The 106,381-nt window shown below is 68.2% G+C and carries 93 protein-coding genes, 1 pseudogene and 1 riboswitch (1 of these 95 cut by a window edge); of the genes and pseudogenes, 40 read left to right on the forward strand and 54 right to left on the reverse strand.

The annotated features are described in order from the left end of the window. Positions 1–1,333, forward strand: partial view of an endopeptidase La gene (gene lon, locus ABZ803_RS21920; protein ID WP_357041341.1) — the 3' portion only. Its footprint begins 998 nt before the window's first position; 1,333 of the gene's 2,331 nt are visible here — the last part of the coding sequence; its start codon lies beyond the left edge, outside the window; its stop codon occupies positions 1,331–1,333. A 90-nt stretch (positions 1,334–1,423) separates the two neighbouring features. Here the strand turns inward: lon and ABZ803_RS21925 are convergent, their stop codons facing one another. Further along, entirely contained in the window at positions 1,424–1,876 is a 453-nt protein-coding gene (locus tag ABZ803_RS21925; protein WP_357041118.1) for a PaaI family thioesterase, read from the reverse strand. Further along, the gene (locus tag ABZ803_RS21930; protein WP_357041121.1) at positions 1,873–2,457 is read right to left on the reverse strand and encodes a TetR family transcriptional regulator; all 585 of its coding nucleotides are present in this window, start codon (positions 2,455–2,457) and stop codon (positions 1,873–1,875) included. The genes ABZ803_RS21925 and ABZ803_RS21930 overlap by 4 nt, the downstream gene beginning before the upstream one ends. A 70-nt stretch (positions 2,458–2,527) precedes the next feature. Between ABZ803_RS21930 and ABZ803_RS21935 the strand changes: the two genes are divergently transcribed. From ABZ803_RS21935 to ABZ803_RS21945, 3 genes are all read left to right on the forward strand, one after another. Continuing rightward, positions 2,528–3,598 (forward strand): DNA polymerase IV, encoded by a 1,071-nt coding sequence (locus ABZ803_RS21935; RefSeq protein WP_357041124.1) that lies wholly within the window; start codon positions 2,528–2,530, stop codon positions 3,596–3,598. 27 nt (positions 3,599–3,625) lie between these two features. Next, complete coding sequence (locus tag ABZ803_RS21940) at positions 3,626–4,621, forward strand: oxidoreductase (protein WP_357041127.1); 996 nt, start codon at positions 3,626–3,628, stop codon at positions 4,619–4,621. A gap of 278 nt (positions 4,622–4,899) precedes the next feature. After that, positions 4,900–6,420 carry an alpha/beta hydrolase gene (locus tag ABZ803_RS21945; RefSeq protein WP_357041129.1) on the forward strand — a complete coding sequence of 507 codons (1,521 nt, stop codon included), beginning with the start codon at positions 4,900–4,902 and terminating at the stop codon, positions 6,418–6,420. A 10-nt stretch (positions 6,421–6,430) separates the two neighbouring features. Here the strand turns inward: ABZ803_RS21945 and ABZ803_RS21950 are convergent, their stop codons facing one another. Further along, on the reverse strand, positions 6,431–8,311 hold the full coding sequence (locus tag ABZ803_RS21950; RefSeq protein WP_357041131.1) for an ABC transporter ATP-binding protein: 1,881 nt from the start codon (positions 8,309–8,311) through the stop codon (positions 6,431–6,433). 227 nt (positions 8,312–8,538) lie between these two features. Here ABZ803_RS21950 and ABZ803_RS21955 point away from each other — a divergent pair, with 227 nt between their 5' ends. The 5 genes from ABZ803_RS21955 (at position 8,539) to ABZ803_RS21975 (ending at position 14,004) form a co-directional block, all read left to right on the forward strand. Next, positions 8,539–11,319: an FAD-binding and (Fe-S)-binding domain-containing protein gene (locus tag ABZ803_RS21955; protein ID WP_357041344.1), complete on the forward strand. Its 2,781-nt coding sequence runs from the start codon at positions 8,539–8,541 to the stop codon at positions 11,317–11,319. A gap of 356 nt (positions 11,320–11,675) precedes the next feature. Next, positions 11,676–12,608 (forward strand): DNA-3-methyladenine glycosylase 2 family protein, encoded by a 933-nt coding sequence (locus ABZ803_RS21960; protein WP_245659734.1) that lies wholly within the window; start codon positions 11,676–11,678, stop codon positions 12,606–12,608. Between the two features lie 225 nt (positions 12,609–12,833). Further along, on the forward strand, positions 12,834–13,304 hold the full coding sequence (locus ABZ803_RS21965; protein WP_357041135.1) for a DNA-directed RNA polymerase subunit beta: 471 nt from the start codon (positions 12,834–12,836) through the stop codon (positions 13,302–13,304). Between the two features lie 188 nt (positions 13,305–13,492). After that, positions 13,493–13,717, forward strand: a complete 225-nt coding sequence (locus ABZ803_RS21970) for a DUF397 domain-containing protein (protein WP_357041138.1) — start codon at positions 13,493–13,495, stop codon at positions 13,715–13,717. Between the two features lie 149 nt (positions 13,718–13,866). Next, positions 13,867–14,004, forward strand: a complete 138-nt coding sequence (locus ABZ803_RS21975; protein WP_357041141.1) for a hypothetical protein — start codon at positions 13,867–13,869, stop codon at positions 14,002–14,004. Positions 14,005–14,051: 47 nt separating this feature from the next. On the opposite strand, the gene ABZ803_RS21980 is transcribed toward ABZ803_RS21975, so the two are convergent. The 7 genes from ABZ803_RS21980 to ABZ803_RS22010 form a co-directional block, all read right to left on the reverse strand. Further along, positions 14,052–14,798, reverse strand: coding sequence for a succinate dehydrogenase/fumarate reductase iron-sulfur subunit (locus tag ABZ803_RS21980; RefSeq protein WP_040871255.1), 747 nt, complete (start codon positions 14,796–14,798; stop codon positions 14,052–14,054). A gap of 2 nt (positions 14,799–14,800) precedes the next feature. After that, positions 14,801–16,741 carry a fumarate reductase/succinate dehydrogenase flavoprotein subunit gene (locus ABZ803_RS21985; RefSeq protein ID WP_357041144.1) on the reverse strand — a complete coding sequence of 647 codons (1,941 nt, stop codon included), beginning with the start codon at positions 16,739–16,741 and terminating at the stop codon, positions 14,801–14,803. 25 nt (positions 16,742–16,766) lie between these two features. Then, a complete protein-coding gene (locus ABZ803_RS21990; protein WP_357041147.1) occupies positions 16,767–17,597 on the reverse strand; it encodes a hypothetical protein in 831 nt (276 codons plus the stop codon). Between the two features lie 1,312 nt (positions 17,598–18,909). Beyond that, positions 18,910–19,197, reverse strand: a complete 288-nt coding sequence (locus ABZ803_RS21995; RefSeq protein WP_040871251.1) for a hypothetical protein — start codon at positions 19,195–19,197, stop codon at positions 18,910–18,912. Positions 19,198–19,389: 192 nt separating this feature from the next. Continuing rightward, complete coding sequence (locus ABZ803_RS22000) at positions 19,390–20,352, reverse strand: alpha/beta hydrolase (RefSeq protein ID WP_357041151.1); 963 nt, start codon at positions 20,350–20,352, stop codon at positions 19,390–19,392. Between the two features lie 336 nt (positions 20,353–20,688). Then, on the reverse strand, positions 20,689–22,644 hold the full coding sequence (locus tag ABZ803_RS22005; protein ID WP_357041154.1) for an acyl-CoA dehydrogenase family protein: 1,956 nt from the start codon (positions 22,642–22,644) through the stop codon (positions 20,689–20,691). A 149-nt stretch (positions 22,645–22,793) separates the two neighbouring features. After that, on the reverse strand, positions 22,794–23,975 hold the full coding sequence (locus ABZ803_RS22010) for an ATP-binding protein (protein ID WP_357041157.1): 1,182 nt from the start codon (positions 23,973–23,975) through the stop codon (positions 22,794–22,796). Between the two features lie 169 nt (positions 23,976–24,144). Between ABZ803_RS22010 and ABZ803_RS22015 the strand changes: the two genes are divergently transcribed. The 3 genes from ABZ803_RS22015 to ABZ803_RS22025 all read left to right on the forward strand — a co-directional run bounded on the left by ABZ803_RS22015 (position 24,145) and on the right by ABZ803_RS22025 (position 25,868). Further along, entirely contained in the window at positions 24,145–24,402 is a 258-nt protein-coding gene (locus ABZ803_RS22015; RefSeq protein ID WP_357041160.1) for a hypothetical protein, read from the forward strand. Between the two features lie 219 nt (positions 24,403–24,621). After that, positions 24,622–24,791, forward strand: a riboswitch (cyclic di-AMP (ydaO/yuaA leader). Positions 24,792–24,869: 78 nt separating this feature from the next. Further along, complete coding sequence (locus tag ABZ803_RS22020; protein ID WP_357041163.1) at positions 24,870–25,460, forward strand: NlpC/P60 family protein; 591 nt, start codon at positions 24,870–24,872, stop codon at positions 25,458–25,460. A 3-nt stretch (positions 25,461–25,463) separates the two neighbouring features. Further along, on the forward strand, positions 25,464–25,868 hold the full coding sequence (locus tag ABZ803_RS22025; RefSeq protein WP_245549225.1) for an RNA-binding S4 domain-containing protein: 405 nt from the start codon (positions 25,464–25,466) through the stop codon (positions 25,866–25,868). A 46-nt stretch (positions 25,869–25,914) separates the two neighbouring features. Here ABZ803_RS22025 and ABZ803_RS22030 read toward each other — a convergent pair whose 3' ends face one another. Genes ABZ803_RS22030 through ABZ803_RS22040 form a run of 3 tightly spaced genes read right to left on the reverse strand, consistent with a single transcriptional unit; the run spans position 25,915 to position 33,160 of the window. Further along, positions 25,915–27,795 (reverse strand): fatty acyl-AMP ligase, encoded by a 1,881-nt coding sequence (locus tag ABZ803_RS22030; RefSeq protein ID WP_357041167.1) that lies wholly within the window; start codon positions 27,793–27,795, stop codon positions 25,915–25,917. Further along, positions 27,792–32,867: an SDR family NAD(P)-dependent oxidoreductase gene (locus ABZ803_RS22035; protein ID WP_357041170.1), complete on the reverse strand. Its 5,076-nt coding sequence runs from the start codon at positions 32,865–32,867 to the stop codon at positions 27,792–27,794. Before ABZ803_RS22035 ends, ABZ803_RS22030 begins: the two co-directional genes overlap by 4 nt. Further along, positions 32,864–33,160 (reverse strand): acyl carrier protein, encoded by a 297-nt coding sequence (locus tag ABZ803_RS22040; protein ID WP_051175699.1) that lies wholly within the window; start codon positions 33,158–33,160, stop codon positions 32,864–32,866. The genes ABZ803_RS22035 and ABZ803_RS22040 overlap by 4 nt, the downstream gene beginning before the upstream one ends. Before the next feature lie 152 nt (positions 33,161–33,312). On the opposite strand from ABZ803_RS22040, the gene ABZ803_RS22045 reads away from it, so the two are divergent. Next, positions 33,313–34,284 carry an MBL fold metallo-hydrolase gene (locus tag ABZ803_RS22045; RefSeq protein WP_357041173.1) on the forward strand — a complete coding sequence of 324 codons (972 nt, stop codon included), beginning with the start codon at positions 33,313–33,315 and terminating at the stop codon, positions 34,282–34,284. Between the two features lie 6 nt (positions 34,285–34,290). Here the strand turns inward: ABZ803_RS22045 and ABZ803_RS22050 are convergent, their stop codons facing one another. Beyond that, positions 34,291–35,268 (reverse strand): nitronate monooxygenase family protein, encoded by a 978-nt coding sequence (locus tag ABZ803_RS22050; RefSeq protein WP_357041176.1) that lies wholly within the window; start codon positions 35,266–35,268, stop codon positions 34,291–34,293. Positions 35,269–35,610: 342 nt separating this feature from the next. Here ABZ803_RS22050 and fadD5 point away from each other — a divergent pair, with 342 nt between their 5' ends. Then, complete coding sequence (gene fadD5 / locus ABZ803_RS22055) at positions 35,611–37,182, forward strand: fatty-acid--CoA ligase FadD5 (RefSeq protein WP_357041179.1); 1,572 nt, start codon at positions 35,611–35,613, stop codon at positions 37,180–37,182. Positions 37,183–37,249: 67 nt separating this feature from the next. After that, the gene (locus tag ABZ803_RS22060) at positions 37,250–37,855 is read left to right on the forward strand and encodes a cysteine hydrolase (protein ID WP_357041182.1); all 606 of its coding nucleotides are present in this window, start codon (positions 37,250–37,252) and stop codon (positions 37,853–37,855) included. 34 nt (positions 37,856–37,889) lie between these two features. Here the strand turns inward: ABZ803_RS22060 and ABZ803_RS22065 are convergent, their stop codons facing one another. Then, a complete protein-coding gene (locus tag ABZ803_RS22065; protein WP_357041185.1) occupies positions 37,890–38,459 on the reverse strand; it encodes a TetR/AcrR family transcriptional regulator in 570 nt (189 codons plus the stop codon). Positions 38,460–38,557: 98 nt separating this feature from the next. Between ABZ803_RS22065 and ABZ803_RS22070 the strand changes: the two genes are divergently transcribed. Continuing rightward, positions 38,558–39,241, forward strand: coding sequence for a methyltransferase domain-containing protein (locus tag ABZ803_RS22070; protein WP_357041188.1), 684 nt, complete (start codon positions 38,558–38,560; stop codon positions 39,239–39,241). Between the two features lie 28 nt (positions 39,242–39,269). On the opposite strand, the gene ABZ803_RS22075 is transcribed toward ABZ803_RS22070, so the two are convergent. Then, positions 39,270–41,642: a lysylphosphatidylglycerol synthase transmembrane domain-containing protein gene (locus ABZ803_RS22075; RefSeq protein WP_357041191.1), complete on the reverse strand. Its 2,373-nt coding sequence runs from the start codon at positions 41,640–41,642 to the stop codon at positions 39,270–39,272. 278 nt (positions 41,643–41,920) lie between these two features. Here ABZ803_RS22075 and ABZ803_RS22080 point away from each other — a divergent pair, with 278 nt between their 5' ends. After that, positions 41,921–42,820, forward strand: a complete 900-nt coding sequence (locus tag ABZ803_RS22080) for a polysaccharide deacetylase family protein (protein WP_357041194.1) — start codon at positions 41,921–41,923, stop codon at positions 42,818–42,820. Between the two features lie 20 nt (positions 42,821–42,840). After that, entirely contained in the window at positions 42,841–43,710 is an 870-nt protein-coding gene (locus tag ABZ803_RS22085) for an SDR family NAD(P)-dependent oxidoreductase (protein WP_357041196.1), read from the forward strand. Positions 43,711–43,718: 8 nt separating this feature from the next. Here the strand turns inward: ABZ803_RS22085 and ABZ803_RS22090 are convergent, their stop codons facing one another. After that, positions 43,719–43,856: a hypothetical protein gene (locus tag ABZ803_RS22090; RefSeq protein ID WP_357041199.1), complete on the reverse strand. Its 138-nt coding sequence runs from the start codon at positions 43,854–43,856 to the stop codon at positions 43,719–43,721. A gap of 178 nt (positions 43,857–44,034) precedes the next feature. On the opposite strand from ABZ803_RS22090, the gene ABZ803_RS22095 reads away from it, so the two are divergent. After that, the gene (locus ABZ803_RS22095) at positions 44,035–44,646 is read left to right on the forward strand and encodes a GDSL-type esterase/lipase family protein (RefSeq protein ID WP_357041202.1); all 612 of its coding nucleotides are present in this window, start codon (positions 44,035–44,037) and stop codon (positions 44,644–44,646) included. An 82-nt stretch (positions 44,647–44,728) separates the two neighbouring features. Here the strand turns inward: ABZ803_RS22095 and ABZ803_RS22100 are convergent, their stop codons facing one another. Next, positions 44,729–46,219, reverse strand: a complete 1,491-nt coding sequence (locus ABZ803_RS22100) for an AarF/ABC1/UbiB kinase family protein (protein ID WP_357041205.1) — start codon at positions 46,217–46,219, stop codon at positions 44,729–44,731. A gap of 105 nt (positions 46,220–46,324) precedes the next feature. Between ABZ803_RS22100 and ABZ803_RS22105 the strand changes: the two genes are divergently transcribed. Then, entirely contained in the window at positions 46,325–47,101 is a 777-nt protein-coding gene (locus tag ABZ803_RS22105; RefSeq protein WP_357041208.1) for a GntR family transcriptional regulator, read from the forward strand. Positions 47,102–47,528: 427 nt separating this feature from the next. Here ABZ803_RS22105 and ABZ803_RS22110 read toward each other — a convergent pair whose 3' ends face one another. The 5 genes from ABZ803_RS22110 to ABZ803_RS22130 form a co-directional block, all read right to left on the reverse strand. Continuing rightward, on the reverse strand, positions 47,529–48,653 hold the full coding sequence (locus ABZ803_RS22110; RefSeq protein WP_357041211.1) for a nitronate monooxygenase family protein: 1,125 nt from the start codon (positions 48,651–48,653) through the stop codon (positions 47,529–47,531). A 216-nt stretch (positions 48,654–48,869) separates the two neighbouring features. Then, positions 48,870–50,213, reverse strand: a complete 1,344-nt coding sequence (locus ABZ803_RS22115) for a wax ester/triacylglycerol synthase family O-acyltransferase (protein WP_357041214.1) — start codon at positions 50,211–50,213, stop codon at positions 48,870–48,872. Between the two features lie 134 nt (positions 50,214–50,347). Continuing rightward, positions 50,348–51,013, reverse strand: coding sequence for a class I SAM-dependent methyltransferase (locus tag ABZ803_RS22120; protein WP_357041217.1), 666 nt, complete (start codon positions 51,011–51,013; stop codon positions 50,348–50,350). A 13-nt stretch (positions 51,014–51,026) separates the two neighbouring features. After that, entirely contained in the window at positions 51,027–51,473 is a 447-nt protein-coding gene (locus ABZ803_RS22125; protein ID WP_357041219.1) for a nuclear transport factor 2 family protein, read from the reverse strand. Positions 51,474–51,517: 44 nt separating this feature from the next. Beyond that, positions 51,518–52,465 carry a DMT family transporter gene (locus tag ABZ803_RS22130; RefSeq protein ID WP_357041222.1) on the reverse strand — a complete coding sequence of 316 codons (948 nt, stop codon included), beginning with the start codon at positions 52,463–52,465 and terminating at the stop codon, positions 51,518–51,520. Positions 52,466–52,707: 242 nt separating this feature from the next. On the opposite strand from ABZ803_RS22130, the gene ABZ803_RS22135 reads away from it, so the two are divergent. Together ABZ803_RS22135 and ABZ803_RS22140 are read left to right on the forward strand one after the other, a co-directional pair. Then, the gene (locus ABZ803_RS22135) at positions 52,708–53,940 is read left to right on the forward strand and encodes a hypothetical protein (protein WP_357041224.1); all 1,233 of its coding nucleotides are present in this window, start codon (positions 52,708–52,710) and stop codon (positions 53,938–53,940) included. A gap of 224 nt (positions 53,941–54,164) precedes the next feature. Continuing rightward, entirely contained in the window at positions 54,165–54,905 is a 741-nt protein-coding gene (locus tag ABZ803_RS22140) for an SDR family oxidoreductase (protein ID WP_357041347.1), read from the forward strand. A gap of 56 nt (positions 54,906–54,961) precedes the next feature. Here the strand turns inward: ABZ803_RS22140 and ABZ803_RS22145 are convergent, their stop codons facing one another. Then, entirely contained in the window at positions 54,962–56,623 is a 1,662-nt protein-coding gene (locus ABZ803_RS22145) for a cutinase family protein (RefSeq protein ID WP_357041227.1), read from the reverse strand. A gap of 274 nt (positions 56,624–56,897) precedes the next feature. Continuing rightward, positions 56,898–57,632: a TetR/AcrR family transcriptional regulator gene (locus tag ABZ803_RS22150; RefSeq protein ID WP_040871224.1), complete on the reverse strand. Its 735-nt coding sequence runs from the start codon at positions 57,630–57,632 to the stop codon at positions 56,898–56,900. A 120-nt stretch (positions 57,633–57,752) separates the two neighbouring features. Here ABZ803_RS22150 and ABZ803_RS22155 point away from each other — a divergent pair, with 120 nt between their 5' ends. Beyond that, positions 57,753–59,018, forward strand: a complete 1,266-nt coding sequence (locus ABZ803_RS22155) for a serine hydrolase domain-containing protein (RefSeq protein WP_357041232.1) — start codon at positions 57,753–57,755, stop codon at positions 59,016–59,018. A 56-nt stretch (positions 59,019–59,074) separates the two neighbouring features. Here ABZ803_RS22155 and dnaB read toward each other — a convergent pair whose 3' ends face one another. The 5 genes from dnaB to rpsF form a co-directional block, all read right to left on the reverse strand. Then, positions 59,075–60,457, reverse strand: a complete 1,383-nt coding sequence (dnaB, locus tag ABZ803_RS22160) for a replicative DNA helicase (protein ID WP_084466690.1) — start codon at positions 60,455–60,457, stop codon at positions 59,075–59,077. Between the two features lie 628 nt (positions 60,458–61,085). Then, on the reverse strand, positions 61,086–61,538 hold the full coding sequence (gene rplI / locus ABZ803_RS22165; protein ID WP_040871222.1) for a 50S ribosomal protein L9: 453 nt from the start codon (positions 61,536–61,538) through the stop codon (positions 61,086–61,088). Between the two features lie 17 nt (positions 61,539–61,555). Then, the gene (rpsR, locus tag ABZ803_RS22170; protein WP_040871322.1) at positions 61,556–61,807 is read right to left on the reverse strand and encodes a 30S ribosomal protein S18; all 252 of its coding nucleotides are present in this window, start codon (positions 61,805–61,807) and stop codon (positions 61,556–61,558) included. Between the two features lie 58 nt (positions 61,808–61,865). Next, on the reverse strand, positions 61,866–62,402 hold the full coding sequence (locus ABZ803_RS22175) for a single-stranded DNA-binding protein (RefSeq protein ID WP_040871221.1): 537 nt from the start codon (positions 62,400–62,402) through the stop codon (positions 61,866–61,868). Positions 62,403–62,490: 88 nt separating this feature from the next. Continuing rightward, complete coding sequence (rpsF, locus tag ABZ803_RS22180) at positions 62,491–62,778, reverse strand: 30S ribosomal protein S6 (protein WP_040871220.1); 288 nt, start codon at positions 62,776–62,778, stop codon at positions 62,491–62,493. 215 nt (positions 62,779–62,993) lie between these two features. Between rpsF and ABZ803_RS22185 the strand changes: the two genes are divergently transcribed. Continuing rightward, on the forward strand, positions 62,994–64,385 hold the full coding sequence (locus tag ABZ803_RS22185; RefSeq protein ID WP_357041237.1) for a hypothetical protein: 1,392 nt from the start codon (positions 62,994–62,996) through the stop codon (positions 64,383–64,385). On the opposite strand, the gene ABZ803_RS22190 is transcribed toward ABZ803_RS22185, so the two are convergent. Next, a complete protein-coding gene (locus ABZ803_RS22190; RefSeq protein WP_357041239.1) occupies positions 64,382–64,915 on the reverse strand; it encodes a CGNR zinc finger domain-containing protein in 534 nt (177 codons plus the stop codon). The two genes, ABZ803_RS22185 and ABZ803_RS22190, sit on opposite strands and share 4 nt — an antisense overlap. 84 nt (positions 64,916–64,999) lie before the next feature. Here ABZ803_RS22190 and ABZ803_RS22195 point away from each other — a divergent pair, with 84 nt between their 5' ends. After that, complete coding sequence (locus tag ABZ803_RS22195) at positions 65,000–65,899, forward strand: DMT family transporter (protein ID WP_357041242.1); 900 nt, start codon at positions 65,000–65,002, stop codon at positions 65,897–65,899. 1 nt (position 65,900) lies between these two features. On the opposite strand, the gene ABZ803_RS22200 is transcribed toward ABZ803_RS22195, so the two are convergent. From ABZ803_RS22200 to ABZ803_RS22210, 3 genes are all read right to left on the reverse strand, one after another. Continuing rightward, a complete protein-coding gene (locus ABZ803_RS22200) occupies positions 65,901–66,524 on the reverse strand; it encodes a Tellurium resistance (RefSeq protein ID WP_062966718.1) in 624 nt (207 codons plus the stop codon). 94 nt (positions 66,525–66,618) lie between these two features. Further along, complete coding sequence (locus ABZ803_RS22205; RefSeq protein WP_040871216.1) at positions 66,619–67,719, reverse strand: DUF475 domain-containing protein; 1,101 nt, start codon at positions 67,717–67,719, stop codon at positions 66,619–66,621. A 158-nt stretch (positions 67,720–67,877) separates the two neighbouring features. Further along, positions 67,878–68,453 carry a TerD family protein gene (locus ABZ803_RS22210; protein WP_062966714.1) on the reverse strand — a complete coding sequence of 192 codons (576 nt, stop codon included), beginning with the start codon at positions 68,451–68,453 and terminating at the stop codon, positions 67,878–67,880. Between the two features lie 145 nt (positions 68,454–68,598). Between ABZ803_RS22210 and ABZ803_RS22215 the strand changes: the two genes are divergently transcribed. From ABZ803_RS22215 to ABZ803_RS22235, 5 genes are all read left to right on the forward strand, one after another. Continuing rightward, complete coding sequence (locus tag ABZ803_RS22215) at positions 68,599–69,816, forward strand: hypothetical protein (RefSeq protein ID WP_357041247.1); 1,218 nt, start codon at positions 68,599–68,601, stop codon at positions 69,814–69,816. Between the two features lie 13 nt (positions 69,817–69,829). After that, positions 69,830–71,044 (forward strand): HpcH/HpaI aldolase/citrate lyase family protein, encoded by a 1,215-nt coding sequence (locus ABZ803_RS22220; RefSeq protein ID WP_357041250.1) that lies wholly within the window; start codon positions 69,830–69,832, stop codon positions 71,042–71,044. A gap of 80 nt (positions 71,045–71,124) precedes the next feature. Beyond that, positions 71,125–72,510, forward strand: a complete 1,386-nt coding sequence (locus tag ABZ803_RS22225; RefSeq protein WP_357041351.1) for a phosphoribosyltransferase domain-containing protein — start codon at positions 71,125–71,127, stop codon at positions 72,508–72,510. Continuing rightward, positions 72,507–73,646, forward strand: coding sequence for a cysteine protease StiP family protein (locus tag ABZ803_RS22230; protein ID WP_357041252.1), 1,140 nt, complete (start codon positions 72,507–72,509; stop codon positions 73,644–73,646). Before ABZ803_RS22225 ends, ABZ803_RS22230 begins: the two co-directional genes overlap by 4 nt. 59 nt (positions 73,647–73,705) lie before the next feature. Continuing rightward, positions 73,706–74,494 (forward strand): HAD family hydrolase, encoded by a 789-nt coding sequence (locus ABZ803_RS22235; protein ID WP_357041354.1) that lies wholly within the window; start codon positions 73,706–73,708, stop codon positions 74,492–74,494. On the opposite strand, the gene ABZ803_RS22240 is transcribed toward ABZ803_RS22235, so the two are convergent. The 3 genes from ABZ803_RS22240 to ABZ803_RS22250 form a co-directional block, all read right to left on the reverse strand. Then, the gene (locus tag ABZ803_RS22240) at positions 74,466–75,035 is read right to left on the reverse strand and encodes a class IV adenylate cyclase (protein WP_357041255.1); all 570 of its coding nucleotides are present in this window, start codon (positions 75,033–75,035) and stop codon (positions 74,466–74,468) included. The genes ABZ803_RS22235 and ABZ803_RS22240 overlap by 29 nt on opposite strands. Then, positions 75,032–75,877 (reverse strand): hypothetical protein, encoded by an 846-nt coding sequence (locus tag ABZ803_RS22245; protein ID WP_357041258.1) that lies wholly within the window; start codon positions 75,875–75,877, stop codon positions 75,032–75,034. Before ABZ803_RS22245 ends, ABZ803_RS22240 begins: the two co-directional genes overlap by 4 nt. A gap of 682 nt (positions 75,878–76,559) precedes the next feature. Further along, positions 76,560–76,958, reverse strand: a complete 399-nt coding sequence (locus ABZ803_RS22250) for a MerR family transcriptional regulator (protein WP_357041261.1) — start codon at positions 76,956–76,958, stop codon at positions 76,560–76,562. 47 nt (positions 76,959–77,005) lie between these two features. Here ABZ803_RS22250 and ABZ803_RS22255 point away from each other — a divergent pair, with 47 nt between their 5' ends. After that, positions 77,006–77,803, forward strand: a complete 798-nt coding sequence (locus ABZ803_RS22255; protein ID WP_357041264.1) for an MBL fold metallo-hydrolase — start codon at positions 77,006–77,008, stop codon at positions 77,801–77,803. 2 nt (positions 77,804–77,805) lie between these two features. Here the strand turns inward: ABZ803_RS22255 and ABZ803_RS22260 are convergent, their stop codons facing one another. The 5 genes from ABZ803_RS22260 to ABZ803_RS22280 form a co-directional block, all read right to left on the reverse strand. Next, positions 77,806–78,651: a hypothetical protein gene (locus tag ABZ803_RS22260; protein ID WP_357041267.1), complete on the reverse strand. Its 846-nt coding sequence runs from the start codon at positions 78,649–78,651 to the stop codon at positions 77,806–77,808. A gap of 109 nt (positions 78,652–78,760) precedes the next feature. After that, positions 78,761–80,275 carry a hypothetical protein gene (locus ABZ803_RS22265; protein WP_357041270.1) on the reverse strand — a complete coding sequence of 505 codons (1,515 nt, stop codon included), beginning with the start codon at positions 80,273–80,275 and terminating at the stop codon, positions 78,761–78,763. 93 nt (positions 80,276–80,368) lie between these two features. Further along, entirely contained in the window at positions 80,369–81,133 is a 765-nt protein-coding gene (locus ABZ803_RS22270) for an AIM24 family protein (RefSeq protein ID WP_357041273.1), read from the reverse strand. A gap of 7 nt (positions 81,134–81,140) precedes the next feature. Next, entirely contained in the window at positions 81,141–81,836 is a 696-nt protein-coding gene (locus ABZ803_RS22275) for an AIM24 family protein (RefSeq protein ID WP_357041276.1), read from the reverse strand. Between the two features lie 10 nt (positions 81,837–81,846). After that, positions 81,847–82,470: an AIM24 family protein gene (locus tag ABZ803_RS22280; RefSeq protein WP_357041357.1), complete on the reverse strand. Its 624-nt coding sequence runs from the start codon at positions 82,468–82,470 to the stop codon at positions 81,847–81,849. Positions 82,471–82,650: 180 nt separating this feature from the next. Here ABZ803_RS22280 and ABZ803_RS22285 point away from each other — a divergent pair, with 180 nt between their 5' ends. Beyond that, positions 82,651–84,057 (forward strand): TerD family protein, encoded by a 1,407-nt coding sequence (locus ABZ803_RS22285; protein ID WP_357041279.1) that lies wholly within the window; start codon positions 82,651–82,653, stop codon positions 84,055–84,057. 28 nt (positions 84,058–84,085) lie between these two features. Further along, on the forward strand, positions 84,086–85,663 hold the full coding sequence (locus ABZ803_RS22290) for a TerD family protein (protein WP_357041282.1): 1,578 nt from the start codon (positions 84,086–84,088) through the stop codon (positions 85,661–85,663). Positions 85,664–85,673: 10 nt separating this feature from the next. On the opposite strand, the gene ABZ803_RS22295 is transcribed toward ABZ803_RS22290, so the two are convergent. From ABZ803_RS22295 to ABZ803_RS22305, 3 genes are all read right to left on the reverse strand, one after another. Continuing rightward, complete coding sequence (locus ABZ803_RS22295; RefSeq protein WP_357041360.1) at positions 85,674–87,344, reverse strand: glycosyltransferase 87 family protein; 1,671 nt, start codon at positions 87,342–87,344, stop codon at positions 85,674–85,676. 934 nt (positions 87,345–88,278) lie between these two features. Next, entirely contained in the window at positions 88,279–90,471 is a 2,193-nt protein-coding gene (locus ABZ803_RS22300) for a transglycosylase domain-containing protein (RefSeq protein WP_357041363.1), read from the reverse strand. A 694-nt stretch (positions 90,472–91,165) separates the two neighbouring features. After that, positions 91,166–91,585 (reverse strand): DUF5318 domain-containing protein, encoded by a 420-nt coding sequence (locus tag ABZ803_RS22305; RefSeq protein WP_040871200.1) that lies wholly within the window; start codon positions 91,583–91,585, stop codon positions 91,166–91,168. A gap of 113 nt (positions 91,586–91,698) precedes the next feature. Here ABZ803_RS22305 and ABZ803_RS22310 point away from each other — a divergent pair, with 113 nt between their 5' ends. The 4 genes from ABZ803_RS22310 to ABZ803_RS22325 all read left to right on the forward strand — a co-directional run bounded on the left by ABZ803_RS22310 (position 91,699) and on the right by ABZ803_RS22325 (position 95,355). Beyond that, positions 91,699–92,790, forward strand: a complete 1,092-nt coding sequence (locus ABZ803_RS22310) for a DUF1707 domain-containing protein (RefSeq protein WP_357041285.1) — start codon at positions 91,699–91,701, stop codon at positions 92,788–92,790. Between the two features lie 3 nt (positions 92,791–92,793). Further along, entirely contained in the window at positions 92,794–93,591 is a 798-nt protein-coding gene (locus ABZ803_RS22315) for a DUF1707 domain-containing protein (RefSeq protein WP_357041288.1), read from the forward strand. A gap of 113 nt (positions 93,592–93,704) precedes the next feature. Continuing rightward, complete coding sequence (locus tag ABZ803_RS22320) at positions 93,705–94,262, forward strand: PadR family transcriptional regulator (RefSeq protein ID WP_040871180.1); 558 nt, start codon at positions 93,705–93,707, stop codon at positions 94,260–94,262. Further along, positions 94,255–95,355 (forward strand): inositol-3-phosphate synthase, encoded by a 1,101-nt coding sequence (locus ABZ803_RS22325; protein ID WP_040871179.1) that lies wholly within the window; start codon positions 94,255–94,257, stop codon positions 95,353–95,355. Before ABZ803_RS22320 ends, ABZ803_RS22325 begins: the two co-directional genes overlap by 8 nt. Before the next feature lie 68 nt (positions 95,356–95,423). Here ABZ803_RS22325 and ABZ803_RS22330 read toward each other — a convergent pair whose 3' ends face one another. From ABZ803_RS22330 to ABZ803_RS22355, 6 genes are all read right to left on the reverse strand, one after another. Next, positions 95,424–95,849, reverse strand: coding sequence for a GyrI-like domain-containing protein (locus ABZ803_RS22330; RefSeq protein WP_040871177.1), 426 nt, complete (start codon positions 95,847–95,849; stop codon positions 95,424–95,426). Positions 95,850–95,858: 9 nt separating this feature from the next. Next, positions 95,859–96,317, reverse strand: a complete 459-nt coding sequence (locus tag ABZ803_RS22335; protein WP_040871176.1) for a GyrI-like domain-containing protein — start codon at positions 96,315–96,317, stop codon at positions 95,859–95,861. A gap of 250 nt (positions 96,318–96,567) precedes the next feature. Further along, positions 96,568–98,844, reverse strand: a complete 2,277-nt coding sequence (locus ABZ803_RS22340) for a transglycosylase domain-containing protein (RefSeq protein ID WP_357041293.1) — start codon at positions 98,842–98,844, stop codon at positions 96,568–96,570. Positions 98,845–98,967: 123 nt separating this feature from the next. Then, on the reverse strand, positions 98,968–99,861 hold the full coding sequence (locus ABZ803_RS22345) for a carbohydrate ABC transporter permease (RefSeq protein WP_357041296.1): 894 nt from the start codon (positions 99,859–99,861) through the stop codon (positions 98,968–98,970). Beyond that, positions 99,861–100,802, reverse strand: coding sequence for a sugar ABC transporter permease (locus ABZ803_RS22350; protein ID WP_357041366.1), 942 nt, complete (start codon positions 100,800–100,802; stop codon positions 99,861–99,863). The genes ABZ803_RS22345 and ABZ803_RS22350 overlap by 1 nt, the downstream gene beginning before the upstream one ends. Before the next feature lie 131 nt (positions 100,803–100,933). Next, positions 100,934–102,235 carry an ABC transporter substrate-binding protein gene (locus ABZ803_RS22355; RefSeq protein ID WP_062975824.1) on the reverse strand — a complete coding sequence of 434 codons (1,302 nt, stop codon included), beginning with the start codon at positions 102,233–102,235 and terminating at the stop codon, positions 100,934–100,936. A gap of 122 nt (positions 102,236–102,357) precedes the next feature. Here ABZ803_RS22355 and ABZ803_RS22360 point away from each other — a divergent pair, with 122 nt between their 5' ends. Together ABZ803_RS22360 and ABZ803_RS22365 are read left to right on the forward strand one after the other, a co-directional pair. Then, on the forward strand, positions 102,358–103,203 hold the full coding sequence (locus ABZ803_RS22360) for a DUF2786 domain-containing protein (protein ID WP_357041299.1): 846 nt from the start codon (positions 102,358–102,360) through the stop codon (positions 103,201–103,203). A 160-nt stretch (positions 103,204–103,363) separates the two neighbouring features. Continuing rightward, positions 103,364–103,876, forward strand: coding sequence for a TIGR04338 family metallohydrolase (locus ABZ803_RS22365; protein ID WP_357041369.1), 513 nt, complete (start codon positions 103,364–103,366; stop codon positions 103,874–103,876). A 95-nt stretch (positions 103,877–103,971) separates the two neighbouring features. On the opposite strand, the gene ABZ803_RS22370 is transcribed toward ABZ803_RS22365, so the two are convergent. Then, the gene (locus ABZ803_RS22370) at positions 103,972–104,955 is read right to left on the reverse strand and encodes an o-succinylbenzoate synthase (RefSeq protein WP_357041302.1); all 984 of its coding nucleotides are present in this window, start codon (positions 104,953–104,955) and stop codon (positions 103,972–103,974) included. Positions 104,956–105,060: 105 nt separating this feature from the next. On the opposite strand from ABZ803_RS22370, the gene ABZ803_RS22375 reads away from it, so the two are divergent. Continuing rightward, a complete protein-coding gene (locus ABZ803_RS22375) occupies positions 105,061–105,471 on the forward strand; it encodes a hypothetical protein (RefSeq protein ID WP_357041305.1) in 411 nt (136 codons plus the stop codon). A 110-nt stretch (positions 105,472–105,581) separates the two neighbouring features. Here ABZ803_RS22375 and ABZ803_RS22380 read toward each other — a convergent pair whose 3' ends face one another. Further along, the gene (locus ABZ803_RS22380) at positions 105,582–105,839 is read right to left on the reverse strand and encodes a hypothetical protein (RefSeq protein ID WP_357041308.1); all 258 of its coding nucleotides are present in this window, start codon (positions 105,837–105,839) and stop codon (positions 105,582–105,584) included. Between the two features lie 15 nt (positions 105,840–105,854). Next, a pseudogene (locus tag ABZ803_RS22385) lies at positions 105,855–106,381 on the reverse strand (hypothetical protein); the annotation flags it as partial.

Consider the following 106,381-nt stretch of genomic DNA (forward strand, 5'->3'; position numbering starts at 1 on the left):
CGGCAAGACCTCGCTGGGTGAATCCGTCGCGCGCGCTCTCGGCCGAAAGTTCGTCCGCGTGGCCCTGGGCGGCGTGCGCGACGAAGCCGAGATCCGCGGGCACCGCCGTACCTATGTCGGCGCGCTGCCCGGCCGCATCGTCCGCGCCATGAAGGAAGCCGGTTCGATGAACCCGGTGGTCCTGCTGGACGAGATCGACAAGGTCGGCTCGGACTTCCGCGGCGACCCGGCGGCCGCCCTGCTCGAGGTACTGGACCCGGCGCAGAACCACACCTTCCGCGACCACTACCTGGATCTGGACCTCGATCTGTCCGACGTGCTGTTCATCGCGACCGCGAACGTCATGGAGACCATCCCCGGCCCACTGCTGGACCGGATGGAACTGATCACCGTCGACGGCTACACCGAGGACGACAAGGTGGCCATCGCGCGGGACTTCCTGGTGCCGCGGCAACTGGAGCGCAATGCGCTGACCGCCGCGGAGGTGACGATCAGCGAGGAGGCGCTGCGCGAGGTCGCGGCCAACTACACCAGGGAGGCGGGCGTCCGGCAGATGGAACGGCTGATCGCCAAGGCGCTGCGCAAGGCGGCCACCCGGTTGTCCGAGCGCGCAACCGTCCCCGCGGCGGCGGGTTACGACCCGGACCTGGGTTATGAGGTGGATACCGACACCTTGACGATCGGTCTCGCCGACTTGAAGGACTACCTGGGTCGCCCGCGCTTCACCCCCGACTCGGTCGAACGCACGGCCGTCCCAGGGGTGGCCACCGGCCTCGCCGTGACCGGCGCAGGCGGTGACGTCCTCTACATCGAGGCGAACGCCGCCGAGGGGGAGCGCTCGCTGACCCTCACCGGCCAGCTCGGCGACGTCATGAAGGAGTCCGCGCAGATCGCCCTGACCTACGTGCGCTCGCACCTGGAGGAGATCGGCATCGAGCCGACGGTGCTGGATCGCAATATCCACATCCACTTCCCGGCCGGCGCGGTCCCCAAGGACGGCCCGTCCGCGGGCGTCACGATGGTCACCGCCCTGGTGTCGCTGGCGCTGGGACGGCAGGTGCGATCGGACGTCGGCATGACCGGTGAGGTCACGCTGAACGGACGGGTGCTGCCGATCGGTGGCGTGAAGCAGAAACTGCTCGCCGCTCAGCGGGCCGGATTGAAGACGGTGTTCATCCCGGCGCGCAACGAGCCGGATCTGGACGACGTCCCGGCGGAAGTGCTGGCCGCGCTGGATGTCCGCCCCGTCGCCGACGTGGCCGACATCCTCGCCTACGCCATCGAACCGGTGGCCGAACCAGCGTTGGGGCCTGCCTTCGCGGCTACCGCCTGACCTGGGCTGGAACGGCCGGGCACGGAAACTCCGTGCCCGGCCGTTCGCATGCCGCGCATCGGACGGCACTTCTCATCGCGGCGCAGTTGGTCAGCCGGCGGTATTCGCAACGGTCAGATCGGCTTCCGCCAGCCGGGTGGTGCCCTGGGCCACCGCGCACAGAACGGGTTCGCGGCCCGAGCTTTCCGCATAGATCTCGCAATGGGCGACCGCTTGGCGGCGCGTCGCGCCGGTGACAGCTGCCTCGACGCGCAAACGCTCGCCCGCCGCGGGGCGGAGGTAGGTGATGGTGACACCGCCGGTGAGCACATTCGCGCCGAGCAGCGTACCGGCGGCGAAGGTGAGGGCGTTGTCGGCGGCGTAGGCGAGCACGCCGCCGTGCACGTAACCGAATTGCTGGGTCAATTCGCGGCGGAGGGGGACGATCAGGGTGGCCGCGCCGTCGCCGAACGCGGTGATCTGGGTGCCCACCAGGGTGGCGAAGGGCTGCGCCGCCAGTATCTTCTCGGCGCTGTCCAGGTCGAGGGCCATGGTTGTCGTCATCGGGAGACCTCCGCTGCGGCTCGGGTGCGATCGGCGGCGAGGGCGAGCCAGGCGGCGTCGGCGAGTTCGCCCGCGACTTCGGCAGGGCCGACGCGCATTTCGCCGCCCAGCCACTGTCGCGTGTATTCCTGCGCCGGACCCAGCCACAGCGCGTAGACCAGATCGATCGGAAGATCACGCACCGCCCCGTATCCGGCGTGCGTGCGCCACCACCGCGTTACGTCGGAAAGGAAGCGGCGATTGCTCTCGCTCTCGCGCACCCCCGGCGGACGCGCGGAGGTGAGCACGGTTGCGCGGTATTGATTCTCGCCGACCCACCGCAGGTGCTCGCGCACGCCCTCGGTGACGCCCGCGCGCGCGTCGGTGCTGTCGCCGACCGCTGCCCAGAAATGCTCCTGGTAGTCCGCGAGCGCGTTGGCCCACACCTGCCGGTACAGGTCGGCCTTGTCCGGGAAGTGGTGATAGAGCGCGCCGACGCTGGCGCCCGCCGCGGCGCGGATCTGCGTCAGCGTCGCGTCGAGCGCCCCGTGCTCGGCGAACTGGCGCTCGGCCGCCAACAGCAACCGATCTCGAATCTTCATAACCAGAATTTAGTTCTGTTCGGTGATCCGCGCAATGCGCGATGTCGCAGCACTGGGGTAAGAACGGAGTGTGGCCAGATGGCTGTTGCACGTCGATCTCGACCAGTTCCAGGCGGCGGTGGAGTTCCGCCGCCATCCGGAACTGCGGGGACTGCCGGTCATCGTCGGCGGCAACGGCGATCCCACCGAACCGCGCAAGGTGGTGACCTGCGCGTCCTATCCGGCGCGCGCGTTCGGCGTGCGGGCCGGGATGCCGCTGCGCAGCGCCCAGCGCAAGTGCCCCGAGGGGGTGTTCCTTCCGCTCGACATGACCGCCTACGAGGACGCCTCGGACGAGGTCATGGCGCTGCTGCGGACGTTTCCGGGACGGGTCGAGGTGTGGGGCTGGGACGAGGCGTTCCTGGCCGCCGACACCGACGACCCGGAGGCCCTCGCCCAGCGGGTGCGCGGCGCCATCGCCGGACTCGAACTGACCTGCTCGATCGGCATCGGTGACAACAAACTCACCGCCAAGCTCGCGACCGGGTTCGCCAAGTCGGCGGGCAAGTCGTCGGCCGAGCCCGACGCCGGTGCGGGCGCCGCGGCGGGCGTCTTCCGGCTCACCGCCGAGAACTGGACGGAAGTGATGGCCCATCGCCCGACAGACGCGCTGTGGGGTATCGGCACGCGCATCGCAGCGCGTCTGGCCGAGCTGGGCATCCGAACCGTCGGCGATCTGATGGCCGCCGACCGGCATCGTCTCGCCGCGGAGTTCGGGCCGAACACCGGGCCGTATCTCTGGGTGCTCGGCCACGGCAAAGGCGATACGGACGTCACCACCGAACCGCGGATACCCGTGGGCCGCAGCAAGTCCGAGACGTTCCCGCACGACCTGACCGATCCCGGCGAGATCCGTGCGCAAGTGGCGCGGCTGGCCACCGAGGTCGCCGAGGAGATGGCCGCGGCGGGCCGGATCGGCACCCGGGTTTCCGTGACGGTGCGCACCAACACCTTCTACACCCGCAGCAAACAGGAGAAACTGCCCGAACCGACCATCGACGTCGCGCGGATCGCCGAGACCGCGCTGCGCATCATCGAACGGTTCGACCTCGACCGCCCGATTCGTCTGCTCGGCGTCCGGCTCGAACTCCTGCCGCAGTAGCTCCCAGACCCTCGTATGCTCGTGCGCATGGAGTTCTGGGCGATGGTGGCACACGAGACGGACAGCGGGATCGTCCTGACCCGGCAGCAGGTCAACGAGGATTTCCTCGGGCCGGGCGACGTGACGATCAAAGTGCACTACTCGAGTGCGAACTACAAGGACGGTCTGGCGATCACCAAGGGCGGCGGGGTGGTGCGCAACTACCCGATCGTGCCCGGGATCGATCTCGTGGGCGAGGTGGTCGAGTCCGCCGACGACGATTTCGCCCCCGGCGACCAGGTGATCGCGCACGGATACGACATCGGGGTTTCGCACAACGGCGGCTTCGCCGAATACGCCAGGGTGCCGGCCGAATGGGTGGTCAAGCTGATGGACCTGAGTCCCCGTGACGCGGCCGCGCTCGGCACCGCGGGGTTCACCGCGGCCCTGAGCGTGCAGGCCCTGCTCGATCGCGGCCTCACCCCCGACGCGGGCCCGGTGCTGGTCACCGGCGCGACCGGCGGGGTCGGCAGCGTGAGCATCGATATCCTCTCCGGCCTCGGCTTCGAGGTGATCGCTTCCACCGGCAAGACCGACGCGAACGATCTGCTCAGCGAGATCGGCGCGAACGAGGTGATCGGCAGGTTGCCCGAAGATCCGAACGCCAAGCCGCGGCCGTTGACCAAAGCGCGGTGGGCCGCGGCCGTGGACAGCGTCGGCGGCGCCTCGCTCGCCTACGTGCTGAGCGCCATCGGATATGGCGGCGTGGTTGCGGCCAGCGGACTCACCGGCGGAGCGGAACTGCCCACCACGGTGATGCCGTTCATCCTGCGCGGCGTCGCGCTAGAGGGCATCGACTCGGTCAATCTCCCGATCGACCGTCGCCGGGAGGTATGGTCCCGGCTCGGCAAAGAGCTTCGCCCGCAGCACCTGTCGTCCCTGGTCAACCACGCTCCGATCACCGAGGCCGAGAAGGTGTTGCGCTCCATCCAAAGCGGCAACCACCGCGGGCGCACCGTGATCGGCGTCCTCGGCGAATTCTGAGCCGCCGGTTCTTCGGCGTACTTCGGTAGGGCTCGGACAAATCCGCACCCCAGCGGACGCAGCGACGTAGGAACCGGCGAAGCCCGGCTCGAACGAATCGAGCCGGGCTTCGCTGATCGATCTCCCGCTGCGAAGGACTACGCGCGATGACTTCGCACCGTGGATGGTGCGCGAGCCGAACACGCCGCGCGGGGGAAGACGCTGCCACCGTCGCGGGGCCTGATCCGATACGGTTCTTCGGCAAGCATGTGATCGCACCGGCCGAGAGGCGAACTTCGTTGTCCGCGAATCTGTTCTGGCGTTCGATGTCGATAGTGGCGGTTTCCGCGCTACTCGCCGCGCCCACGTACAGCCGGGCCGATCCGGTGGCCGACCCGCAGCCGAACAGCTCGGACCGGTTCTATCACCAGACGCTCGAATGGAAACCGTGCGGCGTCGAGAACCTGGACAAGGCCGGGGGCGAGTGCGCGAACGTCCAGGTGCCGCTCGACTACGCGCGGCCCGGCGATCGCACGATCAACCTGGCGATCTCCCGGGTGAAGGCGAGCGATCCAGCGCGGCGGCGGGGAATCCTGCTGTCCAATCCCGGCGGTCCGGGCGGCCCGGGACTGGACAGTGTGGACCTGCTCGGCGATGTGCTGTCGCCGGACGTGCTGGCGAGCTACGACCTGATCGGGATGGATCCGCGCGGGGTCGGCGAGTCCAGCCGAAGCCCGCGGTGCGGGTGGCCGGTCGGCGAGATGATCCGGTCGGCGGGCCTCGACCCGCTCGGCTTCGTGCACGACACCGTCCAATCCGCCGGCATGGCCGCCACGTGCGTGGTTCGCGATCCAGAGCTGGTGCGGCAGTTCACCACTCGCAACACGGCGCGGGACATGGACGTGGTCCGAGCCGCCTTGGGCGAGCAGAAGGTCAACTTCTACGGCTTGTCCTACGGCACGTATCTCGGGGCGGTGTTCACCCAGATGTTCCCGGAGCGCAGTGATCGAATCGTGCTCGACAGCGCTATCGACCCGGACCGGTACTGGGAGGGCTTGGTCCAGGACTGGGGTCCCTCGGACGAGATCGCGCTGGACGATTGGGCGGTGTGGGCCGCAGCCCGGGACGAAGAGTTCCGGCTCGGTGCGACGCCGCAGCAGGTGCGCGCGAAGGTCGAGGAGCTGGTCCGCGTCGTCAACCGCAGGCCGATCGTCATCGATGACTTCGCGATCGACGACCACTGGCTGCCGTTCATCCTGCACTCCTTGCTGTGGAACTTCCGGCTGAACGAACCGTTGGCCGCGACGGTGCGCGAGCTCGCCGACGACGCAGGCGGCCCGCCCACCGCCTCGCGCACGCCACGGCTGCGCGCCATCGTGGCGGCGCTGCGGGACAACGAGAACTCCGTCCTGGCGCAGATCGCCTGCGGCGATGTCGGCGCACCCATCGATCCCACGTGGTACTGGCGCAACATCGAGGAGAGCCGGGCCACGCAACCGGTGTTCGGCGCGCTGGCGGGCAACATCCAGCCGTGTGCCTTCTGGCCTCGGCCGGTCGAACCGCCGACGGTGGTCCGGAATGCGGTGCCCGTGCTCATCGTGCAGGCGGCGGGAGATCCGCGCACTCCGTACGCCCACGCCGTCCGGCTGCACGAGTATCTGTCGGCCTCGCGGATGGTCACCCTGGAAGACGTCCGCATCCACATGACCTTCCGGCCCGAGTTGAGCAGCTGTGTGAACCACGCGATCAACGCCTATTTCGGCGCGGGAACCCTGCCGGACACCGACACCACCTGCACCGCGGACCGGACGGAGAGCTAGGACGGGCGGGTCAGGCCGCCGCCGTGACGGGCTCCTCGGCGAACTGGGTGCGGTACAGCTCCGCGTAGCGGCCATCGGCGGCCAGCAGTTGGGTATGCGTGCCGCGCTCGATGATCCGGCCCTCCTCCAGCACCAGGATCTGGTCGGCAGCGCGGATCGTGGACAGCCGGTGTGCGATCACCAGCGCGGTCCTGCCCTCCAGCGCTTCGCTCAGCGCCTCCTGCACGGCGGCTTCGGAGGTCGAGTCCAGCGACGCCGTCGCCTCGTCCAGGATCACCACGCGCGGTTGCTTGAGCAGCAGGCGCGCGATGGTCAGCCGCTGCCGCTCACCGCCGGAGAGCCGGTAGCCGCGCTCGCCGACCACCGTCTCCAACCCGTCCGGCAACGACGCGACCAGGTCGCGCAGCCGGGCGCGTTCCAACGCGTCCCACAGCTCGTCCTCCGTGGCCTCCGGGCGCGCGAGCAGCAGATTGGCCCGGATGGTCTCGTGGAACAGGTGCCCGTCCTGGGTGACCAGGCCGACCGTCTCGCGGATCGATCGGGTGGTCAGCTCGCGCACGTCCGCGCCGTTCAACCGCACCGCGCCGCCGTCGACGTCGTAGAGCCGGGAGACCAGCTGTGCGATGGTCGACTTGCCCGCACCGGACGAGCCGACCAGCGCGATCAGCTGACCGGGCTCGGCGCGCAGCGACACCTCGTGCAGCACCTCCACCCCGCCGCGAGTGTCCAGATTCGCCACGTCCTCCAGCGAGGCCAGCGACACCTTGTCGGCCGACGGGTAGCCGAAGCTCACCGCGTCCAGCTCCACCGCCACCGGGCCGGCCGGAACGGGTTTCGCGCCGGGCGCCTCCTCGATCAGCGGCTTCAGGTCGAGCACTTCGAAGACGCGCTCGAAGCTCACCAGCGCGGCCATGATCTCCATCCGGGCGCTGGCCAGCGCGGTCAGCGGGGTGTAGAGCCTGGTCAACAGCAACGACAGCGAGACAACCGCGCCCGCGTCCAACTGCCCGCGCAGCGCGTACCAGCCGCCGAGCCCGTACACCAGGGCGATCGCCAGCGCCGACACCAGCGTGAGCGAGGTGACGAAAACGGTTTGCAGCATCGCGGTGCGCACGCCGATATCGCGCACCCGGCGGGCCCGCAGCGCGAACTCGCCGGACTCCTGCTCCGGACGGCCGAAGAGCTTGACCAGCGTGGCGCCCGGCGCCGAGAACCGCTCGGTCATCTGGGTGCTCATCGCCGCGTTCAGCCGCGCCGCCTCCCGCTGCATGTCCGCCAAGCGGTTGCCCATCCGGCGCGCCGGAAACACGAACACCGGAAGCAGAACCAGCGCGAGCAACGTGATCTGCCACGAGATGCTCAGCATCACCCCGAGCGTCAGCGCGAGGGTGACGAGGTTGGCCACCACGCCGGAAAGGGTGTCGCTGAACGCGCGCTGCGCGCCGATGACGTCATTGTTCAAGCGGCTGACCAGTGCGCCGGTCCTGGTTCGGGTGAAGAAGGCGACGGGCATCTTCTGCACGTGGTCGAACACGGCGGTGCGCAGATCTAGGATGAGCCCCTCGCCGATTCGTGCCGACATCCATCGGGTCGCCAACCCCAGCCCCGCGTCGAACACCGCGAGCACGCCGATCACCAGCGCGAGGACGACCACCACCCGCGGCGCCGCGCCGCCGACGATGTCGTTGACCACCCGGCCCGCCAGCACCGGCGTCGCCACGGCGAGAACCGCGGATACCACGCTGAACAGCAAGAACGCACCAATCCTTCGCCGGTGCGGCGCCGCGAACCGGATGATGCGCCGGGCGGTGGCGAAGCGGAACGGCCGCTGTTCCCGCGGCGCGTTCGCCCGCCGGTACATCTGGCTCCACGCCACGGATTCGATGCTCACGTTGCTCTCCCTCTCGCTCCCCACCCATCCAAGACCTGGCCACCGACACTAGGACCTCAACAATGGTTGAGTTCAAGTCGATTCCGGGCGCACGCCGTTTCCGCCGAGAGCGAAACCGGCCATAGCCCGAATACTCGGTCCACCCCGGCGGTCACTCGGACGCGGGCCACAAGGGGTCGCGAGCACCGAGCACCGCGGGCGCTGGGAAAATCAACATTGTGAACCGGATGGCGGCGCTGCGCGGCACGATCGCGGGTGAGGTCGATACCTCCGAGCGACGGCGCGCGGAGTACTCCTCGGACGCGTCGAACTATCGGGTTCTCCCGGCCGCGGTCGTCTTTCCCCGCACCGACGAGGACGTCGCGATCACTCTGGAATTCGCCCGCGATCACGGCCTGCCGGTGACCGCGCGCGGCGCGGGAACGTCGGTGGCGGGCAATGCGATCGGTCCCGGACTCGTCCTCGACTTCAGCAGGCATATGAACCGGATCGTGTCGATCGATCCGGCCGCGCGCGTGGCCACCGTGCAGCCGGGCGTGGTGCTGTCGGAGTTGCAGCGGGCGGCTCGTCCGCACGGGCTGCGCTTCGGGCCGGACCCTTCGACCCAGAATCGCTGCACGCTCGGCGGCATGATCGGCAACAACGCCTGCGGACCGCGCGCCGTCGCGTGGGGCCGCACCTCCGACACCGTGCGCGAACTGCGCATCCTGGACGGCACCTGCACCGAACGCACGCTGGCCGCCAACCTGTCGGGGGTGCCGGGTCTCGCGGAATTCGGCCGGGCCAATCTCGCCGTGCTGCGCACCGATCTGGGGCGCTTCGACCGGCAGGCGTCCGGGTACGGATTGGAACATCTCCTTCCCGAACGGGGCGCGTCGGCGGCGAAGGCGTTCGTCGGCAGCGAGGGCACCTGCGGCCTGCTGCTGGACGCGACGGTCGACTTGGTCGCGCTGCCCGCGGCCACCGTGCTCACCGTGCTCGGCTACCCGGACATGGCCACCGCCGCCGATGACGTCGCCGCCGTGCTGGCCTGCGCGCCGATCGCGGTCGAGGGCATCGACGCGCGGCTGGTCGACGTGGTCCGGGCGCACCGGGGGCTGGTGCCCGACCTGCCGCGCGGCGGCGGTTGGCTCTTCGTGGAGACCGCGGGCGAGACGCAGGCCGACGCGCTGGCCGTCGCACAGCGGCTGTGCCGGACGGCGGGGACGATGGACACCCGGATCGTCACCGATCCCGGGACCGCCGCGGCGCTGTGGCGCATCCGGGCCGACGGCGCGGGGCTGGCGGGGCGCACAGCCGACGGGCGACCGGCGTGGCCGGGGTGGGAGGACGCGGCCGTCCCACCCGCGCGGCTGGGCGCCTACCTGCGCGATTTCGCGGCCCTGACCCGCGACCACGGCGTCGACGGACTGTTGTACGGGCACATCGGAGACGGCTGCATCCACGTCCGCCTCGATCTCCCGATCGCCGACGCGCCACGCCGTTTCCGTGCCTTCCTCTTCGACGCGGCGGAGCTGGTCGTGCGGCACGGCGGTTCGCTCTCCGGCGAGCACGGCGACGGCAGGGCCCGCTCCGAGTTGCTCTCGGTGATGTACTCCCCCGCGGTGCTCGACGTCTTCGCCGGCTACAAGGCGCTGTTCGATCCGGGCGATGTCCTGAATCCGGGTGTCCTGGTCGCGCCGCGGGCGATCGACGCGGACCTGCGCCTGGCGGGAGTTCCGGCCGTCCGGACGTCGAGCGGCTACGTGCTACCCGAGGACGACGGCGATCTGGGCGTCGCGGTCCATCGCTGCGTCGGCGTGGGCAAATGCCGCGCCGACGGCGGTTTCATGTGCCCGTCCTACCAGGCCACCCGCGACGAGAAGGACAGCACGCGCGGGCGGGCGAGGGTGTTGCAGGAGGTGGTGCGCGGCGCGTTGCCCTGGTCGTCGGAGGCCGTCGCCGAGTCGCTCGACCTCTGCCTGTCCTGCCGGGCGTGCCGGTCGGACTGTCCGGCGGGCGTGGACATGGCCACCTACAAGTCGGAGACGCTGTATCGGCGCTACCGCCATCGGCCGCGCCCGATCGACCACTACTCGCTCGGCCAGTTGCCCCGGTGGTTGTCCGTGGCGAGCCGGATGCCGCGCGTGGTGAACGCGCTGGCCGGGCGAGACACCCTGCGCCGCGCCGGTTTACGAGCGGTCGGCATCGATCCGCGCCGTGACGTGCCGCGCCTGGCCCCGCGCGGTTTCCGCCGGATCTGGCGTGATCTGGACGAGGGGGCCGCCCTGGCCGAGTCGTCCTACGCGCCGGAGGAACGGGGTGGTTCCGGCGAGGTGATGCTGTGGATCGACACCTTCACCGACGCGTTCGCCCCGGAGATCGCCCTGGCCGCGGCGCGGCTGCTGTCCACCCTCGGCTATCGGGTCCGGATTCCGGAGCGACGCGTCTGCTGCGGACTCACCTGGATCAGCACCGGTCAGCTCGACGGCGCCCGTGCGCGGTTGCGGGCCACATTGAGCGCGTTGGAGCAGCACGTGGGCGCGGGCGGCCTGGTCGTGGGACTGGAACCGTCCTGCACCGCGGTCCTGCGCGGCGACCTGACCGAATTGCTGCCGGACGACCCGAGATCGGCCCCGACCGCCGCCGCGATGCGCACCTTCGCCGAATTCCTCGCCGAACAGCCGACCTGGCGTCCGCCGAGGCGAACCGGTCAGTCGGTGGTCGTCCAGCCCCATTGTCACCAGCATGCGATTCTCGGATTCGATGCCGAGCGCCGATTATTAGCCAGCATGGGAGTCGGGGTGACGGAAATCACCGGATGTTGCGGGCTGGCGGGAAACTTCGGAATGCAGGAAGGACATTACGACATTTCGGTGGCGGTGGCCGAGAACGGCCTGCTCCCCGCGCTGCGCGCCGCGGGCGAGGACGCGATCTTCCTCGCCGACGGCTTCTCCTGCCGCACCCAGGCCGCTGCCCTGGCCGGACGACAGGCGTGGCATCTCGCGCAGTTTCTGCTGGGCGAGTGATTCTTTCGCACGCGCCCGCCGAGTAATCCGGGCGGGCGCGCCGCGTGCGTCAGCTACCGAACGGCAGGGTACCGGGCGGGATCTGGTAACCCGAGCTGCCCGCGGAAACCCCGCCCCAGGCGTTGAGCAACCAGTTGAGCAGATTGGTGATCATGAGAACCTCCGTCATTGCTACAGCCAGCTATTTGCCGAACGAAATCAATATCGCCGCGAATCTCGTTCCGTTACATCAGATTGCGAAACGATAATAATGCACGATCGATATTGAAAGACTTCTGGTGTGGCCCAGATGATAATCGTGGTGTCCGGCGGAGGGTGCTGCGACGCCGCACGCCGCACCGGGCAGAATGAGTGCGGTGCGCAGCGTGACGGTCGAGCCGGAAGCGAGCCGGACGGTGACCACGGATCGGCCGATCGATCTGGCGTGCACGCTCGCGCCGCTCGGCCGTGGCACCGGCGACCCGTGCCACCGGGTGACCGGCGACGGCGCCCACTGGCATGCGTCCCGGTTGCCGAGCGGGCCGGTCACCTACCGGTTGGCCCAGTCCGGCCCGTGCGCTGTGCGGGCAGGGGCGTGGGGGCCTGGGGCCGCGGAATTCCTCGCGGGACTCGAGCACATGCTCTGCCTCGACGAGGACGTGTCCGCGTTTCTCCCGGATCACCCGAAGCTCGCCGATGCCCACCGCCGCTTCCCCGGACTGCGTATGTTGCGCACGGGTCTTGTCTTCGAAGCGTTGGTGCCCGCGGTGCTGGAGCAGAAGGTGCACACCGTCTCCGCACGGGCGTCGTGGCGGAAGCTGGTCCGGCAGTACGGCGAACCGGCGCCGGGGCCGGCGCCGGACGGAATGCGGCTGCCCCCGGACGCCGATACCTGGCGGCGGATTCCCTCCTGGGTCTATCACCGGGCCAATGTCGGACCGCAGCGCGCGCAGACCATCGTGCGTTCGGCTCGGATCGCCGAGTCGCTGGAGCGTGCCGCGCGTGCCGACCCGGCGGAGGCGGCACGCATGCTGCGCAGTGTGCCCGGCATCGGGGTGTGGACCGCCGCGGAGATCGCGCAGCGGGCTTTCGGCGACGCGGACGCGCTGTCGGTCGGCGATTATCACCTCGCCGCCGCGGTCGGCTGGACTCTGCTCGGCCGACCGATCGATGACGAGGCGATGGTCGAGTATCTGGAACCGTTGCGTCCGCACCGCTATCGAGCGATTCGTCTGCTCGAAATCAGCGGCCACTTCCACAAACCGAAGTTCGGCCCTCGCACCGCCCTGACGGACCATACCTGGCACTGAGTCACATCTTTCACATGCGCCTCGTAGCGAACCATTTTTCTACAATTTTGCACATTCTTTATCAGTCGCAGCGGCCCGCGGCGAAGCGAAACTAGAACTCGTCGCGCCACACTCGGCCATCGCCGCATTCACATCGGTACGCGAGCGGGAGCCGTGGTCAGATCGCAGGGGCTTCGGTATGGCGCGCACCTCATCGTCGAACCACACAACTGCAGGGGGTTGTCAGTGGAGCAGAGGCCACTCGGGGATACACCGCGGTCCAGATGCCAGTTCTACCGGCGGGAATGTGATCTGCCCGCCATTGTCGACCCGCCCGGACTCGGCCGGATCGTGCTGCGCGCCGGATCGGTGTGGGCGTTGACCATGCCGAGCAGCCTGGGACAGGCGGTCAAGGCGCATATGCAGAGCAAACGCGTCCGGCTCGGCCCTATCCTGGCGCACCCGCGCTCGAATCGTTGGACCTTCTTGATCGCGCCGGACCTGCCCGAAAACGACACCCGCCTGTTCGCGGAATTGTTCCGGCTGAACGTGTCGGTATCCCGCACCGGATCGACGATCGCGCTGCCATCCCCGACCGCGTCGGTCGGCGCGATCCGATCCTGGATCGTGCCGCCCCGCAATGGGTTTCGACCGTCCGGGCGGGAGGTGGTCGCGGCCGTCCGCGCGTGGGCGGATCCGGCGCCGCGCAGCCGTTGAGGGCAGTCGCAGCGCGCCGCGAGGACATGCCGGTAAATCGTGGCCTGCTCATTTTCGGCAGGCTGTTCGCCCAACAGCGCCGGTCGGCGGCGGTAATATCGGGCCGCGCGTGAGTGCGTCCAGCGGGGGAGTGCTGGGTTCTCGGTCCGTACACGTCTGCCGCGGCAGACAACGAAGGAGTCCAATTCGTGAGCATTCAAGGCAACGCGAACATAGACCTGACCGGCGCCACGTGGCGGAAGGCCGGAGAAGGGCCGGGGAACGACAGCGTCGAGGTGGCGCTACTGGCAGACGGCCATGTGGGAATGCGCAACGGAAAGGACCCGGACGGGCCGGTGTTGATCTTCACGCCCGGCGAGTGGGCCGCCTTCACCGCAGGTGTGCAAGACGGTGAGTTCGACCGGCCGCGATAAGGCGCGGCGGCTTCCGAAGATCACGGAACGACGCATATTCGGCAACGAAAAGACGTTTGCCTGGTTCCGAGACGGGTAGCCCACTATCTGTGGACCGTGGGCTCAAGAGTTCCCATCCCCGACACAAGAGATTGCGGCCGGATGATTGGGTGGAATGGCTGATCGTCGCGCTGTTGTTCGCAGTGGCGGCGGTCGGAGTCTTCGTCCTCACCCACTCGCTGCTGTCGGCGTTGCTCGTCGGCCTGCTGGTGTGGATCGTGGCCCTCGGTGTCGTAGCAATGTTGTAAGGGTGCGCCGACCGGCCGGGGATCGCCCCGGCCGGTCCTCCCCGCCGCTAACGGCGAAACAGCTTGTTGCCCAACCAGACCAGTGGATCGTATTTGCGGTCGGCCACCCGTTCCTTCATCGGGATCAACGCGTTGTCGGTGATCTTGATATGTTCCGGGCACACCTCGGTGCAGCATTTGGTGATGTTGCACAGGCCGAGCCCGTGCTCGTCCTGGGCGAGTTCGGTCCGGTCGCCGACGTCCAGCGGATGCATCTCCAGCTCGGCGATCCGCATCAGATAGCGCGGTCCCGCGAACGATTTCTTGTTCTCGTCGTGATCGCGCACCACGTGGCAGGTGTTCTGGCACAGGAAGCATTCGATGCACTTGCGGAATTCCTGGGAACGCTCAACATCGACCTGCTTCATCCGGTACTCGCCCGGTTTGAGGTCGGCGGGCGGCGTGAACGACTGGATCTCGCGGGCTTTCTCGTAATTGAACGACACGTCCGTCACGAGATCCTTGATCACGGGGAAGGTGCGCATCGGCGTCACCGTGATCACTTCGTCCTCGGTGAAGGTGGACATCCGCGTCATGCACAGCAGGCGCGGCCGCCCGTTCACTTCGGCCGAGCAGGAACCGCACTTGCCCGCTTTACAGTTCCAGCGCACGGCCAGGTCCGGCGCCTGGGTGGCCTGTAGCCGGTGGATGATGTCGAGCACCACCTCGCCCTCGTTCACCAGCACGGTGAAGTCGTGCAGTTCTCCGCCGTCGAGATCGCCGCGCCATACGCGGAATTTGGCGTCGTAACCCATCGTTACGCCTCTCGCTCCGTCGAATGCCCGGCCGCGGCCGGGTGCCCGGCGAGTTCATCCGGGGTGTAGTACTTCTCGAGCTCGCCGAGATCGAAGAGGGCGAGCAGGTCCGATCGCATCGGTTGCTGATCCTTGCGCGTCACGGTGACGCCCGGGATCGGATCGCCGGCCGTGCTCGGATCCACCGCGCAGACCAGCAGTTTGTTGCGCCAATCGGGATCCATCGACGGGTGGTCGTCGCGGGTGTGCCCGCCGCGGCTCTCGGTCCGCAGCAGCGCCGCGTGCGCCACACATTCGCTGACCAGCAGCATGTTCTGCATATCGAGGGCGAGATGCCAGCCGGGATTGAACTGGCGGTGGCCCTCCACGGTCACCTGACGGAACCGGGCGCGCAACTCGGCGAGCTTGTCGATCGCCTCCCGCACCTCGTGTTCCTTGCGGATGATGCCGACCAGGTCGTTCATCGTCTGCTGCAGATCGGTGTGCAGGGTGTACGGGTTCTCCCCCTTGCCGTCGGCAGGAGGATCGAACGGAGCGACGGCGGCCTTCGCGGCCTTGGTGACGTCGTCTTCCGAGACCGAGGGTCGCGCGCCGAGCTGCTCCACGTAGGCGGCGGCCCCGAGCCCGGCCCGGCGGCCGAATACCAGCAGGTCGGACAGCGAATTCCCGCCCAGGCGATTGGAGCCGTGCATGCCGCCGGAACACTCGCCCGCGGCGAACAGTCCCGGCACCGTGGCCGCGCCCGTGTCCGGATCGACCTCGACACCGCCCATCACGTAGTGACAGGTCGGCCCCACCTCCATCGGCTCCTTGGTGATGTCGACGTCCGCGAGTTCCTTGAACTGGTGGTGCATCGAGGGAAGCCGCCGCACGATCTCCTCGGCGGGCATCCGGGAGGCGATGTCGAGGTAGACGCCGCCGTGCTCGGTGCCGCGCCCTGCTTTGACCTCTTCGTTGATGGCGCGGGCGACCTCGTCACGCGGCAGCAGATCCGGCGTGCGGCGTGCGGAGTCGTTGTCGCGCAGCCATTGGTCGGCCTCTTCCTCGGTCTCGGCGTACTGACCTTTGAAGACCGGCGGAATGTAGTCGAACATGAACCGCTTGCCCTCGGTGTTCTTCAGCACCCCGCCGTCGCCGCGCACACCCTCGGTGACCAGGATGCCCTTCACGCTGGGCGGCCAGACCATGCCGGTCGGGTGGAACTGCAGGAACTCCATGTTGATCAACGTCGCGCCCGCGCGCAGCGCCAGCGCGTGCCCGTCACCGGTGTACTCCCAGGAATTCGAGGTCACCTTGTACGACTTGCCGATGCCACCGGTCGCCAGCACCACCGCCGGGCTCTCGAACAGGATGAAGCGGCCGGATTCGCGCCAGTAGCCGAACGCGCCGGAGATGCGGTCGCCGTCCTTGAGCAATTCGGTGATGGTGCATTCGGCGAAGACCTTGATGCGCTTCTCGTAGTCACCGGTCTCGGCGAAATCCTCCTGCTGCAGCGAGACGATCTTCTGCTGCATCGTGCGGATGATCTCCAGGCCGGTCCGGTCACCGACGTGGGCCAGCCGCGGGTAGGTGTGGCCACCGAAGTTGCGCTGGCTGATGCGGCCGTCGGGCGTTCGATCGAACAGCGCGCCGTAGGTCTCCAGTTCCCACACTCGATCGGGCGCTTCCTGGGCATGCAGTTCCGCCATGCGCCAGTTGTTCAGAAACTTGCCGCCGCGCATCGTGTCCCGGAAATGGACCTGCCAATTGTCCTTTTCGTTGGCGTTGCCCATCGAAGCCGCGCAGCCGCCTTCGGCCATCACGGTGTGGGCCTTGCCGAACAGCGATTTGCACACCACCGCGACCGACAGCCCTTGCTCTCTGGCTTCGATGACCGCTCGCAATCCGGCGCCGCCCGCTCCGATCACGACGACGTCGTAGTTGTGCCGTTCCACTTCTGCCATGCAGAAAAACTCCTCGATGAGGCGGTCAGTCGATGAACCGCAGATCCGAAATCGTCTGGCTGGCAACCAACATGACGTAGAAGTCGGTCAGCACGAGCGTGCCGAGAGTGGTCCAGGCCAGCGCCATGTGCCGGGTGTTCAACTTGGAAACCTGCGTCCAGAACCAGTAGCGCACCGGATGGCCGGAGAAGTGCTTGAGCCGTCCGCCCGCGATATGCCTGCACGAGTGGCACGACAGCGTGTACGCCCACAGCAGGATCACGTTGACCAGCAGCACGATATTGCCGAGGCCGAAACCGAAGCCGCCGGATTTGCCGTGGAAGGCGACGATGGCGTCGTAGGTATTGATCACCGAAACGATCAGGGCCACATAGAAGAAGTAGCGGTGCGCGTTCTGGATGATCAGCGGCAGCCTGGTCTCGCCGGTGTACTTGGCGTGCGGCTCGGCCACAGCGCAGGCGGGCGGCGAGAACCACACCGACCGGTAGTAGGCCTTGCGGTAGTAGTAGCAGGTCAGGCGGAAGCCGAGCAGGAAGGGCAGCACCACGAAGCCCAGCGGCAACAACACCGGCAGTTCGCCGAACGGGGTGCCGAAATGGCTGGAACCCTCGACGCAGGAAGTGCTCAGGCACGGTGAGTAGAACGGGGTCAGATAGTGGTAGTCCGGAACCCAATACGCCGTGCGCACATACGATCTGACCGTCGCGTAGATGACGAACGCGGCTAGTCCGAGCACCGTGACGAGTGGGGGGATCCACCATCGGTCGGTGCGCAATGTGCGTTCCGAGATCCGGGCCCTTGTTCTGCTGAAAACGCCGGTGCCCGCGTCCGGGGCGGCGGTCGGTGCGGCACTCACAGGTGGATGCCTCGCTGATCTTGTGTGCGGGTGGTCATCGTTACCTCCGCAATCGAATGTGATGCTGAGCACCATACGACACGTGCGCTATGGATCGAGCGGGGTCTCGACAAACCAAGCCCGCCGTCAACCGTATGATTTGCGCCACATTCGGCGTGCCGCTTGATTGCTTACGCCGCGTAGCGGGCTAACCGGACTTTTCGAACTCGACTCGCGCGAAACAAGATTCGAGCGAGGTGGTCGCCGATACCGGATGGGGTGATCGCGCCGGGCGATTCGAGCTAGCGGCAATGATGCGGGCGGCTGTGGTATCGGCTCCGATCGAGGAACTCGCCCTCACCGATTTGCCATCCGGTCGGCGGTGTGGGCGTGATTCCAGTGCCTGCGCCCCTGAGCGTCGCGCCCGCCGTCTCGATTGCTGTCGAACCGGCCCCGGCACAAATTTGCTGATCGAACCGGCGCCGCACTTTGGTTACCCGTCGAACCGGCGTCGCGCACGATTGCCCCGTCGAACCGGCGGCGCGCACGATTGCCCCGTCGAAGCGGCGTCGCGCTCGATTGCCCCGTTGAAGCGGCGTCGCGCTCGATTGCCCCGTTGAGGCGGGTTGCGCCGGGTGGCCCGTCGAACCGGCGCCGCACCTTGGTTACCCGTCGAACCGGCCTCGCGCACGATTGCCCCGTTGAAGCGGCATCACGTCCGATTGCCCTGTTGAGGCGGGGTTGCGCTGGGTGGCTGGTTGAAGTGGGGTTGCGCTGGGTGGCCGGTCGAACCGGCGCCGCACTTTGGTTACCCGTCGAACCGGCCTCGCTCGATTGCCCTGTCGCACCGGCGTCGCGTCCGGTTGCCCTGTTGAGGCGGGGTTGTGCTGGGTGGCTGGTTGAAGCGGGGTTGCGCTGGGTGGCCCCGTTCAACCGGCTTGGCACTCGGTGACGTGGATCTGCGCAGGCTTTGCGGGGGAAGTGCCGCCTCGGGCCATCGGTATGGCATTCGACCCCCGGCGTCGATGTGAGCGGCAATGGTGAGTCGGGCGGTCACGGGACACGCGCTGGTCGAGCGGGTGTCAACGACGCCGTCGATCACGCGCGAGGGCGGCCGGGCCCCGCAACGTGCCGATGTCGTGCCCGAGCTATAGCGCACGCAGACGGCGCGCACCGAGGGCCCTATGGCGCATGCAGACGGCGCGCACCGAGGGCCGTGGATTTCGGCCATGATCGCCGCCCTGTTCGAGCGCTGGCCCCGCTGGCACGCGGGCCCGGCCGCCGCCGGGCCGCAACGCACCGTGCTGGGCGGCGTCGCGCCGCCCAGCACGGATTACTTCGTCCGCGGACGGGAGTGGAAGCCGAGCCCCTCGTCCTGCGCGCCCATCCAGGCGGCCTCGTCGGACTTGCTGTCCGGCACGTAGATGACGTCCTGGGCGCTCCGCCGCACCTCCGGCGGCGGTGACTTCTCGAACTCGTCGGCGTCGATGACGAGCCGCTCGAGGTCGTTCTCCAGCCTGCGTACCGTGCTGGCGTCGCCGTACTGGTTGCGCAGTACGCCGATGGATTGCCGGAGCTGGCCGACCGCGTAGCGTAGTTCCGCAAGTTCGCTGCGTGTCATCGAGACCTCCTGAATTCCCTGGCGGATATGCGAACTCGATGCCGTGGTGCACGGTTGCCCCTTTGCCTTGGACCGCGCGACATCGAGTTGTGTGACCCACCGCACAACGTGATCTACAACACAGTACAGAAAGATTTTGTTCCTGGCTCGTGCCGGGCCGAAATCAAATGATTGCCCCTGGGTTGCCGGAGGTCAGCCAGCGGCGGCGTACCCGGTGGCCGAGCACGCCGCGGCGAAGGCTCGTTCCACGAGGCCCGCGATGGACAGCGCGACTTCTTCGGCCCGTTCGAGCATCACGCTGTGGCCGGCGCCCTCCAGGCGGACCAGCTCGGCGCCGGCCAGTTGCGAGGCCAGTGCCACCGAGTGCGCGAACGGGAAGATGATGTCCGCGGACCCCGCCAGCACCAGCGCGGGGATGACGCCGAGGCGGTGCAGGGTCGCGGTCTCGTCGAAGGTGATCAGCGAGTGCAGGAACCCGGCCATGGTCAGCAGCGGCGTTTCGTTCAGCATCGCGGTGGCCAGCGCGGTCATGCGCGGACTCGCCTTCTTGGTGCCGAATTCCGCCTCGCGCAGGATCGGCGTGCACAAGCGACGAGTCAGGCGCCTGGACGCCTGCATCACGCGCGGGGCGCGGGTGACGGCCGCTTGCAGCGAGTTCACCGCCCGCCGGTTCAACAGGCGCGCCAGCCCGACCTCGGTGATTCCGGCGGCCGCGGCCGCGAGCAGCCCGACGCCGGTGATCCGCGTGCCGATGGCCTCGGGATGAAGCCGGGCGTAAGCGAGCACCACCATGGCGCCCATCGAATGGCCGACCAGGATCACCGGCCCGGTCGGCGCGACCGCGCGCAGCACGGCGTCCAAGTCGTGGCCGAGCTGCTCGATGGTGTAGGTCGATGGGTGCGCCGCCCCGGATTCGCCGTGGCCGCGGTGGTCGTAGAACACCATCCTGGTGTCGCTCCCCCACTGGCGCAGCAGCAGATCGCGCAGGTAGGACCAGGATTCGGTGCGCAAGCAGTGGCCGTGGACGAAGACGACGGTGGCGATGGCGTCGTCGGCGCCGAAGACGCGGACCGCGAGGGGAATGCCGTCATCGGCCGACACCATGACGCGATGGCCGTCGTGATCGGCGGCGCGGCGGGCGATGCTCGTGGACATGGCACTCTCCTGTGAGCGAGGCGCATGATCGGCGCTCCTGCCCAGTTGTCGGACTGGATTTCCGCGCCGTTAGCGGCCCACACCTGCCGTTACGCACACGTTGCGCAATTGAGGCTGCCGGTCGATCGGGCAGCCGTCGGGCGGGTTCGCAGGAAAATCTACGAATCAATAGCTCAGAAACTAGATTCCTTTAGATTTCCCTGCGTGCCTCCGGGCTTCCGCGCGAGCGGCAAGGAGAATCTGCGTCTTTCTAGGAGAAATCCGAGACTCGCGAATAATGCGCGAGCGCCCGCCCGTCGCGGCCCACGTCGGGCGGGCGCGACGGGCGGGCGGCGCTCAGGACCCCGCGCGGGGGCGCGTAGACGGCAGGAATGGGCGCAGGAGGTTTTCCTCCGTCGACGGACCCATCTGCCACTCCGCGATCCACGGCCCGGTTCCCTCGCTCGGGTCGAGCACACCCTCCTCCAGCCACTCGTAGCGGCCGTCGAGCACGCCGCGGGTGAGGGTGCGGTCGTCGTCGTCGGTGTTCTCCCACAGCGAGTCGAACAACCTGCGCACGCGCACGCGGGACTGCCTGCAGAAGGCGTCCGCCAATTCTTCGGCCGCCTTGCTCTCCGGCGCGTCGGCGGCGCGCAGTGCCTCGGCCCGTACGCAGGCCGCCGACATGGCGAACAGCTCGGCGCCGATGTCGACGATCCGGCCGAGGAAGTTCTGCCGGTATTCCAGGCCTGCCTGCCAGCGGCCCATCGCGTACATCAGCGACCTCGCCTGCTTGCGCGCACTGCGTTCGACGAACCGCAGGTGCCGCGCCAGTACGCCGAATTCGGTGTACGCCGCGGGCACCGTCCCCGCTCCGACCGCAAGCTGCGGGAACCACTTCGCGTAGAAGCCCGTCGCTCCGACCGCCGCCTTCGCCTTGTCCTTGAGCTCGGCCTTGCGGTCGACCAGCGCGCCCGCGGCGGCCATGTGCGCGTCGGCCATCTCCCTGGCGATCAGCAGTCGCATGATCTCGCTGGAGCCTTCGAAGATGCGGTTGATCCGCAGATCGCGCACCAATTGCTCGGCCGGAACGGCCCGCTCGCCCCGCGCGGCGAGCGAAGCCGCCGTCTCGTAGCCGCGGCCGCCGCGGATCTGCACCAGTTCGTCGGCGATCTGACAGCTCATCTCGCTGGCCCACAGCTTGGCCAGCGCGGCCTCGATCCGGATGTCGTTGCGGCCCTCGTCGGACATGGTCGCCGACAGATCCAGCGCCGCCTCCAGCGCGAACGTGGTGGCCGCGATGAAGGCGATCTTCTGCCCCACGGCCGCGTGCTCGCCGACCGGCCTGCCCCACTGCACGCGCTGCGTGCTCCACTCGCGCGCGATCTTCAACGACCACTTGGCGGCGGCGGTGCACAGGGCGGGAATGGCGAGCCTGCCCGCGTTCAGCGTGGTGAGCGCGATCTTCAGGCCGTCGCCCTCACGCCCGATCAGGTTGCGCTTGGGTACCCGAACGTTGTGCATCCGGGTCAAGCCGTTCTCGATGCCGCGCAAGCCCATGAAGGAGTTGCGCCGCTCCACGGTGATGCCCGGTGAATCGGCCTCGACCACGAAGGCCGAGATGCCGCCGCGATGTCCCTCGCTCTTGGGCACCCGGGCCATCACCACCAGCAGTTCGGCGACCACGCCGTTGGTGGTCCACAGCTTCACGCCGTTGAGCACGTACGCCTCGCCGTCTTCGGTCGGCGTCGCGGTGCTGGCCATCCTGGCCGGGTCGGAGCCGACATCGGGCTCGGTGAGCAGGAACGCGCTGACCGCCCCGGCCGCGCAACGGGGCAGGAATTCGGCTTTCTGCTCGTCGGTGCCCGCCAGCTTGAGCGGCTCGGGCACGCCGATGGACTGGTGCGCCGAGAGCAGGACGCCGAGACTCGGGTGCGTCGAGCCGACCAGCATCAGCGCGCGGTTGTAGCCGAGTTGGGAAAGACCCTGGCCGCCATACGATTGCGGGATCTTCAGGCCGAAGCAGCCGAGCTCGGCCAGGCCTTTGACGTACTCGTCCGGGATCCGGCTCTCCGCTTCGATCACCGATCCGTCCATGGACTCGCACAGCGTGCGCAGCCGGGACAGGAACGCTTCAGTGCGCTCGGCGTCCTCGGGGCCGGGCTGCGGATACGGGTGGATCAGGTCGAGCCGGAACCGTCCCAGGAACATCTCCTTGGCGAACGACGGCTTGGCCCAGCTCGTTTCGCGGGACTCCTCGACCAGTGCGCGGGCCTGTTCTTCGGTGGCGTCGACTTTCGCGGCTGTCGCCATAATGTCCTCCCTCGGACGTGATCAGGATCACATTCGAGTGTAGGAGGGTTTGTTACCCATCGGTAGGGCTGCTGGTCGAGATAAATCTACGAATATCTATTGATCTTGGAAGAGATGGCCATAGTCGGGAATGCGTCGCCGGGTGACGCTCAGACGGAGCGCAGATACCGGCCGAAGTGCGGCACCGTGAAGCCGATCGTGCCGCGTTCGGCGGAGTAGATCAGCCCTTTCTTGATCAGGCCGTCGCGGGCGGGGGAAAGGGAAGCCGGTTTGCGGCCGAGTTCGTTGGCCACCGCCGCGGTCGCCACCGGGCCGTCGTCGCCGGCCAGGTCGGCCATGGCGCGCATGTATTCGCGTTCGGCGGGTGTGGCCCGCTCGTAACGGGACCCGAAGAACCCGACCGCAAGCTCCTCCTCGGCGGCGGGTGAGGCCACCTCGACGTCCTCGGCCGTGATCGGACTCTCGGGCGCCTGATCCCAGGCGGCCTTCCCGTATGCCTGCACGAAATACGGGTAGCCATCGGCCTTGCGGTACAGCGCGTCCAGCGCCTCGTCGGTGAACTTCACGTCTTCGCGCCCGGCGGGCGCGATCAGCGCTTGGTCGGCGGATTCCCGGTCCAAGCGGTCGATGCGGTGGTAGCTGAACAGTCGCTCCGAGTAGCTCTCCGAGGCGGAGAGCACCGCGGGCAAGTGCGGGAGGCCCGCGCCGACCACGATCAGCGGCGCGGCGTCCTGGCTCAGTTCGTGGCACGCGCCGCAGATCGCGGAGACGTCCGCGGGCCCCAGATCCTGCATCTCGTCGATGAAGATCGCGATGCCGACGCCGATGTCGCCGGCCAGCGCCGCCGCCTCGATCAGCAGTTCCACCAGATCGATCTCGATGTCGCCGGAATCGGCCCGACCGCTGACCGCCGGTACGTCGATGCCGGGTTGCCAGCGTTCCCGCATGCCCTTGTCCGCGGTGGCCCGCAACGCGAAAGCCTTGAGGATGCCGAGGAAGTCGTCCACCCGCTCCGGATTGCGGTGCGATGTGGCGATCGCTCGCGCCGCCATGTGCAGCGCCGAGGACAGCGGGCGGCGCAGGTCCTGGTCCGGCCGCGCCTCGATCTTGCCGGTGCCCCAGCCCCTGGATATCGCCGCTGAGCGAAGTTGGTTGAGCAGCACCGTCTTTCCGACCCCGCGTAAGCCGGTGAGCATCACGCTGCGTTCCGGGCGGCCGCGCGCGACGCGTTCGAGCACGATGTCGAAAGCGGTGAGTTGCTTGTCGCGCCCGGCTAATTCGGGTGGGCGCTGTCCCGCTCCGGGGGCATACGGATTCCGCACGGGGTCCATGCCCTGACACCGTAGCGCGTTTCGTCCGGATAATCTGGGTGCGTCTACGGCGTGTCCTAGAGAGCCCTAGCGGTCCGTATTGCACTATTGCTCTCGCCGCCGGTTCCCTAGGCTGGTGGCGGTTCGCCAGAATGGTCGCGCGGTATCGACGCGCGGGAACGGAGGGGGCATGTCCGACGAACCGAACCCACCCGGCCTCGCCGAAGTGGTCGGGTCCTGGAATGTCCCGGCGGGGGCCACGGTGGCCCAGCGCATCCGGTCCAACATCCTCGTCGCGATCGAACGCGGCTACGACGATCCCCAACTGGTCGCCGATCTCGCGGTCGGGCCGCTGGTCATGGCGCTCGGCGGGCTCGAGGTCGAACTGGCCGAGGCGCGCCGCAGGATCGACGAGCTCGAGCGCGCGGTGCACGGCTCGCAGTCCTGACCCGGTGTCCGTATGGGGGCGAGGTTGTCCTTTCGGTGACCCGGCCCCGCTCACCGAGATCCGGTCGTGACCGGGTCCCGATGGCCGTTTTCCGCCTATGGTGTCGCCGCCCCGGTGGTGATGGAAAAGTCGCAGCTCTGTGCGCTGGACAACATCGCGTCCGCACCGTAATCTTCTCGTGACTTAGTGGAACAAGTCGCTTCGTAAGTGAAACGGCGCCACTAGTTACCGCCTTAACGGCTGTCGGGGCCAACTGGTCTCGGCTGTCGTGCCGGGGACCCACAGGTTCGTCTGGGGTGAATCCTTGCGGCCATTTTCGGTTGCGAGGTAGGGCCGCTCTCCCGGTCCGAACCCGTCAGCTAACCCGGTCGGCGGGAGAGCAGCAAGATCGGAGACGTAGCTCGGTGGGTAAACACAGCTTGCAACGGGATTCTCGGGTTCCGAATTCCGTCAAGGGTGCGATTGTCATGGGTGCGGTGGCCGCGACCGGCGCCATGCCCGCGATTCCGGCCATGGCCGCGACCATCAACGTTCCCGGTGTCGGCAATTTCGACGTTCCGCAAGAATGGGAACAGCCGGTCCAGCAGCTCAATCAGCAGATCCAGCAGGCGCTCGCGGCTGCCCCCGCAGCTCCCCAGGCGCAGCAGCAGGTCGCTCCGCAGGCTCCCAATTTCGCGCCGATGCTGCCGGGCCTGTTCGGCCAGCAGCAGAACTCCCCGGGCGATATCGCCCTCGACGCCGCCAAGACCAAGGTCGGCGCCCAGTACTCCTGGGGCGCCGCTGGTCCCCGGTCCTTCGACTGCTCCGGCCTCGTCCAGTGGGCGTTCCGCCAGGCGGGCGTCGAACTGCCCCGCACCAGCTTCGAGCAGTCGCACGTCGGCGCTCCGGTCGCCTACCACGACCTGCAGCCGGGTGACATCGTCATCACCAACGGCGGCGGTCACGTCGGCATCTACGCGGGCGACAACAAGCTTCTGAACGCGGTGCAGTCGGGTACGCCGGTGTCCTACACACCCCTGCGCCCCGACATGGTGGTCACCGCACGCCGTATCGTCTGACGAGTGGCCCGCGCCGAATCCGGCATCCAGAGCACTGCGACCCAGGCCCGCGTCGACTCGTGGACCTGGGCGGTGCGCCTGTTCAAAACCAGATCCGCTGCCGCGGAGGCATGTCGCGGCGGGCACGTCCGAGTGAACGGCGCGACGGCCAAGCCCGCCCAACCCGTACGCCCCGGTGACGAGGTCCGCATCCGGGCCGGCGGTATCGAACGCATCGTCATCGTGGAGCGGATCGTCACCAAGCGTGTCGGCGCTCCGATCGCCGCGCAATGCTTGATCGATCGCAGTCCGCCTCCTCCTCCGCGCGAGATCGTGGCGAGCCTGCCTCGTCGCGACCGCGGCGCTGGGCGGCCCACGAAGCGTGAGCGGCGCGAGACCGATCGCCTCATGGGCCGAGCCGATTCCTGAACGAGCGCGTCCTCAGGACCGTTCGCTTCGCAGAGATTCGCTTGCTTCAGATCATGGCGACCGGCTGCAACCGGCCCGCGAGGTAGCGGGCCCTGCACTCGCCGCGACGGAGCTTGCCGCTGCTGGTCTTGGGAATCCGTCCAGGCTCCACGAGCAGCACCGCACCGGGCATGACCTCGTGGATGGACGCGACCGCTGTGCGGATGCGCCGGGCCAGGGCGAACAGTTCGATGGTCTCGCAGCCGCCGAGCGTGACGAGTTCGGCGACCACGACCAAGTCTTCGCGAAGCCCGTCGTCGTGCCCGAACGCCGTCACGTGGCCCGGCCGGACCTCCGCGGCACATGCCTGCACCGTCGCCTCGATATCGGCGGGATAGTGATTTCGCCCGTCGACCACGATGACGTCTTTGCGGCGGCCCGCGATGTAGAGCTGCCCCTCGTGCTGGAATCCGAGGTCGCCGGTGCGCAGCCAGCGGGCGGCGCTCCCCGGCACGGTGGCGCCGAAGGTCTCCTCGGTGGCATCCGGCCTGCCGAAATACCCGTCGCACACATTGTCTCCGGCTACCCAGATCTCGCCGACGCGCCCGGCCTGCAGCACGGTCCCGGCCACCGGATCGACGATTCGCAGCTCCTGCCCGACGGGTGCGCCGCACCCGACCAGCGGCACGCCGTCCCGGTATCCCGGGGCTGCCTCGGGCAGCGCGACCACGCGTCCTTCGGCCAGCGCGGCACGGTCGAAGTGCTGCCACACCGGGTCCTCGTGCTGGTCGCAGACCGTGACCGTGAGGGTGGCTTCGGCCAACCCGAAGCCAGGGGTGTGCGCGTGATGGCGGAAGCCGTATGGACCGAAGGTCTCGGTGAATTCGGTGAGTGCGTCGGCGCGGACCGGCTCCGATCCGTTGAGCACGAGGTCGAGCCCGGACAGATCCAGTCCGGCCCGCTCGGCGGGGGTAGTGCCCGAGACCGCGAGCTTCAGGCCGAAATTAGGGCACCCCGTGGTACCGGCGCGGTAGTCGGAGATCGCGCGCAGCCAGCGGACTGGGCGCTTCACGAAGTCCGCGGGCGCAAGCGTGATGCCGTGCACGCCCAGGAACAGCGGCAGCGAAAGGCCGAGAATCAACCCCATGTCGTGGAAGAACGGCAGCCAGGACACGACGGGCCGATCGTCCGCGACCGACACGGCGTGCCCCAGCTGCGTCAACGCTGTGGCGAGGTTCTCGTGGGTGACCCGGACGCCGGCGGGAGACTTGGTCGAGCCGGAGGTGTACTGCAAGTAGGCGAGCTCGTCGCCCACCGGGTCGATGACGGGCGCGGCCGCGAAGTCCACCGCCGGCGAATCCGTGATCGAAGCGGCTGGACGCGTGGCCGGCGTACCGGAAGGTGCCCGCGATGATTCCACCTGCCGAGCGACCGCATCCGCCGTCGCGAGCACTGGATGAGTGCTCGGCAGAAACCGATCGGCCGAACCCCACTCCGCTACCGAGAGGGTCGCGGGCAAGGTGAGTATCCGGCCCAGCGCGGGACCGAGGATCGGCGCGGTGATCTCGTCCTGCGCCGAGAGCAAACTGAGCGTTGGCCGGGCGTCGGCCAGGACAGCGTGCAGACGGTCACGGTTGCGCGCGCCCGTGGCCGGGAACAGGGGCACCGCGACTCGATTGCTGTACAGGCAGGCGAGGAACGCCGCCGCGTAGTCGATGCCGTGTGCGCAGAGAAGGGCCACTCGGTCGCCGGGCGCGCTCTCCTGCCGTAGTCGTGCGGCCAGCGCGCCCGCCGCGGTGTGCAGACGTGCGTAGGTCAGCGTGACGGGCACCCGTTCCTGAACGCGGAAGCGCAGTTCGGTGAAGGCGGGCTCGTCCGGCCGGGTGGCTGCCCACACGGCGATCGACGTCGCGAGGCCATTGCCTGCCGGGTGCGCGTGGCTGCTCACGAGGCGTCTCCGGTAACCGTGGCGACCCGCTCGAGCAGGGCCGCTCCGAGGGCGGTGATGGTGGGATGCTTGAACAACTCCGCGGTGGCGATCCGGACGCGCAGCCGCGATTCCAGATTCCGTCGCATCTCGATCGCGAGCAGCGAACTGAGCCCCAGCTCGTTGAAGTCGGCTGCGGGGTCGATGTGCTCGGCGGGCAGATCGAGCGTGCTTGCGAGGACCCTGCGGATGATCGTGGTGAGCGGTTCGGTCGGCTCCGGCGGCGCGGGCGTGGGCTCGGTCGCGGTGTGCCGGGTGGAAGCGGTGCTCGAATCCGGCGCCGGCGCCAGCAGATTCGCCAAGCGCACCGCGACCGGGGACGTGTCGGTCGTCGGGGTGTACTCCATGGCGAGCAGGTACGGGCCGTCGTAGCGCAGGGCCTGGGACAGTACGGAGCTTCCGCGCCGCAGGTCGAACGCCCCGATGCCCGCGCGCCGCAGATGGGCCGCCCCGCCGGCGGCGGCGAGGCCGGAATCCCACAGCCCCCAGCCGACGCTCAGAATCCGCCTGCCCGGATCACGCTGTGCCAGGGCGTCCATCGCCGCGTTGGCAGCGGCGTAGGCGGCCTGTCCCGGCGCTCCGAGCGCACCGGTGGCCGAGGAGAACAACAGGACGAAATCCGTGGCGTCGGGCGCGGTGAGCTCGATCAGATTGCCCGCCGCGGTGGATTTGGGCAGGAACGTCCTGGCCACCTGGCCGGTGGTGATCGCGTCGAATCCGGCGTCCTCCAGCACGCCCGCCGCGTGCACGACGCCGCGAATCGCGGAGTCGGAAGCCCGGATATCGCTGAGCGCGTTGGCCAAGTCGTCCCGGTCGGCGGCGTCGCAGCGCACCAGGACGATGCGGTCCTCCAAGCCGTCGAGCAGCGCGGGCACCGGGCGGGGCGCGCGGGTCAGCACCACCACGTCGCGCGCGCCTGCGTCGAGCAACCAGCGCACGGCGACCGAACCGAGTGTGCCGAGCCCGCCGGTGACGACGTAGGTTCCGTTCGCGTCGATGCCGGCGACCGGCAGGGCGCGCGCTCGCGCGGGCGCGAAGCGCCGCACCGCGACCTCGCCCGCCGACAGGCGCAGCTCGCCGGGAATCGCGCTGTCGGTAGCCGTCGCCAGACGGGTGAGCGGCGGCAAGTTCCTGAGGTCGGGATCGGTCCAGATCAGTCGTACCGTCCGGCCCGTCTCGAGCTGGAGCGAGCGCACCAGCCCGGCGATCGCGGCGGGGACGATCGAGATCGGCGCGCCGGGCTCGTCGGGCCGCGAGAGCGAGCGCGCCGCCTCCAGCATCGGCAGTACGACCGTCACGGACGCGGTGGCGGCGTGGGCGCAGACCAATTGCAACAGTTCGAGGACGCGACTCGTCGCCGCGGCGGCGTTCTGGTCGTCGCTACCGCCGGAGTCCGCGGGCCAGACGGCCACCACGGCGTGGCCGCCGCCGCGCCCGGTGAGGACCGCGGCGACGAGCGGGCTCGCGTCGTCCGGTTCGCGTGCGATCCGCTCGGTCGGCAGCTCGGCGTCCAGCGCGCGGGCGAGCCGCACCGCGAGATCCGAAGCACCCACCACCACCGCGCGCCGCACGAGGCTTTCTGCCGCGTCGCCGATCCCGAGCGAGCCGGGATCGCGAGCTTGCCAAACCTCGTGACGGAAGGGCGCGGCCTGTGTTTCGTCGGCACGTACCGTGCGAAGTGCGCCGAGTTCCTCCTCCGCGCCGGGTTCGGCGTAACGGATGTGCACGCCCGAGAAGGCGAGACAGGGCACGCCGTGCTGGTCGGTCGCGATGACGTCCCCGACCAGTCCGGTGTCGCCGCGCTCCCGCACCAGCGCGTGCACCTCGAGCACGTGCCGATTCGGCTCGTGCGACAGCCAGGCCGAGTCGATGCCGATCGGCAGCGGAATCGATGCGGTGGGCAACTCGTCGAACACCGCCGCGGCGAGCACGTGCAGGCAGCCGTCCAGCGTTGCGGTGCGATGCAATTCAGCGGCGTCGAACAGGCCGAGCGCGCGTCCGGTACCCGCCGCGATACCGCGCAGCGTGCGAAACCGGGGACCGTACTCCAGCCGCCTGCGGCGCAATTCCTGGTAGAAAGCGCCGGTGGTGATGACGCGCATGTGGTGCCGGGCGGCCCGGTTTGCATCGACCACCCGCATCCATGCGACGATATCCGCGGGTGTGGGGTCACCGGCGGGCCGGGCCGAAGCCAGCGTCCCGGTGCCCGTGACCTCCGCCCGCACGCTTTCCTCCGCTCCCGGCCCGCGGTAGACGACGTCGGCCAGCACGGCCGGATCGGTTCGCTCGTGCACGGCGAAGTCGGCCAGGGCGGCCGTCCCGGCGGTGTCCCGGGCGAGTCGCAGTAGTCTGCGCAGCCAGAAGACGGCGGGGACGATGCCCTCGCCCTGCACCACGTGATGAGCGAGATCCTCGGCGGCGAAAGCGGATTCGGGGACGTGCGCGCTCGCCGGCCCGGCCACCAGCAGCGGGAACTTCCGCTTGCGCCACTGCCGCGGTGCGAGCGGGCCGAATGGACCGAGCGCGGACCAATCGACCGGCCGCCCCTCCAGGTACAGCCGTGCCAAGCCGGTGAGGAAGCCGCTCGCCTCGTCATCGCGCAGCGCCACGGCATGCGCACCGTCGCGGAAGTCCGGATATTCCCGCACCGCCGGGAGCAGCAATGGATGCGGGCCGATCTCGACCACGGTCGAGATGCCGTCGCCCGCCGCGCGTTCCAAGGCGGCCGCCAATTCCACCGTGCCCGTAGCGTTCTCGGACCAGTAGTCGCGGTCCATCGCCGCCGTGGTGAGTTTCGTGCCGCGCCGCGCCGTCGAGTACACGGGTACGCGCGGCGTCCGGGCGGTGATCTCGGTCAACGCCGCGACGAAAGGCGCGAGCACGGTAACGACTTGCGGGCTGTGCGCGGCGAAGTCGACCGCGAGCTTGCGCGCGAACAAGTTGCGGCGCGTGGCCCGCCGCACCAGGGTGTCGACATAGCGCGGCGTGCCGGACACGACAACCGATCTCGGGCCGTTGACCGCGGCGATGGCCACCTCCGCTCGCATCGGTTCCACGAGTTTGGCCGCTTCGTCCGGGTGCGCCTCCAGGACCGCCATCGCGCCGTGCCCGTCCAGATGCGCCAGGGTCGCGCTGCGCAGCACCACAACGCGCGCCGCGTCCGCGACCGACAGCGCACCGCTCACCGCCGCCGCCGCGATCTCACCCAGGCTGTGCCCCGCCACCGCGTCGGGCCGAACTCCCCACGCCGCCAGCAGCTTCACCAGCGCCATCTGGAACACGAATAACGCGGGCTGCACGAGATCCGTGGCTTGCGTCTCGCCCGAGGGGGCGAAACCGTGGCGCGGTGTCCACACTCGCGGCCCGCCCGCCGCCACGATCGCGTCGGTCGTCTCGGCGAGCGCGGCGGCGAAGACCGGATACCGCGCCGCCAGCACGCGGCCCATCTTCGGATGCTGGCCGCCTTGTCCGGAGAACAGGAACAACAGCCCGCCGCGGCGGCGGTTCGCCACGGGGCCGAGCACCGCGTCTGCGTCACCGCCTCCGAAAGCGCGCAGCCGGTGCACCGCGTCGGCGTGATCGTGCGCGAGGACCGCTGCCCGGGCCCGCTCGGGAAGCGATCGCGCCGCGGCCGAGGCGAACTCGTGCAGCGGCGGACGCGCCTCGTCCAGTTCGACGGCGAGCCGCTGTGCGCGTTCACGCAATTCCTCGTCGTCGCGTGCGGTGAGCGTCAGCAGAATCGGGAAGTGCTCGGCACGATCGGACGGGGCCTGGTCGACGCCGCGGAGCACGATGTGCGCGATCGTGCCGCCGAATCCGAACGAGCTGACGCCCGCCACGCGCTCCGGAGCGGCCGCCCGGCTCCAGTCCACCGGCTCGGTCGGCACCCGCAGGCCGCGCTCGGCCAAGTGCAGCAATGGGTGTTCGGTGTGGACGTTGATCGTCGGGGCGATCATCCCGTGGTGGATGGACAGCGCGGTCTTCACCATCCCGGTGACGCCGGCGGCGGCCTCCAGATGCCCGATGTTCGACTTCACCGAGCCGATCCAGATCGGATCGCCGGCGCTGTCGCCGAGCGCGGCGGCGAGCGCGCCGACTTCCACCGCGTCGCCCAACGGGGTACCGGTGCCGTGACATTCGATATAGCCCGCGCGGCTCGGCGCGCTCCCGGCCCGCGACCAGGCGGTGCGCAACGTCTCCTGCTGCGCGCGGCCGTTCGGCGCGTACAGGCCGTTCGAACGCCCGTCCGACCCCACGGCGCTTCCGACGATCTCCGCGTAGATCCGGTTGCCCTCGCGCACCGCGTCCGAACTGCGTTGCAGCACCACCACGGCGCAGCCGTCGCCGCGGGTGTAGCCGTCGGCGGTGACGTCGAACGGCGCCGACCGCCCGCCGGGCGACAGGAATCCGCCCTCGGCGAGGTAGTTCGAGGTGTGCTCCAGCAAGACGAGATTGACGCCGCCCACGATGGCGAACGGGACCGTGCCGTCGGCGAGCAGCCGGACGGCGAGGTCCACCGCGGCGAGCGAGGACGAGCAGGCGCTGTCGAGCACCAGGCTGGGCCCGTGCAGATCGAGCACGTACGAAAGCCGGTTGGCGATGATGCTGAGCGCGGACCCGGTCACCGCGTACGGCGCGTCGTGGCCCGCGCGGCCGAGTACGGCGATGCCGTGGTCGTACCCCGAAGCGCCGAAGACGACGGCTGCCCCGGAACCTCGCACGCGATAGCCGATTCCGGCGTCGTCGAGCGCCTCGACCGCGACCTCCAGCGCGAGCCGCTGCTGCGGGTCCATGAGCGCGGCCTCGCGGTCGGAGATGGCGAACCAGTCGTTGTCGAAGGACTCGACGTCATCGAGGTACCCGCCGTGGCGGGAGCCCAGGCGCCCTGCGGGCGGTGCGGACGTGGCGTCCCGGCCCTCGATCAGCAGCTGCCAGAACTCGGCGGCGCTCGCCGCTCCGGGCAGTCGGCAGCCGATGCCGATGACGGAGACCGGTGGATGCGAGCAGGCGGGGTCGGTGGGCGCGCCGCTCATCGCATCGCGAGATACTCGACAAGCTGTTCGATGTCCGGATGGTCGTAGATCGCGGTCAGCGGAACCTCGACTCCCATGGCGTCTTCGAGATGGGCGGTCAGCCTCGCGAGTTGACTGGAACCGAGGCCGAGATCGGTGAAGGGCGAACTGGTCGACACCGCGGCGGCGTCGACGCCTAGTAGATCCGCGACAGCCAGGACGGCGGCGCACGTGAGCGCGGTGCGCCGGCTATAGCCGAGCGAACCCTCGTTCTCCTGTGCGCCACTGTGCCCGTCCGGAAGACTGGGCCGCATCGCGTCCTCCCTCCCCGTCTCCCCGGCTGCTGTTACCCACTCGAGATCGGTACCCCCGCGATTATGCCGGAGAAATCGTCCTGGGCAAGGTCGCATATCCGCTGCCAGCCCGGCTCTTTCGCGAACCGGCGGTGATCGCATACCGTGGCATCGTGACCGAACCGGACAGCGGTGCCGCCACCCGCGCCGAGCGCACACCGACTCTGCCCGTCCTGCTGCGCTGCTGCGCCGCGCTGGCGGCAACGCCGGGCCGGTTGTTGCGGCCGCGCCGCCCCGACACCACCCTGCTGGCGAACCTCGAGGTGCTGCCGCCGCCCCCCGCGCGCGCCACGGTCGCGCTGACCGTGCTGACCCAGGCCACCATGTCCGCGCCGACCACCATCGTGGCCGAGGGCGTGCGCAGCCTACGGGAGATGCGGCTGTCCATGGCGGCGTTCCTGGTCGAGCATCCGAAGGCGCGTTTCCTTGTCGATCCGGCCCTGTGCGCGGGCGTGCACGAACGCGTGCTGCCCGAACTCCCCTTCCCGGTGCCGCTGCTCGTCGCGCCGGACAAGCCGGTGCTCGGTCTGGCCGACGCGCTCGCCGCGCACGACGTGGCGGGCGAGGACATCGATTTCGTGGTGCCGACCCACCTGCACTGGGACCATGTCTCGGGTCTGCTCGAGTTGCCCGCATCGGTCGAGATCCGGTTGCCGGGAGCCGAGTACGACTGGGCGATGGGCGGCCCGCACGCGCCCGCCGGTGTGGCGCGCGGCCCGCTGCGTGGACGCGGCTTCGACCGCTTCGACCTCGACGGCCCGCCGGTGCTGACCTTCCCGCGCAGCAAGGACCTGTTCGGCGACGGTTCGGTGCTGTTGGTCGATCTCGCGGGCCACACGCCGGGCAGCATCGGTGTGCTGCTGGCGGTGGACGACGGGAGCCGGGTGCTGCTCGCGGGCGACGCCGTCTGGAGCAAGTTGCAGGTCGATCTGCTGCGGGAGAAGGCGCCGATGCCCGGCAAGCTGTTCGACGCCGACCGGGACGCCGCCTTCGCCACCATCCACCGCCTGCACGCGCTGCCCGACGGCATCGAACTCGTCGCGAGCCACGACTACGCGGCGGTCACCGCCCGCGCGGCCAGGTAACCCCGGTCAGCCGACCACCACGGTTTCGGCGAGGCGCGCCGTGATCAGCTGCTCGGCCTCGGTGACCATCCGGCCGATCAGTTCGGCGCAGGTCGGGATGTCGTGGATCAAGCCCTGGCACAGGCCGACCGACCAGATGCCCGCGTCCAGATCGCCCTCTTCGAACACCCGGCGGCCGCGCGCTCCCGCGACCAGATCCCGCACGTCGTCGAAGGCGCCGCCGGACTTCTCGATCTCGACGACCTTGCGGCTGATCTCGTTGTCCGCGACCCGCGCCGTGTTGCGCATGGTGCGGAAGATGAGCTGAGTGTCGCGCTCGGAGTTCGCGACGATCTTCTCCTTGACCTTCTGATCGATCGAGGACTCCTGCGTGCACAGGAAGCGGGTGCCCATGTTGACGCCGTCCGCGCCGAGGGCGAGCGCGGCGACCAGGCCGCGGGCGTCGGCGATCCCGCCGGAGGCGATCATCGGGATGGTCAGTTCGCGGGCGGCGGCGGGGATGAGCACCAGGCCGGGAACGTCGTCCTCGCCGGGATGGCCCGCGCACTCGAAGCCGTCGATGCTCACCCCGTCCACACCGATCCGCTCGGCCTTCAGCGCGTGCCGCACGCTGGTGCACTTGTGCAGCACCTTGATGCCCGCGTCCTTGTAGTAGGGCAGGAACGGCTCCGGGTTGCTGCCCGCGGTTTCGACGATCTTGATGCCGCTGTCGATGATCGCCTGCACGTATTCCGCGTACGGCGGCGGGTTGATCGACGGCAGGATGGTGACGTTCACGCCGAACGGCTTGTCGGTCAGCTCCTTGGTGCGCGCGATCTCGCGGCGCAGGTCATCGGGGGTCGGCTGGGTCAGGGCCGTGATGAAGCCGAGCCCGCCCGCGTTGGCGACCGCCGCGACGAGTTCGGCCCGCCCCACCCACATCATGCCGCCCTGCACGATCGGGTGCTCCACTCCGAACTTCTCGGTGAACCTGGTCCGCAGCATTGCGCTTCTCCTATACCTCGCGCGGGCGTGCCGGTTCGCCCGTTGGGGTCGATGGTGACACGAGGATCGCCTCGCATTCAACTCATAAGTGAGCCGAGGTTCGCATATTCGATGATCTTTCCCGGCATTGTTCGCGCGGTTCCGCGACTTGCGATGAGATCTTATGGCCTGCTAGAAGACGCGCCGCCGGGCCCGACCATCGTGCCGGGGTGATTAACCCAGATTCATATCGCTATCCCTTGCCGGTCGTTTAAGTTAGTTGCTATTCTGCACGCGATTCAGCCCGTCGCCGCCGTCGGACAACCCGGCGGGCCGATGACGGTCCGAGAGGAGTTCGTGGCAATGACCACCGGGGCAGCAGCGCTCGACGAACCGATCAGGTCGCGGCGCAACCACTGGAACAACCAGCTCGCCGTGCACGCGCAGATGCGCCCGGACGCGGTCGCGCTGCGATTCCGTGGCGTGGACACCACCTGGCGGCAGTTGCACGAGCGGTCGCTGAAGTTCGCCGACGGATTGGCCCGCCGGGGCGTCGGCTTCGGCGACCGGGTGCTGATCCTGGCGCTGAATTACCCGGAGTACCTCGAAGCCGTGTTCGGCATCAACGCGCTGGGCGCGATCGCGGTGCCGGTCAACTTCCGCCTGACGCCGCCGGAGGTCGCCTACATCGTCAGCGACAGCGGAGCCAAGGCGGTCGTCACCGACACCGTGTTGCAGCCGCTGGCCACCGCCGTGCAGGCGCAGGCGCCCGCCCTGGAGACCTGCGTGGTGATCGGCGGCACGTCCGGCGACGGCGTGATCGGCTTCGACGACCTGCTCGCCGAGCCGGGTGAGCCGCACACCCCGCTGGACATCCCCGAAGACACCCCCAGCCTCATCATGTACACCTCGGGCACCACCGGCAGCCCGAAAGGCGCGGTGCTGACCCACGCGAACATGAACGCCCAGGCGCTGACCTGCATCCGGGCGCTGGCGATGCAGCCGGAGTCGATCGGACTGTGCACCTCGCCGCTGTTCCACATCGCGGGCCTCGGCAGTCTCGCCCCGGCGTTCCTGCTCGGTGCGAAGACGGTGCTGCATCCGCTCGGCGCCTTCGACGCCGGTGAGTTCCTGGACGCGCTGGAGCAGGAGCAGGCCACCTCCGCCTTCTGCGTGCCCGCCCAGTGGCAGCTGGTCTGCGACCACCCGACGGTGAAGGATCGCAAGCTCGCGCTGGAGGCGCTCAGCTGGGGCGCGGCGCCCGCCTCGGACACCGTGCTGCGCGCGATGGCGGAGTGCTTCCCGAACGCGTTCAACGTCGCGGTGTTCGGGCAGACGGAGATGTCGCCGATCACCTGCGTGCTGGAGGGCAAGGACGCGATCCGCAAGCTCGGCTCGGTCGGCAAGCCCATCCCGACCATTCAGGCGCGCATCGTCGACGACGAGATGAACGACGTCGCACCCGGTGAGGTCGGCGAGATCGTCTACCGCGGCCCGACGCTCATGCAGGGTTACTGGAACAAGCCGGAGGCCACCGCCGAGGCGTTCGCGGGCGGCTGGTTCCACTCCGGCGACCTGGTCCGCCAGGACGAAGAGGGCTTCATCTACGTGGTCGACCGCAAGAAGGACATGATCATCTCCGGCGGAGAGAACATCTACTGCGCCGAGGTGGAGAACGTCCTGTTCGCGCACCCGAAGATCCGCGAGGCGGCGGTGGTCGGCCGCACGCACGAGAAGTGGGGCGAGGTGCCGGTCGCGGTGGTCGCGCTGCACAACCCGGACGACGAGTTGACCCTGGCCGAGCTGGAGCCGTTCCTCAACGAGAACCTGGCGCGCTACAAGCACCCCAAGGACCTGGTGCTACTGGCCGAGCTGCCGCGCAACGCGAGCGGCAAGGTAGTGAAAGTCCAGCTGCGCAAGGATTATTCGTCCTGAGCGCGCGGTGCGTTCGTTTCACGTGAATCGGACGATTTACCCGGGTGCGGATGCGTAAGGTCGTCGTATGGCGACCCGACGCATCCGCGCCGCCGTGCTGGCGCTGCACTGGCAAGTGAATGTCATTCGGCCGGAAGGCTTTTTCGGCCCGATGCTGGCCGCGCCCGTGGCAGCCACGGGCGTGGTTGCGCGGGCGGTGGATTTCCACACCGCGGCGCTGGCCGCGCGAATTCCGGTGATCTTCACCCGGTTCACCATCCCGGTCGGGGAAGGCGAGCTGGTGCGCAACACCGGATTCATGCGCTCGGTCGGCGCGGCGCAGACCGAGTTCCGGCCGGATTCTCCCGGCGCGGCGATCATTCCGGAGATGGCGGCGCAGCCGACGGAAGTCTTCGACAACCAGAAGCTGTCCGGTCTCGCGGGCAACAAACTGCCGGAGTGGCTGGCGGATCAGGGTATCGAGACGCTCTTCGTCACGGGCGTAGCGACCAATCTCACCGTCGAGCAGACCGCGCGGCACGGCACCGATCTGGGGTTCACCGTGCACCCGGTGGCCGACTGTGTGGCCGCCGCCTCCCCCGAAGCGCACGAAGCCGCGCTGGCCAACCTCGAACTCGTCACCGCGGGCAGCGTGCGGGCCGCCGACGCGGTGGAGCGCATGAACGCGCGCTGATCCGCGGTCCGGGAATCCACGCGGCGACGGCCCGTCAAACCCCGTCGCTCAAGCCCGGGCCGACCAAGCGCACCAAGCGGCGGTACGCCTCTTCGGCCGAGAGCGGTGGGTGCCCCTCGGCGATGGCGCCGAGCAGGCCGACGACGCCCCAGGACAGGAACGTCACGGTGGTCGCGAACTCGTCCTCCGGCATCGCCAGCCGGTCGCGCAGCCGCTCGGCGAGGATCTGCGCGACCATCACCCGGGTGGTGCGCAGCAGCACGGTGCCGCTCTTGCGACCGAGCAGAGCCCGGTAGATCTCCGGATTACCCGCGGCCAATTCGAACAGGGTACGAACCGGCGCCAGCAGGTCGGGCGCTTCGGTGTCCGTCTCGGCCGCCGCCAGGGCCGCGCGCAGGTAATCGGTGCTGCTGCGCAACAGCAGATCGTCTTTGTCCCGGTAGTGCGCGTAGAACGTCGACCGCCCGACGTCCGCGCGGGCCAGGATGTCGCGGACGGTGATCCGGTCGTAAGCGCGCTCGACCATGAGCTCGATCAGCGCCCGATGCAGCAGGGCCCTGGTGCGCCGGACGCGGCGATCGGCGCTGTCCTGTTCTTCCGGCACGATGCCTCCCGCACAAATGTTTCGTATGCGTCCGGTTCCGGACGGATCCCGGGGCATTGTCCCTGGTCGGCGGCGCATTCTGGGCCGATCCTGAACTCATGTCCGGAAACGAACCCCAGTCTGCCATTACTTCGCACGCCGAGGTCGGAGTCCTGCTCACCCAACCGCGCCGCTACCGGGCGTTCAAGGCCGCTTTCCTGCTCGACCGGGGAGATCGCCTGAACGGCCGGCTCGCCGAATTGGCCCGCCCGGCGCCCGGCGCGCACGTCGTCGATATCGGTTGTGGCCCGGGCGACCTCGCCTTGGTGCTGGCGCGCCGCACCGGCCAGGTCACCGGCGTAGACCCGTCGCCGCAGATGATCGACTACGCCAACGCGCGCTCCCGCGACGTGGCGAACTGCCGATTCGAACTCGGTACGGCGCAGGCGCTTCCCTTGCCCGACGCGTCCGCGGATCTGGTGACATCGACCTTCGCGATGCACCACATCCCCGCCCTTCGCCGAAGCGACGCCGTCGCGCAGATGTTCCGAGTGCTGCGACCCGGGGGCCGGCTCTTACTCGCCGACACCTACCCGACCGACCCGTTGCGCTCCGCCGCCGTGCGCGTCATGGCGCGGTTCGCGGCCCACCGCACCCACGACACCGGCCACGACCACGGTGATCCCATGGCCGGAGTGGATATCCGCCGATACCGGGACATGTTGGGCGCGAATGGATTCGAGGACGTCGAGTTCGTCACGGTGCGCCCCGCGACCGGCGTCCTGCTGGCCACCAAGCCGTAGCGAGTCCGTCCGTCGGGCGAAGGTAGGCCTAGATCAAGTCCTGCTTCGCCAGCCACCGCATGGTGGCCCAGCCGCAGAACACCGGAAGCCAGCAGGTGATCACGCGGTAGAGCAGCACCGAGGGCACCGCGATGTCGGCGGGCAGGCCGAACGCGGCCAGACCACCGATCAGCGCGGCCTCGACCGCGCCGACACCACCAGGGGTCGGCGCGGCCGAGGCCAGCGTGCCGCCGATCATGGTGACGATGGTGACGGTGATGAACGTGGTGCCGCCGCCGAACGCCTCGACGCTGGCCCAGAGCGCGCCGGCGAGGCCGAGGGTGATCGCCGCGCAACCGAGGACGATCACCACCGAGCGCCTCGGGTCGCGGGCGAGCACGGCCAGCTCGCCGAGCACTTCCTGTAGTTGCGGGCGCACCGCGTTGTTCAGCCACCGGCGCAACTTGGGCACGAACATGAACGTGCCGACGATGCCGACGCCGACACCGGCGAGCAGGTAGAGCACCGTCGCGTCCGGGACGAAGTGCGAGAGATCCGTCGAGGTACCCGCCAAGATGCTGAACGCGAGCAGCAGGCTGACGTGCGTTATCACCTGCACCGCCTGTTGCAGGGCCACCGCGGCGGTGGCGCGCACCGCGCCGACGCCACCCTTTTGCAGGAAGCGGACGCTGAGCGCGAGCCCACCGACCCGCGCGGGTGTGGTCGTCGCGGCGAAAGTGTTGGCGATCTGCATGATCACCAGATTGCGGAAACTCACCGCGCCGGACGCGCAAGCCCACAGCGCCGCCGCCGCGCCGATATAGGTCAACGCCGAGACCGCGAGCCCCAGCAGCGCCCACCACCAGTTCGCCGTCCGCAGCTGGGTGAAGAAGGTGGGCACGGCGCTGATGAACGGGTAGGCGACGTACACCAGCGCGATCAGCAGAACCAGCTGGATGAGCTGGTTACGGGAGAACCGGGTGATCTGCTCGGCTTCGATCCGATTCTGCCCGGTTTGTTTGCGCACCTCGTCGCGGGCGGCGGATAGCGCGGCCTTCCAGTCCGGCACCGCCTTGCGGATCCCGGTCGGTACGGCGGATTTGGTCAACCGGCTGGCCGCGGCGAGCACCCGCGCTTCGCCGAGGGTGTCGATCGCCGCGCACACCGCGGGCTCCTTGCCGAAAATCGCGGTGGTGGTCACCAGCAACTGGGCGATGTCGGATTGCAGTTGCGCGTCCGACGCTCCGTACTCGGCGTTGCCGAAGCCGCCGAACAACGTGACGCCGTCGTCCACGCGTATGTCGATCGGCCGCAGGTCGCCGTGCGAGATTCGCTTCTGATGCAAGGTGTCGAGGGCTCGCCACACCCCGGGCAGCGCGTCGGCGGACCGATCGGTGATCGGCACGCCCCGCGGCCGGGTGTGCGCGTACAACATCCAGCCGCGGGAGAGCGCGGCGACCGCGACGGGCGTACTGCTGCCCAATCCCAGGTCGCCCACGGCGATCGTCATGAGGGCGCGATGCTCGACCACGCGATGCATGGAACCGTGGATGGCCGCGGTCTCACTGGAGCGGAATGTCAACCAGCGCCACAACTGCCGCAGCGCACCGAAGCTGCGCTGGTTCTTGCCGAACATCTCGATGGTCAGTTCGCGTTCCGGTCCTTCGACGGCGGCGGCGAGCATCAACGGCCCCCGGCCCGCCGGATGCACCACGGTGAATCCGGTGACCGTATGACCGCGTCCGGCGAGCACCCGGACGGCCGCGTCGAGGGGGACCTCCAGCGCAGGCGTGCCGACCACGAGCACGATCACCGCACCGACCAGCCAGCCGACCGCCAGCCCGAACATCGCCCGCGCGGGCACCACGGTGCTGACCACGAGATGGATCGGCGCGAACGCCAGCAGCAGGAACCACAGCCAGCGCCGCGGCCGGATGGGCAGCCACGGGCTGGCGACGGTGAGCATCGCGGCGATCATCGCGATCCAGCGCGGATCGTCCAGGAACTGGGACAAGAAGGTGTCCAACCGGTCCGGCACCTGTAGATGCCATTTCGGCGCGGACAGCCCGGTGCCGGTGATGGACAGCAGCAGTCCGGCGACCGCACCGGCCGCCGCGTAACCGGCGAGCAGCTTCCACTGCCTGCCGATGATCAGTTCGATCAGGATCGCGAACGGCAGCGCGAGAATCGCCATGCCGTAGACCAGATACACCAGGTTCGACTGGTCCGGATTGAGGAAACCGACGATGTTGGAGACCGAGCGTTCCAGCGCCAGCCATTCCGGGCGGGTGATCAGCGACGCCGCGATCACGACCGCCACCCACAGCGCCGCGAGAACGACGCGAATGATGTCGCTCGTCCGCCGGATCAGCGGCTGTAGCAGGTTGCCCGTGACCGGGATCTCCCGCCCGTCCACTCGCATGCTGTTCCGCCTCTCCGGGTCTTCAGGCCGTACTGTTCAGGTGGCGCAGGATTGCGTGCAGGTCCTGCGTGGGATGCCACTCCTGTTCTGTGCGTGCCCGGCGAGTTACCCATGTGCGTACGAAATCAGTTGCCGCGTTCGCTGCACGATACCGGCCGATGCGCGGCGTGAACTCGGCAGAACCCAGCCGCTGTCGGGATCGGGATGAGGCGCTGTGCCGGACATCACTCGAGATCGAGGTTGATCCTCACACTAGTGTCAAGTTCGAGCATGAGGGCATGGACAACGAACTCTTCGGCTACAGCCCGATCGTCGACCGCCCGCCGCTGCGCTGGCCCGGCAATGCCCGAGTGGCGTTCTATCTCGGGCTCAATGTCGAGCACTACCAGGTGGACCGCCCCTCCACGAGCATCTTCCCCGGCACCGCCGGGCTCGCGCCCGACCCGCTGAACTACGGGTGGCGCGACTACGGGCCGCGCGTCGGCATCTGGCGGGTGATCGAGGTGCTCGACCGGCACGGCATCCGGGCCAGCGCGTTGCTCAACTCGGATGTGGCCGAACACTATCCCCAGATCGTGGCGGCGGGGGTGCGGCGGAACTGGGCGTGGCTCGCGCACGGGAAGAACAACTCGATCTTCCAGGCCGACCTTCCGCCGGACGAGGAGCGCGCCTACCTCGCCGACGTGGTCACGACCATCGAACGAGCGACCGGCCGCAGGCCGCGTGGCTGGATGGGACCGGCGCTCACCGAGTCGTTCCTGACCCCGTCGCTGCTGGCCGAACTCGGCCTCGGCTATGTGCTCGACTGGACCAACGACGACCAGCCCTACCCCCTGTCGGTGCCCGGCCTGCTCAGCGTCCCCTACTCGGTGGAGCTCAACGACAACACGCTGTTCCTGGGCAAGGCCACCAGCGGACCGGACTTCGTGCGGATCGTGCGCGATCAGCTCGACCAGCTCTACGCGGAGTCGGCGGGCAGCGGGCGCGTCATGGCGCTGGCCCTGCACCCGTTCGTGATCGGGCAGGCGTTCCGGATCAAGTACCTGGATCAAGCGCTCGACTACGTGGCCGATCACCCGGGGGTGTGGCTGACCACCAGCGACGAGATCGCAGAGCACTACGCGGGCGCGTCGATGCTTGCCGAATACGCGCGAGCCGAAGACGATCGGGTCACCTAAACGATGCTCGGGAGGTAGCGATGACAGCGCAGGACGAGGTACAGGACAAGGACCTCACCGGAAAGACGGTGGTGGTGACCGGCGCGAGCTCCGGTATCGGCGCCGCCGCGGCACAGGTGCTCGCCGCGCGCGGCGCAAGCGTCGCGGTGGTCGGCCGATCACCGGAGCGGACCGCCGAGGTGGCGGCGAAGGCGGGGGCGGAGCCGTTCGTCGCCGATTTCGCCCGGCTCGACGACGTGCGCAAGCTGGCCGACCAACTGCTCGACCGGTATCCCAGGATCGACGTGCTGGCCAACAACGCGGGCGGCGCGTGGCCCAAGCGGACGGTCACCGACGACGGCAACGAACTCACCTTCCAGGTCAATCACCTGGCGCCGTTCCTGCTCACCAATCTGCTGCTGGAGCGTTTGGCCCACTCGCGGGCGCGGGTGGTGAACACCGCGAGCATGACCTACCGGATGGCCAAGCTGGACCTGGACACGGCCAACGCGGCGACGGGTTCGTTCAACCAGCTCGGTGCGTACGGCACGTCGAAACTGGCGAATATCCTGTTCACCCGGGAACTGGCCCGCCGTACCGAGGGCACCGGGATCACCACCGCGGCCTTCCATCCCGGCGCGGTCGCCACCCATGTCTACGACAACGCCCCGTTCGGTCTCGGCTGGTTCATCCGGTCCCCGCTGGCGCGCCCGTTCTTCATCCAACCGGACAAGGGCGCGCAGCCGCTGGTGCACCTCGCCACCACCGCCGACGGCGCGGCGATCAACGGGAAGTACTTCCACCGGTTCGAGCTGGAGCCGCCGAGCAACAAGCAGGCGGTCGACGCCGATCTCGCGCGACGACTGTGGACGCTGTCCGAGCAGGCAACCGGGCTGACGCCGAGCGAATAGGCCCGCCCTTACGGCTCGGCATCGGTGAGCCGCAGGGACAGGCCGTCCACCGGCTCCGGCTCGACGCCGACCCCGTACACCCCACCGGACCGGTCGCTCGCGTCGAGTTCGACGATGGCCCGCGCGACTTGCTCGGTGCGGACCACGACGGCTGCGCCGGATCCAGCGCCGGTGGGCGAACAACTCCGCGAACCACTGCGGAACCGCCGGTGTCGCAAGCTCCGGCTCGGTTGTCACCATTACTCCCTCCCGGTCGAACCTCCGTGATCATATTGCCCGCACCCGGCATTCGCGGGCCGGTCTCCGCGCTGCCAGGATCAGGTGGTGAGCCGTGATCTGCGTGTGTGTTTCGTCGGGGATTCGTTCGTCGCCGGTGTCGGCGACCCGGCTTGCCTGGGCTGGGCGGGCAGGCTCGCGTCCGATGCGCACGCGCAGGGCATCGCGCTGACCGCGTACAACCTAGGGGTCCGCAGGGAGACCTCGGCCGCGATCCTGCGGCGCTTCCGAGCCGAATGCTCGCCCCGCCTGCCGGAGGGCGCGGACGCCAGGGTGGTGCTGTCGTTCGGCGTGAACGACGCCATGCACGAGAACGGCGGTCCGCAGGTGCCCCCTGACGAGTCGGTGGCCAATCTGGGCGAACTGCTCGCGCAGGCGGCCGAGCGGGGGTGGCCGGTGCTGATGGTCGCCCCGCCGCCGATCGCGGACGACGAGCACAACGCCCGCACCGCCGCGCTGGACGAGCGATTCGCGCAGGTCTGCGCCCGCTCGGAGGTGCCGTACGTGCGCGTGCACCAGCCGCTGCGCGCCAATGCGGTGTGGGCCGCCGAGGTCCGCGCGGGTGATGGGGCGCATCCGGGGGCCGCGGGCTATGACGAATTCGCGGCACTCATCGCTCCGCAGTGGCGCACTTGGCTGGCACCACGATCCGCTGTCTGAGACAAAGGGCGGCGCGATGGCTCGATGGCACCATATGTGCTGATAGATCAGCGAATCCGCCTGCGAGTCAGCAGAACCGGGTTCACGCGATCGGCATCCCGCGCTTGCTCTTCTCGGCTCGCCGTCTCCGAGCGGTGCCAAGGTCCACCGTGGGCGCGATGGTCTCCGTGTTCTCCTCCGGGATGAACGCCTCGCTCAATTCCGGTATCCAGCGCACGATTTCGTCGCGATAAGGGCCTTCGGTCTCCAGCTGACCGAGCACGCCCACCAGCGTGAGGAAGGAGCGGGCGAACGGCGTGAAGTAGGCGGGCATGGTCATCTGCCGTACTACGTTGCTCAACCGAAGATTGGTGGTGCGCAACACTTGCCTGCGCAACCAGCGTGCGGTCAGGCGATACGTCTCGTGTCGGAAGGGTTCACCGCACGGGGTGATCGCGGCGTAGAGCGCCTCGCTGTCGATGGCTTGCCCGTTCTCCACGAACCCGTGCCTGCGCGTGGCCGCCGCCAGATCTCCCGGTCCACCCCGGAAGATCGCCTTGCAGCAGTCGAGCGTCAGCTCGCCGAAACCCGCGGGCGGCCAAGCGCAGCACGCGCCGAAATCCATGACGCCCAGCCTGCCGTCGGGCAGCACCCGGAAGTTGCCCGGATGCGGATCGGCGTACAGCAATCCGTGACGGCCCCAGCCGGAGGTCACGAAACGGACCATGAGCATGCCGACCCGGTCGCGCTCGGCCTGCGTGCCGGCGGCGACGACGCGCGGTACCGGCGTGCCTTCGATCCATTCGCTGATCAGCACATCACCGTGCTGCGCAATGACATTCGGTACGTAGAAGTCCGGATCACCGGCATAGGCCGCGGCGAAAGCCGTCTGGTGGGCGGCCTCCGCCGCGTAGTCCAGCTCCCCGGCGACCGACGCGCAGATCGCTTCGGTCAACGCTTGCACGTCCGCGCCGGGCAGGAACACCGTTGCGAGATAGGAGATCCGGCGCAAGTGGTCCAGATCGCGCGCCACCGCTTGCCTGCCGCCCGGGTACATCACCTTGACCGCGACCGTCCTGCCGTCGTGCCAGATCGCGCGGTGCACCTGCCCGAGCGAGGCGGCCGCGGCGCGCCGGTCGTCGAATTCGCGGAAGCGCGAAAGCCAGTCCGCGCCCAGGCTTTCGGCCATGGCGGCGTGCACCGTGTGCGGCAGCATCGCGGGCGCGGCATCCTGCAGCCTGCTGAGCGCGATCCGATACGGTTCGGCCACCTCCCGGGGCAGCGCCAGCTCGTAGATGGCCAGCAGTTGCCCCAGCTTCGCGGCGCAGCCCTTCAGCTCGCCGAGCACCTCGAAGATGTGCTGCGCGGTGCGCAGCTGGATGTCGCGATTGACTTCTTCGGCCGATCTGCCCAGCGCCCGCTTGCCGAGGCCCGCGGCCTGTCGTCCGGCGAACGCCATCGGCAGCGCGGCGAGCTTGGCACCGCGTACAGCGCCGTGAACAGGCGGTTTACCATGGGACCGCGACGCGAAAAGGCGGGATCGCTTGCCCGTGGACCCCTCCTCGGGGCGCTCTCCGATGGGCCGGATGGTCATGCCTCACCTCACAGTCGCGCGCACAAGTGTGACACAGGTGCAGTACCGGACAGTAGGGCTTAGACTGTCTGGGACGTGTTCGAAAGTAGTCGAAAGGTGACTTCGATGGGATCCCAGACGGTGGTCGCCGACGTTGCCGACGAGCTGGCGCGCCGGGTTGCCGCGGGGGAATATCAGCCGGGGGATCTCATGCCGTCGGTGCGTCAGGTCGCCGAGGAATTCGAGATGAATCGCGCTACCGCGCAGCTGACCTTGGGTCGGCTGGAGTCGTACGGCTTCGTCGAAGCAAGGCGCGGCAAGGGATTCACGATCCGCGACGTCCGCGAGGCCGGCGGAGTGGACGTGTACCGCCAGCTGTTCCGGTTCTCGATTCCCATGCCGGACATCGCGATAGAGATGTTCCGCGACATCGTCGACGTCGAGCGCAATCTCGTGCTCGAGGCGCTGCTCACCTATACGGGTGGCGAACAGCGGATCGATTCGGCCGAGCTGAAGAACGCGATCGACGAACTCGAATCAATAGCGCGCCAGTCCGATCCGGACTTTCGGCAGCTCCTCGCACTCGAGGTGGCGCTGGTGCGCAGGCTGTTGACCGTGCTCGGACTCCCTATGCAGCGCGCGATTCTGAACTCGATCGGCGAGATGGTGCTCGAGGTGCCGGAGGCGGTCGAGTCGTATTTCGCGGGTGCGGCGGACCTGCACGTCCTGGTCTGGCGGGCCCTGGCCGCGGTGTGGGATTCCGGCTCCGGGCCGAGTGAGGCGCAGCTGGCGCTGTTCGAGGATCTGTTCGGTATGTACCACGAGAAGGTCATCGCGCGCTTCGAGGAATTGGTGGCCGGAGTCGTGGACGAGGCCGACGAGTCCCACGCTGCCACCGCCTGATTTTCGTACACTGCACAGTCCGTCTGGGACGGATCGGGTCGGCCGGTGCGGATCTGTCCGCTCGGTCCACCCAGATCCGCCGGTCCGCTGAGTTCGGTGAACAGTCTTGTCTCAGACAAAGTGAGGCAAAGGTGTGGGTCTCGGCCGCTGAGCCGCTCGCGGGCGCTCGGGTCCGCAGGGCTCTGCCAGTCGCGGCCAGTCGCGACGAATCATTTTGAGCGACAGGGCATCAGTGCTCCCGCCGCCCGCCGCAGAGGCGGCTCGGTGCCGTGCTGAACCCGCTCGGACGCGGCCGAGCGGATGTCACATGGCGGTACCGACGCCGCCGCGGCAGCACCGATCAATCGGTACCCGCACTCGCATGTTGCCGTGGGATGCCGCGCGGGAAATTCCGCGCGGCATCACGGTCAGGAACCGGCGCCCGAACTCAGACCCCGCCGTTGAGTTTGTTGAGGCGCTCGCACGCCTCGACGTACTCCTGGATCAGCCGGTTGACCACGTCGGCGGAGCGCTCCACGCGGTTCATCATGCCGACGATCTGGCCGACCGGATTGAAGTTGACATCCTTGGCGGCCTCCGGATAGCGGTGACCACGCTTCACGCCGTCCAGCGCGACCATCATCTGCAGCGGCATCGGCAGCGGGTCGGGGGTCTCGGCCTGCTCCCACGCCTCGGTCCAGTCGTTGCGCAGCATGCGGGCGGGCTTGCCGGTCCATGCGCGCGAACGCACGGTGTCGTGGCTGGTCGCGTCGATGTAGCTCTGCATCTGAGCCGGCGGCACATTGGCTTCCTCGACGGTCAGCCACACCGAACCGGTCCACGCGCCCGCAGCGCCCATCGCCATCGCGGCGGCCACCTGGCGGCCGTTGCCGATGCCGCCCGCGGCCAGCACCGGCAGGTCGCCGACGGCGTCGATGACCTGCGGCCACAGCACCATCGAGGACACCTCACCGCAGTGGCCGCCGCCCTCGGTGCCCTGGCAGACCACGAAGTCCAGGCCCGCGCGCTTGTGGTTGAGCGCGTGCTTGACCGAACCGCACAGCGCGCCGATCAGCCTGCCGGAGTCCTGCACCTGCTTGATCACGTCCTCCGGCGGGGTGCCGAGAGCGTTGGCCACCAGCTTCGCCTTCGGATGCCGCAGAATCACCTCCACCTGCGGTCCCGCGGTGGTGGCCGTCCAGCCGAGCAACTGGTTGTGGTGCTCGCTCTCCGGCAGTTTCGGCACGCCGTGGTCGGCGAGGATCTTCTCGGCGAAGTCGCGGTGTCCCTGCGGGACGAGTTCGGCCAGCTTGGCTTCCAGCTCCTCGGGGCTCAGGTCATCGATGCCCTTGCCCTCGTACTTGGACGGGATCACCAGGTCGACGCCGTATACGCCCTGCACGTGCTCGTCCAGCCAGGCCAGCTCGACTTCGAGCTGCTCGGCGGTGAAGCCGACGGCGCCGAGCACGCCGAGTCCGCCCGCGTTGCTGACCGCGGCCGCCACGTCGCGGCAGTGGGTGAAGGCGAAGATGGGGAATTCGATCCCGAGCCGTTCGCAGATTTCGGTACGCATGGCGTGCTGGTCTCCCTAACTGCTCCGCCGCGAACGGCGCGGCGCAGGTGTACTAGAACGAGTTGCATAAGTGGCGCGCCGTGCGGCCGGGCCGCCGCGTATCGAGTCCGCCGCGAGCCGCGTATATCGCCATGAAGCGGCTGTGGCTTCCTCGACCGGCCGTTGCACCATGCATCGACAGTAACACGTTCTAGTTTTCCGGGGAATGCGCTGCCGTCAAGCGGTGGCCCGCTCCAGTTCGGCGAGCGACTCCTCCAAGTGATCGAGCAGGCGCGGCAACTGCGGCACACTGCGGCGGCAGCCGACCACGCCGAAATCGAGGTTGCCCGCGTTGGAGGTGAGCGTGATGTTCACCGCCTGGCCGTCGAACGGGATCGACAACGGATAGGTCGCGTCCAGCCGCGCACCGTTCCAGTACATGGGCTCGCGTGGCCCCGGCACGTTCGAGATCACGATGTTGAAGGTCGGATTGGTCAACGAGATCAGCGCGGGCACGAGATTGAGGGCGAGCGGGCTGAGCATCAGCGCCGACAGCGCCATCGTCTGGTTGCACGAGAGCATGCTGTAGACGTCCTTGCCGTCGCGCATCGACCCGGCGACCACCCGCAGGCGCTCCAGCGGATCGGCGATGTCGGTGCCGAGATTGCACAGCACCGCGCCGACTTTCACCCCGTTGGTCTCGTCGTCGTCCTCGGCGCGCAGCGACATCGGCACCATCGCGATCAACGGCTTGTCCGGCAGCGCGTCCCGTTCGATCAGGTACCGCCGCAGCGCACCCGCCGACATGGTGAGCACCACATCGTTGAGTGTCGAACCGGACGCCTTCTTCACCTGCTGCAGCCGCTCCAGTGGCCAGGACCGGACCACCGCGCGGCGCGCGCCGCCGATCGGCACGTTGAACATGGTCCGCGGGGCCGCGAACGGCAGGGTCAGCTGCTGCCGCGTCAGGGCGGTGCGCGCGGCGCGCAGCACCGACGCGCCGGAAGCGGCCGCCGAGACCAGGTTCCGCGCCGGACCGGCCGCGCCGGACTCCCTCCTGCGCCTACCCCGGGGCAGATGCCACGGCACCCGCGTGGTGCTGGAGGACGGATCGCTGGTCAGCGTGCGCCGCAGCAGGCGTTGGGCCGAGACGCCGTCGATCAACGCGTGATGCATCTTCGAATACAGCGCGAACCTGCCGTCGGCGAGGCCCTCGATCAGATGGAACTCCCACAGCGGGCGATGCCGGTCCAGCAGGCTGCTGTGCAGGCCGGAGGCCAGCTCCACGAGCTGGTCCATGCGGCCCGGCGCGGGCACGGCCAGTCGCCGCACGTGATAGTCGAGTTCCACGTTCTCGGCATGCGTCCACGCCATCTGCGGCGACCCGAAGATGGTTGCGGGATGCTTGCGGAAGGTCGGATCGACGTCGGTGCTTCGGAGTAGTTCGGCGTGGACTCGAGCGGCGAAGTCCGCTCCCGCGTCCTCCGGCGGCTCGAACAGTTGCAGCGAACCGACGTGCATCGGCTGTTCCCGGGACTCGGCGAGCAAGAAGACGGCATCGACCGGCGCGATGAATTCCATGATGAGTCGCCCCCTGACGACATGGTGAAAAGGTTCGGAGTTCAGATCGACCACGTTGTCGGCGGGCCCGCGCAGCCATCAAACCGCCGCGACACGACAAACTTACCCGGACGGGATGGACCGCGTTCGGTGAATCACCGAACCTTCGATGCCAGCAGGTAGGCCTGCCCGAACCGCTCCTCGGGACCCGGTTCGCGCACCATGCGAGCGATCATGGCGAACCCGGCGGCGCCGAGTAGGCGCGCGAGGCGTTTCGGCGCCCACCGGTAGGCGCGAATCACCCTGTGATCGAAGGCTTCCACCGCATCGGGCCGGTCCGCCGTCTGGAAAGTCAGCAGCACGTGCCCTTTGCTCGCGAGTACCCGATTGCACTCGCTCAACACGTGCGGCACCCGATCCGGTGGCGTGTGGATCAACGAATACCAAGCCACTATGCCGCCGAGCGTGTCGTTGCCAAACGGTAGCTGTTCTATCGAACCCTGCGCGAAGGGCAGCTGCGGATATTCCGCACGGGCCAGCGCCACCATGCGAGGCGCGAGATCGATGCCGAACACCCGCGCACCAAGCGTCGCGAGATGGGCCGTCACATGCCCCGGCCCGCAGCCGAGATCGGCGATCGGCCCGGAACCGTTGCCCGCCACCGCTTCCGCGAACACCGCGAGCATCGCCCGGTCGAGCGGCTGGCGCTCGAGCCGGTGCCGGACATCGTCGGCGTAGCGGTCGGCGACCTCGTCGTACGCCTTGCGGGTGGCGTTCGGATCGGGGCGCTCACCGGCGAAGTTCTCGGTCGAATCCAGCACCCGTAGCAGCGTATTACGTGCTCGCTCCCCCGGTGGCGAATGCCTGGGCGACGGCGAGACTGTCCTCGTAGACGTGGTGCCGGGTGATCAGTCCGTCGCGCACCGTGAGGTGCAGCGCGAAACGCGCGCGATAGGCGCGGCCGGTGGTGCGCGCGGTCTGCCGGATCTCGCCGAGCACCACGGCGTCGTCACCGTCGACGAGCACCCGGTCGACCCGCGTGGCCGCCTCCCCCGGCACATGGTGCTCGGCGATCGAGCGGAAATGCGCCGCGGCGTCAGCCCGGGTGGACCGGTGCCGGATCCAGGGCGTCGCCACCCTTCCGTGTTCGGTCTCCGGCCAGTCGAGCTGCCAATCCGTGTGTTCGGCGTACAGCTCGGCGACGGCTTCGGGATCACCGGAACCGATTCGGCGCAACAACTCTTCGACCACCGATCGAGTGGACGGCGTGGAGATCGACACGACGGATCCTTTCGCTGGGGTGCCGCGTGAATGTGCGGGCCTTGTCATTCTCGGCAGGCGCGCGCTCGATGGCGATTACCTCTCGGGTAATTGGGCGGCGCCTCCGGCGCGGCGGGCGCGGGCAGGTCCGCCCGGGCCGCCTCGTCGCGACCGCGTGCGGTTCCGAGCACCGAACCGAGGATGACCAGCGGGAATCCGATCGCCATGCCCGCGGTCAGCGGCTCGTCGAGCGCCGTGACGCCGAGCAGGATCGCCACCGCGGGATTGATGTAGGTGATCACCGTCGCACGGGCGGGGCCGGCCTCGGCGATCAGCGCGAAGAACAACAGGAACGCCGCGGCCGTGCAGATCACCGCGAGACCCAGCACCGACCAGGCCGCGTCGGCGGTGATGCGCGACGGCCACAGCCAACCCGCGAACGGCGCGTAGATCGCCGCCGCCAGCAGCAGCGACCCGGTCACCACGCCCAGCGGAGGCAGATCGGCCAGCGCGCGATCGATGACGATCGGCCCCACCGCGTATCCGATCGTGGTCAGGCCGATCGCGGCGAGCGCCGCCGGATTCCCCAGATCGACGTCGAGGCCGACGAGCGCGGCGACGCCGGCGAACCCGGCGAGCAGACCGATCACCCGGCGCGCGTCGAACCGGTCGTGGCCGAGCACCGTCACGATCACCACGGCGATCAGCGGCACCGCCGCGATCAGCAAGCCGACGGTCGAACTGTTCAGCGTGGTCTCGGCGTACCCGATCAGGAACCACGGCCCGGTGATTTCCACCAAGGTGTAGAGCAGCAGCGGCCGCCACCGTCGCAGCACCGGCGCCAGCGCGCGGGCGTACAGCGCGACCGGCAGCAACAGCAAGCCGCCGATGAGCGTGCGGCCGAACGCGACAACGATCGGGTCGAGATCCCGCACCGCCACGCGGATCATCGCGTACGGCACGCCCCAGATCAGGCCCATCGCCAGGAACAGCGTCCACCCGCGGCGCGTCATCGCGCGCCTCGGCACGCACAGACGGCGACCGGCTCGGTGACGGATGGAACCGGCTTGATTGGGGACATACTCCGCTCGCTTTCGACCGTTCGGAGCCTATTCAAATGAGCCGATCATCCGACAGATCCCGTTCCCGCTTGTGACAAGAGGCCACCCGCCTGTCCTTTTCGTCCGATTCGGGCGAATGATCCGCGCGTGCAGGGTGTTCGGGCTAGTCTCGCCGGGAGCGAAGGGAATACATTGTGGTCGACGTGATCCGCCGGCTTGCCCCGAGCGAGGAAATGTTCGCCGCGGGCGAGGTCTTCATCGGTTACGCCGCACGGGTGTCCGGGCGGTTGGACCTGCCTGCGCTGACGGCCGCCTTCGAGGCCGTCGCGAGGGCGCATCCGATCCTGCGCGCCCGCATCGAGGCGACCGAAGCGGGCAGCCATGTCTTCGCCGTGACCGATGCCACGCCCGAGATCTTCGTCGCCGACGCGAACCCCGAATTACCGCTCACCGGCGCGAAATTCGATCAGCGGGCGGGCGTTTGCGCCCTGTGCGTGGTGCGCGACGGCGCTACCGCGAGCGTCACGCTGATGCTCCATCACAGCGTCGCCGACGCCTTCCACGCGTTCGCCATCGTCACCGAACTCTGGACCGGATATCGCGACGCGGTCGGTGGAGGTACGTCCGAGCTGCCGGCGCACCCGTTCCCCGAACCGGTCGAGCACCTGCTCGCGGCGCGAGGCATCGAGAAGATGGCACTGCCCGGTTCCGGCCCCGCCGGTGCGAGTTCCTCCACGCCGACGGAGGTTCCGCGATTGCGCGACGACGAGTACCCGGCGTTGCGCACCACCCGGTGCCTGCTCACCGAGGAGGAGACCGCGGCGCTGGTCGCGGTCGGGCATCGCGCGAACGTCACGGTGCACGGACTGGTGTCGGCGGCGCTGCTGCGGACCGAGGCCGAGATCCGCGAACTGCCGCTCACCGGACTGCTCTACCTGTACTCCGTCGACCTGCGGACCAGGGTGAGCCCCGCGATCGATGCCACCGAAGGGACGAACGTCCTCGGTTTCGCCACCTACCTCTCCCCCGCATCCGACGTGACGCTGGTGGAATCGGCCCGAGGGATCAGCGAGGCTCTGCACGCGGGCCTGGCCGCGGGCATCGTGCAACGCACGCCCCTGAGCATTCCCGACATGGCGGCCGCACCGAGACCCACCCTGCCCGGCGTGGTCATCGCCACCAACTGGGGCACCATCCCGCCGCTACCCGAGCAGGACGGGCTGCGCATCGAGGACTTCCATTCCACCATGCTCGCCAAGCCGGACCTGACCGGCCGCCGTCCGCAGCAGCCGGGTGGCGGAACCTGCGTCATCAGCACTTTCGCCGGGCGGCTGAGCGTGGAGATACACCATCCGGAGGAATCCACCGAACTCCAGCACCACCGCGTCGACGTGCTGGCCCGTAACCTCCGCGCCGTCATCGCCTGACCGCGTCGCCGCCGCGCAGGTGCGTCCGGCCACCGTTACTCGTTGCGCCACTCGCCGGTGCGACGACCGGCGAATTCGGCCGGCCGCGCTGTTATGGTTGGCCCCTTCTGGTGAACCGACGCCGCTGGTCCATGGCGTATCGCTTACCCGCCCGGTGACCGGGCGTCGTCGAACAGCTCCGGAATCACGCCGACGAACGGAAGGAACAGCATCCGGTGGCAACCATGAACGGCGGGTCCGCGCGGGTCGCGGTGGTGACGGGCGGTTCTCGCGGCATCGGCCGCGCGTGCGCCGAACGTCTGGCAGGCGACGGGTTCGCCGTGGTGCTGAACTTCGCTTCGAACGCCGCCGAAGCCGACAGCACCGCTGAAGCCATTCGCGCCGCGGGGGGCGTCGCGGTGATCGCCCAGGGTGATGTCGCCGACGAGTCCGCGATGGCGGCCGTATTCGATCGAGCGGAAAGCGAATTCGGCGGTGTCGACGTGGTGGTGCACGCCGCGGGACGGATGCAGCTCGCGCCGCTGGTCGAGCTGGATCTGACGGTGCTGGACAGCACCTACCGGACCAATATTCGCGGCACCTTCGTCGTCGACCAACAGGCGGCCCGGCGGCTGCGACCGGGCGGGGCGATCATCAATTTCTCCACGTCGGTCGTCGGTACCGCGTTCGCGGAGTACGGCGCCTACGCCGCCAGCAAGGGCGCGGTGGAGGTGCTGACCAGGATTCTGGCCCGTGAACTGCGCGGCCGGGACGTGACCGTCAACGCGGTGGCGCCGGGGCCCACCGCCACCGACCTCTTTCTGCACGGAAAAGACGACGCCACCATCCAGCGACTCGCCGACGCCGTGCCACTGCAACGACTCGGCGCACCCGGCGATATCGCCGCTGTGGTGGCGTTTCTGGCCGGCCCGGACGGCCGCTGGGTCAACGGTCAGGTGATTCGCGCCAACGGCGGCTTGGTCTGAGCGAAGCGCCGTCGGCTCGCGATCGCGCGAGTGGCGATCACGAGCCGACGGGTTGGTCAATTCGGCGCTTGCGTGGTCGTACTGGTGGTCGGCGCCGCGGATTGCGTTGTGGTCGTGGTCGTTTCGGTAGTGGTCGGCTTCACCGTCTCGACCGGAGCCGCGACCGGGGACGGAGCGGGCGTCGTGGTGACCGCAGGCGTCGAGGTCGTGGTCGTCGGCGCGACCGTAGTCGTCGAACTGCCCGTGGTGGCGGTCGTCGTCGGGGCGGCGCTGGTCGATGACGTGGTCGAAGTCTTGGCGGCTTCGGTCGTCGGCGTCGCCGAGGTGGTCTCCGCCGCCTTGTACACGGCGGCGAGGTCCGCCTCTTGCGGCTTGGACGTCGGGTCGACCTTCTTTCCCTCCTGCGCCTGCTTCGCCAGATGGGTGAGCCACGCGGCGGCGTACTCGGCGGAGGTCAGCGGCTTGCCTGCGCCAGGGTCGGCGTCGTCCCAGTAGTCGAAGTGATGACCGGTGTGGTTCGGGCCGAGCGTGAGGTTGTACGGGTCGCTCATGATCACGGGGATCGTGTTCTGGTTCGTCACGATCAGACCGATGATCTCGTTGAACACCTTCTGCGGTAGGTAGGCCAGCGGCGACATGTCATCGGCCGCGATCGCGTCCGCCTTCGCGGGAGCCTTCGGCTGCTCACCCGGCTTGTACGCCGGATCCGACACCCTCAGCAGCACCTGCAGGAAGGTCTCGTCGCTCTGCATCCAGTTCGGCTGCGACTGGATGTCGGCGAACGCCGCCAGCGCGATCCTGCCGAGCACCACCGCGACGTCCTGCCCGGTCGCAGGCGTGAGACCGTCGCGTTCGAGCGCGTCGACGTTCAGCTGCCTGCCGACGTTGACCACCAACTGCAGCAGTGAGATGTTCTGCGGGGCCGAGCAGGTGAGATCGCCGTCCGAGCAGAACGACGCGATCTTGCCGTTCAGCGCACCGAAGTCACCGCTGGTTCCCTGCACCGCGCCCTGACCGGGCACCGGGTTCGTGCCGTTCTGATACTGCTGGTCGAAGCCGTCCGGGTTGCCGAACGGGTCCTTCGATCCGGGGAACGGCCCGTCTCCGGCCGAGCGACCCGAGTCCGCGAGGATGACGACACCGACGACGTCGTCGGGATCCACGATCCCGTAGGCGCCGTCCTGGCCGGGCTCCTGGTGACCGATCTTCATCGCGACGCGGCGCACGACGTCGGCGCCCTCGCTGTAGCCGACGATCGAGAACTTGGTGTCCGGGCACGCGGCGGAGATCTCCCGCATCACCTGTTCGGTGTTCGCGACACCCGCGTTGACGGCATCCTCGTATGTGGACATGTCCGCCGGATACGCGATGTAGACCGCGGCATACGCGCCGGGATCGACGTCATCGGCCGGGGCGTTGACGACCGGGTCGACCCACTCACTGCTGTGATCGCCGGACAGGGCGGCCGGCAACGGGTTGCCGTCGGCGTCCACCAGCATCTTGGTGGTGCCCTCCCGCGGAGTGTCGTTGCGACCGGCCACCGAGATGGTGACCATGTCGTGGCATTCCGTGACGGACGACGTGAGCTGCGTATCCCTGGTTTCCGGCGTCGAGGTCAGTGCCAACGAGGCGGCGACGACCGCCGCCACCCCCAGTACAGCCGGCGCGGCAGCGGCCGAAGCGATACGATGCCGCGCGAAGAACTCGCGAAGAGCCATGTCCTGATTCCCATTCCATACACCGACAAAGTGGACGGACAAGCCCCCCGACGGGCCATACGTCACCGAGGACGTCGTGGTTGGGGACCCGAGCGTTACTGGTCCGCGACCCCGGCAACTCCGCCGCACCCGGTCGGATCATGCGGCCGGGACAGTGCGCGCGCGGTTTCATCGGGTCGACGAGCCCAGACGCGCGGCCCGCCGTGGTGGTCGCGTAGGGCGGGACCGGCCACAGGGCCGCGCTTATCCCCGTCGCCGGCGGACCGGCGTGGATTCAGTCCGTGGAGGGGAGCGCCGCCGCGAGACCGTCGAGGACACGGTCCAGACCGTAAGAGAAGTTCTCGTCGCGCAGGCGGGCGGGATCGTCGTCGCGCCGAGCGGCGTAGCCCTCGCTCAGGAGCGGATGCTCCCGTGCGGCCTCTTCCGCGGTCGGCCGCAGGCTCTCGGCCCACTCCTGTTCGGTCTGGCCGCTGCGGGCCAGCAGGGAGAGGTAGGCCGCCTCGCTGGTGGCCATGCCGATGACGTAGGCGATGAGCGTGCTCATGGCCCGGTCGGCCTCGCCAGGGGCGAACCCCGCCGCATGGAAGAGGGCGAGGATGCGTTCGGACTGCCGCATCATGTTGGGCCCGAATTCCGAGAGCCCCACCTGGCCGAGGACGGAGACGACCCAAGGGTGGCGGAGCGCCATCGCGCGCATGCTGTGCGCGCACGTGGCGACGGCGTCCCGCCAGGTCTCGGGGGCGTCCGCGTCGGGGACGCTGATCTGGCCGTAGACCTCGTCCACGACCAACTCGATCAGCTCGTCCTTGTTGGCGACGTGCCGGTAGATCGAGGTGGCTCCCGCGTTGAGCCGGGTTCCGAGAGTACGCATGCTCAGGGCCTCGATGCCCTCCTCGTCCAGTAGGCGCACAGCCTCGGAGACGATGCGCTCCCGGGTGAGGACCGGTTGCCGCCGAGCGGGGCGCTGACGGGCCCAAACCGAGGGCACGGGCGGCTTGTCGGTTGGCATGGGTCTCCTCTTCGGTGTTGACGGCCACGATAGCGCACAGTGTTCGCACTTGCGCACGGCCCAATCTGTGCGTACGTTGTTCGCATATTGCGAACATTGTACGCATCTTGAGGAGAGGTTATGTCGACGACCGTGAGCTGGGACGCACAGGGCAATTGGAAGGCGCGGTGCAGCCGGGACGACGAGGGCGCACGGCGCGGTGGACTGTCGCGGCCGGGGCTGCGGCGGATACACGAGGTGCTGGCCGGGCATGTGGCAGCCGGAGCCGCGCCCGGACTGGTCGCGCTGGTCAGCCGGGGCGACGACGTCCACGTCGAGACGCTGGGAACGATGCACGAGGGCGGCGGCGAGCCGATCCGGCGCGACACGATCTTCCGGATGGCGTCGCTGACCAAGCCGATCACCGCTGCGGCGGTGATGGTCCTGGTCGAGGAGTGCCGCCTGCGGCTGGACGATCCGGTCGACACGTGGTTGCCCGAACTGGCGAACCGGCGGGTGCTCAGAAACATCGACGCCCCACTGGAGGACACCGTCCCCGCCCTGCGGCCGATCACGGTACGGGACTTGCTGACTTTCACGTTCGGGTTCGGCGCCGTGCCGGCCGCGCCGGGCACTTACCCCATCCAGGACGCGATGGGCGAACTGGCCCTGGACGTGCCGCCGTCGGTCGCGCCGGACGAGTGGATCCGGCGCCTGGGCACCCTTCCGCTCATGCATCAGCCGGGAGAGCTGTGGCGGTATCACACCGGCTCCGACGTCCTCGGCGTGCTCATCCCGAGAGTCACCGGCCAGACGTTCGAGTCCTTCCTGCGCGAACGGATCCTCGACCCGCTCGGTATGCGGGACACCGGCTTCCACGTGCCCGAGGACGGGATCCACCGGCTGCCGACCAGCTACGCCCACGACCCCGAGACGGGCGCCCCTGTGGTGTGGGACGAGGCGAGGGGCGGCAAATACAGTCGGCCGCCGGAGTTCCAGGCCGGTGGCGACGGGCTGGTGTCGACCGTCGACGACTATCACGCGTTCTACCGCATGCTGTTGAACAAGGGCAGCCTGGGCGGCGAGCGCGTCCTGTCACGCGCCTCGGTCGAGCTGATGACGATCGATCACCTGACGCCGGAGCAGAAGATCGAGAAGGACGCCTTCGGCGACCACTTCGGTAGGCACGGCGGCTACGGGTTCGGGATGGCCGTGCGGACCCATCGCCGCGACCTGGCCCCTGTGGGTCAGTTCGGGTGGGACGGCGGGCTGGGGACGACTGCCTACTCCGACCCGGTCGAAGGACTCACCGGGATTCTGCTGACGCAGTCGGCGATGGATATCCCGGCCACCGCGCACCTGCACCGGGACTTCTGGACCACGGCCTACCAGGCGATCGACGACTGAAAGGACGCCAAGAGGAAAAGCTTGTCGTGCCGGAACGTTGCAGCACGGGCTGTCACTCAGCCGCGGGCCATGTCCACGAAGCGCGACAAATGCAATTGGTGGGCGACGGTGATCGTCGCGGTGGGACCATTACGGTGCTTGCCGAGGATGAGATCCGCCTCACCGCCGCGCGGGTCGTCCCGCTCGAAAGCGTCGGGACGATGCAGCAGGATGACCATATCGGCGTCCTGCTCGAGGCTGCCCGACTCGCGGAGATCGGACACCATCGGGCGCTTATCGGTTCGCTGTTCGGGGCCGCGGTTCAGCTGGCTGATCGCCACCACCGGCACTTCGAGTTCCTTGGCCAGCAGTTTCAGATTTCGGGAGAAGTCCGAGACTTCCTGCTGGCGGGATTCCACTTTCTTACCGGAGGTCATCAGCTGGAGGTAGTCCACCACGACGAGTTTCAAATCGTGGCGCTGCTTGAGCCGCCGCGCTTTGGCGCGAATCTCCATCATGGTCAGGTTCGGTGAATCGTCCACGAACAGCGGCGCCTCGCTGATCTCGCTCATCCGCCGCGCCAATTTCGTCCAGTCGTCATCGCTCATCCGCCCGGACCGCATATCCCCGAGCTTGATCTTCGCCTCCGCCGACAACAACCGCATGACAATTTCGGTCCGGCTCATCTCCAAGGAAAAAATAACGCTCGCCAAGCCATGCTTGATCGAGCAACTACGCATGAAATCCATTCCCAGCGTCGATTTCCCGACTCCAGGCCTGGCCGCGACGATGATCATCTGGCCCGGGTGCAGGCCGTTGGTGACCTCGTCGAGTTCGGTGAAACCGGTGGGGACGCCGAGGGAGATGCCGCCGCGGCTGGCGATGGAGTCGATCTCGTCCATCGTCGGCTGGAGCAATTCCTCGAGGGGCAGGAAGTCTTCGCTGGTGCGGCGTTCGGTGACCTCGTAGACCTCGGCTTGGGCGCGGTCGACGACCTCGGCGATGTCCTGGCCGTCGGCGCCCGCGTAGCCGTACTGGACGATGCGGGTGCCCGCCTCCACGAGGCGGCGCAGAATGGCCTTCTCCGCGACGATTTCGGCGTAGTAGCTGGCGTTCGCCGCGGTCGGCACGGTTTGGGTGAGCGTGACCAGATAGGGCGCGCCGCCGATGCGTTTGAGTTCGCCACGGCGGTCGAGGCCCGCGGCGACGGTCACCGGGTCGGCGGGTTCCCCGCGCCCGTAGAGATCGAGGATCGTGTCGTAGACGGCCTGATGAGCGGGACGGTAGAAATCGCCGGGGCGAATCACCTCGACGACGTCGGCGATAGCGTCCTTGCTCAGCAACATGCCGCCGAGCACCGACTGCTCGGCCGCCATGTCGTGCGGAGGCTGCCGGCCGAAGTCTTCGCCGGGAGGTTCGGGCGGAAAATCCCTGCGCCCGCGGTCATCGGTGGCTGTCACCAGACTCGACCGTCCTCTCTACCCCACGACCGGGTTGCACCCTGTCGACTCGTTTTACTCCCGGGCACCGACACGTACGTGAAAGCCGTTGACCAGGGCTCCAGCTACCGCTACGGCACCCGTCCGTGCCCGCGATCGGGAGCGTTCCGCGCGCAGCGATGCGACGAACCTAGGCGACGCGAAGGGCGTGCACCAAACCGCGCTGTGCACACAGCTGTGGATAACTTGGGGAAAGTTCACCCAACCGTGTGCAGCCCCTGTGGACAACTTGGGGAAAACCCAGGTCGCCGAGGTCAAATACGCAGATAGATAGAGACTTCCGCGTTTTCCCAGGTGTGGATTAAAGAAGTACCGGCGTGTCGGCCGAGTTGAACAGCCGGGCGTGTTGGGTTAACAGCACGTGAGCTGAGTATGACCTGAATCACATTGCGAGCGGTCGGTTTTACCGGTAATCCACAGGCCGGGTGAGCGGGGCGCTGGTGCGGATGAAGTGGCGCCCCGATTGTCCCGAATGACGCTCGGCGCCATTCGGCAAATAATTAGCTATTAAGCAGGCTCGGATGACAGGGCACAGCCGAGGACCACTCCCGTTCAATAGAGGGGAGCGGTCCTCGACGCAATGCCTGAATCAGGCGGCGGTGACCGTGAGGTCGAACTTCGCCACCACATCCGGGTGCAGGTGCACCACGATGCCGTGCTTGCCGGTCGACTTGATGTGCGACTTCGGCAGCTCGATGCTGCGCTTGTCGACGACGGGGCCACCCGCCGCCTTGACGGCCGCCGCGACGTCCGACTGGGTCACCGAGCCGAACAGCTTGCCGGTGCCCGCGGTCTTGACCGCCAGCGAGACCGAATCCAAGGCCTCGATGGCCTGCTTCAGCTCGTTGGCGTGGTCCAGGTCGCGGACCCGGCGGGCTTCCTGCGCCCGGCGGATGCCCTCGACCTGCTTCTGCGCACCGCGGCTGGCCGCGATCGCCAGGCCGCGCGGCAGCAGGTAGTTGCGGCCGTAGCCGTCCTTGACCTCCACGGTATCGCCGGGGGCACCGAGGTTGTCCACATCAGCAGTCAGAATCAACTTCATTTGCGTGCCTCCCTTTCTCAGCGAGCCGTCGACACGTAAGGCAGCAGCGCCACCTCACGCGAGTTCTTGACCGCAACCGCGATATCGCGCTGGTGCTGCACGCAGTTGCCGGTGACGCGGCGGGCGCGGATCTTCCCGCGGTCGCTGACGTACTTGCGCAGCAACGCCGTGTCCTTGTAATCGATGTTGACGGTGCCGGTCTTGCTCTCCTTGCAGAACGCGCAGGCCTTCTTCTTGAGCACCTTTTCGCGCGCGGGCGCTTTAGGCATGGTCTTGTACTCCGTAATCAGTGATGGCCCGAATTCCTGCGGGCCGTTGTGGCCGTTCTCAGAACGGCGGTTCGTCATCCATGCGGCCGCCGCCCCCGAAGGAGCCGGCCGCGGGCGCACTGCCCCAAGGGTCGTCCTCGGCACCGCCGGAACGCCCACCGCTACTACCGGAGGAGGCGTAGTTGCCACCGCCGCCGGAGCCGGACCCGAAGCCGCCGCCACCGCTGCCGCGGCTGGTCTTGTTGACCTTCGCGGTGGCGTAGCGCAGCGAGGGACCGACCTCGTCGACCTCGAGCTCGACGACCGTGCGCTTCTCACCCTCGCGGGTTTCGTAGGAGCGCTGCTTGAGCCGTCCGCTCACGATGACACGGGAACCTCTGGTCAGGCTTTCGGCGACATTCTCCGCGGCCTCGCGCCAGATGTTGCAGCGCAGGAACAGCGCTTCGCCGTCTTTCCATTCGTTCGAATTACGGTCGAACACACGGGGAGTCGACGCGACGGTGAAATTCGCCACCGCCGCTCCCGCCGGTGTGAATCGAAGCTCCGGGTCGGCCGTCAGATTGCCGATGACGGTGATGACCGTGTCGCCTGCCATGTGGTTCCTCCTGCTCGGTGTGCAGTCCGCGTCTCGCTGTTGCGCTAGAGCCTAGGCACAGGCTCCGACGCAAACGAGAGTTGCCGGACTACTTGTCGTGGCGCAGAACCTTGGTGCGCAGCACCGTCTCGTTCAGACCGAGCTGGCGGTCGAGTTCGCTCACGGTGGCGGGCTCGGCGGTCAGATCGACCACGGCGTAGATGCCCTCGGCGTGCTTGGCGATCTCGTAGGCGAGCCGGCGACGGCCCCAGATGTCGACCTTGTCGATCTTGCCGCCTTCGGTGCGAACGACACTGAGCAGGTTGTCCAGCGACGGACCAACAGTGCGCTCGTCCAGGCTCGGATCGAGGATGACCATCACTTCGTAATGACGCACGGACCAATCACCTCCTGTGGACTAGGAAACGGCCACGGACGGTCCGTGGCAGGAGGGTCGTTGCGTCAGCAACCCGAACAGGCTACATGAGCGGGGCGTGAGCAGTGAAATCGCCCCGCCGAGCCGTCCGGGCGAGCATGGGAGCGGTCCGCGCGTTCACCTTCGGGGGGAGGGGAACGGCGGCGCGGCCCGGACCGTCCGCTTAGGGTGGATCCATGCCGACCGCACTCGCCGCCAGCGACCTGCCCGCGGGTGGTGTGCGACGCCGCGCGGCGTTGGCCGTGGTGGTGGTGTTGCTCTGCGGTCTCGTCCTGGGGCTGGCCTACGCGAACAAGGCGCGCTGCGCGGGGGCGCCGTTCAACGAGGACGGGCGCAGCACGGTATTCGACGTCATCAAGGATTCGGACGTCTGCTATTCGGACATCCAATTCCTCTGGCTGGGCCGAGACATCAACGAGCACGTCTTTCCCTATGTGAGCGGCGGCATCACCGACGGCGGGGCCCTGGTCGGCGGCGCGGTGGAGTACCCGGTGCTCAGCGGTGTGCTGATGTGGCTCGGCGCCGTCGGCGCGCACAACGACGCCGATTTCCTGCGGTACTCCGCGCTGCTGCTCGCGCCGTTCGCGCTGCTGACCGCGTGGATGCTGGCTCGCCTGGCCGGAGGCGCCGCCCTGCTCTGGGCGGCCGGACCGCCGCTGGTGCTCTATGCCTTCCACAACTGGGAGCTCCCGGTGGTCTGCACGGCGGTGGCGGCCGTCTACGCGATGGCGACGTTGACCCGATACTCCGTGCGTACCAGGGGAATCCTGGCCGCGGTGCTGCTCGGCCTGGGGTTCTGCCTCAAGCTGTACCCGGGGATCTTCGTTTTGCCGCTGCTGGCGTACGTGCTGACCGGCGGCGTCGACCGTGCCCCGGAAGAGCGCGAGCGCCGACTCGACCTGGGCGGCGCGTTGCTCACCGCCGCCGCGGCGATCGGCACCGTCGTCGCGGTGAACCTGCCGTTCGCGCTGGTGGGTTATGAAGGCTGGCGCGCGTCGATCACCTTCCAGCAATTGCGTCAGGCCGACATCACCACGAACTCGATCTGGTACTGGGGACTGCGGCCGATGTTCGGCCCGGACGCGCGCAGCGAGGTGGCGTTCCAGCAGGTGGTCACCATCGCCTCGCCGCTGCTGGTGCTCGCGGCGTTCGCGCTCGCGATGTGGCTCGGCTGGAAGCGTTACCTGACGGTCGGCGTATTCCCGTGGGTGGGCGTGAGCGGGGCGATGCTGTGTGGATTCCTGTTGTTCCACAAGGTGCATTCGCCGCAGTACACCCTGTGGCTGGTGCCGTTCCTCGTGCTGCTCGAGGTGCCCTGGTGGCTTATCGGCAGCTATCTCGTCGCCGACGCGGCCATCGGGATCGGGGTGTTCCGCTACTTCTACTCGATGGGTGCGGGCACCTCGGTCGAGCAGATGGAGAAGGTCGTCCAATTTGGTGTGTGGGGGCGCGCGAGCCTGCTGGTCGTGTTGTTCTTCGTGTTCGTGTGGGCGATGCCCCGATGGCGCCGTTCGACGCCACCCCCGGTGGCACAGTCCGACCCCCGCAATCTGGTCCCGGTGGTCTAAGGCCCGCCGTGCCGAGCGCGGAAGGCGGCGCTCTTGGCGCGGTTGCCGCACAGCGTCATGTCACACCAACGGCGCGAGCCGCCCCGGGAAGTGTCCACGTAGAGCCGGGTGCATACGGTCCGGCCGCACTCCTTGACGAGTGCCCCACTACCCAGTAGCTCGATCGCGGAACGGGCGATGGCGGCCAAGGCGGCATCCGCGTCACCGGAGCGGACGACCGCGCCGTCGGGGCCCAGGCTGATCGAGGGCGGTGTTGCCACGGCGAATTCGTTGAGGGTGCGGCGGTCGGCGTCGTCGACGGCGTGTCCGCGAGCGGCGGCCAGTGCGGACCGATAAGCCGCCTCGCGCAGGCGTACCGCACGCGCGAGGGTGCCCGCGTCGCTGGGCGGAGGATCGTCGAGCAGGTTCGCGGCGGCGATCCAGTCGGCGAGCGCGGCGGGTGTGGTGAGGGCGTCCTCGAAGGTGGTCGAGCGCGCCTTGACGGTCCCGGCGAAGTCCAAGGCGAGATTTCCGCTCACGAAGGTGAACACGCCCTCATGGTAACCGCCTTGACAGGTTAGTCCACGGGATGTCACGGTGATAACCACCCAAGGCGGTTATTTTCGGGAGGTCCCGTGCAGAGTCGGTTCGCGATGGTGGCCGCGCAGCCGCTGTTCGTCCTGTTGTGGAGCAGTGCGTTCATCGCCGGTGTGATCGGGGTCGGCGCCGCGCCACCGCTGCTGGTGCTGTTCGTTCGCTTCGCCGTCGCCGGGATCCTGCTCGTCGCTTACGCGCTGCTCGCGCGGGTCGAGTGGCCGCGCGGAAGTCGGCTGCGCCATGTGCTCGTCGCCGGGTTGCTGATGCAGATGGTCCAGTTCGGCGCGTTCTACACGGCGATGGCCGAGCACGTCTCGGCGGCGGTGATCGCGCTCGTGCAGGGTTTGAATCCGGTGGTCATCGCCCTGTGCGCGGGACTGATCGGCGAAGTCGTCACCCTGCGGCAGTGGTTCGGCTTCGGTGTCGGGGGGATCGGAGTCGGGCTGGCCGTGTTCGACCAGTCCCACTTCTCCCTGACCGGATTGGCGTTGTGCGTGGTGGGGTTGCTCGGGCTGAGCCTGGGCACCGTGTACCAGAAACGGTTCGTGCCCGCCGTCGATCCAAGGGCCGCCACGGCGTTGCACGTGGTGGTGAGTGCGCCGATCGCGGGGGCACTGGCCTGGCTGTCGGGACAGACGCACGTATCGGACGCGGGCCGCTTCGCCGGGTCGCTCACCTGGATGGTGCTGGTGAACTCCATGGCCGCGTTCCTGCTGTTCAACGCCATGCTGCGCCGCTGGGACGCGACCAGGGTGGGCAAGCTGTTCTTCGCGACGCCCGCCGTGACCGCGATCCTGGCCTGGCTGCTGATCGATCAGCCGTTACGACTGCTGACGGTCGCCGGGCTCGGCATCGGCCTGGTCGGTTTGGTGTTCGCCGCGCGCACGCCGACCGGCTCGGCGGTCGTGGCGCGGCAGCCCGTGCCCGTGGCGCGGTGACCTACTTGCGCCCCGCCTGCCACTGCATGCCCCACTGATAGGCCTGGTCGAGTTCGCGCTGGGCGCCGTTGACGTAATGCACTTCGCGGTGCACGGTGATCCCGGCCCCCTGGTTCAGCAGCAGGGCGATGGCGCACGAGCGCGCGCCGTCCACCGGAGAGTCGAGGCGGACCTCGATCTGCGGACCGGACGTGGGGTAGAGCGTGACCACGCCGTCGGCGGCGGCCCAGTTGGGCACGCCCTCGTAGATGAAGGCGAAGATCAGGATGCGCCGGAACAACTCGGGCCGGGCGAGGTCGATGTGCATGTTCTCGCCCGTGGTCGCCGAACCGCTGCGGTCGTCGCCGTCGAGCCGGATGTAGGGCTCGGCCTCCAAGGTGCCGAAATTGTTCCCGATCGCCTGGACGACGCCCTTGGCTCCGGTGGACAGTTCGTAGAGGCAGCCGAGGTCCAGGTCGACGGGCTTGGACCGGCGGAAGAACCCCTTGGATCCGCTCGACCAGTTCAGGTTGACCCGCATGGTGCCCTGTTGCTCACCCGGCTTGGTCAGATTGATGCTGGGCGTCGCCTTCGACAGGGTCACCTTGGACAGGTTGACGCCGCCAGGGTTGGCGTTGATCGCCATGGCGCGATCCCCCCTCTGTGGAAACGAGAGCGGCAGCGGCCATCCGCTGGGATGGGGCCGCTGCCGCAACGGGTCTTCGGCTGCTTGCCGGGAATCAGCCTACCGGCGTGGGTTCCCGTTCGCTGTCCAGTTCCTCCTCGTCCGCTCGGCCGTTGCGGACGATGCTGGTGAGGAAGGCCGCGCCGATGAACGCGACGCCGACCAGGCCGGTGACGATCTCGTTGATGTGCACGCCGATCGAGACCAGCAGGATGGCCGCGAGCGCGCCGATCGCCCAGTGCGCGCCGTGCTCCAGGTAGACGTACTCCGAGAGGGTGCCCTTGCGGACCAGGTACACCGTGATCGACCGGACGAACATGGCGCCGATCAGGCCGAGGCCGAGGGCGATGATGATCGGGTCGGAGGTGATGGCGAACGCGCCGATCACGCCGTCGAAGGAGAACGACGCGTCGAGCACCTCCAGGTAGAGGAACAGGAAGAAGCCCGCCTTACCGGTGGCCTTCGCCAGCTCGGAGGGGCCGCCTTCGGTGTGCTCCTCGGTGTGGAACATGGAGCCGAGGCCGTCCACCGCGATGTAGGTGATCATGCCGAGCAGGCCCGCCACCAGGACGGTCGAGCGGTGCGCCTCGTCGGCGATGAACTCCGCGGTGAGGATCAGGCCGCCGCCCGCGACCACCACGGAGAGCATGTCCAGCTTGCCCGCCTTGGCCAGCGGCCGTTCCAGCCAGCTCAGCCAGGTGATGTCGCGTTCCTCGAAGATGAAGTTGAGGAACAGCAGCGCCAGGAACATGCCGCCGAACGCCGCGATCTGCGGGTGCGCGTCGGTGAGCAGTTTCTCGTAGCTGGGGCTGCCGTCCGGGAAGGTCAGCGCGTCGCCCGGGGGCGGGTTGAGGGCCAGGTCGAAGGCCCGCACCGGATCCAGCCCGGCGGTGATCCACACGATGGCCAGCGGGAAGACCAGCCGCATGCCGAAGACGGCGATCAACACGCCGATGGTGAGGAAGATCCGCTGCCAGAAAGCGCTCATGCGTTCGAGCACGGTGGCGTTGATCACGGCGTTGTCGAACGAGAGGGACACCTCGAGGATGCCGAGGATCGCGGCGAGCGCGAGTGCGGTCGGTCCGCCATACACGACCGCGGCGATGAGCGAGAGCACCGTGACGACGAGGGACATGCCGAATATGCGCAGGACCACGCTGGGACCTTTCGTGAGTGAAGACGAGGCGGCGACGTTGCTACCAGCGTGGCTGCTGGATCGCCGGTTGTCCAACGCTGCTCCCAGGGCGCCGGCATGCCTGGGCCGCATGACGAGGGGGCCCGTCGCCGGGCCCCCTGCGAACAGCGAAGTGTTGCTTAGACGTTCACGCCGTAGTCACGGGCGATGCCCGCCAGACCGGACGCGTAACCCTGGCCGATCGCGCGGAACTTCCACTCCGCGCCGTTGCGGTACAGCTCGCCGAAGACCATGGCGGTTTCGGTCGACGCGTCCTCGGTGAGGTCGTAGCGGGCGAGCTCCTCGCCGTTGCTGCGATCCACGACGCGGATGTAGGCGTTGCGGACCTGGCCGAAGGACTGCGAGCGGGAGTCGGCGTCGTAGATCGAGACCGGGAAGAAGATGCTCTCGATCGTGGGCGGGGTGTTTGCCAGGTCGACGTTGATGACCTCGTCGTCGCCCTCGCCCTCGCCGGTGCGGTTGTCGCCCGCGTGCTCGATCGCGCCCTCGGGCGAGCGCAGGTTGTTGAAGAAGACGAAGTGCTGGTCGGACAGGACCTTCTTGTCCGCGCCGGTCGCGATGGCGCTGGCGTCGAGGTCGAAGTCGGTGCCGGTGGTGGTCCGCACATCCCACCCGAGGCCGACTGCAACAGCAGTGAGGTTAGGCGCCGCCTTGGTCAGCGAGACATTGCCGCCCTTGGACAAACTGACACCCATGCGGGATTCCCTTTCAATAGTCCGTCATTGGTTCCCAGCATGTCCGAATCGCCGGGTACGTCATACGACAGTAGTAGGTTTCCGCGAACTTGCGTAGGAACCGGCGTAACCCCCGGCGAACAGGAAGATCTCCTACCATCGGGGCGTGGCAGGGCGAAGGCGCGGTTGGTTCCGTTCGTCGGGAAACGACGAGTGGATCGAACATGCCCGCGCGACGCTGGCGACGGCGTTCCTCGACATGGACCGGCGGCAGAGCGCGGCCGACGCGGCGGTGCACGCCGCCGATCAGATCTTCCCCGAGCGGCGGACGGGCGCGCGCTGGGAACCGGTGCGCCACAAGTGTTATGGCGCCGCGGAGGTCTATCTGACGCTGAGCGCGGAATTGGAGGCCGCGCAGCAGGGCGGCCCGCCGGTCCCGCAGGGCGCGCAACGCGTCGACGCCGCGGTACGGCAACTGACCGACGCTGCGCACGCCGTCGACGAGTTCTATCGCGGCGACCAGGGCAAGCTCGAAGAGGCGGTGGCCGTGCTCGGCGCGGTGCCGCGGTTGGCGCAGCAGGTGAAGGCCGCCGCGGCCGAGGTGCGCGGCCGGGCCGCCGAGTCGGAGTTCGCGAACTATCCGTCGGTGCGCAAGGGCGCCACCGCGGTCGATGAGGCACTGGTCACACTGGAGGCGTCGGGTTCCGGCGCACCCGCGGGCACGGTGCGGGAGGCCGCGAACCGGCTGGAGGCGGCCACCAGGGAGCTGGCGGATGCGTTGGCGCAAGCACCATCTCGGGCCGCGGCCGCGAACACCGCTATCTCCTCGGTGACAACCCGCCTTGCCGCCGTCCGGACCAGGGCCGAAGGCGTTCCGCAGGCCTTCTCGGCGCTGCTGCGCGAGTTCAATGCTGCGAGTTCGGCCGATCTGGCTAACAATGAGCGGGAAAGCCAGCGAGCCATCGAGGCCGCGGACGCGGCCTTGGGCAGGGCGCGTACGGCGGCGGCGGAGAACAATCCGGAGTTTGCACTTGATCTGACCACATCCGCGCGCGGGTTCCTCGCCGAGGCCGAGCAGCGGGTCGACGCCGTCACCAAGCGGCTCACCTCGCTGCGTGCGATCCGGTCCGACCCGCAAGAACAGGCCAAGGCCGTACGATTCCGGCTGCGGGACGCGCAGATGCTCGCGGTGAGCCGCGGGCTGGTCGCCGAATGGGGTTCGGTGCTCGACGCGCAAGCGGCACGGATCGACCGAATCAGCGAAACACTGTCGGGGCGTCATCCCGACTACTGGGCCTATGTGACGGAACTGAATGCCGTTACGGAATTCATAGCCGGGGTAGTGGAACGAATGAGAAGACAAGCAGGACCACGACGAGAATGAGGATGGGGCAACGATGACCGCAGGCATCGCCGTCCAGCAGGAGGTTTCCCTGCGGAAGCGAATGCCGCTGCGCCACTTCCGGCAGTTGCACGGCCCAGAGGCGAGGCGACTCTTCCACCGGCAGCCCGAGCCGTTCGGCGACGACCACACCGATCGCGAGTTGCTCGCGGTCGGGCTCGGCGCGACGCTGTATGCGCCCGCGACCAGGCCCGATCTCGCGCTGACGATCGGAAGGCGCGCCGAGCACGGGGTGTGTTCGATGGTGATCGACCTCGAGGACGCGGTGGCCGATCACGAGGTGGAGTACGCCAAGCAGCAGACCGTCGCCGCGCTCGATCTGCTCGCGGGCAGCCACGACGCCAACCCCCTGTTGTTCGTCCGGGTGCGCGACGCGGACACGATCACCGAACTCATCGAGCAACTCGGACCGGGCGCCAAGGTGCTGACCGGGTTCGTGTTCCCGAAGTTCGACAGCGTCACCGGACCGAAGTACCTCAACGCCCTGAACGTGGCAGCTCAGCGGGTGGACCGGCCGCTGTACGGGATGCCGGTGCTGGAGTCGGCGGGGCTGGTGCACCGGGAGACCCGCGATTACGAGCTCACCCAGATCGCGGCGCTGCTGGCCGCTCATCGAGACCGGGTGCTCGCGGTGCGGGTGGGCGCGACCGACATGTGCTCGACGTTCGGCATCCGCCGCGACCGCGACCTGACCATCTACGACGTGCGCGTGGTCGCCGACGTCATCGCCGACATCGTGAACTACCTGGGGCGCGCGGACGGTACCGGGTTCGTCATCACGGGGCCGGTGTGGGAGTACTTCGCCGATCACGAACGGATGTTCCGGCCGCTGCTGCGGACCGCGCCGTTCGAGGAGTCCGACGCGGTGCCGTTCCGGCAGTACCTGGTCAGCCGGGATCTGGACGGCTTGCTGCGGGAGATCACGCTGGACCGGGCCAACGGCATCCAGGGCAAGACGGTGATCCACCCGTCGCACGTGTCCGCCGTGCACGCGCTGTCGGTGGTGTCACACGAGGAGTACTCGGACGCGCTGGACATCCTGCGCGAGGACGTCGGCGGCGTGGCTGCCTCCGGTTACCGGAACAAGATGAACGAGATGCGGCCGCATCGCAGTTGGGCGCGACAGACGCTGATGCGCGCACGGATGTTCGGCGTGGCGAACAAGGGAGTGTCGTTCGTGGATCTGCTCACCGCGATGGTCACCGTATGAACGGCCGAGTGACCGAACTCGATAGCAGCGATATCCCTTGGGCGACGAGAACTCTCGGCATCTCGCTGCATCACGACCCGATGCGCGAACGCGATTCGGACCGGCTGCGCTCGGCGCGGCTGCCGATCACGGCGCTGGTCCAGCCGGGTGTTCGCCACAACAACCGGCGCCGGGCGCACCTGTTGGTCTCCACCGTGCTCGGCAAGCACCTGCCGACCGATCCGCGGGTGGTGCTCGGCGCGGGCGATCACCTGGGTGATCTGGTGCGCGCGGTGCTCGGTGAACGCGAAGCCGTCGTGCTCGGGTTCGCCGAGACCGCGACGGGACTCGGTCACTGTGTGGCCGCGCGGATCGGCGCGAGCTGTTATCTGCATTCGACCCGGCGCGAGGTGCCGCACGCGCAGACGCTCGCCGGGTTCGAGGAGGGGCATTCGCATGCCACCTCGCACCTTTTGCAACCGGCGCCGGCCGACATCTTCGTCAACGATCTGCCGCTGGTGCTCGTCGACGACGAGATCTCCACCGGCGCCACGGCGATCGATGCGGTGCGCGCGTTGCACGCCTTCTCGCCGCGCGCCCACTACGTGCTCGCGTCGCTGGTCGACCTGCGCACCGAGGCCGACCGTGCCGCGTTCGACACCGCCGCGGCGGAACTCGGGGCGCGGATCGACACGGTCTGTCTCGCCGCAGGCCGGGCGTCGCTGCCCCCGGAGCTGGTCGACGCCGTCGGGGCGCTCCCCGAGCCGCGGTTGAATCCGACCGCTGGACACCTCGGCTCGTTCCGCCGGGTGGAATTACCGTGGCCCGCTTCCGTTCCGGAGGGCGGCAGGCACGGCGTACTCGCCTCCGACACCGGCGCGTTCGAGGCCGCGTTGCTGGACGCGGGGCAGGTGCTTGCCGCCCGGCTCGCCACCGATTTCCCCGGCCGGGCCGTCATCGTGCTCGGGCACGAGGAGTTGATGTATTTGCCGCTGCGGCTGGCGGCGCTGCTCGCCGACACGGGGACGCCGACGCGCTTCCAGACCACCACGCGATCGCCCGCCTACGTGCTGGACGAGCCGGGGTATCCGTTGCGGCGCGGGTTCCGGTTCATCGCGCCCGAGCCGGGCGACCCCGCGCCGCGCTATCTGTACAACGCGCACTGGCCGGTGACTCTCGACGCGTTCGAGGCGGACCTCGCCGGGTTGGGCGCGCTGCTCGCCGTTCCGCCGCGCCGCGACGAGGCCGCCGGCGCGATCACCGATGACGGTGTCGGCAGTGGTGCCGATGGCGACGACCCGGCCGCCGATCCGGTGCTCGTCGTCGTGGTCGACTCACCCGCCGACACGGCGGAGTTGATGGCCGAGCACGGGTTGGTGGACGTGCTGACCGCTTCCGGCGCGGACGTGCTGCTCGCGGTGCTGCCGGAGGCGGACCCGCGGCGGCTGCACGCCGAACGCGCGACAGCGGACGGGAGCCGGGCGTGACGAGTACCGAGGTGGGTGCGCTACCCACGCCGCTGCACGGGCCGGAGTTCGGCTCCTACGCCGCCGATGAGGTCTCCTGGCTGCTCAAGGACCTGTCGGGCGTCGATCTGGAGGCCGACGTCGCGGAGCGGGAACGGCGGATCCAGGCGGGGCAGGCGCACTACGCGGAGTCGCTGCCGATCGAGTACCAGCCGGACGCGACGTATCGGTCGCTGTTCGACGAGGTGCTGGCGGCCAGCGCCGAGCGGCTCGCGCTGGCCGTGGCGACCGTGTCCGAGCTGGTCGTCGCCGAACGCGGCGAGGACATCGTCCTGGCGTCGCTGGCGCGGGCGGGCACGCCGGTCGGGATCCTGATGCGCCGCTGGCTGCGTTCGCGGCGGCCGAGCCTCGAGATTCCGCACTACGCGGTGTCGATCGTGCGGGATCGCGGCATCGACGCGGTGGCGCTGGACTACCTGGCCGAGCAGCACGATCCGGCCTCGGTCGTGTTCGTGGACGGATGGACCGGCAAAGGGGCGATCACCCGCGAATTGACCGAGGCCCTCGACGCTTATCACGCGGCCGGTGGCGCGCGGTTCGACGACGACTTGGCGGTGTTGGCCGATCCCGGGTACTGCGTGCGCACCTACGGCACCCGCGACGACTTCCTGATCGCCTCGGCCTGCTTGAATTCCACCGTTTCCGGCCTGGTCTCGCGCACGGTGCTCAACGACACGCTGATCGGCCCCGGTGATTTCCACGGCGCCAAGTTCTACCGCGAACTGGCCGGTGCGGACGTGTCCGGACGTCTGCTGGACGTCGTGAGCGGTGCCTTCGACGCGGTCCGCGACCGGGTGCCCGCGGAGGTGGCCGCGGTCCGCGCCGGCGACCGGACGCCCACCTGGTCCGGCTGGGCGTCGGTGGAGCAGGTGCGCGAGCGGTACGGCATCGCCAGCGTGAACTTCGTGAAGCCCGGCGTCGGCGAGACCACGCGGGTGCTGCTGCGGCGGGTGCCGTGGCGGGTGCTGGTGCGCGAGGCGGACGCGCCGGAGCACGCGCACATCCGGATGCTCGCCGCCGCCCGGGGTGTCCCGGTCGAAGTCGTCGCCGACCTGGCATATTCGTGCATGGGATTGATCAAGGACGTGCAGCAGTGAACCTATCTCCGAAAGCACACCGAAGACGTGCGCTGATCGCGACCGACCTGGACCGGACGATGATCTACTCGCGTAACGCCTTCAGCACCACCGCCGACGTGCCGACGGTCTGCGTGGAGCATCTGGAAGGGGCGCCGCTGTCGTTCATGACCACCACCGCGGCGCTGCGGATGCAGACCCTGACCGAACCCGCCGCCGTCGTTCCCACCACCACCCGCACCATCAAACAGTTCGACCGCATCCGGCTGCCCGGAGCGCCCTGGCGCTACGCGATCACCAGCAACGGCGGGAACATCCTGGTCGACGGCGTGCCCGATCTGAGCTGGCGCATCGATATCGACGCCAAGGTCCGCGCCGGAGGCGCAACCCTGTCCGAGGTGAGCAAGGAATTGCACGCCCGCATCGATGACTCCTGGGTCACCAAGTTCCGCGTGGCCGACCACCTCTTCTGCTATCTGGTGGTGAAGCCCAAGGAGGTGCCCGAGGGATTCCTGGCCGAGTGGGACAACTGGTGTCGTCCACGCGGCTGGTCGGCCTCCCAGCAGGGCCGCAAGATCTACACCATGCCGCAGGCCGTCTGCAAGAGCCGCGCGGTCGACGAGGTGCGCAAGCGCCTCTGGGAAGGCGGAGAACTCGCCGACGATGCCCGCACGCTCGCCGCGGGCGATGGCGCCCTCGACGCCGACATGCTGCGCGCCGCCGACTCCGCCATCCGCCCCCGCCACGGCGAACTCGAACAACTCAACTGGACCCACCCCAACCTCACCATCACCCGAGCCACCGGCATCCTGGCGGGCGAGGAAATCATCAACTGGTTCATCAAGGCAGCTCCGACGCCTTCCGAGTAGCCAGCACGGCATCCGTGTACTGCTCGGTGGTGAGATCGCTATCGGCGATTCCGAGTTGAGTGAGCGCGGTCCGAACGATCTCCAGCGCTTCGGCCAACTCCGACTCGGGCACCATTGTCTCCAGCTCGATGAACGTGCCGTCCAATTCGGGAACAGTCACCAGCGTGGCAAGGAGTTCGCGGCCCTCGCATTCGAATCGATAATTCGTGCAATGCTTTTCGAAGCTGATCAGGTCTGTTAGGCCGAGACCGCGCAGCACTGAGTCGATTACCGAGGGATCGGCCACTTCGGTCTCGTATTCCGGTTTGGACCCGCTGGCCGTATCGACTGCGGGTTCCTTGTATGTCAGCAGCGATCGCCGCTCGTTATCTGCCGTGATCGTCCGCAGCCGCAGCTCACGACCCTCCACCGACAATCCCCCGTCCCGCAGGTCGTAGTAGGTGTCCTGATACCTGGAGCGCTGACCTGCATCGTGAACCGACAGCGCAGCCCGTACGGACTCCACGTCCTGGACCCGAGCCTTGAGTTCGGCCTCGATCATGTGGCGGATCCTTCCTCGATCGGCCGGGCTTGGAGCCACATCTGCTCGAACTGTCGTAGGAATCCAGCATGCAGGACGCCATCGGTCGCCGCCGTGAGCTTGTACATCCCTGAGCGATGTCCCTCCGCCGACGCGCCGAACGCAGACAGATACAGCGTCTGATCGAAGATCAGCATCCGCCATGTGGGCAGCGTGTCGTAGACAGCGACTCGCAGTTCGACGAAAGGATGATCGCGGAATTCTGACGTCCGGGCCAGAGCCAACTCGATCCCCGCGGCGAAGGACTGTCTCGATTCACCTATTTCTGCCGCCCGGAGCCCAGTGGCGTGGGAATCGGGGTCGAGCAGCAGAACTCGGACACTGACACGGTTGGTCCGCTGCATCAACGCGCCGCGCAGTAGCGAGTCGTTCAGCGCAAGCAGACCCAGGCCGCGCACTACCAGCAGATCGATCCGATCTGCTAGCGAGGCGCATCGGCGAAGTTCGGCGTCGGCCTCCGACTGAAGGGTGAATGCTTGCGCGATCTCCGCATGGCCGGTGAGTGTCTGTACGTGACGTGGAGCCAGGCCGAACAGGACGCGCGCATGGTCCGGCATCGAGATACCATCCGCGATCCGTTCGAATACATCGAAGCGGGTGACGGTTCGTCTGCTGTTGATGATCTCATTGACCCGGCCCTGGCCAAGTCCTACTGCCCCTGCTATACGTGCTTGGCTCGCTCCCGTGTATCGCTGAACCGAGCGAAGTAGCGCCGATACATCGCGTCGGCGAAGAAGCGCGGCGACCTCGGGCTTGTGCCAGACCGCCGCGGGGACGTCGATTCCCCCATACCTCGTCTCCATGGTGTCCAAGCGTATATCTCACAGTGAGATACCTGCAGAGGTATCGAACCAAGGGCATTCGCGAAGCCACAATCTCTCCGTAATCGTCGCTCTGCCAGCGCTTTTCTCGAGTTGGCGGCGACAACTCAATTCTGCCGAGAGGTTGTGTGATGCCCGCAGATCTCGTTACCGCCACTGTCCGTTGTTGTCGCAGTCCTGTTCGGGCTGTGGATCATCTGGTACGTCCTGCCGTGGCTTATCGACCGGGAGGTTGAACCCGATGAATCGGTCGATGCGTACGACATCATCCAGCGCGTCGAGCGGGAGACCGATCGATGACCATCTCGCCGGCCGACGCGGAGCAGTGGTGCATGATGCACCGTAAATGCGCGAATAACAGCTCATTCCGATCCCTCGAGCAAGCTCTCTTCGTCGCGAATGTCCACTGCGGTCACGGTCCCGGCTGCAAGCAGTACTTGTCCGCCTCGGCCCACAGCCTCGGATCCGCGGAGAACTAGCCGTGAGCCGACCGGGAGCGGACGAACAAGATGGTCCTGCGGCATGGATGGAGCACCATGACGGAACGTGGTCGGTAGTCGATGAATACGGCTTCCCCAGCGAACCTTTCACGGTTATCGACGGGAAGGCCTTCTCTGTCGATCCTTCGCCCGACTCCACGCCGTGACGAGCCGCATTTGCGCACTCACGCTGACCTGGTGGCCGGTTCGAAGGTGGACTTGAAGTCCGGGCATTCGACCAAGGGGTCGTGGGTGCAGGTGGAGGCGTGGCGGAGGCTGTCGCGCATGCGGATGAGGCGGGTGATGTCGTCGTCCAGTTGCCTGGCTTTCTCCGCCATGCGGGTGCGTAGTTCGGCGTCGGTGGGGGAGGCGCGCAGGAAGCGGGCTATCTCGGCGAGGGTGAAACCGGCGCTGCGGGCGCAGGCGATGAGGGCGAGGCGGCCGAGGATGTCGGGGTGGTAAGTGCGGCGCAGGCCGTTGCGGCCGGTGGCGGTGATGAGCCCGCGTTTCTCGTAGAAGCGCAGCGCGGAAGGGGCGAGGCCGGTTCGCTCGCCGACTTCGGCGATATCGAGCAGGTCGTTCATCTCGTCTCCTTGACTTGAACCGCGCTTCAAGTCACAGACTAACTCACATGACGATCCATCACCTCAATTGCGGCTCGGTTCGGCAGATCGAAGCCACCTACGACGGACCAGCGCCCGCCCATGCCGTGAACCACTGCTTGCTGGTCGAGACGGCATCCGACGGGCTGGTCCTGATCGAGACGGGCATCGGGCTCGATGACGTGCGTGACCCGGCGGGCACGCTCGGGGCGGACTGGGTGGCGATGGCCCAGCCCGTGCTCACCGAGGACGAGACGGCGATCCGGCAGGTCCAGCGGCTCGGCTACGACCCCGTCGACGTCCGGCACATCATCCTCACCCACCTCGACGTGGACCACTGCGGCGGACTGCCCGACTTCCCGCACGCGCGGGTCCACGTGCTCGCCGCGGAACTGGCGGCGGCGCGAGCCGAAGCGCCCAGCTTCCGCTACCGCCCCGCGCACTGGGCCCACGACCCGCTCTGGCAGACCTACCCGTCGGACCCGACGGGCCAGTGGTTCGGCTTCGACGCGATCCAACCGAAGGACCTGCCCGGCGACTTCCAGTTGATTCCGCTGGGCGGGCACACCGCGGGCCACACCGGCGTAGCGGTCCGCGACGGCGAACGTTGGCTGCTGCACTGCGGCGACGCGTACTACTACCATCGCGAACTCGATCCGGCGCCGCAGCCCCACCCGGTGCTCGACATCGTGCAGACCACCTCCGAGGTCCACCACGACCTGCGTCTGGGCACCCAGGCGCGGCTGCGCGAACTACACCGCGATCATGGCGACGAGGTCACCTTGATCAGCGCGCACGACCCGTGGGAGTTCCAGCGCGCGAGCTGAACTCACCGACGCTGCCAGCACTGTGCCCGGTCACCGAGATTCCACCACGAGACGTATCCGGGGTCCTGGTCGAGCAGAGTCCACCCGGCCTCGAGCGCGTCGAAGAACGCGCTGTCGGCCGTGCGGCCGCCGCGCGGTTCGCCGATGTAGACCAGCAGCGAGCCGCCCGCGTCCTGGTAGGCGGTGAGCGTCGTCGAAGCCATGGGGTTCTCCCAGCCGGGCGGCCAGCAGAGGAACAGCGCGTCGTCGGCGTGGGCGGCGGCGAGATCGGCGGTCGACGCGGGTGGCGTCGCGGTGGGGTGCCAGGTCGCGGGCAGACCCGCGGCGGCGGGGAACGCCGTGTTGGCCGCCCGGTCCGGCGGGTGTGAGTCGAAAGCATTGGTGGGCACACCCATTCGGGTGAGTTGATAGGCCCAATAGCCGCGCCCGGCACCGACTTCCAGCACCGGTTGGCCCTGCGCGACGTCCGCTATCCAGCGCAGTGTCGCGGGCGAGGGGATCGCGTAGGCGTAGGCGGCTTGCAGCAGGATCTGCGCGTATGCCAGTCGCGCACTGCCTTTCGGGTTCCCACCGTTCACCTCGGAGCGGTTCGCGCGCTCCCACGGCCCCGGCGATACCGCCGCGGCGACGATGTCCCAGTACGGGTTCGTGCTCGCGCCACCGGTCATGTAGTGCAGCAGGTGTAGGTCGAACGTGGCGTCGGCGATGTCGTCCCCGGTGCCGGGCAACCGGCCCGCAGCGGCCCAGTAGTCGGCTACCCGCGGATACGCTGTCGCGAAGCAGAATTGGTCGTGGGCCGGGTGCGTCAGCGCCGTGCGACGCTGCGCCGAAAGCGCCGAGTCAGCCATGACCCGATTCTGCGCCGACCATGGACGGGCGCCGGTGCTCATCGAGACGAGTTCACCGTTCCGTCGCGAATCCTTTGCTGTACGTACGTGTTCCGCCTGTCGGCGCGATTTACTCTGACGTGGTTTGCCCGCCGTCGCGCATCGACACCAGTCCGCCGAGCGTGCCGAGGTAGGCCGCTCCGTCGGGGCCGATCGCGATCCCGGCGTAATTGTTGTTGAAGCCCGGGCCCGTGCCGGACAGCTGTTTCCACACCGTCGCGCCGGTGCGGTAGTCGAGGGCGGTCCAGTACCACGGGTCGCTCGGCTCGGTGCCTTTCGTATAGGTGTAGATCAAGCCGGTGGCCAGGGACAGCTTCGGTACCACCGTGGGTGCGGCTTCGACCGAGTTGGTCCAGGTGAGATGGCAGCCGTTGCCGTCTGCGTCGATGTCGACACGGGCGAACCCCGGTGTGGTCGTCTTGCCGGACGCGACCGCGTCGGGATGCGAATACCCGTAGTTGTTCTCGACGACGAGTGAGCGCCCTGCACCGATCAAGGAGTTCTCGGTGGCGCTGCGGCCGGGTTCGAACACCGGTACCGCGCAGACCTGCCGTTCGGCGACCGAGGGCGCCGTGCGGTAGACGACGACGTTCATCGGATCGGCGTTGTCGGTGATGGCGACATAGCCGTCGGGCAGGACGGTGGGCGTGGTGCCGGTTCCGTCGTCCACCTGGCCAGGCTTGCGCTGGTCGCTGTTGGCGTAGGTGGTCTGCCAGGTGATCCGGGGCGCCCGATCGGGTCCGGCGTCGAAGCGCAGGAGCTGCCGGTTGGTGGCGACGTAGATTTCGCCCGCCGCACCGACCGCGAACGAGTTCTCGATCTGGTTCTCGGTGCCCGTTCCGAGCCGGACCACCTGTGCCGCGCCGGTGTCCGGGTCGAGGGTGCCGACCACGCCGTTCGTCTTGGCCACGAACCAGATCAGGCCGTTCGCGTCCGGCAGCGCGGAGTTCAATGTCTCGCCCGGATGCAGCACGCCGGTCAGGTCGTAGTCGCGTGTCAGCGAAAAGCCGTCGGCGGCGGAGGTTTCGGCGAACACTTGGACATGCCCGGTGCTGGTGCCCACTACGGCGCGGTCCTCGTCGTCGAGGTAGAAGTACCCGCCGCCGACGAAGTTGTCGAAAGCGCCGGGTCGCAGCGTATCGAGCGGGCTCTTACCGGGCAGTGGATGCTTGCCGAGCACGGTCATCGAGGCGGGATCGATGAGATACAGACCCGGTTGCAGCCCGAGACACGTGGTGACGATGCGTCCGGCACGGTCGAACGCCAGCGAGCCGCACTCGCTGCCCAGCAGCAGGGAATCGGTCCGTGGCGCCCGGCCGAGCGGACCGGGGCGGGTATAGGTGTCGCTCATCCACCCGTCGTTGTGGACACCCGAGTTGCCGTTCGGCGCCAGATTCGGGTTCTGCGGGATCGGGGGAACGCCGGTGACCGGTTCACCGCTCGCGGCAGCACCGGCGAATCGCGGCGGTTCCGGCACGGCTGGAACCGCGGGAATCGGCATCGCGGCGGCGGGCACCGCTGCCGCGGCGAGGATCGCCGCGGGCAGTGCCGCGCGCAGGACCTGGGAGGAGAGGATGTGAAACACGAATGAACGGTATCCGGGTCCGGCGGGCCGCGAATCCCCCACGCGAGTGATTCCGGGCAAGGTGGCGATTTCGCGCGGCCGGGGTTCCGCGGGTCAGTACTGCTGCTGCCCCGCCAGTTGCTGTGCGATGAGTCCTTGCAGTCTTTGCAGGCCGCCGACGGTGATACCGCTCTGGATCTGTCCCTCGATGGTGCGTACCAGCATCGAGTCGCTGAGCACCTTCTCGCTGGACTGGATCAGCACGGTGCCCGCGCCGGTGAACTCGAACTGACGCTCCTCACCGGAGTTCACGCCGAAGCGCGCGGCACCGGCGGCCAGGAAGTTCGAGATCCAGCGCTCGTCGTAGTGGTGGCTGGGTGAGGGGCAATCCGCCCAGCCGACCAGCGATTCCGGGTCGACGCGCAGCGGAGGCTCGGCGAACATGACCGGCCCGTTGGAGGAGGCGAGGAACTTGCCGGTGCCGATGAGGGTGAGGAAGCCGGGCACGATGGATTGGTTGAGCGACAGGCCCGGCTCGAAGGCCAGCAGGTTCGCCGCCCGGATGGTCAGGTTCCCGTTGTCCTCGAGGTCATAGGAATTGATGTCGTAGCCGCGGTCGCCGATGATCAGCTTGCCGTGCCCCTCCGCGACGACGTAATCGCCGGTGAACAGCGGCGCCGAGAACTGCTGCGACACCATGTGCAGCAGCCCGCCCTGCAACCCGTGGGTGAGCATCTGGAACCGCATGTCGCCGTAGTAGGCGATCATCGCGCCCTTGCGCATGAACCACGGCTTGTTCAAGTCGATGCAGTACGCGTAGCTGTTTCCCGGGATATTGTCGCTCGCACCGAGATTCATGGGGTTGAGGATCTGGGACATACCCTGCTCACAACTTCTCTTCGGAGGCCTGCACGTAGACGACGCCCTGCCCGGCGCAATGCAACTGCATCGCCTCGCCGGAACCGCGGCCGACGGCATCCCGCCAGCTCAGTGCCGCTTTGAGTTCGGTCTGCACGTTGCCGTAGGCGGCGACGAAGGCTTGCGGGTCGACCACGATCGGATTGGGCCCGCCCACTTGCAATTCCAGGAATCCGCCGTGCGCGAGCAGCACCGCGGCCCCCTGCCCGGACAGCTGGGTGGTGAACATGCCCTGCCCGGTCAGCGCGCCCGAGGCGGCGCCACGCAGCGCGCCCATCAGGCCGCCACCGCCTCCGCCGCCCGAACTCATCACCGACACCACCGAACTCTGCAATCCGGCGGTGTTGGCCAGCAGCCGCGAAGCCTCGACGCGCAGCGCAGCGCCCGGCTGCATGTGCACCACGTGGACCTCCAGGCCCGCGAATCCGTAATGGACCTGGCCGTTGCCCTGCGCGAGCATGGTGCGCTCGTGCTCACCCGCCATCGCGCGGCCCGCCAGCCCCATCAGCCCGCCCATGCCGCCCATCCCCTGTGCCCCCGGAATCTGGTGGGGGGCAAACGAAATGTCGCCGGTATAGAACAGCATCGCGCCGTTGCGGGCGACCACACCGCCCGCCATCCCGACATCGACCTTGACGACTTTGCCGTTGACCTTCTCGAACACCCGCTCGCCCCTACCGTTCCGCCGGTTGGATCAACACCACGCCCTGGCCGTCCCAGCGCAGCGAAAACGCCTCGCCCGCATCCTGGCCGACGAAACTGCGCCAGGACACGTCGGTGACGAAGGACTGGTTGAGGTTCCCGCGCGCCGCGACGAACGCGTCCGGATCCACGATCAGCGGGTACTGCGGGGAAACCTCCAGGTGGATGAGCGGACCGCCGGCCGAGAGCAGCGCGACCTGACCCTGGCCGGAGACGGTCGTGGTGAACAGGCCCTGCCCGCTGGACGCACCGCGCAACCCGGCGAAACGCACATCGGTGCGCAGGTTCCCGGCGAACGCGAGCAGTTGCTGCGACTCCACCTGTAGCGTCTCGTTGTTCAGGTCGACCACGGTGACGTGCTGGCCGCTGACGGCGAAGAACACCCGGCCGTGCCCGGCGCACTCCATCAGCGACAGCTTCTCGCCGGTGGCCCGGCGCTTCAGCCCGGCGATCACACCGTCGCCTCCGCCGAAACCGGCCGCTTTGAACTGCACATTTCCCTCGTAGGCGATCATCGAGCCGGAGATCGCGCGGAGGCTGGTTCCGGCCAGATGAGCCTCGATCACCTTCTTCGATTGCTCGAACAGTTGCGCCATGCGGTGTCTGCCTGCTGTCTCGATCGGGAACACGGTGCGATCGCCGTATTCCATCTGCGTGCCGTCACCCTAACCGATGTTTCGCGAGTGTCGGGGTAGCTCGGCAGTTGAGTACAAGCGCCGCGCAGCGCGTTTCTCGTAGAGTGTCAGGCGAACGCACCGACAAGCGAAGGGTCGAACTTGTCCGCAACTCTCGCCAAGGGCCAGAACGGTCCGCTGGCCACCAACGACGTGGTGATTTCCGTCCAGCTCACGGCGCCGGCGGATCTGTCGGCACTACTGGTCACCGAGCGGGGCAAGGTCCGTTCCGACGCCGACTTCGTCTTCTTCAACCAGCCCAGCGGCCCCGGCGTCAACTTGCAGCCCGCGCCAGCGGGTCAGCCCGCGTCGCTGGCGGTGTCGTTGAACGCCGTGCCCGCCGACATCGATCAGATTCGCGCGGTGATCACGCTGGACGACGCGAACAGCAATTTCGGCATGTTCCCCGCACCAACCGCGATCGTGTCGGACGCGGCCGGTAATCAGTTGTACGAGTACCGGATCGAAGGGCTGAACACCGAGTCGATCGTGATCGCGCTCGAGCTCTACCGTCGTCAGGGTGCGTGGAAGGTGCGTGCGGTCGGACAGGGCTACGCGGGCGGTTTCGCCGCGCTGGTCACCGATCACGGTGTGACGGTCGATGATGCGCCCGCCCAGCCCGCGCAGGCGCCGCAGGCCCCGCCGCCACCGCCGCAGCCGGTTCAGCAGCCGCCGACCGCCCCCGCGTACCCGACCCAGCAGCAGGCGCCGCAGTACGCGCCGCCCGCCCCCGGCCCCGGCTATCCGCCGCCCGGCCCCGGTTACCCGCCCCCGGGTCCCGGTCAGCCACCGCAGGGCGGGCCGGGTTACCCGCCGCCGCCCGGCCAGGGTTACCCCCCGCCGCCCGCCCCCGGGCCGGGGTATCCGCCGCCCGGCCAGCCCGTTCCGCAGCAACCGCAGCAGCCCGCCGAGGTCAGCCTGAGCAAGGACCGCCCGGTCAGCCTGGTCAAGGGCCAGCGGGTGACGCTGCGTAAGGAAGGCGCCGCGCTGACCTTCGTCAAGATGGGTCTCGGCTGGGATCCGGTGCGCAGTCGCGGCATGTTCGGCAACCGCACGGTCGATATCGACCTGGACGCGTCGGTCATCCTGTTCGCCGACATGAACCCGGTGGACGTCGCCTACTACGGCCAGCTGACCTCGAAGGACGGCTCGATCCGCCACCAGGGCGACAACCTCACCGGCGAGGGCGAGGGCGACGACGAGGTGATCCTGGTCGACCTGACCCGCATCCCCGCGCACATCACCACGCTGCTGTTCATCGTGACCTCCTACAAGGGCCACACCTTCGAGCAGGTGCAGAACGCGTTCTGCCGCTTGGTCGACGGGACCAACAACGGCGAGCTGGCCAGGTACACGCTCGCCGGTGGCATGCCGTTCACCGCGATGGCGATGTCCAAGCTGTACCGGGTCGGCAACGACTGGAAATTGCAGGCGCTCGGTGAGGGCTTCCAGGCCAAGCATCCGGGTGAGGCGGTGCCGCAGCTCGGCCGATTCCTCGTCAACAATTGACCGGCGGCGCGACAGCAGGGCAGACACGGTGATTCAACTGCAGGCCGGTCAGAACATCCCGTTGACCGGTGAGGTCGTTCGTTTCAGTGCGCGCGCCGAGGTCGCCCTCGACGTTTCCGCGCTGGTGGTCGCGGAGAACCTGAAGGTGTTCTCCAGCGACGATTTCGTCTTCTACAACCAGCCCGCCACGGCGGGAGTCGCGTTGACGGCCGACGGGATCACGATCACGCTCACCGAGGTGCGCGCCGACGCGAAGGCCGTGCTGCTGGTGGTCAGCGCCGACCCGGCCGCCCCCGCGCGGGCCGACGGGCTCGGGCCGGTCACCGCCACCTTGTCCGAGAACGACAGCGTGACCGCGGAATTCGCGATCACCCCGTCGTCCGGTGAGACGGCGCTGATCTGTCTGGAGGTGTACCGGCGCGGTCCTGCTTGGAAGCTGCGCGCGGTGGGCCAGGGTTACGCGGGCGGTCTTGCCGTGTTGCTCACGGCGCACGGCGTCGAGGTCGACGGCGCGGCCACGGAATCCGGGCCCCCCGACCAACCCGGTACGCACACCATGGCCGGTCCGCTGGCGGGAGACGCGCAGATCGCCGCCGCCGGTGCGCCGCTGGAGGTCGGTCATGGCCTGGAACGGCTGTGGATGGTGTTCGAGGACGCCGCGCGATCGGCTGCCGCGCTGATCTCGGCGCGGGAGTACGCGGCCAAGCGGTTGGATCACGAACTGTCGCTCGCCGTCTCCGACCCCGCCACCAGGAATACTCCAGCAGCCGAGCAGGCGCGCCGGGTCGCGCAGCAACGGCACGACGAGCTGGTCGCCGCCGCCGAGCACAACCATCAGCGCGACGCCGAACAGCTGATGGGTGAACTCGCCGAGGCCGACCGGGTGCTGCCGCCCGCCCTGGCCTCCTGGGACTCCCCCGTTTGGGACAAGCCGCCCGCACCGAGCGACGGTATCCGGCTCGGCGAGTTGTACGCGCTCGACCGGGGATCGGTGCGCATTCCGTATTGCGTTCCGGTGCCGCTGAACCGGCCGTTGTGGATCGACGCCGAATCGACCCGTGCGGTCACGCCCGTGGTGGGCGCGCTGCTCGCGCGGTTGCTCGCCACGGCGCCGCAGCGGCGGACGCTGCTGGACATCATCGATCTGACCGATGCGTTCAGCGGCTTCACCGGTTTGCTGGCTCCGGTGCTGAACGGCCCGCCGATCACCGACCACGCCGATATCTCGGCGCGGTTGCAAGCGCTGGTGGACGCCGCCGAACTGGCCGAATTGGCTTATGCGAGTGGCGCGTTCACGCCGCCCAGCGAGCATCGCGTCCTGTTGGCCGCGGATTTCCCGCATGGCTACCAGAGCTCGGACGCGCAGCGGATCGGCGCGTTGATCACGCGTGGCGAGCTGATCGGACTGTCCATCGTGATCGTCGGCGCCGACGAATCCGACTCGGCCGACACCACCGTGGCGATGCTGTCGCAGTCGTGCCGCCACCTGCCGACCATCGGCGGTACGCCGCTGTTCGACCCGTGGACCGGCAGCGCGTGGGAACTCGATCTGGACATGTTGCCGCAGGAGCCGGAACGGCAGGCGCGCTTCCTGCGCACCTCGTGAGATCGCCTGGTCAGCCGCGTGCGACCGCCGGTCGCGGTCGCAGCGGCGCCGGCAGCCACGCCAGCAGCGGGTCCGGCATACGGTCGACGATCCCGCCGACGGGGTCGTCGACGAAGTCGCGCCGCACCAAGTCCTCCTCGGGGCGGTAGATCTGGCGCACGATCAGTGCGCACAGTCCGAGTACCGCCAGATCACGCAGGGCGACGGTGCCGGTGAACCACTGCTCGGGCAGGCCCTTGCGGTCCAAGCCGAGGTAGTAGAACATGCGCGGCACCCAGACCAGCGCGTCGATGGTCATCCAGGCCAGCAGGATGCGCCGGTGCGGCAACGCCAGGACGGCCAGCGGCACCAGCCACAGCGAATACTGCGGACTCCACACCTTGTTCGTCAGCAGGAACGCCGCGACCACGAGGAAACACAGCTGCGCCAGCCGCGGCCGCTGCGGCGCCGTGAGGCCGATGTAGGCGATCACCGCGCAGGCCGCGACGAACGCCAGCAGCGAGACGGCGTTCAGGATGGCGGGTTGCTCCCCGTGGGTCAGCACGCCGTCGAAGCCGGGCCAGCCGGTGAACGAGGAGATCACGTTGTAGATCGAGTCCGGGTCGGCATGCCGGGTGGTGTTGAGCCGGAAGAATTCCCGCCAGCCGTTCGGGAACAGCGCGGCGATCGGCAGGTTCACCGCCAGCCAGGTGGCCAGCGCGGCGCATACGGTGACGGACGCGGCGCCGAGGGGGCGGGCGCTGAGGAATTGGACGCGGTAGGGCGTCTCGCGCACCCACGCCAGGAAGGCGGCCCAGCTGTCGATATCGCGGATCCGCAGGCCGAGGTGCGTGCGCGGGGTGCGTTGCATCGTCTCGGTACGCAGGCACAGCACGACGATCGGACCGAGCAGCAGCAGGGGATACAGCTTGGCGGCGCCGCCCAGACCGAGCAGGATTCCCGCCAGCACGGGCTTGCGCCGGGCCCAGGCGAGCAGGCCGGTCGCGGCGAAGGCCGTCGCGAGCGCGTCGAAATTGGTGAACGCGTGCACGATCACCAACGGTGAACAGGCGATCAGCGCCGCATCCCAGATCCGGCGGCCCGACAGCAGCGCCGACGCCCAGACGGTGATCAACCAGGCCATCGCCAGACCGAACGCGACGACGTTGAAGTAGATCACCACCTGCAACGCGCCGGGCAGCGGTGCGGCGTCCCAGCTCTTCGCGATCCGCATCGAGAAGTACTGGTACAGGCCCGAGAGCACCGGATACTCCATGTATCGCGTCTCGCGCCCACCGTCGGGAGTCTGCTCGGTCCATTGCTTCTTGTACGGGAAGGCGCCTTCGTTCAGCCGTTCCGCGCCGTAGAGCGGAACGGTGTCCGAGTAACACATCGCCACGTACTGGCGGCCGTTGTTCCAGTCGAGGGTGGGGCCGTCCGCGCCATCGGTCTGCTGGAGGCATCCCGCCTTGCCGAACCAGCCGAGTGCCAGGAACACCACGGTGAACGCCAGCAGCACCCGCATGGGCGTCCAGAAGCGCACCCGCCCGATCAGCGCATGATCACCGACCGGCCCGCCGATCACCGTGGACAGTTGCGCGGCGAGGGAATCGTTGCGGCTCGGCCGGTCGCGCGCGTCCGCCGATCGCAGATCGGAGGCGAGCGGAGCGGGAGCGGCGTAGTACGCCCCACCGGGCACCATCTTCTGGTCCGACAGCGGCGCCCTCCCATTCCTCCGTGGCTCCACCAACTGCTGATCGGTCACGGAACCCGAGGCTACCCGGAGGGCGCCGCACGGTCCGGATCGACTCGTCTCCGGTCTCCTAGGCGTTGCCGCCCGCGCGTCGCACACTAAGCTGCGAGAGGTTGATTCTCTTCCTAGCTAATGGCGTAAGTGTTATGATTCCGATCGGTTGACGCGCAATGCTGACGCGTCTACTTCGAAACGGGGTGGGCATGTTCAAGAAATTATTTGTCTCGCTGACTGTCGCTGGAGCGGTGCTGGTCGGACTTGCCGGAAACGCCACCGCTGGGTATTCGTCCTACTCGGAGTGTCTGGGGTGGAAAGGTATTCCGGACAAGTGTGTGCAGATATCGGATGGAACGTATGTCGTCCTGCGGGGATACTATAAGTTCACTGAATGTCTGAGCTGGGCGGGTGTCAGGGAGAAGTGCTATCAGGACCCCAATGGTTTCTGGTACATCACTCCGGCTTGATTTCTGCCTCCGCGTCAGCCCTGGCCAGCGATCGCTGACCGGCCAGGGCTGTAACGGATCAGGTGGCTCGTCCGGTCGCCACCCGAGCGCAACATTCTGATCTGATTACTTCTCTTACCTTCGGTTGGGAAATACGCCGGGCAGAATTTATTTGCTCCGATGAGTGCGGTATTCCGATCGTGGAAAACCACTCTCGGTAGTGGCAGTTATACGTTGTCCGGGGCGCGGGTATGCATAGAACTGGCGATAGGGCTGTTTTACCGAGCGGCATGATCACGAAGAAAGTGTCGCCGAAGGTCGGTGAGTATCTGATCGCCCCGGAAGCAAGGTTGGCTATTGATTGGCTGACCTGAACGATTCGGCAGTCGACGAGTTCCAATTGGTCTTTCGCCGACTGCCGATCGATCGTGACTCCCGGGCTATCGGCCCCGGGTCGGGGGCGCCCCGGTCGTCCCTGCGTCGTTGCCGTTTCCGTTATTGCCCACGCGGGGTGCGTTCGTGGCTGTCGGCGAGGAACCGTCGGTCGGTGCGACCGGCTGGCCGGGCAGCGGGCCCGCGTCGGATTCGCGTTGCTGTTGCGGACGCTGCTGCTGCGGTGCGGGCTGGACGCCGGGCACCGGGATGGTGATGCCGGGCAGGATCTCCACCTGGGTCGGCGCGACCACGACCGGCGGAAGCAGGGGGGAGTCGACGGTGGTGGGCGGGGTGTAGGGCGCCGACCACTCGGGGACACCGGCCTGGCCCTTGATCGGGGCCGGCTTCGGGAACGTCTCGTTGCGGGTGCCCGACAGTGCGCCGTCCATGGTCGACTTCCAGATATCGGAAGGCAGACCCGAACCGTAGATCATGCCGCCGCTGTAGTTGCGCAGCGGAGAGTTGTCGACGCTGCCGACCCACACGGCGGTGGACAGCGAGGGGGTGTAGCCGACCATCCAGGCGTCCTTGTTCTCGCCCGTGTCGAGCAGCTGCGCGGTACCGGTCTTGGCTGCCGACTCGCGTCCGTTGGCCAGCCCGTGGTTGCGGGACCAGCCGGCGATCGGCTTCATCGCGGCGGTGACATTGTCGGCCACCGCGGCCGAGACGCGCTGCTCACCGGCCACTTCGCCGCGATCGAGCAGCACCTGGCCGTCGGCGGTCACCACCTTCGTCACGAAGTGCGGCGCGTGGTAGACGCCGGAGGCGGCGAGCGTCGCGTAGGCGGAGGCCATGTCCAGCGGCCGGGCTTGGTACTGACCGAGCACGATGCCGTTGTTCGGCCCGGAACCGTCCGACTCCGTCAGGGTCTTGCCCACACCCGGAATGGTGTCCGGGATGCCCAGCCGGTGACCCATGTCGGCGATCTTCTGCGGACCGTTCTGCATGTCCAGCTGCATCCGGTAGAAGCTGGTGTTCAGCGACCGCTTCAGCGCTTCGGCGATGGTGCACATGCCGCACTGCTCGCCTTCGACGTTGGTGATCTTGATGCCGTTCACCGTGAGTGGCGAGCTGTCGTACATCTGCGACAGCGGAATGCCCTGCTCCAGGTTGGCCGCGAGGCCGATGACCTTGAACGACGAACCGGTCTGCAGACCGGCGTTGGCGTAGTCGTAGCCCTGGCCGTCGCTGCCGCCGTAGTAGGCGCGCACCGCGCCGGTGTGCGGATCGATCGAGACCACCGCTGTGCGCAGCTGCTCCGGCTCGCCTTGCATCTTCGACGTGGCGGCGTCGACCGCCGCCTGCTGCGCCTTCGGGTCGATCGTGGTGGTGATCTGCAGTCCCGCGGTGTTCAGCTGCTGCTCGCTGATGCCCGCCGCCGCGAGTTCCTTGAGCACCTGGGTCTTGATCAGGCCTTCGGGGCCGGAGTCCTGCTCCTTGTCCTGGGTCGAGGCGAGGGACACGACCTGCGGGTACTGCAGGCTCTGCCGTTCGCCCGCGCTCAGGTTGCCCGCGGAGACCATGCCGTCGAGCACGTAGTTCCAGCGTGTCTTCGCGCCCTCCGGGTTCTTCTCCGGGTCCAGGCTGGAGGGCAGCTGGATGGTGGCGGCCAGCACCGCGCCCTCGGCGACGGTCAGTTCCTGCACGGGCTTGCCGAAGTAGGCCTTGGACGCCGCGTCGATGCCGTACGCGCCACGGCCGAAGTAGATGGTGTTCAGGTACGCCGCGAGGATCTCGTCCTTGCTCCACTGCCGCGCCATCTTGGCCGAGATGACCAGCTCGTGCATCTTGCGGGTCAGCGAGTGCTCGTCACCGACCAGCGCGTTCTTCACGTACTGCTGGGTGATCGTCGAACCACCGCCCGCGCTCTCCTTGCCGAGGACGTTGTCCCTGGCGGCACGCGCGAAGCCGGAGATCGAGAAGCCGGGGTTGGTATAGAAGTCCCGGTCCTCGGCGGCCATCACCGCGTTGCGGACGTGCGGCGGGATCTGCTCGATGGTGACGTCGGTCCGGTTGCCCTCCGGCGGCACCACTTTGCTGATCACCGTGTCACCGTCGGAGGCGAGGATGGTCGCCACCTGGTTGGTCTTCAGGTCTCCCGGCTGCGGCACCGACACCGTGGTGTACGCGGCGAGGAAGATGCCGCTGGGCAGCAGGATGGCCAACGCGATCAGGACGTAGAGGGTGCGCCGCACGATGCGCCACGGCGACTTCTTCTTCTGCGCCGGGCGCCTGCCCGGCCCGTCGGAGCCGTCACCGTTGCCGCCGCCACGGCGGGGCGGCGGACCCGACGGCGGGCCGCCCGCGGTCTGCCTGCGTTCGCCGGTGGAGGGTCCACTGCCCGGGACGCGACGTCCCTCACGGTCCACCGCCGGACGCGCGCCGGTGGCCGGTCGCGGGCCGGTGGAGGGGCCGCGACGGTCGCGGTCGGCCACCGCCTCGGTGAGCGAGCCCGGCCGCTGGATCCGCTGGGTCTGCTGCGGGGCGGAAGCGCCGCCGGCGGGCGCGCCGCGATTGGGCTGCGGCGGCCTGCCCGGCTGCGGCGGACGGCCACCCTGCGGCGGTCGTCCCTGCGGCGGGGGCCCCGGACGGCGCGGCGCCTGTGGGCCGCGTGGCTCACCGGGGATGGGACGCCCCCCGGGCGGCGGAACCGGCCGGGCGCCAGGCGGCGGGCCGGGACGGGGATTCTGGTACGGATTGGGACTTGGACGTGAACTCTGTGGAGGACGGCCGCCATGTGGCTCATCGCCGTAGGGGGAAGTCTCGTAGGGCGAATTCACTGACAAGATCTCCATAACTCGTAGCGGTCCAAGTGGCTATCAGCGGTAGTCGTCACCGCGGCGGACGCATGCCGGCTCCGCGAGTCACCCGACGGGCGAATGACCTGGCACTTCATTCGGCGGCGGTGCGCCGGTTCGCGCGTGTCCCGGTGCGGCGGCGTGGCGGCGCAGGCGTGGAACCGAGCACATAGGACTGCACCAGATGATTCCAGCTGCAGGTCCTGCATACCTCGACGACATGGACCGAGAACTCCTCGCGCGTCTCGGCGAGGCGCACGAGTTCCTCGGGTGTGCGAGCCGAACCGGCGACCGGCCCGAGGCCGTCGCCGAAGACCCAGGATACGAGGGTCAGTTGTTCCTTCCGGCAGATGGGGCATGTGACCTCACTCCCCCGACCGTGGAACTTCGCCGCACGTAAGAGGTAGGGATTCGCATCACACACCTCGGCGACATCGACTCGGCCCGCATAGACGTCAGCCAGCAGCGACCGGCGCCGGAGGGCGTAGTCGACAACTTGCCGCTGAATTCGCACGAGAACCAGAGTAGCGGTGTTGGAATCGGGCCGCCCCGGGCTGTGCGGATTGACCGGCTCCGGTGGGCGCCGGATCCGGCGCGTCGCGCCGTTATCCGGATTACGATCCGTCTGTGTCCTCCGCAGCATCCGGGCGCACGCGAGCGCGTGACCTCGACCGCGCCACCGCGTCCGGCCTGCTGGATGCCGCCTACGCCGAGGGCCAACTCGGCGCCGACGAGTACCACGACCGAATCGCGCAGGCCGCGGCGGCGAAAACGCTCGGCGAACTGGCCGCGCTCACCACGGATCTGCAAACCCCCGCCGCCGCGCGCGGGTTCACCGCGCAGCGCTCGTCGGGCACGCGAAAAGTGTTGCGCCGCTCGGCATCCGGAGGGAGTTATTCCGATCACACCCGGGCGCGCGATGCCGATCGCGCCACTACTCGCTCCCTGCTCGACTCCGCCCGCGCCGACGGCCAGCTGTCCGAAGAGGAGCACGACGCCCTCACCGAACTCGCCGCGGAGGCGCGCACCCTCGGCGATCTGAAGGATCTGGTCTCGGACTTGCAACGGGCCCGCGATCTCGCCCCCGCGCCGCGGCCGCCGCGTTCACGTCGCCGTCAGTGGTACGTGGGTGCGGTGACCGTGGCCGCGGTGCTGGCCGCCTGCGCCGGATATCTCGCGGTCACCCGGGAGGCGGAGGCACCGCGACCGGCGGCGCAGGCCCTGCCCGTGTTGGACCAAGGGGCGGTGCAGCCTTTGGTGATCCCCACGCCGAGCCCACACACCACCGAAGGAATCGCCACATTCCTACAGAATTACCAGCGGAAATTCGGCGACCTTCGAGTCGACGAGCTGTATATGCACGAAAATTACGCCACGCTCGTCCGGGCGGTGCCGGGCCAGGCGAACCGGAAGGTCTCCTACGACTACCGCGGTGGTTTCGCCCAGTCCGGGAGGATCGAGACGCGCAAGGCCGACACACCCTCGGTGGACCTGGGCACGTTGAACGCGGAGGCGATCGGCCGGGCGCTCGCCGACGCGGCCGCGATCACCCGGGTGCCGGGCGGCGCCGTGTCGCATTTCATGGTGCGAGCGGACGGCAACCGGGGCTCCGTCGAACCGACCGTCACCGTTTATGTGAACAACCCGGCCAGGGAGAACGGCTACTTCACGCTGACCCCGGCGGGCGAGATCCGCCTCGTCCGGCCGTTCGAGGGATAGGCGATGGCGACGACCCGATACAGCGGCATCCGCGCCCGCGACACCGACCGCGCCGATGTCTGCGGCCTGCTCGACGCCGCGCTGGCCGATGGCCAGCTCACCGCGAGCGAGCACGCCGCGCGGACCGCGGAGGCGATGCGAGCCAAATCCTTCGGCGAACTCGACGCGCTGATCGGGGATCTACAGATTCCGGGCGAACTCGCGAACGCCCCGGTGGTCCGCGTCGACCGCAGGCGGCCGCGGCGCTGGCTGGCGCCGGTCTACACGATCGCTGCCGCCCTGGTCGCCGGTGCGATGGTGGGCGCGATCAGTCGCTGCGGCATCGATCTGCCCGGGTCGTCGGAGAAGGTCCCCGATATGACCACCGGTGCGGGCCTGGCCTACTTCCTCGCGGAGTACCGGGCCGAGTTCGGCGACCTGATCGCCGACGATGTCACGCTGTACCCGAAGTACGCCATCGTGGACCGGCAGCAGCCCGGCAACGAAGCCCAGACCGGCGACTACCGCTACGACGGCGATTTCGGCACTTCGCGGACCTCCGAGCGCAGGACGGGGACGCGCACCTTCGACCTCGCCGCCGTCGACGTGCCCGCCATCGCCCGGCTGCTGGCCGGCGCGCGGCAGACGGTGCGGTGCCCGGACGGCGAGATCAGCCACGTCGGCCTCGAGTTCGACACACCCGACGCGGCCGATCGCGGTCCCGTGGCGAATATCTACGTGAAATGCAAAGGCGGCGCGACCGGGTACGCGAAGGTCACCTTCGCGGGCGAGCCGGTCGCGGTCTTCCCCGCCTCTCGCTGAAGCGACGCAACGCCCTTTCCCGGCCGCCGTCTGTGCACAGATGTATCGCTCCGATATAGTGGATAGTCGCATCCATCGGTTAGGTCTGTACAACAGTCAGGGGGTGAAGCCCGGTGCTCGAGCTGGCAATCCTCGGGCTGCTCCTCGAAGCGCCCATGCACGGCTACGAACTGCGCAAGCGGTTGACCGGCCTGCTCGGGGCGTTTCGTGCCTTCTCCTACGGATCCCTCTACCCGACGCTGCGCCGCATGCAGGCGGACGGGTTGATCGCCGAGGAGATCCCCGCGGGCGCGACGACCCGCCGTGCGCGACGGGTTTACCAACTGACTCCGGCCGGGCGGGAGCGGTTCAGCGAGTTGCTCGCCGACACCGGACCGCAGAACTACACCGACGACGGCTTCGGCGTTCATCTGGCCTTCTTCAGCCGCACCCCCGCGGAAGCGCGGATGCGGATCCTGGAGGGCAGGCGGCGTCAGGTCGAGGAGCGCCGAGAGGGGCTCCGGGAGGCGATCAAGAAGGCCAGCGGTTCGCTGGATCGCTACACCCGGCAGCTCCATCAACTCGGACTCGAATCAAGCGAGCGCGAAGTGCGCTGGCTCAACGAGTTGATTGCGGCGGAGCAATCGACGAAGGCGGCACCACAGAAAGAGGGAAATACCGGCCATGAGTGACATCGAGAAGGCTGACAACGCCACAGAGGTTCGCGTCGCCATCGTAGGTGTGGGAAACTGCGCCTCTTCGCTGGTCCAGGGCGTGCAGTACTACCGGGACGCGGACGAGTCCGCGACCGTTCCCGGTCTGATGCACGTGCGGTTCGGGCCCTACCACGTCCGCGACGTCAAGTTCGTCGCCGCGTTCGACGTGGACGCGAAGAAGGTCGGCTTCGACCTGGCCGAGGCCATCTTCGCCAGCGAGAACAACACCATCAAGATCTCCGACGTGCCGCCCAGCGACGTCGTCGTGCAGCGCGGTCCGACCCTCGACGGCATCGGCAAGTACTACGCGGAGACCATCGAGCTGTCCGAGGCCGAGCCGGTCGACGTGGTGCGGGTGCTGAAGGACAACAACGTCGACGTGCTGGTGTCCTACCTGCCGGTGGGTTCGGAGGAAGCCGACAAGTTCTACGCGCAGTGCGCGATCGACGCGGGTGTCGCGTTCGTCAACGCGCTGCCGGTGTTCATCGCCTCCGACCCGGTCTGGGCGGAGAAGTTCACGAAGGCCGGTGTCCCGATCGTCGGTGACGACATCAAGAGCCAGGTCGGCGCGACCATCACCCACCGCGTGATGGCCAAGCTGTTCGAAGATCGCGGCGTGCAGCTCGACCGCACCATGCAGCTCAACGTCGGCGGCAACATGGACTTCAAGAACATGCTCGAGCGTGAGCGCCTGGAGTCGAAGAAGATCTCCAAGACCCAGGCCGTCACCAGCAACCTCAAGAAGGAGCTCGGCGCCAACGACGTGCACATCGGCCCGTCCGATCACGTGGGCTGGCTCGACGACCGCAAGTGGGCCTACGTCCGCCTGGAGGGCCGCGCCTTCGGTGACGTGCCGCTGAACCTGGAGTACAAGCTCGAGGTGTGGGACTCGCCGAACTCCGCAGGCATCATCATCGACGCGGTGCGCGCGGCGAAGATCGCCAAGGACCGCGGCATCGGCGGACCGGTCATCCCGGCCTCGGCCTACCTGATGAAGTCCCCGCCGCAGCAGCTGGCCGACGACATCGCGCGCACCCAGCTGGAAGCTTTCATCATCGGCGCGGAGTAATTCGGCAGACCGACGCAAGCCGGCCGGAGGCGATGCCTCCGGCCGGCTGCGTTGGTACGACGTCCGCGCTAGTCCAGGGAGACGTAGACCTCCACCGACGCCGGGCCGGTGTAGCGCTCCACCTCGGCGGTGTGGGAGCGGGTGATGGTTCCCGCGTTCTCGGCCTTCGCCACCTGCGCCCAGGCGGTGCGCAGCAGGTCGTAGGGCTTGTCGGCGACGACGAATTTGGCGTAGCGGCCCTGCGGGACGATGGTGAGCACATCGCCGGGGTCCAACTCGTCCATCCCGCCGATCTCGTAGCCGAGCACCGCGACGGCGTGATCGTTCTGGCCGATGTAGGCGGCCACCCGCGGCACGGTCTTCTCCCGCGCCAGATACCGGTCCCACGTGAAGTTCACCAGGTCGAGGTCACGCGCGGTCACCTCACGGCCGGCCAGCGGCACGGTCAGGCCGGCGACCATGCTCTGCGGCAAAGTGACGATCTCGAAGTCCACTGTCTGTTCCTACCCGTTGCCCTGATCGTCTGCCAATGCCACGAAGACTTCCACCGTTCGCGCGTCCGGATAGTGTTCCCAGTCGCCGGTATAGGCGCGTAGGAGCCGCCCCGCGGCCTCCGCGTCCCAGACCGCTCGCCAGATGCTCACAATGGTGTCGCCGAGATTGTCGCCGCTGGCGATGAACCGGGCGAAGCGCCCGGCGGGCACCCGGGCGAGCACGTCGCCGGGCTGCAGGTCGGCCAAGCTGTGGCAGCGGTAGCCGACGATATGGGTCAGGTACGAATTGATCTCCGGCGCGTGGTCGACGTACGCCGTGGTGGGCGGTCCGGGCAGCTTGCGAGCCAGGTTGCGCTTCCACGCCTCTTCGACTTTCGCGCGGCGCGGCCCCTCGACCGCGAGCGCGGGGCTGCGAAGCACTGTTCCCGCCACCAGCGTCTCGGGTTGGTCAACGACATTGAAATCCACCGGCGTAGCCCCTATGTCTCGTCTGTCTTCAATTGGCGTCGCTCCCGGTGCCCTCCATGGTGCGCAGGCTACCGCCTCCGGGCCCGCCGCTCGCGCCGCGCTGTCGTCGCTCGAGCGCATATCCTTCCGCATCGTTTCCGCGGTTTCGGCGTCGGCCCGTTCCGACGCACTCGCTGTTCGCTCTCACTCTGGCAAACGATGCTGCCATGTCATGCGTTCCGCCGGGCCACGGAAGGTCACAGCATCATCGCTATCCAGGAACCGGAATGCTCAGGCCCGGGAAAATCTCCACCTCCCTGGGCGGTTGCGGGCTGGACGGGATGATCACGGCGGGTTCGCGCTGCGGTGACTGCTGCGGCGGATTGAGGATGTCGTAGGGGCCGCCCGAGGGAGGCTTGTTCTGATTCGGCCGGTCCGGGGCCTGCGTCCCCGGGAACTGTTCGATGGGCGTGCCGTCGAGCGCGTCGTCCATCACCTGTTTCCAGATGTCGGCGGGCAGGCCGGAGCCGTAGATGTCGGCGCCGCGCGCGGTGCGGATCGGCTGGGACTGCTCGGTTCCGATCCATACCGCCGTGGACAGCGACGGGGTGAACCCGATCATCCACGCGTCCTTGTTCAGATCGCTCGTACCGAGTTGCGTGGTACCGGTTTTGGCGGCCGAGGGACGGTTGTTCTTCAGCGCGTGCCCGTTGGAGTAGGCAGCGATCGGGAGCATCGCCTCGGTGGTGTTCTCCGCGATCCTGCGGGGGATGCTCTGCTTGCCCTCGGGCAGTTGTTCACCGACCTGCTGGTCCGGGCCGCGATCCAGGAGCACCCGCCCGTCACCGGTCACCACGCGCTGTACGAAATAGGGCCGGTGATAGACGCCCGACGCGCCGATCGTGGCGTACGCCGAGGCCATGTCGATAGGCCGGACCGAATATTGCCCGAGGACGATCCCGTTCAGCGGTCGCCCCCCGTCCTCGGTGAGGGTCTTGCCCGGTACGCCCGGCAGTTCCTCCGGTATGCCCGCCGCGTGCGCCGCGTCCGCGATCGCCTGCGGGCCGTCGAACATCGTCATGGTCAATCGGTAATAGCTGGTGTTGAGCGAGCGCTTCAGCGCCTCCGCCATGGTGCACTTGCCGCACGATTCGCCGTCCACGTTGGTGATCCGGGTACCGCGGTCGGTGACGGGGGAGCTGTCCAACACGCGGGACAGCGGAATGCTCTGCTGCTGCGCGGCGATCGCCGCGAAGACTTTGAACGCCGATCCGGTCTGCAACGGCGCCTGGGCGAAATCGAAGCCGATACCGTCGTAGCCGCCGAAGTACGCGCGTACCGCGCCGGAGCGCGGGTCGATCGACACCACCGCGGCGCGCAGTTCCGGCGGCTGCGCACCGAGCCGGTCGCGCACCGCGCCCAGGACCGCCTGCTGCGCCCTGGTGTCGATGGTGGTGGTGATCTGCAACGCGCCCTTGTTCAAGTCGCGCTCACTGATGCCGGAGTCGCGCAGTTCGCGCACCACCTGGTTGCGGATCAGGCCCTCGGGGCCGCGGGTCACATTGTCATCCGGGATCTGGGTGAGTGGGATGATCGGCGGAAAGACGGTCGCGTCGCGGTCGCCCGGCGCCAGCGCGCCCATCTCCACCATTCCGTCGAGCACGTAGCGCCAGCGCGCTTTGAGGTCCGCGAGGTGGGTTTCCGGGTCGAGGATCGATGGCGTCCGGATCAGCGCCGCGAGCACCGCGCCCTCCGCGAGGGTCAGCTGGTCGACCTGTTTGTCGAAGTAGACCTTGGCCGCCGCGGCGATGCCGTAGGACCCGCGGCCGTAGTAGATGGTGTTGAGGTACGCCGCGAGGATGTCGTCTTTACTCCACTGCCGCGCCATCTTCGCCGCGATGATCAGTTCGCGCATCTTGCGGGTGACGGTGCGCTCGGAGCCGAGGAACGCGTTCTTGACGTATTGCTGGGTGATCGTGGAGCCGCCACCCGCGTTGTCCTTGCCGAGCAGGTTGTCCCGTGCGGCACGCAGGAAGCCGGAAGTCGAATAACCGGGATTGGTGTAGAAATTGCGGTCCTCCGCCGACAGCACCGCGTCGCGTACCGGCCGTGGCACATCGGACAACGGGACCGGCGTCCGGTTTCCGTCCGGCGGAACGATTTTCGCGAGCACGGTGCTGCTGTCGGAGGCGAAGATGGTCGCGATCTGATTCGTCTGCACCGCATTCGGATCCGGGATCTCGGCGCTCCAGTACGCCAGGACGGACAGCAGCGCGGGCACCACGCCGAAGAGGATGAACAAGGCCAGCAGCAGGCGACGGATACGTTCGGCTCTACTGCGCGGCGGGCGATCCTGCTGCGCAGGACGCGGGGTGGGCGGCCGTGTTTTCCGTCGGGCCGCCGCGCGTTCGCGACGCTCGCGTGCGTTCCGCTTCGCCGCGTCCGGCCGCTGCGTCCAGCCCGCGATCGAGGCATACGGTGCGGTCGGGGGAGCCCCCTTGGCGCCGCGTCCACGTCCTCGCGGTTTGCGGAACGAGCTCACGATCATCTCCTCCCGGAGCGCCGGACGAACTCACCTGCACGAACGAACGGAAAAGAGCGTCGAAAGCCAGAGTTTACCGTGTTCTCTCACAAGCGGCTTTCCACTTTCCGGCCCGTCCGCACGCGAGGTTCAGCTCTTCACGCCGCCCGCGGTCAGGCCGGAGATGATGCGGCGCTGGAAGAGCAGGACCATGACGACCAGCGGGATGGTGACGATGGTGCCTGCCGCCATGATCGCCGCGTACGGCTGGACCAGCGGGTTGTTGCCGGAGAAGCGGGCGATCGCGACGGTGACCGGTTCGGTTTTGTCGCTGGAAAGCAAACGCGCGAGCAGGTATTCGTTGACCGCGGCGATGAACGCGAGGATCGCGGTGGTGAACACGGCGGGAGCGGCCAAGGGCAGCATCACCAGGCGGAACGCCTGCAACTTGGTGGCGCCGTCGATCCGGGCGGCTTCTTCGAGTTCCCACGGCAGTTCGGCGAAGAAGGACGCGAGGATGTAGACCGTCATCGGCAGCACAAACGAGATGTTCGGGATGATCATCGCCTGGTATTCGCCGATCCAGCCGAGGTTGGTGAACAGCTGGAACAGCGGGGTCACCAGCACGACCACCGGGAACATCGAGGCGCTGAGGATCAGGCCGGACACCACGTACTTGCCGTGGAAGGTGAGCCGTGCCAGCGCGTACGCGGCGAGCACGCCGATCACCAGCGCGATCGCCGTCGTGATGGAGCCGATGACGATGCTGTTGACCAGCGCCTTGCCGAAATTGTTGCCGCGGCTGGTGTCGAACGCGTTGCGGAAGTTCTCCAGCGTGACGTGCGTCGGCCACGGCGTGTTGTCGAAGGTGTAGTCGGGGTCGCGGAACGCGGTGACCGCCATCCAGTAGAACGGCGCGAGACCCCAGACCAGCACGATCAGCGCGCCCAGGTACAGGCGTACCGAACCGAGTCGTTTGGTCCACGGAACCGGCCGCGCGGCGGACTTGTCGGTCGCCGGTTTTTGCGCCGTCTGCACGGACATCAGTGCGCCTCCCGCTGTTCTTCCTGGGTGCGAACCGCGTTCGCGCCGAGGATCTTCACCAGCACGAACGCCACTGCGAAGATCAAAAGGAAGGTGATCGTGGACAACGCGGCCGCGCTGTTGGGGCCTTGCCGGACCTGATCGACCACCAGGATCGACACCGTGCGGGTGGACGGGTTGCCCAGCGTCATGATCGCGGGCAGGTCGTACATCCGCAGGGCGTCCATGGTCCGGAACAGCACCGCGACCAGCAGGGCGGGCTTCAACAGGGGCAGGGTGATCTGGGTGAACCGCTGCCAGGCCGACGCGCCGTCGACGCGAGCCGCCTCGTACACATCGGCTGGAATCACTTGCAGTCCGGCCAGCAGCAGCAGCGCCATGAACGGCGTGGTCTTCCAGACGTCGGCCGCGATCACCGCGAACCGGGCGGGCCACGCGTCGGAGGTCCACAGGATGTGCGTGCCGAGCACGCGGTTCACCACGCCGTCGTACTGGAACATGAACTCCCACAACCGCGCGGTGACGGCGGTGGGGATGGCCCACGGAATCAGCACGGCCGCGCGCAGCAGCGCCCTGCCGCGGAAGGTCTTGCCCATCACCATGGCCATGCCGAGGCCGAGCGTCGCTTCGAGCGCGACGGTGACGACCGTGAAGAACAGGGTGACCCCGACGGCCACCCAGAATTGCGAGCCGAGGTTGCCCGTCGGGCAGGCCACCGTCTCGCCGGTGGCGACCTGGCACTGCTGCAGCAGCCAGTGCGTGTAGTTCGCGAACCCGGCGTTGCCGCCCTCGACGAACATGCCGGTCGCCGGGTCGAGGCCGGGGTCCTTCTGGAAGGACATCCACAGCGCCCGGATCACGGGATACCCGATGACGACCGCCAGCGCGATCAGCACGGGCGTGACGAACACCCAGGCTTTCCCGGATCGTCGCAATTCCAGGGCCGTCCTGGCGGCGAAGCCGCGCCCGGCCGGAACGACCTCGTCGTCTTTCGGCACGCTAGTCGCCGTTCCCGAAGGATCCGACACCGTTTCTCTCCTGCGGGTTCGTCGGGTCCGTTGCGCTCAACCGCTCACGATCCGGCGGTTTCGATGCCCTTTTGCATCCCGGTGATCGCGTCGTCGACGGACTTGGTTCCGTTCAACGCAGCATAAGCGTTGTCCTGGATGGCCTTGCTCACCGCGGGATAAAACGGTGTCACCGGGCGCGGCACCGCGCTGGAGATGGAGTCCTTGAGCGCGGGCAGGTACGGCATCTTCGCGATCAGCGCCGGGTCGTCGTACATGGACGCACGCACCGAGGGCAGTGCACCCGCCGCGACGATGTGCTGGGCGTCCTCGCTGATCAGGAAGCGCAGGAAGTCCAGCGCGGTGGCCTTGTTCTTGGAGTACGCGCTGATCGCCGCGTTGTAGCCGCCGAGGGTGGAGGCGCCGACGCCGTTCTCTCCGGGCAGCGGGGCCACCGCGAACTTGTCCTTCACCGCGGAGGCCTCGCCGCCGACGTCACCGAAGGTGGACGGCCACGAGCGCAGGAACATCAGCTTGCCCTGCGCGAAGGCGTTGCTGGACTCCGGCTCCTTGAAGGTGATGGCCTCTTTGGGGATGTCGCCGTTGTTGTACGCGTCGACCAGGACCTTCAGACCGGCGCGGGACTGCGCGCTGTTCACCGTGGGGGTCTTGCCGTCGGCGCCGACGAAGCTGCCGCCATAGGCGTTGATCACCTCGGCCGCGTTCACGGTCAGGCCCTCGTAGGGCGCGAACTGGCCCGCGTAGCAACCGATGTTCTGCTGGCGCGCGATGGGGCACTGGGCGAGCAGTTCGTTCCAGGTCTTGGGCGGGTTCGCCACCAAGTCCTTGCGGTAGAACAGCAGGCCGCCGTTGGTGTTGCGGGGCGCGGCGTAGAGCGTGTTGTTATAGGTGGCGCTGGCGACCGGCGGGGAGAGCAGCGCGCTGGTGTCGATGGTGAAGGAGTCCTTCAGCGGCTGGATCCAGCCCTTGGCGGCGAACTCGGCGGTCCACGGCACGTCCAAGGCGACCACGTCGTAGTTGGACTGCTTGGACCGCATGTGCTCGACCAGGTCGTCGTACTGCTGCGAGGCGTCGTTCGACTGTTCCTTGAACGTCACCGGCTCGTCCGGGTGCGCGGCGTTCCAGCGCTCGATCAGCTGCTTGACCGCGCCGGTCTCCGTCGTGTCCTTGCCCTCGACATAGGTGATCGGACCGCGACCGGTGAGGTTCTGGCTGGTCGGACTGCCGCCGCTGTCGCTGGAGCAGGCGCTGGTGAACGTCGCGGTCAGCAGCCCGACCGAGGCGACCGCCACCGCGGCTCGCGGCACCAGCGACGAACGTAGGGACGACACCTTCTTCACAGCCATCGCAAACACTCCAGGATCATTCGTGAGCGGCAGCACACCCTGCCGGTGCACAAGGCAAGATACATGGTGTCGATCCGGAGTGCGGGACAGTGGCGGTAAGTCTCTCGCTAGGCTGGGGCGCGATGACTTCGCCGAACGCGGTTCCCGATCGGATGCTCACGCGCATCGGTGGGCTGCTGCGCAAGGCCGAGGCCACCGACAACGAGCACGAGGCCGAAGCGTTTCTGGCCGCGGCTCAGCGCCTGGCCACGAAATCGTCCATCGACCTCGCGGTGGCGCGGGCGCACATCGCGGGACGCGAGCGCAGGCCCACTCCGGTGCAGCGGGTCATTCCGATCGGTGAGCCGGGCAAGCGCGGGTTGCGGACTTACGTCCAGTTGTTCGTCGCGATCGCGGCGGCGAACGACGTGCGCTGCGATGTCGCCCGTACTTCGACGCAGGTCTACGCGTATGGATTCGACTCCGACATCGATACCTGCGAGGCGCTCTACGCCAGCCTGCTCGTGCAGATGGTGCGCGCGTCCGACCAGTACATCAAGTCGGGCGCCTACAAATCGGCCACCGTCGAGAAGATCGTGGTGGAGAAGCGATGGGGTCGTCCGGTCCGGCGCCGGGTGCAGGCGCCGGTCGCGGGTGTGACGGCACGGCTGAACTTCCAGATGGCGTTCGCCGCGCGGATCGGGCGGCGGCTGACCGAGGTGAAGGCCGAGGTCGAAGCGGAGGTGTTGCCACGGGAAGCCGAGGCCACCGGCACGGCGCTGGCATTGCGCGCCAAAGAGATCGAACTCACAGACTTCTACGCCAAGACGTCGGAGGCGCGCGGCACCTGGCGCGGGCCGCAGGCGTCGGCGGGGCATTCGGCGGCGGCGCGGGCGGCGGGGGATCGCGCGGGCCGGGCCGCACGGATCGGCACCTCGCCCGAACTCCCGGCTGCCCGGCGGAAGTTGAGTTCCCCCGAGGGCGGTTGAGCGGCGTGCACAACATCGGGCGTGCGGGCGGGCGTCGCCGCGCGCGATCGTCGGAGGCATCGGAGGCATCGGAGGCATCGGAGGCATCGGAGGCATCGGAGGCATCGGCGGGTTTCGGTAACCGGCTGGTGCCCGTTGTCGCGAGATCGGCTTGGCGACCATGACGGTGCGCGACAGCCAGCGCGCCAAGGTATACGACGCCGAGCAGTTGGTACGCGGGGTCTTCGATCGCGCCGACGAGCACGGTGCGCGCACCGTCGAACTCTACGGTTCGCAGCTCACCTTGCCGATCGAGCGACGCTTCGCCTCGGTGGAATCCGTGCAGAGCTATGCGGACAAGGTGCTGGCCCTCAATTGGATACGGGCGCGATGGGACCGGGCCGCCGTGGCGGTGCGCGTCCGCTCGCGGGCCGGGACCACCGCCGCGCATTACGAGGCGGCCGGGAACGTGTTAGCGGTTCCGCTGCACACCGGCGGCACCGCTTGGGCGCTGCGGGAACTGGTGATCCTGCACGAACTGGCGCATCACCTGGAGTCAGCCCCGGAGTCGGTGGCCGCGCACGGTCCGGAGTTCTGCGACCGCTATGTGGAACTGGTCGACGGCGTTATCGGTCCTGAGGCGGCGTTGCTCTTGCGGACGACAATGCTCGGCTGCGGGGCACGGATCGGGTAAGGCCGCCGTTCAGCGGAAGACCACTCGGTGGTGCCCTGCTGGGCGGGCAGAGAACTCGCGTGCACGATGCGCGGTAGGCCAGTGGTTTCGCGCGTTCATGTGGGCGGGGCCTGGTGGACCAGGGCGCTGACGCGGGCCAGCCGCTCCTGCCACCACGCGGTGCGGTCGGCATCGGGATGTCGATGGCTTTCCATCAGCTGCGGATCCGGCTCGGGTGGGGTGCGCAGGACGGGGAGATAACCGTCCGAGGCGCGCAGCGCGCCCGGCGTCACATCGCCGGTGAGCAGGCTCAAAGTGCCGAGACCACAGGCGAAGTCGAGTTCCGGCAGCGCGCCGGCCAGCGCCAGTTGCGCGGCGAGGCCGACACTGGTCTCGAGCGCGGAGGAGACCACACACGGCAGTCCCGCCGCCTCCGCCACTTGCAGGGCGCGCCGGACGCCGCCGAGCGGTGTGCATTTGAGGACGGCGATGTCGGCGGCCCCGGCGACCGCGACCCGCAGCGGGTCTTCGGCGCGGCGGATGGATTCGTCGGCGGCGATGCGGACGTCGACGCGGCGGCGCACCGCGGCGAGTTCCTCGATCGTCCGGCAGGGCTGTTCGACATATTCCAGGCCCCCCGCGGCCTTATCGATCCGCTGGATGTGGCGCACGGCGGTGTCGACATCCCAGACCGCGTTCGCGTCGACCCGGATCGCGCCGTTGCGGCCGAGCGCGTCGCGTACCGCCTCCACCCTGGCGAGATCCTCGGGGAGCGAGTCGGGGTGGTCGGCGACCTTCACCTTGGCGGTGCGGCAGCCGGACCGGCCCACGATCGCGTGCGCCTGCTCCGGGTCCACGGCGGGGACGGTGCAATTGATCGGAATGCGATCGCGCACCGGCTCGGGCCAGCCCGTCGTGACCTGTTCCAGTGCGGTGGCCAGCCAGGCGGCGGCCTCGCGGTCGTCGTATTCGGGGAATGGACAGAACTCGCCCCACCCGAGCGGTCCGTGGATCAGCATTCCCTCGCGCACCGTGATGCCACGGAAACGGGTGCGCATCGGAATGGCGTAGACGATGTTCTGCGCTGCGGAGTCGCTCATCGCCGCCCAGCTTATTCGGCCGCCGCCGCGGATCGGGGATTGCGCACGCGGACTCGAGTAGTTTCCCGGAGTCGCCCGCGCGACCGACGCGGGATCGTTGGCGTCATGATCCGGACCGGTACCCCGCAGCCCTGGCCGCCCTACGGCATGCCGCAGGGGCCCGCACGTCCGCCCGCCGGGCAGCGGGCGGTGCGGACCTGGGACGTCGTGCTCGCCGTCGTGCTGTACTGCGTCGCGGCGGTCCTCGGCCTCGCCGCGGCCTACTTCACCGTCTTCTTCGCCTTCGCCACCGATCCGTGCGGGCCGGACAACTGCCGCACCGACTACCTGGGCTGGGCCTTCGTGGTGTCCTGGGGCGGCACCGCGTTCGCGATCGTCGGCGTGACCGGGATGCTCATTCTGGCCGCGGTGAAGCGCTGGTACATGTGGTACTGGCCGGTGCTTGCGATCGTGCTGATCGTCGCCTCGTTCGGCGGCGGCCTCGCCCTGGCGTCCCGGGTCTACCCGGGAAACTGAACCGCCGAGATGCCGGGTGGCGGTGCGCCGCTGCGCGCCACCTGTCGCTGTTGCATGTCCTTTCCTCCCTCCCCCGGATGGTCAGTGGAGCTGTCGTTCGGGGTAGTCGGTCATCCCCAGTACTCGCCGCGCTTCTTTCGCTCCTCCACTTCGGCCAGGTACGCGGCTTCACGGTCGGTGCCTAGTGCGTCTTCGTCGCCGAATCGGTCGCGCAAGTGGATTCGCTGATCTTCCGGTACTGCGTTGCGGCGCGCCCTGGCCGCCTCGAATCCCGCTTTGATCTTCGCCAGCTCTTCGTCTGAAATATCGTCGTCATACGGGTATTCACCGGGTGCGTAAAAGATTTTTCCATCGATCTTTTTCGGCATTTCGCTATTTCCTTTCTACGGCCTTGGCATTTCGCGCATTTGAATTATAATACGCCCCGTCTCCGGGTCGGGGAATTTGTCGACCACACGAAACGGAGTGTCAGTTTTGAACACGACTTCAAGTTCTTCGGGAACGCTCGAATGGTGGCCGATGTAGCGACCGTCTATCGACCATATCTCCATTTCGACCGTGCGGTCCTTCGCCGCTGCGGAGGTGGCGGATGCGGAGGTGAACGGAGGTTCGACAATCGTGGAACCCGGCTCATACTGTGCCAGTTGTTCGGGTGTGAGGTCGACGCGCCGGGTGACTTGTCCTTCGTAGACGGGGCACTTATCCAATGCGGCATTCATGGCATCACGCTCGGCTATCTGCGCGGGTGTCAGATTGTCGCCGGATCGGATAGCGGTGTTGAGTGGTGCGCTGTCGCCGGTGTAGCGGCCGATCGTGTCGATATCCGCCCGTGGTAGGTCAACCTTAGGAATGCCTTCGGGATGCTCGATCTTGGGTAACTCGACCGGATCCTTTTTCGGCGGCCCGACCG

It is taken from the genome of Nocardia sp. NPDC047648 (assembly GCF_040642815.1).
Taxonomy (GTDB): Bacteria; Actinomycetota; Actinomycetes; order Mycobacteriales; family Mycobacteriaceae; genus Nocardia; species Nocardia gamkensis.

What these genes read in the sequence shown, in the direction of transcription:
- ABZ803_RS21925 (WP_357041118.1), bottom strand. Translation starts at nt 1,876, where the DNA reads ATGACGACAACCATGGCCCTCGACCTGGACAGCGCCGAGAAGATACTG.
- ABZ803_RS21930 (WP_357041121.1), bottom strand. Translation starts at nt 2,457, where the DNA reads ATGAAGATTCGAGATCGGTTGCTGTTGGCGGCCGAGCGCCAGTTCGCC.
- ABZ803_RS21940 (WP_357041127.1), top strand. Translation starts at nt 3,626, where the DNA reads ATGGAGTTCTGGGCGATGGTGGCACACGAGACGGACAGCGGGATCGTC.
- ABZ803_RS21955 (WP_357041344.1), top strand. Translation starts at nt 8,539, where the DNA reads ATGGCGGCGCTGCGCGGCACGATCGCGGGTGAGGTCGATACCTCCGAG.
- ABZ803_RS21980 (WP_040871255.1), bottom strand. Translation starts at nt 14,798, where the DNA reads ATGGGTTACGACGCCAAATTCCGCGTATGGCGCGGCGATCTCGACGGC.
- ABZ803_RS21985 (WP_357041144.1), bottom strand. Translation starts at nt 16,741, where the DNA reads ATGGCAGAAGTGGAACGGCACAACTACGACGTCGTCGTGATCGGAGCG.
- ABZ803_RS21995 (WP_040871251.1), bottom strand. Translation starts at nt 19,197, where the DNA reads ATGACACGCAGCGAACTTGCGGAACTACGCTACGCGGTCGGCCAGCTC.
- ABZ803_RS22000 (WP_357041151.1), bottom strand. Translation starts at nt 20,352, where the DNA reads ATGTCCACGAGCATCGCCCGCCGCGCCGCCGATCACGACGGCCATCGC.
- ABZ803_RS22005 (WP_357041154.1), bottom strand. Translation starts at nt 22,644, where the DNA reads ATGGCGACAGCCGCGAAAGTCGACGCCACCGAAGAACAGGCCCGCGCA.
- ABZ803_RS22010 (WP_357041157.1), bottom strand. Translation starts at nt 23,975, where the DNA reads ATGGACCCCGTGCGGAATCCGTATGCCCCCGGAGCGGGACAGCGCCCA.
- ABZ803_RS22015 (WP_357041160.1), top strand. Translation starts at nt 24,145, where the DNA reads ATGTCCGACGAACCGAACCCACCCGGCCTCGCCGAAGTGGTCGGGTCC.
- ABZ803_RS22020 (WP_357041163.1), top strand. Translation starts at nt 24,870, where the DNA reads ATGGGTGCGGTGGCCGCGACCGGCGCCATGCCCGCGATTCCGGCCATG.
- ABZ803_RS22035 (WP_357041170.1), bottom strand. Translation starts at nt 32,867, where the DNA reads ATGAGCGGCGCGCCCACCGACCCCGCCTGCTCGCATCCACCGGTCTCC.
- ABZ803_RS22040 (WP_051175699.1), bottom strand. Translation starts at nt 33,160, where the DNA reads ATGCGGCCCAGTCTTCCGGACGGGCACAGTGGCGCACAGGAGAACGAG.
- ABZ803_RS22050 (WP_357041176.1), bottom strand. Translation starts at nt 35,268, where the DNA reads ATGCTGCGGACCAGGTTCACCGAGAAGTTCGGAGTGGAGCACCCGATC.
- fadD5 (WP_357041179.1), top strand. Translation starts at nt 35,611, where the DNA reads ATGACCACCGGGGCAGCAGCGCTCGACGAACCGATCAGGTCGCGGCGC.
- ABZ803_RS22060 (WP_357041182.1), top strand. Translation starts at nt 37,250, where the DNA reads ATGGCGACCCGACGCATCCGCGCCGCCGTGCTGGCGCTGCACTGGCAA.
- ABZ803_RS22070 (WP_357041188.1), top strand. Translation starts at nt 38,558, where the DNA reads ATGTCCGGAAACGAACCCCAGTCTGCCATTACTTCGCACGCCGAGGTC.
- ABZ803_RS22075 (WP_357041191.1), bottom strand. Translation starts at nt 41,642, where the DNA reads ATGCGAGTGGACGGGCGGGAGATCCCGGTCACGGGCAACCTGCTACAG.
- ABZ803_RS22080 (WP_357041194.1), top strand. Translation starts at nt 41,921, where the DNA reads ATGGACAACGAACTCTTCGGCTACAGCCCGATCGTCGACCGCCCGCCG.
- ABZ803_RS22085 (WP_357041196.1), top strand. Translation starts at nt 42,841, where the DNA reads ATGACAGCGCAGGACGAGGTACAGGACAAGGACCTCACCGGAAAGACG.
- ABZ803_RS22100 (WP_357041205.1), bottom strand. Translation starts at nt 46,219, where the DNA reads ATGACCATCCGGCCCATCGGAGAGCGCCCCGAGGAGGGGTCCACGGGC.
- ABZ803_RS22105 (WP_357041208.1), top strand. Translation starts at nt 46,325, where the DNA reads ATGGGATCCCAGACGGTGGTCGCCGACGTTGCCGACGAGCTGGCGCGC.
- ABZ803_RS22110 (WP_357041211.1), bottom strand. Translation starts at nt 48,653, where the DNA reads ATGCGTACCGAAATCTGCGAACGGCTCGGGATCGAATTCCCCATCTTC.
- ABZ803_RS22115 (WP_357041214.1), bottom strand. Translation starts at nt 50,213, where the DNA reads ATGGAATTCATCGCGCCGGTCGATGCCGTCTTCTTGCTCGCCGAGTCC.
- ABZ803_RS22130 (WP_357041222.1), bottom strand. Translation starts at nt 52,465, where the DNA reads ATGACGCGCCGCGGGTGGACGCTGTTCCTGGCGATGGGCCTGATCTGG.
- ABZ803_RS22140 (WP_357041347.1), top strand. Translation starts at nt 54,165, where the DNA reads ATGAACGGCGGGTCCGCGCGGGTCGCGGTGGTGACGGGCGGTTCTCGC.
- ABZ803_RS22145 (WP_357041227.1), bottom strand. Translation starts at nt 56,623, where the DNA reads ATGGCTCTTCGCGAGTTCTTCGCGCGGCATCGTATCGCTTCGGCCGCT.
- ABZ803_RS22150 (WP_040871224.1), bottom strand. Translation starts at nt 57,632, where the DNA reads ATGCCAACCGACAAGCCGCCCGTGCCCTCGGTTTGGGCCCGTCAGCGC.
- ABZ803_RS22155 (WP_357041232.1), top strand. Translation starts at nt 57,753, where the DNA reads ATGTCGACGACCGTGAGCTGGGACGCACAGGGCAATTGGAAGGCGCGG.
- rplI (WP_040871222.1), bottom strand. Translation starts at nt 61,538, where the DNA reads ATGAAGTTGATTCTGACTGCTGATGTGGACAACCTCGGTGCCCCCGGC.
- rpsR (WP_040871322.1), bottom strand. Translation starts at nt 61,807, where the DNA reads ATGCCTAAAGCGCCCGCGCGCGAAAAGGTGCTCAAGAAGAAGGCCTGC.
- ABZ803_RS22175 (WP_040871221.1), bottom strand. Translation starts at nt 62,402, where the DNA reads ATGGCAGGCGACACGGTCATCACCGTCATCGGCAATCTGACGGCCGAC.
- ABZ803_RS22185 (WP_357041237.1), top strand. Translation starts at nt 62,994, where the DNA reads ATGCCGACCGCACTCGCCGCCAGCGACCTGCCCGCGGGTGGTGTGCGA.
- ABZ803_RS22200 (WP_062966718.1), bottom strand. Translation starts at nt 66,524, where the DNA reads ATGGCGATCAACGCCAACCCTGGCGGCGTCAACCTGTCCAAGGTGACC.
- ABZ803_RS22210 (WP_062966714.1), bottom strand. Translation starts at nt 68,453, where the DNA reads ATGGGTGTCAGTTTGTCCAAGGGCGGCAATGTCTCGCTGACCAAGGCG.
- ABZ803_RS22220 (WP_357041250.1), top strand. Translation starts at nt 69,830, where the DNA reads ATGACCGCAGGCATCGCCGTCCAGCAGGAGGTTTCCCTGCGGAAGCGA.
- ABZ803_RS22225 (WP_357041351.1), top strand. Translation starts at nt 71,125, where the DNA reads ATGCGCGAACGCGATTCGGACCGGCTGCGCTCGGCGCGGCTGCCGATC.
- ABZ803_RS22235 (WP_357041354.1), top strand. Translation starts at nt 73,706, where the DNA reads ATGATCTACTCGCGTAACGCCTTCAGCACCACCGCCGACGTGCCGACG.
- ABZ803_RS22240 (WP_357041255.1), bottom strand. Translation starts at nt 75,035, where the DNA reads ATGATCGAGGCCGAACTCAAGGCTCGGGTCCAGGACGTGGAGTCCGTA.
- ABZ803_RS22245 (WP_357041258.1), bottom strand. Translation starts at nt 75,877, where the DNA reads ATGGAGACGAGGTATGGGGGAATCGACGTCCCCGCGGCGGTCTGGCAC.
- ABZ803_RS22250 (WP_357041261.1), bottom strand. Translation starts at nt 76,958, where the DNA reads ATGAACGACCTGCTCGATATCGCCGAAGTCGGCGAGCGAACCGGCCTC.
- ABZ803_RS22255 (WP_357041264.1), top strand. Translation starts at nt 77,006, where the DNA reads ATGACGATCCATCACCTCAATTGCGGCTCGGTTCGGCAGATCGAAGCC.
- ABZ803_RS22260 (WP_357041267.1), bottom strand. Translation starts at nt 78,651, where the DNA reads ATGGCTGACTCGGCGCTTTCGGCGCAGCGTCGCACGGCGCTGACGCAC.
- ABZ803_RS22270 (WP_357041273.1), bottom strand. Translation starts at nt 81,133, where the DNA reads ATGTCCCAGATCCTCAACCCCATGAATCTCGGTGCGAGCGACAATATC.
- ABZ803_RS22280 (WP_357041357.1), bottom strand. Translation starts at nt 82,470, where the DNA reads ATGGCGCAACTGTTCGAGCAATCGAAGAAGGTGATCGAGGCTCATCTG.
- ABZ803_RS22295 (WP_357041360.1), bottom strand. Translation starts at nt 87,344, where the DNA reads ATGGTGCCCGGTGGGGCGTACTACGCCGCTCCCGCTCCGCTCGCCTCC.
- ABZ803_RS22315 (WP_357041288.1), top strand. Translation starts at nt 92,794, where the DNA reads ATGGCGACGACCCGATACAGCGGCATCCGCGCCCGCGACACCGACCGC.
- ABZ803_RS22325 (WP_040871179.1), top strand. Translation starts at nt 94,255, where the DNA reads ATGAGTGACATCGAGAAGGCTGACAACGCCACAGAGGTTCGCGTCGCC.
- ABZ803_RS22340 (WP_357041293.1), bottom strand. Translation starts at nt 98,844, where the DNA reads ATGATCGTGAGCTCGTTCCGCAAACCGCGAGGACGTGGACGCGGCGCC.
- ABZ803_RS22345 (WP_357041296.1), bottom strand. Translation starts at nt 99,861, where the DNA reads ATGTCCGTGCAGACGGCGCAAAAACCGGCGACCGACAAGTCCGCCGCG.
- ABZ803_RS22355 (WP_062975824.1), bottom strand. Translation starts at nt 102,235, where the DNA reads ATGGCTGTGAAGAAGGTGTCGTCCCTACGTTCGTCGCTGGTGCCGCGA.
- ABZ803_RS22360 (WP_357041299.1), top strand. Translation starts at nt 102,358, where the DNA reads ATGACTTCGCCGAACGCGGTTCCCGATCGGATGCTCACGCGCATCGGT.
- ABZ803_RS22365 (WP_357041369.1), top strand. Translation starts at nt 103,364, where the DNA reads ATGACGGTGCGCGACAGCCAGCGCGCCAAGGTATACGACGCCGAGCAG.
- ABZ803_RS22370 (WP_357041302.1), bottom strand. Translation starts at nt 104,955, where the DNA reads ATGAGCGACTCCGCAGCGCAGAACATCGTCTACGCCATTCCGATGCGC.
- ABZ803_RS22375 (WP_357041305.1), top strand. Translation starts at nt 105,061, where the DNA reads ATGATCCGGACCGGTACCCCGCAGCCCTGGCCGCCCTACGGCATGCCG.
- ABZ803_RS22380 (WP_357041308.1), bottom strand. Translation starts at nt 105,839, where the DNA reads ATGCCGAAAAAGATCGATGGAAAAATCTTTTACGCACCCGGTGAATAC.